We start from the raw sequence: 111936 nt of genomic DNA on the forward strand, positions 1-111936 counted from the left end.
CGGCTCGATGAATCCCGATCTTGCCCGCTACATCGCCCACGGTGGAAAACTCATCACGTTGCAGGGTCTCGCCGACGAAGTCATCAGCCCGAATCAGACCATCGCGTACTACGAGTCGCTGATCGACCGCTTCGGTAGCGACCAGGTCAATGCTTTCATGCGTTTGTACATGGTGCCGGGTTTCCAGCATGGCGGCGGCGTGTTCATTCCGTCGGTCGACCTGCTGGGCGCGCTCGATAACTGGGTCACGCGCAACGTGCCGCCCGAAACCTTGACGGCCACCGATATCGCGGCGGCTACCAATGGACGGTCGCGGCCGCTGTGCCGCTATCCGCTGTTCCCGCGTTATATCGGCAAGGGCAATGTGAATCTGGTCAGCAGCTTCGTGTGTGCGGAGCCTTGACCGGCAGCAAGACAGATCCAGCGAGCCAACCAGCAAATAGAAGGGCCGTGGCGCTGCAAAGCGCCACGGCCCTTCGTTCATCGAGCAATCCTGTATCGCTTATTGCCCGTTGTTTTGCATCGTGCCCGTTTTGGCGCCATTCATGTTCGTGCCGCTACGCGTGCCGTTGCTCATCGCGCCGCTGTTCGTCGGGCTATTGGGCGTGGCGCCCGTGCCCGTTCCCATGCCGCCACCGGTGCCGGTCACGCCCGGCGAGCCATAGCCCGACGTGCTACCGGAAGTGCCCGGCGTTCTCATCGAACCGGCGCCCACGCCGGGCGCTGCCACGCCACCCGCACCGCCCGTCGTGCCGCCGCCCGCACCGATGCCGGATCCGCCGCCTGCTGCACCGCCACCCGCGCCGCCGCCGCCGCCCGCACCGCCGCCTGCTTGCGCATAGGCGCCGCCGGAAAGAGCCATCACGAGTGCCGAAGCAAAGATCGTCTTGGTAAGGTGTTTCATGTTCGCCTCCATAAGGTGGTTCGATATCACGCAAGCGTTCGTCGCCCGCATGATGGATCTGCCGCAAGCGGTGTGCCTCGTACCGTTCGCGCGGACCTGTGAACGTCTTGTCAAGGTCCGTCGCAGCGTAAATTCTTCCGAGCATGACGCGTTCCCGACACTCGGCTTTGGTCGGCGGGTTCGCTATGGAAGCCGAACTATCTTGCACTGCAGCGTAACGAGCCGGACCGATCGCGCCGTCCCGACCTGCGGCGACGCCGTGCTGCAAGTTTTGCCGCTTTCCATTACATTGCGGGTGCGGTCGCACCTTCGCACCGCTTCCATCACTCAAATATCGGTGTCTGCCATCGTCGAATCCATGCAGCCAATCGTCTCGGTCACGAATCTGTCGAAAACCTATGCGACCGGTTTTCACGCGCTCAAGAACATCAATCTTGCTATCAACCGGGGAGAAATCTTCGCACTGCTCGGCCCGAACGGCGCGGGCAAGACCACGCTCATCAGCATCATTTGCGGCATCGTCAACGGTAGCGCCGGCAGCGTGATGGTGGACGGCCGCGATATCGCGACCGACTATCGCGCCGCCCGCTCGCTGATCGGCCTCGTCCCGCAGGAACTGACCACCGACTCGTTCGAAACGGTCTGGGCGACGGTGTCGTTCAGCCGCGGTCTGTTCGGCAAACCGAAGAATCCCGCTTACGTCGAGAAGGTGTTGCGCGACCTGTCCTTATGGGAGAAACGCAACAACAAGATCATTACACTGTCGGGCGGCATGAAGCGACGCGTGCTGATCGCCAAGGCGCTCGCGCACGAACCGCGCGTGCTGTTTCTCGACGAACCCACCGCGGGCGTCGACGTCGAATTGCGTCGCGACATGTGGAAGCTGGTGCGCGAACTCGCCGCGAGCGGCGTGACGATCATTCTCACCACGCACTACATCGACGAAGCCGAGGAGATGGCCGACCGCATCGGCGTGATCAACGCGGGCGAGATCATGCTGGTCGAAGAAAAGACCGAGTTGATGCGCAAGCTCGGCAAGAAACAGTTGACGCTGCAACTCGACAATCCGCTCGCCGAGATTCCGGCGGCGCTGGCCGGTTACGGACTCGCGGTCGCGAAGGGCGGCAACGAGCTGATCTACACGTACGAAGGCGAAGGTGGCCGCACCGACATCATCGCGCTGCTCAAGGCGCTCGACGATGCGGGTATCCGTTTCAAGGACCTGCACACCACGCAAAGTTCTCTCGAGGACATCTTCGTCAGCCTGCTCCGGGGTCATTCATGAACATCCATGCAATTCGCGCGATCTACAAGTTCGAGATGGCGCGCACCTGGCGCACGCTGATGCAAAGCATCATCGCGCCGGTCATTTCCACGTCGCTGTACTTCGTCGTGTTCGGCGCGGCCATCGGTTCGCGTATCAAGGAAGTGGACGGGATCAGCTACGGTGCGTTCATCGTGCCGGGGCTGATCATGTTGTCGCTGCTGTCGCAAAGTATTTCGAACGCGTCGTTCGGCATTTACTTTCCTCGCTTTACCGGCACGATCTACGAACTGCTTTCCGCGCCGGTGTCGTATCTGGAGATCGTGGTGAGCTACGTCGGCGCGGCGGCCACCAAGTCGATCCTGCTCGGCCTGATCATTCTGGCGACTGCCGGCCTGTTCGTCCCCTTGCAGGTTCAGCATCCTTTCTGGATGATCCTGTTCCTGCTGCTCACGGCGGTCACGTTCAGCCTGCTCGGATTCATCATCGGGATCTGGGCGGACAGCTTCGAGAAGCTGCAACTCGTGCCGCTACTCATCATCACGCCGTTGACGTTTCTCGGCGGCAGCTTCTATTCGGTGAGCATGCTGTCGCCGTTCTGGAAAGTGGTGACGCTGTTCAATCCGATCGTGTATCTGGTCAGCGGATTTCGCTGGAGCTTTTACGGCCTTGCCGATGTCGACGTGATGGTGAGCCTCGGCATGACGGCGCTGTTCCTGTTCGTCTTTCTGCTGATCGTCGGGTGGATCTTCAAGACGGGCTATCGTCTGAAAAGCTGACCGCTGCACTAGTGCAAATGATTTCACTTTCAACCCGTCACACGGAAATCTCGCGATGACCCGACTTCGAATCACTGCCGGCGGCCACGTGTTTACCGCCGATACTCACCCCGACGCGCCGCAGACCGTTGCGGCGTTCCTCAAGCTGTTGCCGTACCGGCAGAAGATCATTCACGTGCGCTGGAGCGGCGAAGGCTGCTGGGTGCCGCTCGGCGACTTCAAGCTGGAGAACGACGGCGTCGCGGTCGGTTTCGAAAACCATACGAGCCATCCTTCGGTAGGCGACATTTTGTTCTATCCCGGCGGTTATAGCGAAACCGAAATCATTCTTGCGTACGGCTCGTGCTGCTTCGCCAGCAAGATGGGACAGCTTGCGGGCAATCATTTTCTGACCGTCGTCGAAGGCCGTGACAAGCTGCGCGAACTGGGCACGAAGGTGCTGTGGGAAGGCGCACAGGACGTGCTGTTCGAAAAGATCTGAGCGGCAAGGTAGGGCATCGAGGATGACAAGGCGTCGTAACCCTGGTTAATGAAGCAGGGATAAATCGCGCATACTGACGGTCGCGGCCGGCGAGTGATCCCCGGGCCACGATCGTCCAGCCCGAGCGTGCGTACCGCTACGCTATCCGGCTGGGTCGGGCGGACCAACCCTTTCTGCCGCCGTGCGGCCCCAGGTCTCCTCCATGACGGACTCGCGCCTTGCTCCTCTCGCAGCCTTCGCCGCACAGTTGCGTGTGCAACAAGTCGATCTGACCGAGCGCTGGATGAAGTCGGTCTTTCACGCGGCCGAGCTCACTGAGTCCGGACGCTTGACCTACGAGCAACTGGCCGACCACATCCCCAAGATTCTCGACGAGATCTGCAGCGTGCTCGAGCACCAGGATCTCGACCAGGTCGAACCGGACATCGAACGCGATGCCCGTTTGCACGGCGCGCTGCGCTGGCAGCAGGGCTACAGCATCGACGAACTGGTGCGCGAGCTCGATCTGTTCCGGCAGATGCTCACGGGCGCGATTGTCGAGTTCAGTGAACCGCGACCGTCGTTCACGCGCCGTCATGAAGAGCGGGCCCGCTATTTTATCGACGAAGCCGTCAGCTTCGTCACGTTGACGTCGATACGCGAAGTGGTCACCGAGCGCGACCGCACCATCGACGACTACACCGGCCGGCTCGAGCGCGCTAATCAGGAATTGCTGCTCAAGCAGCGTCAGGTGAGCGAACTGCACGAGTCGCGCATGCAGATTACCCGCAGCGTGGTGCACGATCTGCGCAACTTTCTCAATGTGTTCTCGATGGCGCTGCAACTGATCGACCGTTCGCCGGCGAAGACCGAAGCGGCGCTTGCGCTCGCCAACCGCCAGGCGGCGGATATGAAAACGCTGGTCGACGAACTCGTCGAATACGCGGTGGTGCTTGGCGACGACAATCCGCTCGCGCTCGAAGACTTCACGCTCAAAGCGCTTTTCGACGAACTGACCATGGCGTGCCGCGCCGCGATCGAGAGCAAAGGGCTGCGCCTCGTCACCCGTTTCGACGACACCCTGGGCGAGGTGCTCTCCAATCGCCTGAAGCTCAAGCAGATCGCGCTGAACCTGCTGACCAATGCCGCCAAGTACACCCGCGCCGGTCAGGTCGAACTGAGCATGAGCGCCGTGGACGAGGACTTCTGGCGCCTGCGTGTATCGGATACGGGAGTGGGCATCAACGCTTCGGACCGCGAGCGGGTCTTCAAGGAATTCGAGCGCGCCGCCGACGCGGATATTCCCGGCGCGGGTCTGGGCCTCGCGATCGTCAAGGAGTTGTGCCGGGTGCTGGAGGGCGACATCCGTTTCGATTCTCAGGAAGGCGCCGGTACCGTTTTCGAGATCACATTTCCGCTGCGGCTTCAGGCGCCGGGCACGAGATTGCCGATCTGATTGATTTGCCTGCGTGACTGCCGCGTCGAGTCACTCGCATTATTTAAGAATAATCGTGTCTAATTAAGATCGCCTAAGAGAAAAGCGAGAATTGACTTATACGTACCAGCATTGCTTTAAGAAGTTTGGCATTTTTCGTCTTAAATCCCGTCTGCCGGATTGGCTGATTGAAGTTAAAAATTAGCTTTTAAGAGTTGTCCGTATTCGCTATTTGCCTAATACACCCCAGACTATCCCTGTCGTGCGGTTCAACACAGTCAACGCGCCAGTCGGCGCGTGAACCGTTCGAAAAATTATCGACGTAGGCGGTACTTATGTATCTCGGTTGCGGTTAAAGCCAATGGCAAACTGCGGATCGGATCATTGCTGGTCGCGAATGAAGTACGACGGGTTCTTAAATAACTATGCATTTCCGCATGTTATTTAAGAAGTCTTAAGAAGGTGTGGACGATTAAGTCCCGGATAAAAAGATTGGGAGGAATGTTGAACAAGACTTATCAGGTGATGTGGAATAAACCGACGCACGCGAAAATCCGCAGAAGCGTGAAAGACAAACCGGCATCCAACGCGCTGGCTGCCGCCGGCGCCGGTTTGCTCGGTGCGCTGGCGTTCTCGCCAACGGCCAACGCCGCACAATGCGCGGCGTTGGCCGCGGACTGTCGGACTCCCGCGGAAGCGCTCGCGGCACTGAGCGGCACGCCGCAACCGCCGGCCGCCGTCGACGTTTCGACGCCCGCGGAACTGGCCGAGGCAATCAGCCGGGCCAGCGTGTTCGCGGGCAATTCCGTCATGGTCGCCACCGTGGCTTCCGACGTATCGAACGCGAGCCCGCGCAGTCTGCTGGCCGCAGTCGCGACGCCGGTGACCGACTATATCGCCGTGAGCCCGAACGTCGTGCAGGGCACGCGCACCAGCGCATCGCCCGATATGAACGCGATGGCCATCGGCCCGACGGCCGCGGCCACCGGCATCAATGCCCTGTCGGTCGGCGCCGGTTCGATTGCCGGCAGCGACGCGTCGACCGTGGTCGGTTCGTCGGCAACGGTCGGCTCGGTCAACTCGACGGCGGTCGGCGCGTCGGCATCGGTCGGCGTGCTCTCCGACAACTCGGTCGCAATCGGCTATAACTCCCGGGTACAGGCGCTCAACGCCATGGCGATCGGTTCGTTCGCGAGCGCGGCCGGCTCCGGCACGATCGCGATCGGCTACAACGTGTTCGTCAATCCCGCTGCCACCAATGCGATGGCGGTGGGCACCAACTCGTCGGCCAGTGCGACGGGTTCGGTCGCGCTCGGCAGCGGCTCGGTGGCGGACCGCGTCAACGTGGTGTCGGTCGGTACGCTGGCGCAAGGGCGGCAAATCGTGAACGTCGCCGCCGGTACGCGCCCCACGGACGCGGTCAACATCGCGCAATTGAGCGGCGTCACGGCGGCGCTCGGCGGTGGCGCGCTGATCAACGCGGACGGCGCGGTCGCGGCGCCTGCTTACCGCCTTGGCGGTGCGACGTACAGCGATGTCGGCGCGGCGCTGGCGGCGGTATCGGCGGGCAGCACGGCCGACGGCGCCAACGCGCTGCGCTACGACACCGCCGCGCACGACGTGGCGACGCTCGGCAAATTCGGCACGCCGGTCAAGCTCACCAACATCGCGGATGCGTCGCTCAACGCGGCCAGTTCGGACGCGGTCACCGGCGCACAGCTTTACGGCACCAACCAGTCGATTGCGCAGAATACGACCGACATCACCAACATCACGAACAACATCAACAACGGTAAAGCCGGTCTGGTCCAGCAGGACGCGACCTCGCGCGACCTGACGGTCGCGAAGAGCACGGACGGCAAGCATGTCGACTTCACCGGCACCGCCGGCGCGCGCGAACTGCTCGGCGTGGCGCCGGGCACGGCGGCGGGTTCGGCGGTCAATCTAGGGCAACTCAGCCCGGTGGTCGCGGCGCTCGGGGGCGGCGCGTCGGTGAGCGCGGCCGGTGCGGTCAGCGGTCCGACCTATCACGTGCAAGCCGGCACGCAGACCAATGTGGGGAGCGCGCTCAGTTCGCTGGACACGGGGCTGACCACGCTGCAAAACCAGATCATCGTGGGCGGCGTCGGTCTGGTCACGCAGAACCTCGCGACGCGGGACATTCTGGTGGCTTCGAACGTCGGCGGGAACCGCGTCGACATGACCGGCACCAACGGCAAGCGCGTGGTGGCGGGGGTGGCCGCCGGTATGTTGAACGCCAGCAGCAGCGAGGCCGTGAACGGCGCGCAGTTGTACGCGAATACGGCCAGCGCGGCGGCGGCGCTCGGCGGCGGCGCGGCGATCGACACCGACGGCACGCTCAAGCGGCCGCTCTACAACATTGGCGGCAAGACCTACAACGACGTGGGCGCAGCGCTCGCGGCGGCGGTGACCACCAGCGTGCAGGCGGGCGCCGATTCGGTTCAGTACGATTCCTCCGCGCACGACACCGTGACGCTGGGGGCGACAGGTGCGGCTGCCGGCGCACCGGTCAGGCTCACGCACGTGGCCGGCGCCAGTCTCGCCGCCGATAGCACGGACGCGGTCAACGGCGCGCAACTCTACACGACCAACCAGGCCGTCGCGCAGAACACCGGCAGCATCACGAACCTCGACCAGCGTGTGACCGAGAACAGCAGCAGCATCACGAACCTCGATCAGCGCGTGACCGACAACACGTCGACGCTCACGAATCTGGATGCGCGCACCACGACCATCGAAGGGGACGTGACGCACATCACCAACCAGATCACCAACGGTGAAATCGGCCTCGTGCAGCAGGACCAGACGACGCGTGCGCTCACGGTCGCCAGGGACGCGGACGGCGCGCGCGTCGACTTCACGGGTACTGCCGGCGCACGCGAACTGACCGGCCTCGCGGCGGGTACCGCCGATGCGTCGGCGGTGAATGTCGGGCAGTTCAGGCCGATGGTCGCGGCACTCGGCGGCGGCGCGCAGATCAACGCGGACGGTTCGCTGACCGGGCCCAGCTATCACGTGCAGGGCGGCACGCAGACCACAATCGGCGATGCGCTCGGCTCGCTCGATACCGGCTTGAGCACCCTGCAGCAGAACATGGAAACCGGCGGTGTCGGCATCGTCACGCAAGACAGGACGTCACGCATCATCAACGTGGGCGCGACGACGGATGGCGGCGTCATCGACATGGCGGGTACCGGCGGAAATCGCGTGGTCAGCGGTGTGGCGCGCGGCGCGGTCGGCGCGAGCAGCAGCGACGCGGTGAACGGCGCGCAGTTGTACGGGCAGGCCGCCAGTACCGCGGTGGCGCTCGGCGGCGGCGCGACCGTCGCGGCGGACGGCTCGGTGACGGCGCCTTCGTATAACGTGGGCGGCACGGTCGTGAACAACGTCGGCAGTGCGCTGACCAACCTGGACGGCCGCATCACGCAGAACAGCAGCGATATCGCGGGTCTGCAGACGACGGTGAACAACATCGGCGGGTCGGTGGCGAACGCGGTGCAGTACGACGGTTCCGCGCACGACCGGATCACGCTCGGCGGCACGGCGGGCAATGGCGGCAACGCGGGCAATGGGGCCGCGGTGCAACTCACCAACCTGAAGGCGGGCGACCTGTCGGCGAGCAGCACCGACGCGGTGAACGGCTCGCAACTCTGGTCGACCAATCAGCAGGTGGGCCAGCTTTCCGCCAGCATTCAGTCGGTGCAGAACCTGCAGGCGAACGGGACGCCCTATGTCTCGGTGAACAGTTCGGGCGCCGCGTCGCGGGCCATCGGCAACGGATCGGTCGCCATCGGCGGTGGCGCAACGGCGTCCGCACCGAACTCGGTGGCGATCGGCGAGGGCTCGGTGGCGAGCGAGACCAATACGGTATCGGTGGGCTCGGCGGGTAACGAGCGGCGCATCACCAATATCGCGGCGGGGCAGGCGCCGACCGATGCGGTCAACATGCAGCAGTTCCAGGGCAGCATGAGCGATATGGCGCGCAACGCTTATTCCGGAACCGCTTCCGCAATCGCGCTCACGATGATCCCCGAAGTCGACGCCACCAAAAATCTGGCGATCGGTGTCGGCACGGCGGGCTACAAAGGCTATCAGGCGGTGGCGGTGGGACTGTCGGCGCGTGTCACGCAGAACCTGAAGGTGAAGGTGGGCGCGGGCATGAGTTCGGCCACGACGACGGTCGGCGCGGGCGCGGCTTATCAGTGGTAGCGGTGGTAGCGGTGGTGAAGGCGGTCGGCAGTCATAGACCGCCATGAAAAACGGGCCGGCGGTGGCTTCAACGCCACCGCCGGCCCGTGCCGACCTTGGAGCCTTACCGAACCAACCAGCTAGCTCAGAAGGGATTCAGTCGACCGTACGCCCAGTCTTCATCCTCGCCGCTACCAGCACGGAAATCAGGCAGCCGACCGCCAGATATCCGGCCACCGGATGCCACGAGCCGCCGGCAAAACTCACCAGCGCCACCGCGATGAACGGCGTGAAGCCGCCGCCGACCACGCTCGCCACCTGGTAGCCGACGCCCGCACCGCTATAGCGATACTCGGTGCCGAACAGTTCGGTGAACATCGGTTGCTGCACGCTGACCACCATGTCGTGCGCGATATTGGCCAGCATCACGGCGAACACCACGATCCAGACCGTCGAGCGCGCATCGAGCGCGAGGAAAAACGGCACCGCGCTGAACATCCCCACCAGCGCGCCGATGATGTAGATACGGCGGCGGCCGAAGCGATCAGCCAGCAGCGCGAAGCACGGAATGGTCACGCAACTCACCGCGCCGACCAGCAGGCCGATGCTCAGGAAGAACTCGCGCGGCATGTGCAGATTCGCGGTCGAGTAGTTCAGCGCGAACGCGGTCACGATATACATCGTGAACAGTTCGGCGAGGCGCAGCGCGATGATCAGCAGAAACGCCTTCGGATGCCGCAGCAGCGCTTCGACGATCGGCAGGCGCGGGCGGGCTTCGCCCAGCGCCTCGCGTTTGGCCACCTTCTCGACGAACTCCTGCGACTCTTCCATGCTGGAACGAATCCACAGTGCGATCAGCACCAGAACCACGCTGAACAGGAACGGCAGACGCCAGCCCCAGCTCAGGAACGACGCGTTGTCCATCGAGCGGCTGATGATTGCGACGAGCCCGGTCGACAACACGAGGCCCACGCCATAACCGACCTGCACGCCGCTGCTGTAAAAAGCCTTCTTCTTTTCCGGCGCGCTCTCCACCGCCATCAACGCGGCGCCGCCCCACTCGCCGCCGACCGCGAAGCCCTGAATGGCGCGCAGCGTGACCAGCAGCACCGGCGCCCACCAGCCGATGGTCGCGAACGCGGGCAGCAAACCGATCGCGGCGGTCGACAGACCCATCATCATCACCGTGAGGACCAGCATGCGCTTGCGCCCGAGCCGGTCGCCATAGTGGCCGAACACGAAGCCGCCCAGCGGCCGGAACAGGAAGCCGACGCCGAACGTGGCGAACGCGGCGAGCGTGCCCATGGCCGGGCTGACCTTCGGGAAAAACTCGCCGTTGAAGACCAGCGCGGCGACGATGCCGTACAGCAGGAAGTCGTACCAGTCGACCACGGCGCCGATAAAGCTGCCGAGCGCGGCTTTGCGGGCCTGGCTGCGCGAGCGGTTTTGTGTGGAGGTGCGTTTGTCGGCCATCGGGGCCGTGGGGATGATGGTGGTCATGACGTTGTCTCCTGACTGGCTCCCCGGACGGCGCGGGTCGTCGACCCACCGGCGCACGACCGATTCGCGGAGTTGCTGGCTGAATGCCCCGAAGGTTAGAGACTCCAGGCCAATCCTACAATCAGCAGCAGCACGATTCTGCGCGATTGTCGCGCGCCGATGCGCGGATAGCGCGCGTTTTGCGCGTATACACTGAGTTTTGGGTAGGCAGACGGGCCGCGCGGCGGGCAAAACGAAGTTCGCGAAAATTCTTTGCATCCGGTTTTGCGAACTTCACGTATACCCCAATAAGCCAGCTGCCCTCAAAACAGTTGGCGTGTGTTTTAGTGGCCGCGGCCTTAGCCGCGGCCACTTTTTTTTGCTTACCGCTCAGCTTTCCGCGTCGGGTGCAGGGTTGACGTAGGGGTCGAAGTAGCTGGCCGCGCTCATCCCCGGAATGTACTGGTCGGAGATGTAGGCGCGGCAGCGTTGCATGAACACCTGCGCCAGCCGCGGACGTTTCGCGGGCGCATAGGTGGCGAGTCCGAGCAGCATCGGACGGTGTTTGCCGGCCAGACGCAGACGCTTGAAGCGCTTGCCGTCCAGCGACTGATCCGACTTCGGCCGCACGTTGAAGAGCGCATAGCCGATACCGTTCGTCACGAGCGAGCGGATCACGTCTTCCGAGCGCGAGCGCGCGACGATATTCGGCTCGACACCGGCTTCGGCGAACAACGAAAGAAAATAATCGCGGCTCAACGGCAGGTCGAGGAGCGCCATCGGCTGCGCCGCGAGTTCGCCCAGGGTGACCGCGTTCTGCTGCGCGAGCGGATGCAGTTCGCTCACTAATACGTGCGGCGGAAGCTGGCACAACACTTCGAATTGCACGTCTTCGCTGAGTTGCAGATCGTAGGTAATCGCGACGTCGATCTCGGCGTTCTGCAGCCGGGTCATCAACTCCGGCTGATCGCCCTCGACCAGTTGCAGATCGATCCTGTTGAACGCACGCTTGAAACCGAAGATGACTTCCGGCGCGATCATCGGTGTCAACGACTGGAAACAGCCGACCCGCAGCAAACCCTGAATCGCATCGCTGGAATCCGACGCGATGTCGTACAGCCTGGATGCGCGTTCGAGCAGGTGTTCGCATTCCTGCATGACCTGCGTGCCGACGGGCGTCAGCGTCATGCCTTTGGAGGGGTGGCGAATGAACAGCTGAACGCCGAGCTCCGTTTCCATGTGCGCGACGGCGGCGGAGATGGACGGCGCGGAAATATGAATCTGGCTGGATGCAATGGCGATGCTGCCGTATCGGGCAGCCGCCATGAAGTACTCCATTTGACGCAGGGAAATCCGATTCAGCATGAGTGAGATGACAGGGAGCGGAACAAAGAATCGCCGGAGCGCAGTCCGGCAGCGGCGCTCATCTTCGCACAAAGCGTCGGCGCAAGGCGCCGCTCACAGATTGCCGGGCACGCCGAAACTCGGCGCGGCGCGCGGGTCGCGCGCCCGCGTCACGTAGTCCTGCACCTGAGGCTCGAAGCGTTTCCACGCGGCATGGAGCGCTTCGACCGGGCCGTTGTCGATCCAGTCCAGACGAAGATCGACCACCGGCCATTCCAGCGTATCGCACACCAGCAGACCCGCGGAGTGCACCGGGCCTTCTTCGCCGCCGGCGGCCTGACCTGCCAGCAACGCCTGCATCAGGCGTTCGGCGAGCGCTCCGCCCGTCTGTTCGAAGGCCGCCAGCATCGCAGCCGGCACGTCGCGCGAGGCCAGCATGTTGCCGGCGCACGCGGCATGTTCGCCGCTGACGCTGGCAAGCGTGCCCAGCGCGCTCGCGCCGGTGAAAACCGTGGGCGGCCGCTTTGCATCGATCGCCATCAACTGCCGGTATTCGATGAACGGCTTTTGCCGCAGCGCCTCGAGCGCTTCGGTCGCGCTGTCGCCCGCGGCCATGCGCTCGAGTGCCTGTGTGCCGAGCGCCGGGTCGGTGATGTTCTGGCTGGCCGCCGCGCCGACGCCTGCGCGCACGCGGATGCAGCGGGCCGCCACGGCCGGCGACGACGACGCCACCGCGGCGCCGAACTGGCCCGTCGCGGGGCAGCGGGCAATGATCGAAAAAGTCATGAGTCAGCCTGGACCGTTGAAGATCAATCGGGAAATCAATCGGGAATCAATCGGGGAGTCGATCTGGGAATCAAGCGGGGATTCAATCGGGAATCACCGCGGTCGCGTCGATCTCGACCAGCCATTCGGGACGCGCCAACGCGGACACCACGATACCCGTCGAGACCGGGAACACGCCTTTCAGCCAGCGGCCGACCACCAGATAGACCGCCTCGCGATAGCGCGGGTCGATCAGATAGATGGTGATCTTGCAGATATCTTCCAGCTCGCCGCCTGCTTCCTTCAGCAGCATCGCGATGTTGCTCATGGCCTGCTCGGCCTGGCCCGCCGCATCGCCGATGCAGACGCTCTCGGAGGTATCGAGATTCTGCCCGATCTGGCCACGCAGAAACACCGTGCTGCCACGTGCGACCACCGCCTGGCACAGGTCGTTGTCGAGCTTCTGTTCGGGATAGGTTTGTTTGGTGTTGAACGCGCGAATACGGGTGTGTTTCATGGCTGGGAGAGTCCAAAGCGATCGGTGAGTGAGAGCTGCGCCAATAGTCGGGCAAAAGCGAGCCGCTGCCTATTTGGCTTTTCCGGGGCCGTGTGTCGGATTTCCTGAAAGCGCCGTGCGCGCCCAGGCGCAAAAAATAAAAAACCGCGGCGTCAGGAATTGCGAGTCATGCCTGTGGAAAAGGCAACTTGGTGATCGTCGCGATCTCTTTCACTATTCATCCGTGCTTCAACAGTCCGAATCCAACTATGGGGTAGCGAATGATCAAAAAAATCCTCACCGCCAGCATCGTGCTCGGCGCCGTGGCCGCAAGTTCGGCGCATGCCGAGGACGCGCTGGTCGTCAGCACGTGGGGCGGTAATTTCCGCGACATGATCGACCAGACCGTCGGCCAGGAATTCACGCGCGAAACCGGCGTGCCGGTGAAATACGTGACGGGCGGCACCATCGACCGGCTGAACAAGGCCAAGCTCGCCACCACGCCGGAAAGCGACATCACGGTGACGACCTCGCAGGTCGGCTGGCTCTACGTGAACAGCAACCTGTTCGAAAAGCTCGACACCGCTAAATTGCCAAACTATTCGCATCTGGTCGATCAGGCGAAGATCAGCCCATACCACATCGGCACGTGGGCGTATGTGTACACCATCGGTTATCGCACGGACATCGTTCCGCCCAGCATGAAGTTCGATAGCTGGAACGACCTGTGGAACCCGGCGCTCAAGGGCAAGATCGCGTCGCCCGACTGGGACCCGAGCCACATCATGACCGTGGCGGCCATTCTGTCGGGCGGCGACGCGCGCACGTGGCAGAAGGGCGAGGCCAAGCTGAAGGCACTCAAGCCGAACTTCAAGGCGTTCTATACCGACGACGCGAACGGCGAGCAACTCATCCAGACGGGCGAGACGCCGGTCCAGGTGCTGCTGTCGATGAACGCGTACTACCTGATCGGTCAGGGCGTGCCGATCAAGGTGGTAATTCCGAAAGAAGGCGCCGTGCTGGGCGTGGATAGCATGGGCATCATGAAGGGATCGAAGAAGGCCGATCTCGCTTATAAGTTCATGAACATCGCGCTCTCGCCGGCCGTGCAGGCGAAGATCGTGGCGATGGAGAAAGCCAGCCCGGTGGTCGACAACGCCGCCGTGGCGCCGGCCGACGCGGCACTGCCGGGCGTGTTCACGACGCGCGCGCAGTGGAACAAGCAGACCATCGTCGTCGATTCGAAACTGCGTGCGGAACTCACGCCGGAATGGCGCAAGTGGTTCACCGAAAACATCATGAACTGATACCGATGTGAATCGCGGCGCCCTGGTCGTCAAAGACCGGGGCGCCGTGCATGCAGTCGAAGCAATAACAGCAAAGCAACAAAATCGAACGACGGTCGAACCATGAATATGTACAGCAGGCTGAAGGGATGGATGATCGCGCCCGCGGTCATCGTGGCACTGGGCACCTGCGCGGCGTTGCTGACGGTATTTCAGTTCAGCCTGCGTGCCTACGTGCCGGGTTCGCTCGACGTAGGCGGCTTTACGCTCGCGAATTTCTCCGGCCTCACCAAATCGCTTTATCTCAATGCGCTGTGGAATACGCTGCGTCTGAGCGTGGAGACGATGGTGTTCTCCGTGCTGCTCGCGTATCCGCTCGCCTATGCGCTGGTTCGCGTGCGCAATCGCGCGCTCAAATCCGTGATTCTCATCACGTCGCTCACGCCGCTGTTTCTCGGCGAGATCGTGCGCACGTATTCGTGGACGATCGTGCTCGGCAGCAATGGCTTCGTCAACACGGTGCTGCGCAAACTCGGTCTGATCGACTGGCCGATCGACCTGATGTTCACGCACTTCGGCGTCGTGCTGGCGCTGGTGCACGTGACCATTCCGGTGACGGTGCTGATGCTCGGCGCCGCGATCTCGCACATCGATCGCGATTACGAACGGGCCGCGCAAAGCCTCGGCGCCAATCCGGTGCGAATCTTCGTGACGGTGACCGTGCCGCTGTCGATGCCCGGCATTCTCGCGAGTTCGACCACGGCGTTTGCGTGGACCTTCAGCGCGTTCGCCACGCCGCAGATGATCGGCGGCGGACGGGTTCCCACTCTGTCGACGCTGGTGTACCAGCTCGGCCTCTCCTCGCTGAATTTTCCGCTGGCGGCCAGTTTGAGCATCATCGGCCTCGCGCTGACCGGCTTGTCGTTGCTGGTCTTCGGTCAGATGACCGCGCGCCTGAAGCGGATTGGAGGACATTGAAATGAAAATCAAACCAAGCTTGCCCTGGCCGTTGCGCATCGCGGGCCCCGCGTCGGTCTGCGCAATCATTGCGTTTCTGCTGCTGCCGGTGCTGGTCGTCACGCTGGCCTCGTTCAACGACAAAGCGCTGCTCTCGTTTCCACCGGAACACTGGTCGCTGCGCTGGTTCGAACGCGTGCTGACCTACTCGGATTTCCAGGCCGGATTCCGCTCGAGTCTGATCGTGACCGCCTGGTCGTCCGTCATTGCGCTGCTGATCGGCACGGGCGTCGCGATCACGGCCAAACGGCTCGCGTTCAAAGGACGCGACACGCTGCAAGGCATCCTGATGTTGCCGATGGTCGTGCCGCAATTCACGATCGGTCTGGGCCTGCTGATTCTGGTTGCCGAGTCGCGGATGGAACGGGGATATGGTGTGCTGGTGCTGTGCCACGTCATTCTCGTGCTGCCGTTCGTGCTGCGCAGTGTCTACGTGTCGATGGAAAACCTCGACGAACGGCTCGAACACGCCGCGGCCAGCCTCGGTGCGCCGCCGCGCAAGGTGCTCATGACGGTCGTCGTGCCGCTGCTCGCGCCGGGTCTGTTCGGCGGCTGGCTGTTCGCGGCGATCCTGTCGTTCAACGAATTCACCGCGTCACTGTTCATCACGACGGAAGCCACGCAGACCCTGCCGGTGACCATGTACAACTATGTGCGCGAATTCGCCGATCCGACGCTGGCGGCGCTCTCCGTGGTGTACATCGTGGTCACGGCGAGTTTGCTGGCCTTTGCCAACTACTTTTTGAGTCTCGGCAAGATCCTCAACATCGAGGAAAGCCGCTGAACGATCCGCGCGGCGTGGTGATAAACATGGTGTATTCGAACGTTGCGGATTACCGCGAAGCAGCCCGGCGCGTGCTGCCGAAGTTTGCTTTCTCCTATCTGGAAGGCGGCGCCGAAAACGAAATCACGTTGCGTCGTAATCGCGCCGCGTTCGAGTCGCTGGCTTTCGAGCCGCGCGTACTGTGCGACGTCAGCAACCTCGATACGCGCGCAAACCTCGCCGGCAAGACGTTTGCATGGCCGGCGGTCGTGGGACCGACCGGCCTGAACGGCGTATTCCGCTGGCGCGCGGATGAATGGCTCGCCCGCGCGGCCGGCGCGGCAGGATTGCCGTTCGTGTTGTCGACGGCGTCGACCAGCTTGCTGGAAGACGTGCGCGACGCGAGCGACGGCGACCTGTGGTTGCAACTCTATGTTCAACAGGACCGGCGCATCGCGCAGAACCTGATGGCGCGCGCCCAGGCCGCCGGTTTTTCCACCTTGCTGCTGACGGTCGATACGCCCGTGCTCGGCCAGCGCGACGATTACGCGCGCACTGGTTTCAGAATGCCGCTGCGCTGGACACCGCGGCTCGTGTGGGACATCGTCAGTCATCCGCGCTGGGCGGCGAACGTGGGTCCGCATGGTCAGCCGCGACTCGTCAATCTGTCACGCAGTGCATGGCTCGGCGCGGGACTCGAAGACCGCATGGGCACGAACACGCATCGCATGGATCAGACGCTGAACTGGCGCGATATCGCATGGCTGCGCGAGCACTGGCACGGCAAGCTGTGGATCAAAGGCGTGCAGAGCGTGGCCGATGCGCGCCAGGCGTTCGCGCATGAGGTGGACGGGGTGGTTCTGTCGAATCACGGCGGGCGTCAACTCGATGGCGCACGGAGTCCGCTGGACCTGCTCGCGCAGACGGTGAGCGAAGCGCCGCGTTCGGTGGACATACTCGTGGATGGCGGCGTTCTGCGCGGTAGCGATATCGCCAAGGCCGTTGCGCTCGGTGCTCGTGGCGTGCTGTTGGGCCGCGCGCCGCTGTATGGACTCGCGGCCGCGGGCGAGGCCGGCGTGCGCGATGTGCTGGCCATGCTGCATGCCGAATTGCAGACCTGCATGCGTTTGCTCGGCTGCACCGACCTGGCTTCGTTGACGCCGGCGCTACTGGCGTCGCATGCAACGGCGGCCGATGTGGCCGCCACTGCAAAATAACCGCTCCACAACCACTCAATAGCGGCTCAATAACCGCGCCGCAAATCCACCCGATCGTTCACCGGTTCGCCGTTCGTGACGCGCAGCAGATTGTCCGCGATCTGTTTCGCAGCCGAACCCGGAATGGCCACCGACGAGAGATGCGGCGTAATCAGCACGTTCGGCATCTTCCACAGCGGGTCGGCTGGCGGCAGCGGCTCGCGTTCGAACACATCGAGCGTGGCTGCGCCGATATGCCCGCTCTGCAACAACGCGGTCAGCGCTTGCTGATCGACGATCGCTCCACGCGCTACGTTGATCACCGCCGCATCGCGCGGCAAACGCATCAACCGCTCACGGGTGAGCAGACCTCGAGTGTCGCGAGTGAGCGGCAGCATGATCACCAGAATATCGGCCTGGCTTAGCACCGTATCGAGCGAGTCCATGCCGGCATGGCAACGCACGCCGTCGAGTTGTCGCGGATTGCGCGACCAGCCGAGCACGTCGAAGCCCTGCCGCTGCAGTTCAAGCGCGGCGCGCGAACCGAGTTCGCCGAGACCGAGCACGGCCACGCGGATATCTTCGGGATTGCGCGGATGACGGTAGGCCCATTCGCCGCGCCGCTGCGCCGCTTCGAAGAACGGAATGTCGCGCGCGTGCCGCAACGTCGAGAACAGCACGTAACCCGCCATCATGCGGGCCATATGCGGGTCGCTGATGCGCGTCACCGGTACGTGTTCCGGCAGATCGTCGCGCCCGGTGAGCGTGTCGGCGCCGGCGCCCAGAATGACAATCAGCTTCAGATTCTTCATCTTGGCGAAGAACCCGGCCGGCGGTTTCCACACCAGCGCGAAGTGGATGTCCTCGGGATCTTCCACCTCGTGCGAGTTCAGCACGCGCAGATCCGGCAGATGCGTTTGCAACGCCGCTTTCCAGATATCGAACTTGTCGAATTCGCTATAAAAAACGAGCGCGCCCGACGGGCGCGAAGCATGAGGAGCAGTCATCGTGGGAGGATTCAATTGCGGATCAGCCGGGCCATGGCTTCGATGGCCAGTTCGTAACCGTCGCCGCCGAGACCCGCGATGATACCGTCCGCCGCCTTCGAGATATACGAGTGATGGCGAAAGCTCTCGCGGCGCCAGATGTTGCTCATATGCACTTCGATGATCTTGCCGGGAAACGCCAGCAGCGCGTCGAGAATCGGCACCGACGAATACGTGAGCCCGGCCGCATTGATGATGAGGCCGCTCGCCGTGCCGCGCGCTTCCTGAATCCAGTCGACCAGTTGGCCTTCCCAGTTCGACTGCACGAAATTCAGCGTGATGCCGAGCGCCGCCGCCTTGGTTTCGCAGCGGGTTTTCAGCGTGGGATAACTATCGCTGCCGTAGACCTGGTTGGCGTCGAGTCCATAAAGGTTGGCGTTGGGGCCGTTCAGGAACCAGACGGTCCGGGCGGCAGCGGCGATCGGGGTAGAGGTGTCGGTCATGAATAAAAGGGTTCAGGGCTCGAAAGGAAGGGTCGTCTGCAGCGCGGGCAATGCCTGCACCTGGGCATGCCAGCGCGCGGCGGCGGGATGCGTGTCGCGCCAGTTCAGTTCCGGAAAACGGAAGTCCAGATAACCGAGCGCGCAACCTAGCGTCACCTCGCCGATGCCGAGCCGCGCGGTGTTTAGCGTCGCGGCCTGCTGTTCCAGCGTCGCGAGGCACGCGTCGACCTTGACCAGTTGCGCGGTGCGCCAGTTTTCCGACTGTTTTTCAACGGGCCGGGCGGTGTATTCGTAACGTGCGAGCAACGCGGCGTCGAGCAGGCCGTCGCCCAGCGCCTGCTGCGCGAGTGCCTGCCAGCGCAGCGGTCCGGCAGCGGGGAAGAGTCCGTATTCCGGCTTCAAACTGTCGAGGTATTCGCAGATCACGCGGCTGTCGTACAGCGCCTGGCCGTCGGCGAGAATCAGCGTCGGCACTTTGGCCAGCGGATTATGGTCGGCAATGCGCGCATCGCGAACGATCGGGTTGGCCGCGCTCGGCAGGAGTTCGACGCGTTCGGTCAGTTCCAGCAGATGACAACTGACCATCACCTTGCGCACATACGGCGAAGTGGGCGCGTACAGCAGACGCATTGGAGCGATCCGGGCGCTCATGGGACGAGCACCAGCTTGCCGAACACCTCGCCTGCCTCGAGCAGCCGATGCGCCCGTGCCGCGTCGGCGAGCGGCAGACTCTGATGCACGCGCGGCCTGATTCGTCGATCGGCCACCAGCGGCAGGACATGCCGTTCGATCAGCCGCGCCATGCGGGTTTTCTCGTCATCGGTTTGCGGCCGCAAGGTCGAGGAATGCAGGCTCAACTGTTTCTGCATCAGCGTGAGTAACTCGATATTCACCTGCGAGCCCTGCAGGAACGACAGACTCAGATGACGCCCGCCGAACGCGAGCGCCTCGAAATTGCGCTTCACGTAGTCGCCGCCGACCATGTCCAGCACCACGTCGACACCGCGTCCGCCGGTTGCTTCGCGGCACACGGCGACGAAGTCCGTCTGCTTGTAGCAGAGCGCCTCGACCGCGCCCATCGCCTTCAGGTCGGCGAGACGCTCCGTGCGTCCCGCGGTTGCGATCACCCGTGCGCCCGCGGCGTGCGCCATGCGGATGGCGAGCGTGCCGATACCGCCTGCCGCGCCGTGGATCAGCACGGTCTCGCCCATTTTCAGCGCACCCAGTTCGAACAGGTTGTGCCAGACGGTGAAGAGGCCTTCCGGCAACGCACCCGCATCGGCGAAGTCGAGTCCCGCCGGCATCGGCAGGCAGTGATTGGCGGGCGCGATGCACCACGGCGCGTAACCGCCGCCGGGCAGCAGCGCCATCACGCGCGAGCCGGCTTGCAGTCGCTGCACGCCGGGGCCGATGGCGGCGACTTCGCCGGCCGCTTCCAGCCCGAGCACATCGGTGACGCCAGGCGCGGGCCGCGCGCGGCCCTCACGCTGCATCACGTCGGGGCGGTTGACCCCGGCGGCGTGCACGCGCACCAGCACTTCACCCGGACCGGGTGTGGGCACCGGCCGCTCGGCCAGAACGAGAACCTCGGGGCCGCCCGGTTCGCGCGCGACGATCGCCTGCATGGAAGTGGGAATGGTCATCGTGTCATGCGCCTCGGGCCGTGGCTTCGGGGAAAATGGTCAGATTGCCGGGCGGCAGCGCCAGCGCGGTCACGGTGCCGATCGGGAAACGCTCGATCGCATCCAGTCCCGGCGAGCGCACCATGATCCGTTGCGAACCGTCGGCGGCGGCATTGACATCGACATACGTGTCGACGTGGTCACCTTGGAACACGTGATTGACGACCGTGCCGGTCAGCACCGCGCCGTCACTCAGTGGTTCAAAGCGCAGATGTTCCGGGCGCACGTAGACATCCATCCGGCCGCCCTCGTGCTGTCCGCCGACGAGCCGGTCGCGCTCCACGCTCACGAGCCCCGAACCCATCCGCAGATGAACCTGGGTGGCGTCCGCACCGTGGAAATGCGCCGGCAGAATGTTCACGTCGCCGAGGAACGACGCGACGAACGGGTCGGTCGGACGCCGGTAAATCTCGTCGGGCGCGGCGATTTGACAGATACGGCCGCGCGACATCACCGCAATGCGGTCCGACATGCTGAGCGCTTCGCCCTGATCGTGCGTGACGAACACCGTGGTCACGCCGAGCTTGCGCTGAATCTCGCGAATCTCGACCTGCATCGAGCCGCGCAGTCCTTTGTCGAGTGCGGAAAACGGCTCGTCCAGCAACAGCACCTTTGGCTCGATCACCAATGCGCGCGCCAGTGCCACCCGCTGCTGCTGGCCACCCGACAGCTCGCGCGGTTTGCGATGGCCGAGGCCGGTCAGCTTGACCAGTTGCATGGCCGTCTCGACCCGCTGTTTGATCTCCGCCGCCGGCACGCCGCGCATGCGCAGGCCGTAGCCGATGTTGCGCGCCACGTCCATGTGCGGGAACAGCGCGTAGTTCTGGAACACGATGCCGATCTGCCGTTGATGCGGCGGCAGGTCTGTCACGAGTTGCCGGTCGATGAAGATCTCACCCGAATCGGCCTGCGTGAAGCCCGCGATCAGATTGAGCAGCGTGGTCTTGCCGCAGCCGGACGGGCCCAGCAAGGTCAGGAATTCGCCGGGGCGGATTTTCAGCGTGAGGTCGTGCAGGATGGTCTGCTCGCGGTACTTCGCGACGACGTTTTCCATACTGACGGCAAATTCTTCAGCCGACGCGGGGGCGCTCGTCGGGAGGGTTTGGTGGGTTTGGCTCTGAGCCGATGAATCAACGGATTTCATGGGTGTCGCTTTTCGCAAAGAGGCTCGTCTCTGTGACCGGATAGTCGTTCTCGCATTGAAGGATACGAGAAAAGAATCGCGCCGATCTTTGCGAATCTTGAGGCCCGGCGTCGGAAAAACTAAAGGCGGCTCGCGAGACGTGCCGACGCGCGATGCCTTTTGTTTTTCCGAAGCATCGCCTTCGAAAATGCTGGTTCTCAGCCGCGACGACTTTGCGCAAACTTCGGTTCCAGACGGGCCTGTCGTTCAGAACAGGCATCGAGCGATCTCCGTTCCTCTCTCAGGATCCAATACATGTCAGTTGAAGAAATCGATACGCTGGTTATCGGCGCGGGCCAGTCCGGCATTGCGATGAGCGAGCACCTTACGCAGATGAAGGTTCCGCACATCGTTTTGGAGCGCAAACGGGTGGCGGAGCGCTGGCGCTCGGAACGCTGGGATTCGCTGGTCGCCAACGGGCCGGCATGGCACGACCGTTTTCCGGGCCTCGCATTCGACGATGTCGGGCCGGACGTGTTCCCGCCGAAAGAACGCATGGCGAAGTATTTCGAGGACTACGCGACGATGATCGGCGCACCGGTGCGCACCGGCGTCGAGGTGCTGCACGTGAAGCGCAGCGAAAACCGGCCGGGCTTCGTCGTGACGACCTCGCAAGGCGTGATCGAAGCGAAGCGCGTGGTTGCGGCCACCGGCCCGTTCCAGATTCCGCAGTTCCCGAAGATCGTGCCGCCCGAGGCGGGCATTCAGCAACTGCATTCGTCCGCCTACAAGAACCCGCGGCAACTCGCCGAAGGGGCGGTGCTGGTGGTGGGCGGCGGCGCGTCCGGTTCGCAGATCGCCGAGGAATTGCGCGTGGCGGGTAAAAAAGTCTATCTGTCGATCGGCGAACATTACCGGCCGCCGCGTTCGTACCGCAATCGCGACTACGTGTGGTGGCTCGGCGTGCTCGGCAAGTGGGACGAGATCAAGATCAAGCCGAAAAGGAAGCACGTCGCGTTTGCGGTGAGCGGCTACGACGGCGGCAAGACGATGGACTTCCGGCGGCTGGCGAGCCAGGGCATGACGGTGCTCGGCCTGACTCAGGCTTATGAAAACGGCGTGCTGAAAATCGCGAACGATCTGGTGGAAAACGTCGCGGCGGGCGACGAGGCTTATTTCGACGTGCTGCGCGAGGCCGATGCCTATGTCGAGCGCAACGGCATCGATCTGCCGCCGGAACCGGAAGCGTGGAAACTGCTGCCGGACCCCGAGTGCCTCGCGCAGCCGATTCTCGAACTCGATCTCGCGAAGGCCGGCATCACGACCATTGTCTGGGCGACCGGTTTCAGGTTCGATTTCAAATGGCTGGAAGTCGATGCATTCGACGAGAACGGACAACCGTTTCACAAGCGCGGCATTTCGGCGGAGAGCGGCATCTATTTTCTCGGGCTCCCCGAACTGACGAACCGCGCCTCGTCCTTTATTTATGGCTGCTGGCACGACGCGAAATACATTGCCGACCATATCGCCATTCAGCGCAACTACGTGGCCTATGAGAATAGCCGGGACGTGCCCGCGAACGCAGCCGATCATGGATAAACTCACGAGCCGGGCCATTCTGGCGCGGCTGATCGGCTTTGCTACGGTCAGCCGCGACTCCAATCTCCAACTGATCGAATTCATTCAGACGTACCTGAACGGACTCGGCGTGGCGAGCGAACTTTTCTACAACGAAGAGCGCACCAAGGCCAACCTGTTTGCGACGATCGGACCGGCGGGCGACGGCGGCGTGGTGCTGTCCGGGCATACGGACGTCGTGCCGGTGGACGGTCAGAACTGGAGCGTGCCGCCGTTCGAACTCACGGAGCGCGACGGCAAACTGTATGGCCGAGGCGCTGCGGACATGAAAGGCTATCTCGCTTCGGTGCTTGCCGCCGTGCCGCTCTTCGTCAACGGCAATCTGCAACGGCCGGTGCATCTCGCGTTTTCGTACGACGAGGAAATCGGCTGCGTCGGGGTGCGGCCGTTGCTGGCCGAATTGCAGCGGCGTGGCTTGCGTCCGCGCGTCTGCGTGATCGGCGAGCCGACCGGCATGAAGCCGGTGCTCGGCCATAAAGGCAAGCTGGCGATGCGCTGTCGCGTGAAAGGCGCGGCGTGCCACTCGGCGTATGCGCCTTATGGCGTCAACGCGATTCAATACGCGGCGCGACTGATCGGCAAGCTCGACGAAATCGGCGAGCAACTCGCGCAGCCCGAGCATCACGATGCGCGCTTCGACCCGCCGTTCTCGACCGTGCAAACCGGTCTGATCAAGGGTGGCCGGGCGTTGAACATCGTGCCGGCGGAATGCGAATTCGACTTCGAAGTGCGCGCGGTGCCGGGCTTCGACACCGGCGACGTGGCGCGTCAACTCGAAGCGTATGCAACCGGGCATCTGTTGCCGAGAATGCGCGCCGTGCAGGTGGACACCGCTATCAGTCTGGAAGCCCTGAACGCGTACCCGGGGCTTGCGACCGATCCGGCCAGCGACGCCGCGCGGCTCATTGCGACGCTCAGCGGTACGCCTCAAAATGCCGGCGGATTCGGCACGGTCGCGTTCGGCACGGAAGGCGGTCTGTTCGACGCGATCGGGATTCCGGCCGTGGTCTGCGGGCCCGGCAGCATGGACCAGGGCCACAAGCCGGACGAGTTCGTCACGCTGGAACAACTGGCCGCTTGCGACGCGATGATGGCACGGCTCGCCGCACTTCTCGGCAACGAAGCTAGCCGTTGATACGAGGCACGCCGCGCCGCGGCGTCTTCCTTATTTTGCTTTTCTCCGCTCCCTCTTCTTTCTTCCTCGCACACGCTCTCGCTGATTCCAGACACGGAATATCTTAGCGACGACTCAACCCCACTGATAAATACCGTATCGAATGGGGAAATTTCTCAATTTAGGATGAAGTTCATCAGAGCAGAATGCCGCTTCTTTGAAAAGTAATACAGGTCGTCGGGCATGGAGTTGCAGTCTGCTTTGAAAAAGCCGGTCGGGTTGGCGCGCACCGAGATGGAAAGCGTGCTGGCGCGCCTGCTCGACGTCATGCTGATCGCGTTGGGCGCGGCGCTCGCGTCGTGGCTGGTCGCGCCCGGTGCGGAACCCACGGTCGTGCACGGCGCGCTGGTGGCGTTCGACATGGCGCTCGCCATCGTGCTGTTGCCGTGGTTCGGTCTGTACACGTCGTGGCGCGGCCGCTCCACCGGGCGACTGTGCGTGGCCATCGTGCTCGGCTGGATCGCTGTGCAAACACTGGGTCTGGCGCTCATGTTCCTGCTGCACCATAGCGCGTCGTTGTCGCGCCTGTGGTGCAGCAGCTGGACCTTGCTGACCGGCGCTGCGCTCGTCGCCTCCCGTCTGCTCGTGCACCGGGTGCTCGGGCGTCTGCGTCGTGCCGGGCGCAATTTGCGGCGGGTCGCCGTGGTGGGCCGCGGCGCGCATCGCGATAGCGTGCTCGCGCAAATCGCGGCGTCGCCCGATGCGGGTTTTCGCGCAGTTGCGATGTTCAGTCCGCAACAGCGCGAGAGCAGTGACGGCTGCGACCTGCCGTCGTTTCGCCGGCTGCGCGAGTTTGCGGCGTGGGTGCGCCATGAGCAGATCGAAGAAGTCTGGCTCGCGCTGTCGCTGTCGGAAGAAGAACTCGTCTTGCGCGTGCTCGATGAGTTCGGCGGCGACCTCGTCAATCTGCGCTTCATTCCCGATGTGCGCAGCCTCGCCATGTTCGACCGCCACGTGGTCGATCTGCTCGGCGCGCCCGCCATCAACCTGATGGCCTCGCCGATGACGCCGTATGCGCTCGTTCAGAAAGCGCTCTTCGACCGGCTCTTCGCGGTGTTCGTGCTGCTGGCGCTGGCGCCGGTCATGCTGAGTATCGCCGCGGCGGTCAAGCTGAGTTCGCGCGGCCCGGTGCTGTTCACGCAGCGGCGCAAGGGCGCCGACGGCCGGGTCTTTCGCATCTACAAATTTCGCACGATGCGCGTGCATGCGCCGAACCCTGGCGTGATTCGCCAGGCCACGCGCGACGATCCACGGGTGACGCGGGTCGGTGCATTTCTGCGGCGCACGAGTCTGGACGAGTTGCCGCAATTCGTGAACGTGTTGCGCGGCGAGATGTCGGTGGTCGGGCCGCGACCTCATGCGATCGAACACGACGACCAGTATCGAAGCATCGTCGACGGCTACATCCACCGTTATCGCATCAAGCCGGGCATTACCGGTTGGGCGCAGGTCAACGGCTTTCGCGGCGAGACCGACCGGATCGAAAAAATGCAGGGGCGGGTGGAACACGACCTGTACTACCTGAGGAACTGGTCGTTCGGCATGGATATGCAAATCGTCTTCAGGACGGTGATGAAGGGCCTGGTGCATACCAACGCCTATTGATGAAACACGAATCATGTCTGCCCGATGCCGGGCAGCGGCGGCGCTGCGGCCCGCGAGGAACAGGTTGAACACGATGTCAGCGGTAATTCAAACCAGCTTCGGCTGGCGGCTTGGCGCCGCGATGGCGGCAGTTGTTTTGTTGAGCAGTGCGTGCGCGGTCGCGCCGGGTATGCGGATGGAAACCAGGGAAGTGCGCGATGCGACGACGGTCAGCACCGACGTCGCGCTCGCGTTGCAGGCGGGGGCGACGGCCGGAACGCCGGACATCGCCATTACCGAGGTGAATGCCGCGCTGCTGTCGCAACTCGCGCAAAGCCGGCGCCAGCAGCAGTCGCAACTGTCGCAACTGCTGTCCGGCGCGCCGCGTGCGTACACGGTCGGGCCGGGCGACGTGTTGCAGATCGTCGTGTGGGATCACCCGGAACTCGCGGCGGCGCTGGGCTCGTCGCAGACGGCATCGTCGGCGCGCGCGGGCGATCCGCAGGCCGGTTTCGTCGTCGATCAGAACGGCGGGTTGAATTTTCCGTACGCGGGTTCGCTGCACGTCGCCGGATTGCGCACGGACGAGATACAGCAGCATCTGAGCGCCGCGCTCGCCAAGTACTTCGTCAAGCCGCAGGTCACCGTGCGCATGGCGTCCTATCGGGCAAGTCAGGTGTACGTGGATGGCGCTGTGCATACGCCCGGCGCGCTCGCGCTCAACGACGTGCCGATGAGCCTCTACGACGCGCTCTCCCGCGCGGGCGGTTTCAGCGAGACGGCCGACCAGAGCGACCTCGTACTGGTGCGCGACGGCCAGTCGTATCGGGTGAGTCTGACGCAGTTGCTGGCGCAGGGCGTGAGCCCGGCGCGTTTATATCTGCAGGCAGGCGACTGGTTGCGGGTCGCCTCGCGCGACGAAAACGACGTCTACGTGATGGGCGAAGTGAATCGCCCGGTGTCGGCCATTCCACGCAAGACCGGCCGCATTACGCTCGCCGATGCGTTGTCGCAGGCCGGCAGCGTGAACGCCGCGACCGCCGACGCCGCGCAGATGTTCGTGATTCGCGGCTCGCTGAGCGGCTCGCCGGAAGTGTTTCACCTCGACGGCCGCTCGCCGGTCGCGATGCTGCTCGCCAAAGATTTCGAACTGCAGCCAAAAGACGTCGTGTACGTGGACGGCAGCGGGCTGGTCCGCTTCAACCGCGTGCTGAGTCTGTTGATGCCGTTGATCAGCACGGGCTTGACCGCCGGCGTCATCGCGAAGTGATCGCGCGCGTGATGGTGGTGTGCGCGGGCAATATCTGCCGCAGTCCGATGGCGGCGGCGTTGCTCGAGCGGCTTCTGCGCGGCCCTCGCGATGCGGTCGTGGTCGAGTCCGCGGGACTGACCGCGTTGAGCGGCCATGGCGCCGACCCGCATGCGGTCAGCGTGATGAGCGAGCGCGGCGTCGATATTCGCGCGCATCGCGCGCGCCAGCTCGCGTCGTGGATGCTCGCCGGCGCCGATCTCGTACTCGTCATGGATAGCCCGCAAAAGCGCGCGCTGGTGACGCGATTTCCGTCCTTGCTCGGCCGGGTTTATCTGCTCGGCGAGCTGGCTGGCTCGCGAGGCTTGCCGGGCTCTTGCGAACACGGCTTCGATATTCCGGATCCCTACAGAAAGGACCGTGCGTCTTTCGAGCACAGCCTGACGCTCATCGAAGCCGGCGTCGCCGCCTGGGCCGCGCGCATCGCAAGTCTTTCGCGATCCGCAGACGGTGGCAAACCGGTACCCGTATCCGTATCCGCTTCGGCTGACGACGCCACGTCGTCCGGCCTGCTTCTGAACACTTGAATGTCCGCACCATGAAACCGTTGCAACCGTTGTCGCCGCCCGATTCCGAGGCGTTAAACCAGGATGACGAGTTCGATCTGATCGGCCTCTTGGACGTGTTCGTCGAGTACCGCTGGACGATCGTCAAGTTCTGCCTCGCCGGACTGCTGCTCGCGACCGCGTTCGCGTTTCTGCTGCCGCCGCGCTATCAGGCCGATATCTCCGTGCAGGTCGAGGACGGTACCGGCATGGCGGCCACGCAAAGTCTGCTCGGCGATGTGTCGTCGCTGTTCAACTACAACTCGCCGACGTCCGCCGAGCAGCAGATCATGGCCTCGCGACTGGTGGTCACGAGCGTGGTGGACGAATTGCGCAGCTATATCGTCGTGCGTCCGAGCCGGTTTCCGTTGATCGGCGATTTCGTCTCGCGCTTCAACGATTCGATCACGCGTCCCGGGCTTCTCGGCATCGGCGGCTGGACGTGGGGCGCCGAGCGTGCCGACGTGCGGCAGTTCGAGGTGCCGAAGCGCTTCGAAGGCGACCGCTTCACGCTGACGGTGCTCGATGCCGGCCGCTATCGGCTGGCCGGTTGGGATCTGAGCGAGGCCGTCTCTGGACGCGTCGGCGTGACCGAGGTGTTCGCGACGTCGCACGGTCCGGTCAGGCTGCTCGTGCAGTCGCTCGACGCCGCACCGGGCGCCAGGTTCTTGCTGACCCGCAAATCGCGGCTCGACACGATTGTCGACATGCAGAACAGCCTCGATATTCAGGAGAAGATCAAGTCGTCCGGCGTACTAGTCGCCACGCTCAAAGGTACCGATCCGGTCGTGGTGCGCGATCAGTTGCAGGCGGTCGGGCGTTACTACGTCAAGCAGAACATCGAGCGCAAGGCGGCGGACGCTGCGCAGTCGCTGGCGTTTCTCGATACCCAGGTACCGGTGCTCAAACAGCAACGCGAAGACGCGGAAGCCCGCTACACGCAGATGCGTAACCGGCAGGGTGCGATCGATCTGTCCGAAGAAGCGAAAATCGCGCTGCAGCAGACCGCCGAAGCGCGAACCCGCATGCTCGAACTGCAACAGAAGCGCGACGAGTTGACCGCGCGTTTCACGAGTTCGCATCCCGATGTGATCGCGCTCGGTGCGCAGATCGCCACGCTGCGCGCGCAGCAAGGCACGTTCGAGTCGCAGATGAAGCGCCTGCCCGACGTTCAGCAGGACGCCGTGCGTCTGATGCTCGACGTGAAGGTCGATACCGATCTCTACACCGCGCTGCTCAACAACGTGCAGCAGCTGAAACTGGTGAAGGCGGGCAAGACCGGCAGCGTGCGGATCGTCGATACGCCAGTGGTGCCCGAGAGCATCGCGTTTCCGAAGCGGCCGGTGACGATCGCAGTGGGCGCGTTGCTGGGGTTGCTGCTCGGCGTGGCGTTCGCGTTCGTCCATCATTTCCTGTTCGCGGGAATTGCCGAAGCGGATGAAATCGAGCGGCATGTCGGCTTGCATGTGTACGCGACGATTCCCGAATCGCGCGACCAGCGGGCGCTGACCCCCGCCCAGGCCAACGCTGCGCCCGCAGTGCGGCTGCTGGTGCACTCTTCGCCGCGCGATCCGGCGGTCGAAAGTCTGCGCAGCCTGCGCACCGCGCTGCAGTTCGCGATGCTGAACGCACGCAACAATCTGGTGCTCGTGTCGGGACCGACGCCGGGTGTCGGCAAGTCCTTCGTGTCGGCGAACTTCGCGGCCTTGCTGGCGACGGGCGGCAAGCGTGTGCTGATCGTCGACGGCGATCTGCGGCGCGGGTTTCTGCACGACTATTTCGGCCGGCCGCGCGAAGACGGCCTGACCGATGTCATCTCCGGCAAGCGCACGTTCGAGCAGGTCGTGCATCGCGACGTGGTGCCGAATCTCGATCTGCTCGCCACCGGTGAATTGCCGCCGAACGCCGCCGAACTGCTGATGCATGAACGGCTCGGCGAACTGCTTGCGGCCAGCGCGCAACAGTACGACGTCGTGCTGATCGATTCGCCGCCGGTGCTGGTCGTGACCGATGCCGTGGTGCTCGCTGAGCACTGCGAGACCGTGCTGCTGGTCGCGCGTGCGGATCGAACCCGCGTCGCGGAGATGACGGAATCGGCGAAACGCTTCGCCCATACGGGTATCGCGGTAACGGGCGCGCTGCTCAACGGGCTCGATCCGCGCTCGGCGCGTCAGGCGTATAGCCGCAAGAACGGTGGCTATCGCTACGTGCAGTACAGCTACGACGCGATGCAACCGGTGCGGGCGTCGTGGTGGCGCAGGTTGATCGGCATTATCGGGCGGGCGCGATGATGCAGGCTCACGTGACAGACCTGGTTGAAGCCATAGATGGAGTCGCGGAAGCGGCCCCATCTACCGAAGTACCGGCGCTGCGGCCGATGGTGCGGCTCGCGCTCGTGGCCGAGGCGGCGGGCGGCGGCGTCGCCGTGCATCTCGCCGATCTGGTGCGCGGGCTACGCTCGCACGGCGGCTTCGAAATTCATCTGCTGGTCCCGCAAGGCGCGCGCTGCGATGCGTCGATTCTCGACGCGAACGTGCTCGCGCAATGCGACAGCGTTCAGCGTTTGCCGATGCAACGCGCGGTCGGCGCCGCGGACACCGTCGCGTTCGCGCATCTGTTCCGGTGCCTGCAACGGCTCGATCCGGACATCGTGCATAGCCATAGTTCGAAAGCCGGCGCGCTCGCGCGGCTTTGTTTCGGACGCTGGAAGCAGGTCTATACGCCGCATGCGGTCTACACGCTCAATCCGTATCTGCCGCGTGGGCAACGGCGCTTCTATGGGCTGATCGAACGCTGGCTAGGACGTTTGGCAAGCGATCGGCTGATCGCCGTTTCGCTCGACGAGGCGGAGCATCTGCAACACGCGTTGCGGATTCCCGCCGCACGTATCGCGACGATTCTCAACGGCGTACCGGCGCCCGCGCTTTTGCCGCGAGCGCAAGCCCGCGACGAACTCGGCCTGCCGCATGACGCGGTGGTCGTCGGTTTCGTCGGCCGCCTCGACTTCCAGAAAGGCGTCGACCGTCTCGTGCGAATCGCGCGGACTTTGCGCGCGCGCGGGATCGACCACGTCGTGTTCGCCGTCATCGGTCCCGGCGATTTTCAGGCCGCGGCGGGCGTGAGCGAGTCCGCCATTCCCGACAACGTGCGTGTGCTCGGCGCCGTGCCCGACGCGCGCCGCTACTTTTCCGCGTTCGACATTTTTGCGTTGCCGAGCCGCTACGAGGGTTTCCCGTACGTGGTGCTCGAAGCGATGGCCGCGCATGTGCCGATCGTCGCGACGCGTGTGTCCGGCGCGGCGGAATTGATCGCCGCGGAGTCGATCGGGCTGGTGGTGTCGAACCAGGACGACATCACGCCTTTCGCGGATGCGCTCGCCGTGCTCTCGCAAGACCGCCTCGCGCGCGAGCGCATGAGCCGCAACGGCGAACGCGCCGCCGCGCGGTTTTCCGCCGGTGTGATGGTCGAGCGGACCGTCGATCTTTATCACCGTCTTCTCGACGAGGCTCATTCATGCTGCAAATAGTGTCCCGGCCCACCCACGTGGTCTTGCTCCACGCCTACAGTTCGAATAATTCCGGCGACGGGCTGCTGGTCGAACTGTCGATCGACCTGTTCAGGCAGGCGTTCGGCGAGGCGACGCGGGTATCGATCGTCGCCGCCGATCCCGCTTCGTTCGCCGACTACGCCGATGTGCATAGCGCGCCGGTGCTGGCCGAACGCGGCTTGGCCCGGCTCGCGGGCGCGGCGGCTTGCGCGTTGCCCATCGGCCGCGACGGCGGCACGCGTGAGTTGCTGGCTTTGCTCGCTTCGGCCGATCTGGTGGTCGGCGTAGGCGGCGGCTACTTGCGCGCACGCAACGTGATGGAAGCGTTCAAGCTCGAAGCGGGGCACCTGCTGCAGATGCGCGCGGCGTGCCGCGCCGGCAAGCCGACGGTGTATCTGTCGCAAAGCATTGGACCGTCGATGCCGGCCGAGCCGTTGCGCTCGCATCTCAAAGGCATGCTCGCGCGTTTCTCCGCGGTGTTCGTGAGAGACGACCGCTCGCTCGCCTTTCTCGACGGCAATGCCAATACGTACCGCGCGCCCGATCTCGCGGTCATGCAGTTCGAACGACGCAGTGCGCAGATCGTCGCGCGGGCTGCCGTGGCCGGTGCGAACGTCGAGCACGTGGCCTTCGTGTTAAGACGCGCGCCGAGCTGGACGAAGCGTCAACGCGAACGCTACGAAAGCGCCACGCGACGGCTGATCGAGCGTCTGAGCCCATCGTGCCGGATCAGTTTTGCGGTGCAGAGTACCGGGCGCGGGAACGACGACCTCGCTTACTACCGCTCGCTCGGCATCGAAGGCGATCTGCTGTCGCTGAAGGACCTGTTGGAAAACGACAGACCCGATGTGGTCGTGTCGGTGCGCCTGCACGGCGCGCTCGAATCGTTGCTGAGCGGCGTGCCCGCGTATCACCTGAGCTACGAGCGCAAGGGCTTCGGTGCGTACGCCGATCTCGGTCTGAATGGCTTGGGCGGCTTGGGCGGCTGGGTCGCGAACGCGGCCGATTTCGACCCGGAAGCGGTAGCCGCGACGATACTCGGCGCCGACGCCATCCGCGATTTCTGGACGCGTGCCTCGTCGGGCTTCGAAGGTATTCGAGCCGGGCGCGAGCGGATCCTCGCCGCGTTGCGTATCGCGCGAAACGGCTAGCGGGTAGTCATGCAACTGTTCGTTCGCTTCGCGTTGCGGGTCGTTTCGCTTGCGCTGAAATTCGCGCTGACGCTGGTGCTGGCCCGTCAGCTCGGCTTTGCCGCCGTCGCCGATTATGGTCTGGCGCTGGCTGTTTCCGTTATCTCGTCCAAAGTGCTGGGGCTCGGCTTCAGCACGGAGATCAACCGTCGTCTGAGCGCGCCGCAACCTGCGAGTGCGATTCGCGATGCGGGGCGTTTGCTGCTGCTTTACGGCGTGGTTTATGGGGTGCTGGCGCTGCTGGTTTTCATCGTGTATCGAAGCGGCGAGTTTGAATTTTTGCGCCGGATTTTGCCTGCGATGCTAGCGAGCGTCGTGCTGGTGGCGTTCTCCGAACACGCGGCGCTGGAGACGACGGCCTACGTGTTTTCGCTGCATCGTTCGCGGACCGGCGCGCTGTTGCTGTTCATTCGAACCGGCGTGTGGGCCGGCGTCGCGATTCTGGGGCTGTACGCCGGTTGGGTGCAGCGCGTGGAAACGGTGCTGACGCTGTGGTGGGGCGCGAACGTGGTCGCCGTGTGCGTGGCGTATGCGTGCGTGCGGCGCTGCGCGCGTGATGCCGACGCGGCTGGGGTGATCGCGACCGGAAAGAAAGCCGGCAGCATTCGTTCGGTCTGGCTGGACGGTTTGCCGTTTCTCGTCGCGGGCACCGTGCTCGCCGCGTTGCAATATGGCGAGCGGTTTCTCGCGAGCGGTGCGATGTCGGCCGACGCGCTCGGTCGATATGTTTTCGCATGGTCCATCGCCAATGCCATTCAGACTATCGCGTATGTGACCGTGAGCGTGACCGCAGGGCCGCGGCTGGTTCGTGCGTTGAGCGCGTCGTTGCCCCGATCGTTATATCAGCCCCAAACCGATTTCTGGCAGGTGCTTCGAGGCTCGGTCCGTGCAGGCGGCGGGGTGGCGCTCGCGGTGGGCGTCGCCATTCTGCTCGCGCATACGCTGATCTTCCGCGTCGCGCACGAGCCGGCTGGTCCGGCTGAACTGGCGATGCTGTCGACCTTGCTGATATCGTTCGTGCTCCGCTCGGTCGCCGACGTTTTATGGGCGGCGGCGATCGCCTTGCGTCTGGGCAGGCAGGTCGCGATTGCGCTCGGCGGCGTGGTGTTCGTCATGCTGCCGCTCGGGTGGGTGTCGATACAGCAATTCGGCGCAATGGGAGCGGCGCTCGCGCATGTCGGCGCGAGCCTCGGCATCGCGATCGTTCTTGCGATGGTGTTACTGCGCGCTCGCGTGACGCTTGCCGGCGGCGAGGTGTTGCGTGCTTCGTAAGCTGCTCATCGGTGCGCGCCTGAGTCGAGGCGTGGTGCGCGCGGCCGCCGGCCTCGCGATTCTGCTGTATCTGACGGTGTACTGGAAAGCCGGCAGTTTCCTGCCCGAATTCATCTCGCGCGACGCGGAAAAGATCCAGTCGCAGATCGGCGGGTCCAGCACCTATCAGGACACGTCCTTCGACGCGGTCGCGAAGTTCTATGCGTCGCTCGGCGAGATCGGCACGCATCTGTTCGTGATGGCGGTGGGCGCCGCGTTCATCGGGTTGACGCTCGGTTGCTCGCGGCGAGCCGGCGGCTTGCTGCTGAACGCGATGCTCGTCGCGCCGTGCGTGTTCTTCAACCTGTTCGTTGCCAGCAAGGACACGCTGGTCGTGCTGATCTCGATCCTGCTGGTGCTGATTGGCCGGCGCGGTAAAACCGGGCCGACCGTCGTTGCGGCCATTGCGCTCTATGGGGCCTATGCGTTCACCGTGCGGAGCTACTTCGCGTTGATCCTCGTCATCGCGGCGCTAACGTGGATGTTCCGGCTCGGCTCGCTGCGAGTGCGGACCGTGCTGATCGTCGCGCTTCTGCTGGGGTTGTACGTGTTGCCCAACGGCGCGTATTACCTGTTGCTGCATCCACGCGACATGGCAGTCGATTATCTGGTCGCCGGCTCGCCGTATGGCGCGCGGACCGGCTTCTACAATCCGTTCGAACCGGTTTCGTTCACGGCATTCTGTCTCGACTACGGTTACGCATTGCTGAAACTGAACATGCCGGCGCTGTTCTTTCCGGGACCGAAAGAACTGGCAATGTCGGTGTTCGTGTGGATTGTGATCGGCTCGGTCTTCGGTCGCAATCCCGCCGGACCGGGCAGCGCGCAGGCATCCATCACGGATGGCCTGGCGAGTCTGGTGATCGGTCATATCGCGGTGTCGATGCTGTTCGAGCCGGATCTGGGCAGCTATCTACGGCATCTGTCGAGCGTGGTGCTGTTCTGCGCGTGGCGTTTGAACGGTAGCGCGACGCGGCGGACATGAGGGCGGGTCGGCGTGCTCTACGCTGCGTGGTCATGTCGTGCTGTTTGTCAGGCGCAGCGCTGCTGCACGCGTGGGCGCAACCCGTCGCCCCGACCGATCGAACCGCGCCTGCTGTCGGCGTGCAGGTGAAGGTCGAGCGCTTCACGTCAACGGATGCTTTCCGTGTGAAAGCCGCGGGTTTTGTTTTCGTCCGCTTCGGCGTGTGGGTCGATGCGATGAACGGTGCGGCCGGTGCCACCGAGTACCGGCGACGCGTGAGCCGCGCATTCGATGCGGCGCGGCAGGCCGGATTGCCGGTTCTCGTGACCGTGCGCTCGACGTCGCCGCTGGCCCGCGCTGCGTCGCAGGGCGCCGCACGCGACGCGCAATTGCACGACGCCGCCGCTCAGTTGACGCAGGTGGTGAGCGATCTCGTGACGGCGCATCGGCGCGACCTGCTCGCCATCGAGTTATGGAACGAGCCGGATCTGGCGGCCTACTGGCCGACCGGCGCTCTGGAGGCGACGTTTCCGGTTTACATGAACGCGGTCTGTGACGGACTGCAAGGCGTGCGCAAGAGGGTGCCGTTAATCGGCTTCGGATTTTCTCGGGCGCCGGTCGAGGCATCGTCGGCGGATCGTCTTCTGCAAAGTCTGCATGCCCCAGCGTCTTGTGTGGATGCCGTTTCGTATCACGCGTATGGAATGAGCGATCCCCAGATTCGTCGCGCGTCGGCTTATGTTCGCGCACGCTATGGCCTGCCGGCGGTGATGACCGAGTGGGGCGCTTCGTCGGGCGTCGACGTTGGAAGGTCGGTGCAGGCGGCGAGAATCGAATCGTTTCTGGAAAAGCGCGCGTTGCTGGACACGCCGTTGATCTCGCTTTACGAATGGCAGGACACGGCGAGCGGCAAGAATGCGCGTGAGCGCAACTTCGGTTTGCTGGATGCGTCGGGTATCGATAAGCCCGCCATGGGCGCCGTCACGAACGCGATGCGCGACTGCGATCGGCCAGTTTGCACGACCACGCCGCCACGAGCATCAGACAAACCAGCATTTCTCCGGCGATAAACGCGCATACGGTAAACGCGCGATGTCCAATCCGTTGCATGGGGCGAGGCCTGTCAGTTCACGCTACGGATGAAACCCGGATCGCCGATCAACGCTTCGACACTCGACCTGACCGTATCTTCGATCGCGACATTGCTGCTGGTGAACTTGGGCGCTTTGTGCCGCACGGTTCGGGTGGTCGTAAAGACCACCTTGCGGGTCGCCGAATCGGTGACCATGTAGCGCATTTTCAGTGTCCACCAGGTCGGTGAGCGGGCGTCGTCCACCGAGAATTTTTCGATGCTGCCGCTCAATACCTTGCGGCCGTCGTCGAGATGAAACCCCGCCACCCGCAAGCTGCGCGCGACGCTATCGCGCACCGCGCCGTTGATATCGTCCTTGAGAACGATGCCTGTCATCGCGGTGTTCTCGATGCGATTGGCCGACATGTGTCCGTCGCGAGCGGGCAGGTACACGAAATCGCGCGCCGGCGCGACGCTGAGCCAACCGGTGGCATGCGAGGACACCGTGCGCGGCGGGCTGTTCAGACCGAACCACGACCATGAGCAGGCCGACAGCATCAACGGTAGTGCCAGCGTGCCGCAGCCTTTGAGGACGGCGTATTTGAGCGGCAAACGCGTGAGGTTGGGCGAGAGCGGGGCGGGCCGGTGCAGGTTGCGACGCACGGACTCAGCGGGCGTGGTGCTGGGAAATGCCGCGGTGGCGACAGTGACGGCGGTTGCGGCGGTCGAGGTCAGAGCAGTTGCCTTTTTGGATGGGGTCGTGCCGGTGCAGAAACAGCATGGTAACAGCGCCGCGTGACAGCGCATCCAGTAAAAGACCGAAGCAGGAATATGCGCCGCGGACAGCATCGGTCGACGACGGGCCGCTTCAGAAGAAAGCGGCTTTGCCCTGGGTCATATCCACCAGCGCGAGCTGCGCGGGTTCGAGTGCATTGACCGGCAAACGGATCGTGAGCCGCACCAGCATGCCGTAGGCACTCTCGGCGAGCGTATAGGCCTGTGCTTCGATCCAGCGGCGCACTTTGGCTTCGTCGGCGTAACTCACCTCGACGATCAGCGAGACCTGGGCGATGCGTTCCACCCGTGGCGCGTCCAGCAGCGCCGAGGCGATTGCGTCGGTATAGGCGCGCACCAGACCGCCCGCGCCGAGTTTGACGCCGCCGTAATAGCGAACGACCGCGGCGAGTACGCCGTCCAGGTCGTGATGCCGCAGCACTTCCAGAATCGGCCGGCCGGCGGTGCCGGAGGGCTCGCCGTCGTCGGACATGCCGGATTGACCGCCGGCCAGCAGCGCCCAGCACACGTGAGTCGCGCCGGGGTGCGCGTCGCGCAGGCGCTGCAGTTCGGCCATCGCCGCGTCACGATCGGCGACCGGAATCGCGTGAGCGATAAAGCGGCTCTTGCGGATTTCGAGTTCCGCGCTCAGCGCTGTGGGCAGGGTGTAGGTGGGCAAGGCAGGGTTGGCAGTGCTGGCAGAGCGGTGGGAGAACGGGCCGGGCTCAGACGAGCCAGGGTTCGTCATGGTAACGGATCGTATCGGCGGCAGGGCAGCGGGGGCGATCGCGGGACTGTGGCGGGGTCGACGGCCAATCCGGCGTCGCGGCCTGGTCTACAATCGGCGGCTTATTGCGCGCGGCCATGGTGCCGCTTCAGCGCGCCAACGAGGAGACGACATGCTTGATTTCACAACGATAGGAACGTTCGTGGCCGTGGTGTTTGGACTTTTTCTGATTCCTGGCCCGGCCGTGCTGATGGTGTTGACGCGCACCGTGCACGGCGGTCGCAAAGTGGGCATTCTCACCGGTCTCGGCGTGGCGGCGGGTGACTTCGTTCATACGCTGGGTGCTGCGATCGGCCTGTCGGCGCTGCTGATGACCTCCGCGCTCGCCTTCAATGCGGTCAAGATCGTGGGCGCCGCGTATCTCATCTATCTCGGTGTGCGCGCGTTGCGCGAAAAGCCGGCAGCCCGTGCTTCGGGAGAAGCGGTCGGTGCGCAGTCCACGCAAACCGCGCCCGCGCAGCCGCCCGTGTCAGGCACCAAAGCATTTTTACAGGCGATTCCCGCCGAAGTGCTGAACCCCAAAACCGCGCTGTTTTTTCTCGCTTTCCTGCCGCAGTTCGTGCATGCGGACCGTGGGTCTTCGTTTCTGCAGTTCGCCACACTCGGATTGATCTTCGTCGTCATGAGCGCGCTCTACACGACGCTGATCGTGCTGACCATTCGCCCGCTGGGCAGGCTGGTAAAGCGGCTGACGTGGCTGGCGCGGTGGCAGAACAAGATTATCGGCGTGTTGTTTATTTCGCTGGGTTTGCGGGTCGCGACGCAGACGCGGTGACCGGGCGAGGTCGAAGGCAGCCTGTGGCTGGTGCCGGCGCAATGTGCGTTGTCGGCATGTTCCGCAAGGCGCTGGGGACGTCGCCAGGGCGGTATATCTCGGAACGGCAGGGAGGGACGTGAAGCGATTCGTTTCGCCAGCTAAGGCGAACACGACGAACAGGCTGCATCATTCGTCGCCGTGCTGACAGAAGCGGCGACCCGGAATGTGCGCGATAACAGCGAGGGCGATTTCGAGCGGCGTGCTTTCCGCGGGGACCACGCGGCGGCTCGGTTCGGGGGTGTGCTTCATGGTCCATTCGACGAGGCGGTACGAACGCCCCCAGGGCGGCTGCAACGGATCGGAGACTTTGCCCGACTGGATCTGACGAACCCAGTCATTGCCTGGCATCTCGCGCAGATGCTCGAACACCGCTTCTTCAACCATGGTCGAGCTCCTTCTTCGCAAGCGGACGATCCGTCTTGTAGCGCGTCGGCGAGACCCCCAAAAAAAGCGCCGCCGATGTTCTGGCGGCTTAACAGGGGATGTTGTGGACGCATCATTACAGCGAAGAATTAAGCGAGACTTAAAGTCCCGAGCCGAGCCGCGCGTCGCCAGGTAAAGTCGCGCTCGCGCCCTCAAGGGTGCGTAAAAACTGCCGTTATCAGGAGCATCGGGGACACGCCGCCCCCGCACCGTCCTCTGGACCAGCCGACTGATAACGTGACGAATCTCGCTCCCACGCCGCTTTCCGATCGCCTCCGCTCGCTCGTCGATACCGTGCAGCACAACGAGCGCACGCTGCGCCGGTTCCAGAATGTCGAGTTGCGATTGATCGGCGCGCAGGATTTCGCGTCGTTTCTCGATACCTTGTTCAATGTCCTGCCGCAGGAGTTCGCGCTAACCGGCGTGACGCTGTGGCTCGACGAGCGCGCGCCGATGCTGCTCGAACTCCTCGAGCCCGCCGCACTGCGCTCGCTGGACCAGCCGCCGGGCCTCAAGACTTCGCGCGAAGCCGGCGCCGCGGCCAGCCGTCTCTGCGACGACGGCCTGCCGTGGCTCGGCCGTCCGCGCGACTGGGAAGAGAACGCGCGCCACAGCTTTTTCGGCGATGTCGAGTTGCCGGCCAGCGCGATTCTGTTGCCGCTCGTCGCGGGCAATCTGTCGAGCGGCTACCTTTGTCTCGGCAGCGACGACGCCACGCGTTTCGTGCCGGGCATGGCCACGGACATTCTGGAGCGCTTCGCCAGCATCGTGGCCGCGAGTCTGGACAACGTCGCGCATCGCGAGCGGCTGCGGCAACTCGGCATGACGGACTCGCTGACCGGTCTCGCCAATCGCCGCTATTTCGACGAACGGCTGCGCGAAGAGTGCATGCGCGCGGTGCGGTACGCGGCGCCGGTGGCGTGTCTGTTCATCGATATCGACAGCTTCAAGCGGATCAACGATACCTACGGGCATCAGACCGGCGACCGCGCTCTGGCGGCGGTCGCGGCCTGCGTGCGCAAGCAGGTGCGGCTCGGCGATACGGTCGCGCGTTACGGCGGCGAAGAGTTCACCGCGCTGCTGCAGGGCGATCGCGGCGACGCGCTGACGGTGGCGGAACGCGTGCGCCGCGCGGTGGAAAAACTGCAATTGCTCGACGATCGCGGCGAACGCATCGTGCTGACCGTGTCGATCGGCGTGGCGGCGCGCACGGTGGCGGTGCCGCCTGCCGAGGCGCTGGCGTTCGGCCGCACGATGATGGAAGAAGCCGACCGCGCGATGTACCGGGCGAAACACAACGGCCGCAATCGCATCGAGGCGTTGGCGCCCGCTTGAGGGTTGAAGGGTTGGAGGGCTCGAGGGCATGAAGACGCCCCCGCGTCCGTTCAAACCCCCGGCGCGTCCGGCGGTACGCCGAGCAACTGCAGTGCACCGCCGGTCACGCCGCTGAACACCGGCCCCGCCACCGTGCCGCCATAAAATGCCTTGCCCGCCGGGTCGTCGATCATGACGGCGACGATCAGCCGCGGGTCGCTCATCGGCGCCATGCCGACGAACAGCGCGCGATAACGGTTCTTCGCATAGCCCGCGCCGATCTGCTTGCGCGCGGTGCCGGTCTTGCCGCCGATCCGGTATCCCTCCACCGCGGCCGCGCGGCCGGTTCCGCCCACACCCGTGGCCATTTCCAGCATCGAGCGAATGGCGCGCGCGGTCGCGGGCGTGGTGACCTGCTGCTCTGCAATTGGCAAAGGCGCGCCACTGCCGTCGCGCAACAGACTCACGTGATGCATCGTGCCGTCGCCCGCATAAGCGGTATAAACCTGCGCGATCTGCAGCAGCGACGCGGACAGACCGTAGCCATACGCCATGGTCGCCTGTTCGATGGGACGCCAGCGTTTGAAAGGGCGCACCTTGCCGGACGCCACGCCGGGAAACGTCAGGTCCGGCCGCAAGCCGAGCCCGTATTCCTGATACTTGTTCCAGATGGTTTCCGCCGGCAGGTTCAGCGCGAGTTTGGCGAGCGCGATATTGCTCGATTTCTGCACGGCTTCGGCCACCGTCATCGCGCCGTGATTCGACGTGTCGTGAATCACGGCGGGCCCGATTTTGTACCAGCCGGGCGCGGTGTCGACGATGCTTTGCGGCCGCACCTTCCCTTCGTCGATCGACAGGGCGACCACCACCGGTTTGATCGTCGAGCCGGGTTCGAAGGTGTCGACCACCGCGCGATTGCGCAGTTGCCGCCCGGTCAGCCGGGCGCGGTCGTTGGGATCGAAGCTCGGATAGTTGGCCAGCGCGAGAATCTCGCCGTTGCGCGCGTCGAGCACGACCACGCTGCCGGCTTCGGCCCGATGCGTGGCAATCGCCGTCTTGAGTTGCGCGTAAGCGAGTTGCTGGATGCGCCGGTCGATTGTCAGGTGGATGGTGTCGCCGTTGCGGGCCGGCACCAGCGGCCGCGTCTCCGAGACCACGCGGCCGAGGCGGTCGCGGATCACTTCGCGCTGGCCCGGCACGCCCAGCAACTGCTCGTTGACGGCGAGTTCAATGCCTTCCTGGCCGTTGTCCTCGATATCGGTAAAGCCCACCACATGAGCCGCCGATTCGCCTTCGGGATAGAAGCGCTTCGAATCGGCGATCTGCGTGATGCCGGCGAGCCCGAGTTTGCCGAGATGGCCGGCGGTATCGGCATCGACCTGGCGTTTGAGCAGTACGAAGGTTTTGTCTCCATTCAGACGTCGGCGCAGTTCCACGAGCGGCAGGTCGAGAAGCGTCGAGAGCGGCGGCAACGCGGCTTCGTCGAGCAGTTTCGGATTGGCCCAGATTTCGTAAGTGGCGAGACTCACGGCGAGCATCGAGCCGTTGCGATCGACGATGCGTCCGCGTGTCGCATCGAGTTCGAGGGTGCGCTGATAGCGTTTTTGTCCCTGATCGACGTAGAAGTTCTGGTTCACCACCTGCACCCAGAAGGCGCGGCCCGCCAGCGTGGCGAACGCGCTGAAGATCAGCAGCACGACCAGCTTCGAGCGCCACATGGGCAGCCGCGCGGCGAGCAGCGGATGGCTTGCCGCGGCGTAGGAGTCGGATGGCCGGGAAGTCTTTTTCTGAGGCATGGATTGGGTGCTGGCTGTTTTTTGTAATGCGAACGTAATCTTTGCCGGCGATTTGTGCAAGGGGAGATTGCCGGCGGCTGATTACCGAAGACGGCCGCGAGCGCGGGCGGCGTTATGCCTGGTGCTCGCGGGCCTGCTCCGTCAGCCATTGCTCGAAGGCCTGCACGGCGGCATCGTCGGCGCGGGCGGCGTTGACGATCAGCGTGTAGTCGGCGGCGCGCCACGCCGGTGCGGCGAGCGGGCACACCAGCCGGCCGGCGGCGAGTTCGCGTCCGATCAGCGGCAGAGAAGCGAGCGTCACGCCGAGCCCTTCGACGGCGGCGGCCAGTTGCAGATACACATGATCGAATTCCATCTGGCCGCTGCCGCGCAGATCGGCCGCGCCGGCTTCGCGCAGCCAATGCGACCAGGCGCTGCGCGTGCTGGCGGAATGCAGCAGGGTGTGCTGACGCAGATCTTCGACCCGCTCTATGGGATACCGACGCAACAGCGCGGGGCTGCAAGCGGGCACGCGCAGGTCGGGCATCAACGCGCGCGGCGCGAGGCCCGCGCCCTGTTCGTCGCCGGAGCGCACGCCGATGTCGAAGGCGTCGCCGATATAGCGCAGCTTGCGCGAGGTGGTCGACACGCGCACGTCGATGTCCGGGTAGCGCGCCTGGAAGTCGGCGAGACGCGGCAACAGCCAGCACAAAGCGAAGCTCGCCATCACGTTCACGCGCACGGTGCCCGCGATGCGATGCGCGATGTCGTCGCGGCGTACTCTCGCCGCCGCGCCGGTTAGTCGTTCGAAGGCGGAGCTCACGTCGTTGAGCAGCGCGGCGCCTTCGTCGGTGAGCACGACGCCGCGCGCGCGGCGCTCGAACAGCGGCGTGCCGAACCAGTCTTCCAGCAGCCGGATCTGCTTGCCGACCGCCCAATGCGTGACATGCAGATCGACTGCGGCCGCCGCGAAACTCGCATGCCGCGCGACGGCTTCGAAATGGCGGAGCGCATTGAGCGGCGGGAGCTTGTCAGGCGTTTTTTCGGGGCTCGCGGCCTGCAGGGTAACGGGAGTTTTTTTCTTCACCGACGGGGGAATTGGCCAAGCCATGTTTGGGAAAGGGAGGGTTTGATTTTATCGAGCCGTGACTTTATCTCCCTGCTAGCGGGATATTAACTCTGTTGAGCCGGGCCGTTGTCCGACCATAAAATCGACATCCCGGATGCACTGCAGCATCCGTTACCCAAGGACTCGATGCGCTTCGATTTTTTCTACCGGTGCTTCAAGGTCGTGCCATGACCGGCTATCTGCTGGTACTGCTCGTCGGCATCCTTGCCGGCACGCTCAGCGGCATCGTCGGCACCGGTTCGTCGATGATGCTGATGCCGATCCTCGTTGTCTCCTTTGGGCCGAAACTCGCTGTCCCGATCATGGCCATCGGCGCGGTGATGGGCAATCTCGGCAAGGTCTTCGCGTGGTGGCGCGAGATCGACTGGAAAGCGTGCGGCGCGTACGCCGTCACGGCCGTCCCCGGCGCGGTGCTGGGCGTGCATACCCTGCTGGCGCTGCCCGCGCACTTCGTCGATATCGCACTGGGCGTCTTCTTCATCGCGATGGTGCCGACCCGCCGTTGCCTCACGCGGCACGCCGTGAAGATCACGCTCTGGCAACTGGCGGTAATCGGCGGGCCAGTGGGATTTCTCACCGGCATCGTCGTATCGACCGGGCCGTTGACCGTTCCCGTGTTCACCTCGTATGGACTCGAGCGCGGCGCGTTTCTCGCGACAGAGGCGGCCGGTTCGCTCGCCGTGTACGCCGGCAAGATCGCCGCGTTCAGGCAGTTCGGCGCGCTGCCGCCGAGCGTGGTGCTGAAAGGCGCGATCGTCGGCGCATCGCTCATGACGGGTTCGTTCTTCGCGCGGTCGCTAGTGATCCGCATGAAGCCGGCGACTTTCAGACTGCTGGTGGACGGACTGCTGCTGACATCGGGCGCTTCGCTTTTGTGGGCGGCGACGGGGCAGTGAAAAACCCCAAATCTACACACATTGCCAAAAAACACAAAAAAACAGCAAACCCGCATTAAATGCAAAAAAACACCACATTCGGTGGGTTAGCCAAAACAAAAGCGCGAAACTGGGGCGGAAACCCGAATAAATAGAAATTCCGCTATAGTCGCCCTTTTCAGTCGCCAACCGGGTGCGTCGCGTCGCGAAGCCCGGTCTCAGGAGCCAGAACAATGAACGCTCGCGAACCCGCTTTCGCCACCACTTCACGCAGCGCGCGCTTGCGTCAGATGCTGCTCAGCAACGAACTCGAATTCCTGATGGAGGCGCACAACGGCCTCTCCGCCCGTATCGTGCGGGAAGCCGGTTTCAAGGCCATCTGGGGTTCCGGTCTCGCCATCTCGGCGCAGTACGGCGTGCGCGACAACAACGAAGCCAGTTGGACCCAGGTCGTCGACACGCTCGAATTCATGGCCGACGCCAGCGACCTGCCCATCCTGCTCGACGGCGATACCGGCTACGGCAACTTCAACAATGTGCGCCGGCTCGTGCGCAAGCTCGAACAACGCGGCATTGCCGGCGTCTGCATCGAAGACAAGCAGTTCCCGAAGACCAATAGCTTCATCAACGGCGAAGCGCAGCCGCTCGCCGATATGGACGAGTTCTGCGGCAAGATCAAGGCCGGCAAGGACTCGCAGTCGGATGAGAATTTTTCGATCGTCGCGCGCGTCGAAGCGCTGATCGCCGGCTGGGGCATGGACGAAGCGCTGCGTCGCGCGGAAGCCTACCGCCAGGCCGGCGCGGATGCGATCCTGATCCACAGCAAACTGTCGCGTCCCGACGAAATTCTCGAGTTCGCGCGCGAGTGGGCGGGCCGCGGTCCGCTCGTCATCGTGCCGACCAAGTACTACAGCACGCCCACCGAAGTGTTCCGCGAAGCCGGTATCAGCGCGGTGATCTGGGCGAATCATCTGGTGCGCGCGGCGACCTCGGCCATGCAGGCCGTCGCCAGGGAAATCCACACGAACCAGACGCTCGTCAACGTCGAAGACAGCATCGCGGCGGTCAACGAAATTTTCCGCCTGCAGGACGCGGACGAGTACTCGGAAGCCGAAGACCGCTATCTGTCGAGCGGGCGCGCGGCAAGCGGCGCGGTGGTGCTCGCGGCGAGCCGCGGCAAGGGTCTCGAAGCGGTCACCGAAGACCGTCCCAAGGTCATGCTGCCGATCGCCGGCAAGCCGCTGCTGCGCTGGCTGGTCGATGCGTTCAAGAAGCAGGGCGTCAACGACATCACGGTGGTCGGCGGCTATCGCGCCGATGCGATCGACACGGCCGGCATCAAGCTGGTCGTCAACGAGCGTCATGCGCAAACCGGCGAGCTGGCCTCGCTCGCCTGCGCGACGTCGAAACTGGCGGGCGACACGGTTGTCTCGTACGGCGACCTGCTGTTCCGCAGCTATATCCTGCGCGATCTGGTCGAGAGCGAAGCGGACTTCAGCGTGGTGGTCGATTCGTCGCTGACCGATGCGGAAAACGCCAGCGTGCGCGATTTCGCATGGTGTTCGTCGGCAGACGATCGCGGTCTGTTCGGCAACAAGGTCACGCTGCGTCACGTGTCGAGCGGCGCGGCAGCATCGGCGGCCGGCGTGTCGGCGAGCATTGCTGCGCAAACACCGCACGGTCGCTGGGTCGGTCTGCTGAACGTGCGCGGCGCGGGTCGCGAGCGCCTGCAGGCGGTGCTGGCGCAGTTGCAGACGCGCCCCGATTTCGATTCGCTCGACATGCCCGCGCTGCTGAACGCGCTGATCGAAGCAGGTGAATCGATCGAAGTGCAATACGTGCACGGCCATTGGCGCGGCGTGAACGATCTCGACGACTTCCGTCGCGCCGGCGACTTCGCGCATGCGCAAGCGCCGTTCGCCGTCACTGCGGGTGACACGGCGGGCAAGACCGATGCGGCGAGCGGAGCCGCACGATGATCGAGGCAGCCCAGTTCGTCGAGGCGGCGCGCGAGCGCGGCTTCGACTGGTACGCGGGCGTGCCGTGTTCGTACCTGACGCCGTTCATCAATTACGTGCTGCAGGACGAGTCGCTGCACTACGTGTCGGCGGCCAACGAGGGCGACGCGGTCGCGCTGATCGCGGGCGTCACGTTGGGCGCGCAGAACGGCCGCCGCGGCATCACGATGATGCAGAACTCGGGGCTCGGCAACGCGGTGAGTCCGCTCACCTCGCTCACGTGGACCTTCCGTTTGCCGCAACTGCTGATCGTCACGTGGCGCGGTCAGCCCGGCGTCGCCGACGAACCGCAGCATGCGTTGATGGGCCCGGTTACGCCCGCGATGCTCGACACCATGGAAATTCCCTGGGAAACCTTTCCGACCGAAGCCGACGCGATCGGCCCGGCGCTGGATCGGGCCATCGCGCATATGGACACGACGGGTCGTCCTTACGCGCTGGTCATGCAGAAGGGCAGTGTGGCGCCGTACGAGTTGAAGACGGGCGAGGTTGCCGCGCGCCGTGCGCCGGCTGCGCCGGTTTCGAAGTACAGAAACGTCGCCGCGAATGAACTGGCATCGCGCCACGACGCGTTGAAAACAGTCGTCGCGCACACGCCGCTGGACTCGACGGTGGTGCTCGCCTCGACGGGCTTCTGCGGTCGCGAACTGTACGCCATCGACGACCGGCCGAACCAGTTGTACATGGTCGGCTCGATGGGCTGCGTGACGCCGTTCGCGCTGGGTCTCGCGCTCGCGCGTCCCGATCTGCACGTGGTCGCGCTCGATGGCGACGGCGCCGCGCTGATGCGCATGGGGGCATTCGCAACCCTCGGCGCGTACGGTCCGCCGAATCTCACGCACGTGCTGCTCGATAACGGCGCGCACGACTCGACCGGCGGTCAGGCGACCGTCTCCGCGCAGGTGTCGTTTGCCGGCGTCGCGGCGGCGTGCGGCTATGCGTCGGCGCTCGAAAGCGACGATCCCGGCGTGCTCGACCGCGTGTTCGACTCACGCGAAACCACGCGGCTCGACGGCCCGCGCTTCGTGCGCCTCGCGATCCGGCGCGGTACGCCCGACGGCTTGCCGCGTCCCACCATCACCCCGCCCGATGTGAAGACGCGCCTGATGCGCCACATCGGCGCTGCCTGAGGAGCACTGCCGTGCTGCTAATGAATCCCGGTCCGGTCACGCTGACCGGGCGTGTGCGCAACAGCCTGTTGCAGACCGACCTGTGCCATCGCGAAAGCGAGTTTTTCGATCTGCAGGAAGAGGCGCGCACGCGTCTGGTCGAGTTGTACGGTCTGGACGCAAGCGAATGGCAAGCGGTGCTGATGACCGGTTCCGGCACGGCGGCGGTCGAGAGCATGACGGCCGCGCTGGTGCCGCAAAACGGCAAGCTGCTGATCGTGGAAAACGGCGTGTATGGCGAACGCATCACGCAGATCGCCGCGCAATACGGCATCGCGCACGAAGCGTTGAAGCACGACTGGATGCAGGCGCCGGACCTCGCGAAGATTGCCGAACGGCTCGCCGCCGACAAGACGTTCACCCACGTCGCGGTGATCCATCACGAAACCACCACCGGCCGCCTGAACGATTTGAGCGCGCTGGGGGCGTTGTGCCGCGAGCGCGGCGTGCGTTTGATGGTGGATGGCGTGAGCAGTTTCGGCGCGGAAGCTATCGATTTCGCCGACAGCAGTCTCGACGCGGTTGCGGCCACGGCCAACAAATGTCTTCATGGCGTGCCGGGCGCGTCGTTCGTGCTGGTGCGCCGGGCCGCGTTGACGCAGGCCGCGAGCCGCACGTACTACCTCGATCTGGGCCGGCTCGCGCGCTTGCAGGATCAGCGCAATACGCCGTTCACGCCGTCGGTGCATGCTTATTACGCGCTGGTCGAAGCACTGCGCGAACTCGCCGATGAGGGCGGCTGGCGCGCGCGTCACGCGCGCTATGCAGCGCTCGCCGAACAGGCGCGCGCGGGGCTGGCGGCGCGCGGCATAAGCAGCGTGTTGCCGGCGGCCGAGTCGTCGGTCGTGCTACGCGCTTACCGGCTGCCGGCGGGCGTGTCGTATCCGCAACTGCACGACGCGCTGAAAGCGCGCGGCTTCGTCATCTATGCGGGGCAGGGCGGCCTTTCGGCCGAGTTGTTCCGTATCTCGACGATGGGCAACATTCACGCTGCCGATATCGACCGGTTGCTGCAAGGGTTCAGCGAGTTGACGCGCTGAGTTGCGGCGCGGCTGTCTCGCCGTCACGCGAGGCTCGTCGCGCCCGCAAGCTCCGCCCTTCAGATTGGGTCTTTATCCGGCGGGCCGCCCGGCCGTTGCGGTTCGTCGTTCTGATGACCCGGCGACGGCGGCGTCAGCGGATCGGCTTCGGGATCGCGGGTCGGGTCGGCGATCGGGTCGGGAATCGGATTGGTTTGCATCTGGTAGTTCATGGCAGCACCTTTCTGGTTGAGGATGGAGAGCGTGGCCCGCGCGTCGCCGGTTTTTCCAGCGCTTACTTCCTGTTCGAGCGGCCCACGCTCAGATGCCAGTAGCGTTCGGTAGCGAAGATATCGTCGTATTCCCCCGCACCGAACGCGCGCAACTGGCTTGCGTAAGCCTGCACCGCTTCACGTTTCAGTTCGCGGCGGCGCGCCTCGTCGATCGTATGGGCAGGACCAGGACCGCCCGGACTGCCCGGCGTGGCCACCACGCCGCGTTGCGCGAGATCGGCGAGCCGCGCCTGCACCACGCCCGGCGTGCGCCGGTGAATCGCTTCCTCGTAACCGAACCACGTCAGGTGCGATAGCCGCGGCAGCAACTCGCAACAGGCTTCGTACACCCGCACGTGATCGTCGTGACGCAAACCGAGCGGCATCAGCAGCGTGTTCGCGGTGGTGCGCGCGATCGTTGCTTCGAGCGCGCTCGCCAGCATGTCGATGGACGGCGAATCGCAATACTGGCTGTCGCGAAACGTCATGCGTAGCTTGCTCGCGCCGAGCAGCCGCAACGCGTTGTCGTCTTCCAGGCGGCGGGCGCGGATGGCCTCGTGCGCATCAGCGAAGCCCGATTTCCCGTCCCACTCCGTTTGCATTTCCTGCTCGGGCGGTGCGGCGAATACGGTGCAGACCCACGCCTCCGGATGCGCTGCGAGCAGCGCGCCGCAACTGAAAACGGCATCGTCGAAATGCGGCGAGACGACGAAAAGACGAGGGCTGGGTTCGCTCATGGTGACCGGTTGAAGACAGGATGCCGCGACGCGGGCAAACGTCATGAAGCTGCAAGCGGCATGCCTGGAAATCAGGTGCCCACGTTGTCTCCGGCCGGGAGATCAATACGTCAGCCCCAGGCTGACTGTCCAGCCTTTAACGTGAGGACCGAACAGATACGCCGCGCCGACCTGCAGGCGTTTCGACTGCGCGTTAGTGGCCGAGAGCGGCACTTCGAAGCCACCGCCGACATTCGCCAGTGTCGAAAAACCCAGCGCCCCGCGATTAGGCCCGAAGAAGCCGCCGTACCCCGCATTGACCATGTAATTCAACGGCCGCGCGAAGAGTCGGGCACCCGTCGGCGCGGAGTAAGTCGACTGCAGCGACCACGAGCCGGCCGTTTCCCTGAAATGCAGCAGAGGATCGGATTCGTCGAAGCTCGAAATCCATGACCAGGCGACGTGCGCGCGAACGGTCAGCGTCTGCGCGGGCGCGAAAGCCGTCGACCATTCGAGCGCGGCATTCGGCGTGACGAGCCACGCGTTTTCATGCCAGTTGAACAGCGACCCGTCGACGGCGGGTTTCAGGCTCGCGGCGGCGCCCGCATACGACGCGTCGTTGAGCAGTCTGGCCACGCTGAGGTCGACGCCGGGCTCGAAGGTAAAGCCGTAGCCCAGTTTGCTTCTCAGGAAAAGACCGCCCGTCGCGCTGAAGGCCGACCATTTGCTGGCGATGTCGCCGGCGGCGCCATGCGCGCCGGTGACGGGGAACTGGTCTTTCTCGCGAAAGTAACCGGCGGACACTCGCCAGCCGATACTGTTTCGATCCGACAGCGTCAGCAGATTGCCCTCGTAGGGAATGCGCGTGACGGTGAGCGACTGAGGCAGGTCGCCGTCGTTGATATCGAGGTGAGCGGAGCTGATGTCCGGCGTGGCGGCCAGACTGAATATCTGCGAATAGCCTGAACCAAGGCGCGCCGCGCCGATGAGATCCCGGGTGGTTTGTGCGGCGGCGGAAGCCGCGCCGGTGACGACGCAAAAAGCGAACAGAACCCGGGCCATGCGGACTGGCGCGCCGCTGTCGTGGTGTCCAGCCGGTGATCGCATGCGGAATCCCTCCGGAGCGGCGTGCACGAACACGCCAGGCGCTCAGAGTAACGCATGCCATCCGGTTCCGCGTGCCAGGGGGCGCGCATTATTCCTGACCCGGCGACACGGCCGCGGTCTCGCTCTGCCCTTCCTGCGCCGCCTCGATTGCCGTGGAGCGGGCTTGGCGGCTCGGAATCAGCAGCACCGGCAGACTCACGCTGCGCACCACGCGCTCGGCGACGCTGCCGAGAAAGAGCCGCTTGAAACCGCGCCGCCCATGCGTACCCAACACCAGCAGGTCCGCATTGAATTCGTGCGCCGAGATGCGGATGCGCTCGGAAATGTCCTCGCCGATCGGCGCGACATCGACGATGCGCGGCTCGCCCGGCACCTCGTCGAGTTTCATCCGCGCGACGGCCTCGGCCATCAGGCGACGTCCTTCTTCCAGACACGCGTCGCGCAGCACCGTCGGATCGTAGCCGGCCGCGTCGTAGGCCAGCAGGGGGTTGTCGATGACGTACAGCGGTTGCAGTTGCGCGCCGTGCTCGCGCGCGAGTTGCAAAGCGCTGTCGAATGCATGGGCCGCCGTCTCGCTGCCATCGATTGCTACCAGAATGCGTTTGTACATGTCGGCCTCGAAGAGTGTTTGCCTGCATCGCCCGGATCACATGAACCAGGTGACGCCCATCGCCAATACCGTCGCCGCCATCACGGCGGTCGCCGCCCAGCCGAGCATGCGCAGGAGCGGCGGCAAAGTGAAGCCGGCCATGACCGGCTTGTGCATCGACAGATGCATCATGACGATCATCACCGGCACCGCGACGACACCGTTGAGCACCGCGCTCCAGTACAGCGCCTTGACGGGATCGATCGACGTGAAATTCAAGCCTGCGCCGAGCGCGGTCGCCAGAGCGATAACGCCGTAAAAGGCCTTGGCTTGCGACGGCAAACGCGCAAGTCCCACGCGCCACGCGAACAGTTCGCCCACGGCATACGCGCCCGAACCCGCCAGCACCGGCAGCGTCAGCAAACCCGTGCCGATGATGCCGGCGGCGAACACGTAGAACGTCAGCGGACCGGCGATGCCGCGCAGCGCTTCCGCGGCCTGCGCCGAAGTCTGAATATCGACGATGCCATGCGCGTGCAAGGTGGTCGCCGTCGTCACGACGATAAAGAACGCGATGGCATTCGAGAGCGCCATGCCGAGGTAGGTGTCGACGCGAATTCGCGCGAACTCAGCCGGTGCTTCCCATGGCGCATGCGTGAGCGGATGCGCGCCGGGGCGCTCCTTTTCGTCTTCGACTTCCTGTTCGGCCTGCCAGAAGAACAGGTAGGGACTGATAGTCGTGCCCATTACCGCGACGATCGCGACGAGGTAATCCGGTTTGATCGAGAGCGACGGCAGCAGCACCGCCCAGCCGACTTGCGCCCACGGCACCTTCACGACGAACGCGCAGATCACGTAACTGAACAGCGACAGGCACAGCCATTTCAGCACCGACACATAGCGCGAGTAGCGCGTGAACACTTCGAGCAACACGGACAGCACGCCGAAACCGCACACGTAGAGCAGCGCGGAGCCGGGGACCAGCAGCCTGAGCGCCGCGCCCATCGCACCCAGATCCGCGCCGATATTGATGATGTTGGCGACCAGCAGCATGCCGACCACCGTGACCGACAGCCAGCGCGGATAGTGCGCCCGCAGATTCCCGGCGATCCCTTCGCCGGTCACGCGGCCGATGCGCGCGCTGATCTCCTGGATCGCGGCCATGAGCGGATAGCTGAGCAGCAGCGTCCACGCGAGGCCGTAACCGAATTGCGCGCCGACCTGCGAATAGGTGGCGATACCGCTCGGGTCGTCGTCCGATGCGCCGGTGATCAGACCCGGCCCCATCACCTGCAGCAGTTTCGGATGAGTGGGCTGTTTGACCGGCGCTTCTGGATCGAGTCCGGGATCGCGTATCGACGTGTTCATGAGCGTGCTGTCGTGTCGAGTGCCGTCGTCGGGCCAACTTTGCGGATGGCCTGGACGAGGGCGCTTCACTCCGAAGCGATGGGTGTGTCCGTATCGGCGTGGGACCAGTAGCCGCGTTTGTCGTAGAACCGGTGCAACTCGACTTCGTAGCCGCGGTCGATCGGCATCGAGTCGTCGTAAGCGGGGCTGTTCTGAATGGTCTCGCGCGTCAACGTCGTGGAGACGGTCGAGTCGGACCAGTCGACGCCCGCTATCCAGTGAATCGCGATCAGCACGTTTTTGCCGCCGGGCCACCAGTTGTGCGTTTTGACCACCAGGTAGCGAATTGCCCAGTCGACGTCGTCGTAGATAAAGTCCGCGACACGGCCGATGGCGCCGTCGGCGGTCTTCAGATGGTAGCCGTCGACTTCGTCGGTGCTGCGCAGATGAATGTCCGGCTGCGGTTTGCTGGCGTGCAGAGTCGGCCTGGTTTTACCGGGCGGATCGCCGTCCAGTGCGTCTCGTTCGTCCAGCGCGTCCGGCGGCACGCCGGTCGGATCGTACGCTGGAAACGCGCCCATTCCCCACAAGTTGGGACCGCCCCAGTAAGTCGGATATTGGTAGTACCGCAAATACTCGATCTCGTGCTGGCGCGACACCGGTTGGTGCGCGTCCATCGACGGGCTGTCCCGCACCTGCTGGCGCGTCAGATCGACGTGCACGATGTTCGATCCGGGGTCGGTGTGTTTGACCGAATACGGCGAGACCAGCACCTGCCGGGCGTCGAGCCAACCGCCGGTTTCGACCACGAGGTAACGCACGCCCCATGATTCGTCGTCGAAATAAGCCTGATTGACGGAGCCGATGTCGCCGTCCACTGCGCTGATGATGCTTCCATGCAGACTACGTATGCTTCGCAACATGATCGTCCCCGCCATTTCGCCAATGCCAATGGCACACGCTACGCGCACCCCCGGTCGAAAGCGGTACGACAACGTACAGACAGCCAGGCGGTTCGACCCTCATGCTGCCGCTTACGGCAGATTTCGTGCGAGACCCAGGTAACGGGTGTGAGCCGCGCGATGTTAGCCGCGGGTCACATCGCATCGGGAATTCGACCGGCTGTTGCCGGCTTTGACGGCGCTGTAGCGCGCCGTTGCGGGCCACCGCGAGCGCCGGTTCGCGGTCGCGCTAGATATTGCGCAAATCGCCCGGTGTGTCGACGTCGCGCAGAATGCCCGGATCGTCGAGGTCGAGGCGCGTCACGCGTTGCGACATCAACAAGGCTTTTGCCCCGGTATCGCCGTCGAGCGTAAGCAACGCGTTGCGATGTTCGATGCCGAACCCCACCGGATGCCCGCGCTCTCCCTGATAAAACGGCGCGACCAGCGATGCGCCGCCATCGAGTGCACGCGCCACCGCTTCGATGGTCGGCGTGGCGATGCGCGGCATATCGGCGAGCGCGACGATCCAGCCTTCGGCGTCTTCGCTGGCCTCGATGCCGGCCGCGAGACTCGCGCCCATGCCGCGCTCCGAATTCGCCGTGAAGACCACATCGCAACCGGCGTCGTTGAGCACCCGCGCAAGCGCGTCGGACCCGGGCCGCACGACGGCGAGCACGCGCGTCACGACGCGCAGCAGTCGGTGAGCGGCTTCGTGAGCGACCGGCGTGCCGTCGGGCAGACGCGCGAGCAGCTTGTTATGCAGGCCGTCCGGATCGAAACGCGACCCGAGCCCGGCGGCGAGCAACACGCCAGTGGCGAGCGAGGCGTAGGCCATGAGCGGGCACCGGTAAAAAGAATGAGACCGATTGTGCGGTGCAATGCCGCGTCAGGCAAGCGGCAATGTGGGCACTGCTCGCGCTGCACAACGGCTTGCTCATGGCCGGACGCCGATGCCTATGCCTGCGCCTCGCCGGCGGACGTCGCGAGACCTCACATGTGGACGGTCCCCAGCACCTTGTCCAGCGTCACCGGCAGATCGCGCACGCGCACACCGGTGGCGTTGTAGACCGCGTTCGCAATCGCCGCCGACACGCCGGTAATGCCGATTTCGCCGATGCCGCGCACGCCGAGCGAGTTGATATACGGATCCGGCGGCCCGACGAAGCTGATGTCGAGCGTCTGGATGTCCGCATTCACCGGCACGTGATACTCGGCGAGATTGCCGTTCGTGAAGCGCCCATAACGCGTGTCGAGCGTGGACTCTTCCTGCAGTGCCGCGCCCACGCCCCACACGATGCCGCCCATCAACTGGCTGTTGGCGGTTTTCTGGTTCAGCACGCGGCCCACGTCGTACACACCGACCACGCGCGGCACGCGAATGGTGCCGAGATCGGCGTCGACATGCACTTCGACGAACACCGCGCCGAACGAGTGGAATGCGTACTTCTGCTTCTCGTCGCCGGGCTTCACCGTCGAGGTCGCTTCGATCGGCTTGCCGCCTGCGCGCGCGATGATTGCGGCGGCGGGGTCGCGTTTGTCCGGCTGCGAGCGGCTCGTCACCCAGCCGTCGACCACGTCGATATCGCCGATCGCAATGCCGTGTACGGGCGAAGCCGGGTCGGCGAGCGCCAGTGCGATCAGCTGATTGCGCGCCTGAGTCGCGGCTTCGCGCACGGCGGGCGAGACGCTCGCCGCCGATTGCGAGCCGCCCGACACGGGCGCTTTCGGCAACGACGAATCGCCCAGAGCGAAGTGGATATTCTCCGGCGCGAAACCGAGCGCATCGGCGGCGACCTGGGTCATCACCGTGTAGGTGCCGGTGCCGATGTCCTGCGTGCCGGAGGCGACCATCGCGGTACCGTCGGGCAGAATCCGCGCGATGGCGGCGGCTTCGCTGCGATTGGCCGGATACGTGGCCGTTGCCATGCCCAGACCGATCAGCGTGTTGCCGTCGCGCAGCATGCGCGGTGTGGCGCTGCGGCGCGACCAGCCGAATTTCTGCGCGCCGGTTTCGTAGCATTCGCGCAAGGCCTTGCTCGACCATGGCCGGTTTTCCTGCGGCTCGATGTCGGCGTAGTTTTTCAGGCGCAATGCAATGGGGTCCATCTTCAACGCGACCGCGAGTTCGTCCATTGCGGATTCGAGTGCGAACGAACCGGTGGTTTCGCCGGGCGCGCGCATGAAGGTCGGCGTGCCGAGATTGAGCGGCACGATGCGATGCGTGGTTACCTGATTGGGCACGGCGTACGACATGCGCGTGACCATGCAGCAGGTCTCGGTCCAGTCTTCGATGGTCGAGGTGTTGGAGAGGCTGTCATGACGCATCGCGGTGAGTGTGCCGTCGGGCTTCGCCGCCAGCACGAAATGCTGCTCGGTATGCGGACGCGCGCCAACCGGGCCGAACATCTGCGGGCGTTCGAGCACGAGACGCACGGGCCGTCCGGTCTGCTTCGCGGCCATCGCGCACAAGGTGACGTGCGACCACGACGAGCCTTTGCAACCAAACCCGCCGCCGACGAATGGCGAGATCACGCGCACGTCGTTCGGACCGATGCCGAAGGTTTTGGACACCGCGAGCGCCGCGCTGCTGACGCCTTGCGTCGAGTCGTATAGCGTGAGTTGCGGCCCGTCCCAACGCGCCATCGTCGCGTGCGGCTCCATCGGGTTGTGATGCTCGATCGGCGTGGTGTAGGTGGCGTCGACGCGCACCGTGCCGCGCTGCAGACCGTCTGCGTAGTTGCCGCGCCGGGTGTCGGTCTGGCGTCCCTGCGGTTTGTCCGGCGCGTGTGCGTTCGGCTTGGCGAGATCGAAATCCACGACCGCCGCGCCGGGTTGATACGCGATGCGCAACTGGCGCGCGGCATCGGTCGCGTGTTCGAGCGTGTCGGCGACCACCACCGCGACCGGCTCGTTGTTGTAGTGGATCTGGTTGTCCTGCAGCAGCGAAAGCCGGCGTCCGGCCGGCGGCGCGAGCGGCGGCTTGCCGCCGTTGGGCAGACGTGGCGCGTTCTGGTAAGTCATGACCAGCAGTACGCCGGGCAGCGCTTCGGCGCGGCTCGCGTCGATCGACGCGATGCTGCCGCGCGCAATCGTGCTGGTTACGAGCACTGCGTGGGCGAGCCGCGCCTCGGGAAATTCGGCGGCGTAGCGCGCTTCGCCGGTGACTTTGAGCAGGCCGTCGATACGGTCCAGCGGTTGACCGATCAGATTCATGCGACACCTCCGTTGCGGCCTGCGGATTGCGCGGCCATGTTGACGGCGCGCACGATCGCGCGTTGCGCGAGCTGCACCTTGAAGCGGTTGTCGTGCTGTGGACGGGCATCGCTCAGAGCCGCTGCCGCGGCCTGACGCAGCGTGTCCTGCGTGAGCGTCTGGCCGGCAAGCATCTGTTCGGCCACGCTCGCGCGCCACGGTTTGTGCGCGACGCCACCCAGCGCAATGCGCGCGCTTTGCACGCGCGCGCCGTCCATCTGCAACGCGGCCGCGACGGAGATGAGCGCAAAAGCGTAACTGGCGCGGTCACGCACTTTCAGATAGTGCGCGTTCGCGGCGAAGCGCGGCGGCGGCAGATCGACGGCGGTAATCAGTTCGCCGGCTTGCAGGCTCGTATCGACATCGGGCCGGTCGCCCGGCAGCCGATGAAACTCGGCGAACGGAATCGTGCGTTCACCGGCGGGGCCGCTCACACGCACGACGGCGTCGAGTGCGGCGAGCGCCACGCTCATGTCGGACGGGTTGACCGCGATGCATTGCGGGCTCGCGCCGAGAATCGCATGCGTGCGGTTGTGGCCGTCGAGTGCGGCGCAGCCGCTGCCGGGTTGACGCTTGTTGCACTGGGTAAAGGCCGTGTCGTAGAAGTAGCCGCAGCGCGTGCGTTGCAGCAGATTGCCGCCGACGGTCGCCATATTGCGTAACTGCGCCGATGCGCCCGACAGAAACGCTTGCGACAGCAACGGGTATTGCTCGCGCACTAGCGCGTGATTGGCCGCGTCGCTGTTGCGCACCAGCGCGCCGATGCGCAAGCCGCCGTCGGGCAATGTCGCCACCGTATCGAGTCCGCCGATATGGGTGATGTCGATCAACCGCATCGGCCGCGAGACGCCGCCTTTCATCAGATCGAGCAGGTTGGTGCCCCCGCCGATAAACACCGCACCGGGTTGCTGCGCGGCGCGCACTGCACCGGCGACGTCGCCGGCGCGTTCATAAGAGATCGCATCCATGCTGGTCGCTCCGGTCAGGCTTCGGTCTGGGTGGTGTTCGACGCGTCGTGCGCCGTCGTGTTGCCCTCGTGAACGGCCTGCACGGCGGCCACGATATTCGCGTACGCGCCGCAGCGGCACAGGTTGCCGCTCATCCTTTCGCGGATCTCGTCACCGGTCAGTTGCGCGGGACGCTGCCGCACGTTGGCCGTCACGGCGCTTGCCGTGCCGTTGCGAAACTCGTTCAGCAGGGCAGTCGCGGAACACAACTGCCCCGGCGTACAGTAGCCGCACTGGAACGCATCGTGTTCGACGAACGCGCGTTGCATTGGACTCAACACGCCGCTGCTGGCGAGTCCTTCGACGGTCGTGATGGTCGCGCCTTCGTGCATCACCGCGAGCGTCAGGCACGAGTTGATCCGCCGGCCATCCGCGATTACCGTGCAGGCGCCGCATTGGCCGCGGTCGCAGCCTTTCTTCGTGCCCATCAAACCGGCGTACTCGCGCAGCGCATCGAGCAGCGTGACGCGCGGTTCAAGTTGCAGCGAGTAGGCGCGACCGTTTACGGTCAGCGTGACGGGGCGCGGCGGCACCGCTTCGCGAGCAACGGGCGCAGCGGGTGCGGCGCCTGGTGTGCCTTGCGTTTGCGCGCGCAGATGCGGCGCGGCGCCGACGGTCGCAACGGCGGCTGCGGACTGCAGGAAGCGTCGACGACCGGGTTGATGTGGGGTGGCGACGGCTTCGTCGTCGTCCGGATGCTGACAATCGTTATGCGAGGACATGACGTTTGGTTGACTCCGTTGAAAGGTCCATGCAGGCTGGCGATGCGGCGGGGATCGTTGCGATGGATTTGCAACGAGGCAGTTCAGTGCTGGCAGCAATTTCGATGCCGTTGCGTCTACAACGGTATGAAAAAATCGTGTGGACCGCAAAGAATACGGTTTGAAAGGGAATGGTCCAGGTACACGCGATGCTTGCTGACAGGCGACGTCAGGAGCGATGTCAAAGCGACGTCAGGCATCTATCGAAGAAAGAGTCTTTGAGAAAGGAGAGCAGATGCAGTTCGACTACCGGCATTTTCATATCGATTGCCGCGCCCGTCATGCCGACGAAGGCGTGTACTACGCAAGAGCGCGAATCACCCGCGTACCGCAGAAGAACGAGCCGTTCGGCTCGCACGAGTCGGGCGACATCGACGAATTCCAGAACGAAGCCGATGCCATTTCATGCGCACGGTCATGGGCGATCGAGTGGTGCGATGCGGCCACGAGTTGAGAGCCTGCCGTGACTAAACTGCGCATTGCGACTTACAACATCAACGGCATCCGTTCGCGTCAGCCCGCGCTGTTGCAATGGCTCGAGCGCGAGGCGCCCGACATCGTCTGCCTGCAGGAATTGAAAGCGGTGGACAGCGCCTTCCCCGAGGACGCGTTGCGCGAAGCCGGCTATGGCGCGATCTGGCAAGGGCAGAGCGCATGGAACGGCGTAGCGGTTCTCGCGAAAGGCGAGGCGCCACTCGAAAGCCGTCGTGGTTTACCCGGTTTCACGAAGGACACGCAGAGCCGTTATCTGGAAGCAGCAGTCGGCGGTGTGCTGGTGGCGTGTTTATATCTGCCGAATGGCAATCCGCAACCGGGGCCGAAGTTCGATTACAAGCTGGAGTGGTTCGATCACTTCCTCGTGCATGCGCAGAAGTTGTTCGACAGTGGGCATCCCGTTGTGATTGCGGGCGACTTCAACGTCGTGCCGACCGACGAGGACATCTACAATCCGCGCTCATGGCTGAAGAATGCACTGCTGCAACCGGAAAGTCGCGAACGGTATCGGCAATTGCTCGCCCAAGGATGGACCGACGCGATTCGCACGCACTTCGGCGAGGAGCGGGTCTATACGTTCTGGGATTATTTCCGCCGCCACTGGGATACGAATTCGGGCTTGCGGATCGATCATCTGCTGCTGAGCGCCGATCTCGCGCCACGACTGCGCGGTGCAGGCGTCGACCGATGGGTGCGAGCCGAACCGCACGCGAGCGATCACGCGCCGACATGGATCGAACTGGACATGGGCGCCGCGCGTCGGAAGAAAAGCCGCTAAGGCTTTCGTGCATGCTGCAGGCGTACGCGAACCGCCTCGCGACCCATGTGGGTCACGAGGCGGTTCAACGGCTACCGTTCAGGACGGCAAAGCCGGGATTCTCAACGGCGATAATCGCGATCGGCCGATCCATTCGACCACAGCGCACCCGCCACGAAACCGGCCAATGCCACGACCGCAATCGTGGTGAACGGACTTTCCACGGCGGTATCGCGCACCAGCGTCGTCGTGCTGGCATAAAGCTGCTGGGCCTTGCCGCTCAGTTCACGGGCCTTGCCCGCCAGTTCGGTGCTCGTGTCGCCCAATACGTCGCCGACCGCGCCTTGAACCTTGCCTGCCACTTCGTTGATTGCGCCTTCTGCTGAGTTGGTGTCCATACGTATGCTCCCGATGTCAGATTTACGTGTGAGCCGGTTGCAATTGCAATGACGTCACACCAGGGTTCGCGTAAGCCGCCCTCGCGAGGCACGACCTTCGGTCACTGATACGGGGCGCAAGAAGCGCGCCCGCATGACAGGCAGATGACGGAGCCTCGGCGTCAGCGTCTACGCCGCGAGTTGATTCCGACGAATACCGCCATCAGCATCACGAATCCGCCAAACAGCAGCGCAGCGTTCACGACCACGTGTTTCACGCCGAGCGTGTCGACATCGATGAAAGGGTAGGGATAGAAGTCCGACAGGCTGCCGCGCCAGAAGGTGACCGCGAGATAGGCCAGCGGATAGACGAGCCACCCTAGCCAATGCCGCAATCGCAGATGAAAGCGCGGCACGAACAGCACCCAGTACAGCGCGCACAACATGGGCAATACGCTATGCAGGGATTCGTTGAGAAGCAGGCGGAACGCCGTGGGCGTCCATAAACCGCGCAGCAGCAGGTTATAGGCGATTCCGACAAAGGCCATATAGCCGACGACCGCCGTGATCACCGTAGGCTGACGGAAGAAGCGCGTGAGCGGCGTTCGTTGCCGTCGCAACGCCACGCAACTGAAGCACAACGCGCACGCGAGTACGGTGAGGTTGGTGAGGTAGCTGGTCATGCGCGCTAGCGCATCGAGTACCGTGAGTCCGCGCGCGAGCGTGCGGTCGATCGTCACGTCGGTCTGCGCGAAGATGGACACCCACGCTATGACCGCGATGATGGCCGCGAGCGTGATGGACGGCACGCCGGGTGAGGGCAGCGGCAGTTCCGGCTCGCGAGGTTCGGAAGAAGAAGGGCGCATCTCGCCGATTCTAACCACACGTTCTGTGTCGTGCAGAGCGTGTGGAGCGTGTGGGACGCCCTCGCCGCGACATACGCGACATACCCAACATACGCAACATACGCAACATACGCTGCAAGGCGAAACAGACCTTACGGCTTGGCGGGCAACCCGCTCGTCACCGGCTGCATCTTCTCGACCACCGCCGGAATCGCCGCGCTAGCCGCGCCCGTTTCGTTGACGGCAGTGCGTCCGCCATCCTTGAAGAACGCCAGTTCGGCCGCCTTGTTCAGCACGAGAATACTGATGCGCCGGTTGGTCGGCTCGTCGACGACATTGCTGTTCAGCGGCAGCACATCCGCGAGACCGCGCACCTGCAACACTTTCTCCGCGTGCATGCCGCCCGCGACCAGCGCGCGGCGCGCCGCGTTCGCGCGTTCGCTCGACAGTTCCCAGTTCGAGTAGCCTTCCGGGCCGGCTGTGTAGGCCACCGCGTCCGTATGACCGGCGATCGAGATGCGGTTGTCGACGTCGTTCAGCGACGCGCCGATCTGCTCGAGAATCGTCACCGCATAAGCCTGCAGTTTCGGGCTGCCGGAGGCGAACATCGGCCGGTTCTGCGAATCGACGATTTCGATGCGCAGCCCTTCGTTGGTAATGGAAATCCGGATCTGATCCTTGAACGCCTTCAGCGTCGGACTCTGCTCGATCAGCGTGGTCAGTTTGGCCTTCAACTGTTCGAGGCGTGCCGCGTCGGAGGGCGCGACGCTCGGCACCGAAGCCGACGGCGGCGTCGGTTCGGTCTGGCTGCGCCGGCCGACCGCGGGCCGCGTGTCGGAGATATCGCGGCCGCCGCCGTTCACCACGCTGGGTCGCGCCGCGGCCGTGCCTTCGTTGCCGCCCAGCATGCTCGACAGCGGCGTGTTGAAGTAATCTTCGATTCCCTGCTTGTCGAACTTCGAGGTGGAGCCGAGCAGCCACATCAGCAGGAAGAACGCCATCATCGCGGTGACGAAGTCGGCGTAGGCGATCTTCCATGCGCCGCCATGATGGCCGCCGTGGTCGTCGCCTTTCTTCGAACGGCGCACGATGACGGGCGCCGGCGTCGCGGTTTGCTGTTGCGACGCGCGCGATCGGTTTTCGCTCATCGTGCTGCTCCCGCGTCAGGCCGACTTCGGCATTTTGGTGGCGCGCACCGCGTCGTCGAGTTCCTGGAAGCTCGGACGGTCGGCGGTGAACAGCACCTTGCGGCCGAACTCCACCGCGATGGGCGGTGCATAGCCCGACAGCGAAGCCAGCAATACGGCCTTTACGCATTGATAAGGTTTGGCTTCGGCGCGGCCCTTCGCGTTGAGCAGATCCGCCACCGGTCCGATGAAACCGTAGGCCAGCAAAATCCCGAGGAAGGTGCCGACCAGCGCACCGGCGATCATCTCGCCGAGCACCGCAGGCGGCGCGCCGACCGAGCCCATCGTATGCACCACGCCCATCACCGCGGCGACGATGCCGAATGCGGGCAGACCGTCGGCCATCTTCTGGATCGCGTTGGCCGCGACCGCCGATTCCGCGTGATGTGTAGCCAGTTCTTCGTCCATCAGGTCCTGCACTTCGAGCACGTTCACGTTGCCGCCCGACATCATGCGCAGATAGTCGACGATGAAATCGAGCAGATGATGGTCTTTCAGCACATGCGAATACTTCTGGAACAGCACGCTTTCTTCCGGCGCGGCGACGTCGGCTTCGAGCGACATCATGCCTTCCTTGCGCGCCTTCTGAAGCAGTTCGTAGAGCAGCGCGATCAGTTCGAGATATTTCTGTTTCGAATAGCCGCCGCCCTTGAAGCACGACGGAATCGCCTTCAGAGTTTTTTTGAGCGTCGAGGTCGGGTTGCTCACGACGAACGCGCCGATTGCCGCACCGAAAATGCAGAGCAACTCGAAAGGCTGAATCAGCGCCGGCAGATGCCCGCCCACGCCCACGAAACTCCCGATGACGGAAGCAATGACCACGATCCAGCCGATGACGACAAACATACTTTCTCCGTTATTTCGGGCGACGCACGGCTCGCGCGGCGAGTCCGGTTTCAGGGTCTTTCCATGCGTCACAAAAAATTCCTGTATGAACTGGTAAACGGCGCGAAACGCTTTGGCTGAAGTGCGGTGACGGAGAAATACGTGAAAAACTCACCGGCTGGTTAGCCTGCGACGCTACCTTGCCGGTAATTCTGTCTGCTTGCCGCGGCGGCCTTGGGTCGCGGGTAAAACAGTAATCACTATCATTCGCAGGCTGCTCTGCTAGGATTCAGAGCTATTCGTAGCGCGCTCGGGTAACGAGGCCCGAGGGGTAATTTCTCACGCTTCGCATCGCAGCGACTCTCACTGCATCGCGTGAAATGGCCAGGTGCGTTATGCATAAAAAAGAGGCCACCACATGCGGGTTCCGCTTCCTCTGCTGCTTCCGGCTCTGCTTCCTCCGGCTCATCGCGGGCTGACGCTTCGGGCGACGACATGGGTCGCCGGCATCAGTCTGGTCTTCGTCTCCAGCGGCGTTCAGGCGCAGGAGTTCTCGCTCTTCGGCGGCGCATCGCAGATGCGCAGCACCCACACCTACACGTGGGCGCTCAACTATCAGGAAGGGCTCGGCCCGTACTTCGCCGCGAGCTTCAGCTGGCTCAACGAAGGGCACGTGCCCAACCATCATCGCGACGGGCAGTTGCTGCAACTGTGGGGGCGCCTCCCGGTCGGCAGTCCGCAGTTCGTGGTGCAGGCGGGCGTCGGCCCGTACCGTTACTTCGATACCACCACTCCCCGAGACGCGCCGGCAGGCGAGTACTCGAACATCCACGGCTGGGGCGTGGTGTACAGCGTGCGGGCAGCTTATTACGCATCGAGCCGCTGGGTCGCGCAGTTGCAACTCAACCGGGTGCACGTGCAGCGCGGGCCCGACGCGTCCAGCGTGATGGTCGGCATCGGCTACCAGCTCGATGCACCCGGCACGCCCGGTCCGCGCGACTGGGCGAGCAGCAGCACCCAGAAAGTCACGAACAACGAAGTCGCGGTGTACCTGGGCGACACCATCGTCAATTCGACTGGCTCGCCGTCCGCGCTCAGCGGCGCGCTCGAGTACCGGCGCGGCCTCATGAAATACCTCGACGTGACGCTGGGCTATCTCCACGAAGGCAATCACGCGGTCGCGCGGCGCGACGGCTTGACTAGCCAGTTGTGGGCGACTCGCGCCTTCTTCGACGACCGGTTCACGCTCGGGCTAGGTGTGGGCGCTTATTACGCGCTCCGGGAGAACGAGAACGGCGACGACAACAGTTCGGGAATGCGCAAGCTCTCCGGGTTGGTGACGATGGCGGCCTCGTACCGGCTGGGCGAACATTGGGATGCGCGGGTGGAATGGAACCGCGTGGTGACGCGCTACGACCGCGATTCCGACGTGATCTTCGCCGGGCTCGGTTATCGGTTCTGAGTTTTCATCGTGCAATCACAAGTGGTCTGCAAAATAGCCTGTCGAGCTCAACCAGCCAGCCGGAGAAGCCTATGAAAACCAGCACCGTCGCCGAGCGCGAGGCGCGCGGTCGCGCCGCCCGTGAGCACTCGAAGCGTTCGAGCCATCAAACCGTAGGCGAACTGCAGCGCGACCCCATCGCGTTGCTGCGGCAAAGCAGCGAAGACCGCGTGCAGAACCTCGTGCCGCTGCGCTACGGCCGCATGGCCGCGTCGCCATTTTCGTTTTTTCGCGGCACGGCCATCCTGCAGGCACACGATCTCAGCCAGGTTCAGGACAGCGGTCTCACCATGCCGATCTGCGGCGACGGGCATCTGATGAACTTCGGCGGCTTCGCCACGCCCGAGCGTCAACTGGTCTTCGATCTCAACGACTTCGACGAAGCGGCCATCGGCCCGTTCGAATGGGATCTGAAACGGCTGAGCGCGAGTCTCGTGGTGGCGGCGCGTCATCTGCGGCTGAGCAGCGGCACGGCCGACAGTCTCGTGATGACCGCGGTCAACGAATACCGCGACCGGATGGCCCAGTACGCGCAATGCGGTGCGCTCGAACTCTGGTACGACCGCATCACCTTCGACCGCATGGCGGAAACCGCGTTGACGCCCGAGCGCCGGCGCACCGTGCGGCGCGGCATGGAAAAAGCCGCGAGCCGGACGCACGAAAGCCTGCTGGAAAAAATGGCGGAGCACGACGGCGAGCGCTGGCGGATTCGCGATGTGCCGCCGGCGCTGTTCCACATTCTCGGTCCGAACACGCTGTTCACGCCCGAGGAAACCGAGGCGTTTCGCAGCGGCAACTGGCGCAGCATGTTCGAGCGCATGTGGGGCGAGTATCTCGGCACGATGTCGCCCGACCGCCAGGCGCTGCTCGGGCATTTCACCGCGCAGGATCTGGTTTTCAAGGTGGTGGGGGTGGGCAGCGTCGGCACGCGTTGCCTCGTGATGCTGAGCGTCGATCACATGGGCAAGCCCCTGTTCCTGCAGATCAAGGAGGCGCGCCGCTCGGTGATCGCGCAGTTCTACGAGGCACCAGTGCTCGCGCACGAAGGCGAACGGGTCGTGCGCGGGCAGCGTCTGTTGCAGGCCGCGAGCGATATTTTTCTCGGCTGGGCCAGCGGACCGTTCAAGCGCCACTTCTACTTCCGTCAGCTGCGCGATATGAAACTGGCCGCGAACATCGAGTTGTTCGATAGCGATCTGCTGGACGGGTACGCGCGTTTGTGCGGCTGGATCATGGCGCGCGCGCATGCGAAGGCGAGCGGCCGGGCGATCGAGGTCAGCGCGTATATCGGCCGGGGCGAGCTGTTTGCCGAAGCGCTCACCGGCTACGCGAAGCGCTACGCGGACCAGGTGGAGCGCGATTACGACGTATTCCTCAAAGCCTGCCGCAGCGGCGAACTGGAAGCGCGCACCGACGCCGATATGGCCGCGGACTTCAGCAGTCTGTGAGGCGAGACGACCGGGTGGCGCGCGGCTAGCCGTCGCTGCGCGCGTCGCGCAACGTGACGAAGCGCAGATGCCGTTCGCGCGCCGCGTCGATCACTCGGGGCAGCACGGCCAGAATGACCGGCCGGCCGTCGTCGGTGAGTGCGGCGTTGCCGTCGTGCAGCAGCAGAATGTCGCGCGCCGCCAGACCGTCGAGCAGGCGCCGCGCGACCACTCCTGGATCGCGCTCGCGCGTGTCGTAGCCGCGCCGGGTCCACGCCGCGAGCCGCAGATCCAGCTTGCGCAATACCGGTTCGAGAAACAGGTTGCGCAGGCCGGCCGGCGCGCGAAAGAACATCGGCCGTGTGCCGCTCAAGCGTTCGACTGTATGCTGCGCGGCGTCGATCTCGCGCGTCAGCCTACCGGGCAAACTCACCGAAAACGTGTGGACGTGGACCTGCGAATGGTTTTCCAGCGCATGGCCGCGGGCGACGATATCGCGCGCAAGGTCGGGATAACGCTGCGCCTTCTCGCCGATACAGAAGAAGGTTGCGCGCACATCGAATGTGTCGAGCAGGTCGAGCACCTGCGGGGTGACGGCCGGATCGGGGCCGTCGTCGATAGTCAGTGCGATCGCATCGGCATTGCGGGGCGTGTCGGGAAGACGCGTCCAGTTTGGCCCGAGCAGCGTCGTGCGCGGCAGCAAGCCGGCCACCGTGAAGACCGCGTGATTCGCGAAGAGCGCGACGAGCCATTCGGGCCATGCCGATGGCGCGAGCAGCCAGCCGGCGAGCACGCCGACATGCCATGCGGCAGTGACGGTGAGCATCGCGGGATAGCGGGCGAGGGGCCAGCGGTGTGACGGAGTGCGGAAGGTGCCGCGCGCGGGCGTGGTCGGCGGCGTTGGCTTGGAAAGGTCGTTCATCGAGCGTGAGTCCAGTCTGCCTTCCCGCGCTCACGCAGCCGGTTTGCCGGGAAGGTCTCGAGTTGCGTGCATCGCACGCAACGGCGAACGATACCATCGATGCCCCGCGGTGCGCAGGCGCCGGCAACGCGCCGGGATAGTTGAAAGCACGCTGAAAGTAAACACCGATTGGCGGTGCAGCCCCCGCGCCTTGAAGGTCCGGAGGCCATAAAATCCGGCGATGCATGCGAGAATCCGCGCTCCGGCCGCCTTGCGCGCCGCGAGTTCGCCTATCAAGGAGAGGGTTGTGACGGAAACGGTAACGGGAATCAAGAAAGTCGCTCTGGTCACCGGCGCGGGCAGCGGTATCGGCCGCGCCAGTGCGCTCAAGCTGTTGCAACACGGGTATAGCGTCGTGCTCGCGGGGCGTCGCCAGGCAGCGCTCGACGCCGTGGTCGAAGAAGCGCAGCAACTGGGCGGCGACGCGCTCGCGGTAGCCTGCGACGTGACCGACGCCGACAGCGTCGCGGCCCTGTTCGACGTGATCCGCACGCGGCGCGGCCGGCTCGACGTGCTGTTCAACAATGCGGGTCGCGGCGGCTCGCCGGTGGATATCGACGAGATCGACATCGACGAATGGCGCTCGGTGGTCGATACCAATCTCACCGGCGTGTTTCTCTGCACGCGTGCCGCCTTCGGTCTGATGAAAACGCAGAACCCGCGCGGCGGCCGCATCATCAACAACGGGTCGATTTCGGCCCATGCGCCCCGGCCGAACAGCATCGCCTATACGGCCACCAAGCATGCGATTACCGGCATCACCAAAGCTGTCTCGCTCGACGGTCGCAAGTACGACATCGTGTGCGGGCAGATCGACATCGGCAACGCCAGCACCGAGATGGCCGAGCGGATGGCGCGCGGCGTGCCGCAGGCCAATGGCGAAATCGCCGTCGAGCCGTTGATGGACGTGCAGCACGTCGCCGATGCGGTGTTGCACATGGCCGAGTTGCCGCTTGCAACCAACGTGCAGTTCATGACCATCATGGCGAGCAAGATGCCGTTCGTCGGTCGCGGCTAGTCCACGCTGTCGCAACAGCCAACTTGCCCGGCGGCGGGGGACGGCAGATCAACTTATACTGGGCGCTCGTCTTTCGTCCCACCCTTCATGACCGATCCCCAGTCCACGCCCGTCGCCCCTGTCGATCCCCCCGCCGCCACGCTCGACGAACTGACGCGTTTCGTGCATCGTCACCCGCGTCTGTTCGTGCTGACCGGCGCGGGCATCAGCACCGATTCCGGCATTCCCGGCTATCGCGACGATCAGGGCGCATGGAAGCGCTCGCCACCCATCACGTTGCAGGAGTTTCTCGGCACGGTCGCGATGCGGCAGCGCTACTGGGCGCGCAGCATGATCGGCTGGCCGATGGTCGGGCAGGCGCAGCCCAACCCGGCGCACACCGCACTGGCCCGTCTCGAAGCCGCAGGACACGTGCCGGTTCTGGTCACGCAGAACGTCGACGGTTTGCATCAGCGCGCGGGTAGCCGCGAGGTGATCGAACTGCACGGCGGCATCGACGGTGTGACCTGTCTGGACTGCGGCATGCAGCACTCGCGCGCCTCGATCCAGCACACGCTCGAAGCGGACAACCCCGCCTTGCTGAACGTCACCGCCGAAACCGCCGCGGACGGCGACGCGCATCTCGAATGGCACGATCTTGAGAATTTCCGGATTCCCGCCTGTTCGAATTGCGGCGGCCTGCTCAAGCCGGCGGTCGTGTTCTTCGGGGAGAACGTGCCGCGCGAACGGGTCGAAGCGGCTTCGCACGCCCTCGACGCGGCGGACGCCGTGCTGGTGGTCGGCTCGTCGCTGATGGTGTATTCCGGGTATCGCTTCTGCGTGTGGGCGCAAAAGCAGAACAAGCCGATCGCCGCGATCAACCTCGGTCGCACGCGCGCCGATCCGCTGCTGTCGATGAAGCTCGCGGCGTCCTGCGCGGACACGCTGACCGCCCTGGTGGCGCGACTCGCGCGGGAGGCCGCGCATGACTGATCCGCATCCGGCGTTGCGGCAGCGCTCGCCTTCCGCCGAACGCAATCGCGAGCCCATTCTCTCCGTGCTGCGCGACGTGCTGCCGGCCACGGGCCGCGTGCTGGAAATCGCGAGCGGCACGGGCCAGCATGCTGTCCACTTTGCCCGTGCGATGCCGGGCCTCGACTGGCAACCGAGCGATCTCGACGGTGACGCGCGTGCGTCGATCGCCGCGTGGATCGCTCACGAGCAGCTCGGCAACGTGCGTGCGCCGCTTGCGCTCGACGTGCATCGGCCGGATTGGGGCGTGGCGACGCTCGACGCAGTGGTCTGCATCAACATGATTCACATCTCGCCGTGGAGCGCGACCGAAGCGCTGTTCGCGGGCGCGAGCGAGCGGCTGGTGGCTGGCGGCGTGCTGTACCTCTACGGCCCGTATCGGCGTGGTGGCGAGCAAACCTCGCCCAGCAACGAAGCCTTCGACCGGCAACTCCGGAGCCGCGACCCGGCATGGGGCGTGCGGGACATGGAAACGGTGGTGGCGCTCGGCGCCTCCTGCGGCCTCGTGGCCGCTCCGCCCATCCCGATGCCGGCCAACAATTTCAGCCTGATCTTCACGAAACGGCCCGGCGCACAGGCGGTCTGACGCAATCGAACCGGTGAGCCGCGACCGGCTGTTGCCGGCATACGAGCGGTTCACCGGCATTTCTTTTATGCTTTCACCCTCGACGCCGCACGGTTCGGGTTCGGCGGTCTGGTTCCCCGACGCGGCGTCACGACATTTTTGGACTCTGGAGAATTCACATGGGCAAACAGGCAATCGGCGTAGTGGGGCTGGCGGTGATGGGCCGCAATCTGGCGCTCAACATCGAGAGCCGCGGCCACGCGGTGTCGGTGTATAACCGCAGCCGCGAGAAAACCGACGAACTCATCGCCGAATATCCGGACAAGAAGCTGGTGCCGGCGTTCTCGCTGGAAGAATTCGTCGAGTCGCTCGAAAAACCGCGCCGCATTCTGCTGATGGTCAAAGCCGGTGAGCCGACCGACGCGACCATCGAGTCGCTCAAGCCGCTGCTCGACAAGGGCGACATTCTGATCGACGGCGGCAATACGCATTTCACCGACACCATCCGCCGCAATCAGGAGCTGGCGAAGGCCGGTCTGCATTTCATCGGCACGGGTGTGTCGGGCGGCGAAGAAGGTGCGCTCAAAGGCCCGTCGATCATGCCGGGCGGCCAGCGCGACGCGTACGACCTGGTCGCGCCGATCCTCACCGAAATCGCCGCCAAGGCGCCGGACGGCGAGCCCTGCGTGGCCTACATGGGCCCGGACGGCGCGGGTCACTTCGTGAAGATGGTGCACAACGGCATCGAATACGGCGACATGCAACTGATCGCCGAAAGCTACGCGGTGCTCAAGCAGGTCGTGGGTCTGTCGAACGAAGAGTTGGGCAAGGTCTACACCGAGTGGAATCAGGGCGAGCTGGACAGCTATCTGATCGAAATCACCTCGAAGATTTTCAGCAAGAAAGACTACGAGACCGGCAAGGATCTGGTGGACGTGATTCTCGATCGCGCCGCACAGAAGGGCACTGGCAAATGGACGAGCCAGAATGCGCTCGATCTCGGCGCGCCGCTGCCGCTCATCACCGAAGCTGTGTTCGCCCGCGTGCTGTCGTCGCTGAAAGACCAGCGCGTGGCTGCGAGCAAGGTGCTGGAAGGGCCGGCCGCGAAGCCGCTCGGCGTGGAGCGCGAGGCGTTCGTCGAGTCGGTGCGCCGCGCGCTGTACTTCAGCAAGGTGATTTCGTACGCGCAAGGGTTCGCGCAACTGCGGGCGGCGTCGGAAGAGTACAAGTGGGATCTGGATTTCGGCACGATCGCGAAGATTTTCCGCGCCGGCTGTATTATCCGCGCCCGCTTCCTGCAGAAGATCACCGACGCGTACACGACCGACAAGGCCATCGCCAATCTGCTGCTCGACCCGTACTTCCGCGATATCGCGAAGAACTACCAGGCCGCGCTGCGCGAGGTCGTGATTGCGGCGATCAACGCGGGCGTGCCGGTGCCGGCTTTTGCGTCGGCGGTGGCTTACTTCGACGCGTACCGCTCCGAACGCCTGCCGGCCAACCTGGTTCAGGCTCAGCGCGACTTCTTCGGCGCACATACATTCGAGCGTGTCGATAAGTCGGGCAGCTTCCACGCGAAATGGGATTGAGCGTTTGAAAGACTAAGCGGCGCGCCCGTTCGATCAGGGCGCGCCGCCTCGGCAGGCGATTAAAAAGCTGCTGAAGAATCCCTCAGTCATTGTTGCTGAAAGCTATTGTTAAGCATTTTTGGCGAGCCTCAAGAGCGGCTACTATTGCGAGAACTGAAATAGAGTATCGTCAAATTAGGGGTTTCCCCTAGTTCGGCGCCCTCCTAAACTCTTACTTAACCGCTGCGGAACGAAAAGTCCGGCAGCGAATTAAAAACAGTTATGGAGGTTTACATCATGAACAAGCTCATTTCCGCTGTTGCTCTGGCCGCCGCTCTGGTCGCTCCCGTCGCTTCGTTTGCTCAAGCGAACCAGCCTTTGACCCGCGCCGATGTCCGCGGTCAACTGGTGCAACTCGAAAAGGCCGGCTACAACCCGAACGGTGATCACTTCGATTACCCGTCGAACATCCAGGCCGCTCAAGCGCGTGTCGACGCGCAAAACGGTACGGCGCAGGCAGTGAACAGCGGCTATGGCGCACCGACGGCCGGTACGTCGCAAGCCGGTCGCCCGCTGAGCAGCACGAATCGCAATTCGGTCTACTTCGGCAACTAAGCCGGGGCGTCGCAGCCGACGCCAACGCCGCCTGGCTTCAGGCGGCAAGCAATAAAAAAACGCCGTCCGGTGAAAACCGGACGGCGTTTTGTCGTCTGGCGCCCGGCGCTCGCTGCTACCGCTCACCGCGCCGGCAGATGCGGGATGCCCTCGCTGCTGGTCAGGTTGAGTTGATGCAACTGTCGCTGCACCTTGTTCAGATGCGCCTGCCCGGCGACCCGCTGCGCTTCCAGCTGCGACACTTCCTTGCGGATCTGATGCTGGCGTCCAGCGACCGCCTGTTCCTGGCTGCCATGACGATGCAGGTCGCGGCGCATCCGCTCGGCCTGCTCTTCGGAGCGCGCGATCAGGCGGGCCAGCTGCTCGTTTTGCGCTTCGAGCTGGGCGCGGCGTGTTTCGCCGTCCGAAAGCCGCGTCGCCTGATCTTCGAAATGGCGGAAGGCGGACTCCGCGGCTTCGAGGTCGGCCGTTTTCAGCGCGCGCCAGAGCGAGCCGTCCTGATACAGCGCGACGTAGTAAGCCAGCTCCTTCGCATGAAACAGCAGACTCACCGAGTAGGCGAAACTGCGGAACACGCGGAACGGCGTGAGCGCTTCTTCATCGGCAAGCCATTCGACTTCGGCCGCGTGAGCGATGTGCACCCCGCGCGCAATCGCGGACGACGGCATGACCGGCACCGGCCGCAAGGCCGTCACCGGACGGGCCGGCTGCGGGTTGCCGGCAGCGTGGGATTCGGCGGAAGCGAGGGGATCGGCGTCGGCGGCCGACGTTGCGACAGGCGGCGCGTGCGGCGCGGTCTTCCCGGTAAGGGGCAAGGTCGCCGTGGCGGCGGAATCGGGCGCCACCGGCACCAGATGCGATGGGCCGCTCAGAACACTGCGGCGGTTCAGGAGACTTTTCACGGCGGTTTTACTCCGGTTGGCTCGCCATCCATTCATCGGATACACCGGCAGTCGGGCGGTCCGGCATTCGGGTAGACCGGGCCATCCGGCGAGGCGAGCGGTGAGCGAACAACAGGCGCGTCGCATGAGCCACGCAAGCCGCATCGGCGGCTCGCGCCTGTCAGGCAACCGGCGCCCGGGGGGCGCAGCAAGACGGGAGAGCGCGCGAGTCACCCTGCGGATATCCGCGCCAACGCCGCGGATGGCGTGCGGATGACAGCGGATGAGGGCGAAAACGCGCCGCTCAGGCGGCTTTAGTGCAAGGTGCGTTGCCGACGGCCGATTTCATCGAACAACGCGTGACTGGGTTCGAGCGCGAGTAGCCAGGATTCGTCGTAATCGCTGAGGTTGTCGAGCGCCTCGCGCAGCCGCTCGACGGCGAGGGCGGGAATCTCGACGCGGGCTTCGACGCCGCCCGACAATCCCGCGATGCTGGCCAGCTGGATCAGCGCGTCGGCGGCCTCGGCCACGTCCGCGGCGAAGATCAGATGCGTGTTGAGCAGTTCGACCAGCCCGGGCGACGCCGCGACGTCGTCGACGTTGAGTTGCACGGCCAGAAAGGTGGCTTTGTTCATCCTCAACTCCCAGGGATTCAGACGGTTGGCTGCCGGCTACGGCGGGTTGACTGAGTATAGGCGAGGGTCCGGAGGATTCAATGTTCACACCAATAGGGCGCGTGGCCGCAGGGGAAAGACGGGTGTCGGAGGAGCGCGTTGCCCGGGCACCTATAATGGGGCCAGTCGGCACGCGCGTCCCGAGGCTCACGTCGAGCCTCGATCGAGTCTCTAAAGAACCGGTAGTCAAATCATGAAGATCATCCGCAGCAAGGACTTCACCGCGACGCGCGCCTGGGGCGCGCTGGATATCGCCAACATGGGCGGCATCACCACGCGTCTGCATTGGACCGATCAGCCTTACAAGTGGCATGTCAACGACGGCGAGGAAGTGTTCGCCGTCCTCGACGGCCGGGTGGAGATGCGCTATCGCGAGGACGGTGTCGAACGCTCGGCGGTGCTCGAGACCGGCGATGTGTTCTACGCGTCGGTCGGCACCGAGCACGTTGCGCATCCGCAGGGCGCGGCACGCATTCTGGTGGTCGAATCAGAAGGCAGTGTTTAGGCGACGCACCCGACGGCACGGCAAATGCTTGGGCGCATTGAAACCGATTGAACCCCTAGTCGAGGAAAATCACATGACAAGAAAACGGCAAACAACGGGCAGCCGGTTGCTCATGGCAGTTGCAGTGGGCTTGCTGTTCAGCGGCTGTACCAGCATGCCGTGGGACAACACGCCGTTCTACAACGCGGCGCCGTCCCGCCCGACCACGCTCAGCACGGTGCCGGTACCGGCCGGTTTTTACCGGGTGAACCCGGGCGATACGATGGCGGGCGTCGCTTCCGCCTACGGTCGCAGCCCGCAGGACATTGCTTCGTGGAACGGCCTCGCGGCCAACTCGCCGGTCAATCCCGGCCAGGTCTTGAGAGTGTCGCCGCCGATGGCGTCCGGCAGTGTCGTCGCGCCGCCGGTCAGCGTGACGAGTCAGACACCGCCAGCCGTCGCCGCGCCTGCCGCTCCCGCGGCCGCGCCGCAGCAGGGCGTCCTGCAATGGCCGTTGCGCGGCCCGATCCTGAAGGCCTTCGTCGCCGGCAGGACGAAGGGTATCGTGATCGGCGGCCATCCCGGCGATCCGGTGCGCGCGGCGGCTACCGGCCGTGTCGTCTATGCGGGAACGGGCATCGAGGAGTACGGTCCGCTCATCATCGTCAAACACGACGACTCGCTGATTACCGCTTACGGGCAGAACAGCACGCTGCTGGTCAAGGAAGGCGACGCGGTCACGCAAGGGCAGCCCATCGCGGAAGTCGGCGTGGACAATCGCGGGGTCGGCTCGATCCAGTTCGAAGTGCGCCAGAACGGTCAGCCGGTGGATCCGCTCGGGTGGCTGCCGAAGTAGCACGGCGCCGCTCACGCCGCCGGGATCGCTCGCGTCGGGCCGGGCGATTCTCAGCGCCTGATTAATTGAATACACTGTGTGGCTCATCAGCCGGCGCAGCGTTCGGGAGCGCCGGCCGGCCCAACGGCTGTCATCCGCATGGCCGCCACCTCTTAGATAGACGCACAGGGACTCACCATGATCGATTTGCGCAGCGACACCGTCACCCGTCCGACCCAACCGATGCTGGCCGCCATGTCGGCCGCCGAAGTGGGCGACGACGTCTGGGGCGACGATCCCACCGTGCTGCGTTTGCAGGCTGCCGTCGCCGAACGCGCCGACAAGCAGGCCGGCCTGTTCTTCCCGAGCGGCACGCAAAGCAATCTGGCCGCGCTGATGGCGCACTGCGCGCGCGGCGACGAATACATCGTCGGCCAGGCGGCGCACACGTACAAATACGAAGGCGGCGGCGCGGCGGTGCTCGGCAGCATCCAGCCGCAACCGCTCGAGAATGCCGCCGACGGTTCCATTCCGCTCGAAAAGATCGCCGCCGCGATCAAACCCATCGACAACCACTTCGCCCGCAGCCGTCTGCTCGCGCTGGAAAACACCATCGGCGGAAAAGTGCTGCCGGCCGGTTATGTCGCCGAGGCCGCGCAACTGGCCCGCGAGCGCGGCCTCGCGGTTCACCTGGACGGCGCGCGCGTCTACAACGCGGCAGTGGCGTCGGGCAAACCGGTCGCGGCGCTGTGCGATCCGTTCGATTCGGTGTCGATCTGTTTCTCGAAGGGTTTGGGCGCGCCGGTCGGCTCGGTGCTGGTCGGTAGCCAGGCGCTGATCGACGTGGCGCATCGCTGGCGCAAGGTGCTGGGCGGCGGCATGCGCCAGGCCGGCGTGCTGGCCGCGGCCTGCCTGTACGCGCTCGATCACAACGTCGAGCGTCTCGCCGACGACCATGCGCACGCCGCGCATCTGGCCGCCGGTCTGGAATCGATCGAGCACGTGAAGGTGCAGTCGGTCGCGACCAACATGGTGTTCGCGCAGTTTCCGCAGCAGCATTGCGCGCCGCTCGAAGCCTGGCTCAAGGAGCGCGGCATTCTCACGCAGATGCTGTACGCGTCGCGCTTCGTCACGCACAAGGACGTGTCGCGCGGCGATATCGATACGTTCATCGCGGCCGTGAAGGCGTACTTCGCCGCACGCTGACGCCGCACAAGTCGCTTCATCAGGACGAACGAACAGAAGAGGCGCACGGTGCAAACCGTGCGCCTTTTTTATTTCGCCGATGCTTTCGCCGATCCGGCGCCGCGATGCGAGGGCGCGAGAAGGCGCAACCCGCTTGCCAGACTTGCGGCGCCCGCGAAGAAGGCGCCGGTCGCCAGCGCCAGCGTCGGGCCGTGCCGGTCGGCGATACCGAAACACAGCGCGACGAGCGCCGCGCCCGTGGTCTGCCCCAACAGCCGCGCGGTCGCGACGATCCCGCTCGCGCCGCCGCTGCGCTCGGGCGGCGCGCTCGCCATCAGGGCCTTCAGATTAGGCGACTGGAAAAAGCCAAAGCCCGCACCGCATACCGCCATCCGTATACCGATGTCGAGCACGTGCGGATGCACCGGCAACAAGGCCAGCGACGCCATCCCCGCCGCCAGCGTGGCGAGGCCGATCGCGCCCAGCAATCCCGGCGGATAGCGGTCCGACAGACGGCCCGCGAGCGGCGCCGCGAGCGCGACGACCACCGGCCACGGCGTCATCAGGAAGCCGGTTTCCACCTGGCTGCGATGCAGCACGTCCTCGAAGTAAAACGGCAGCGACACGAATGCGAGACCTTGCGCGGCGAACGAACATACCGCGGTCACCGTCGACAACGCGAACACCGGTCGCCTGAACAGATCGATTGGCAGCATCGGCGCCGGATGACCGGCTTCGCGCCGGATCAGCAGGAGGCCGAACACCACGGCAATCGCCGCCGCGCTCAGCACCAGCAAAGCTGACCCGCGCTGCGCCGCCTCGCCGAGCGCGAAGATCAGCGACGCGAACGTGATGACGTTGAGCAGCGCGGCGAGCGGATCGAACTGATGCTTGCCGCGTTCCGAATGCGGCAGCGCCGGCCACGCGAACGCGAGCGCGATCAGTCCGAGCGGCACGTTGACCGCGAACAGCCAGGGCCATGCGGCCACCGAGAGAATCAGCGAGGCGACGGTCGGGCCGACCGCGAACGACACGCCGACGATCAGCGCGTTATTGCCGAGCCCGCGTCCGAGCCGATGCGGCGGGTAGAGCAGGCGGATCAACGCGGTGTTCACGCTCATCATGGCGCTCGCGCCGAGCCCTTGCAGCACGCGCGCCGCGGCGAGCATCGGCAAGGTGGTGGCGAGCGAGCAGGCGAGCGACGCCATGGTGAACACCATTAGCCCGCCCAGACAGATGCGCCGCAATCCGACGATGTCTCCGAGTGCCGCGAGCGGCAGGAGCGTGGCGACCATCGCCAGTTGATAGGCGTTGATGATCCACACCGACGCCGCGGGCGCCGCGTGCAGATCGATCGCAATAGCGGGCAGGGCGGTATTGGCAATCGCTGTATCCAGCGTGGCGAGCGCGACGCCCAGCATGATCGCCGCCATCGCGCGGCGGTTAGCGGCCGACATCGGCGGATCGGCGGGGAAGGCGGGGGCGGCGTTGGGATGGTCGGACAAGGCGTGGTCGTCGGTTGTGCAGGCCGGTGGGCGCGGCGAATGGTGCGATTGTTACAGAGTCGTCGAAATCGTGCAGTCGCTTGCTCTCGATCGCTTAAAGGCAACTAACGGTCAAGCGCATGCGGCCTCCGCGAACTACTAACGCTGCTTGGCCGAACACACGCTTTCGCTTACCCTGCCTGGCAGAGAGAGGCCACGCGATTCAACCACAGCTCGAACCGATCCCACTATCCATCGCGCATGCTCAAGCAAAAAAATATTCCTGAAGCATTTGTCCGGCACCCTGTCCATATTCGCCATTGCGTGCCTGTTTTTCGCGGCCCGATGCACGTGCGCAGTGCCGTCCCACAGCCTCTTGCACCGTCGCCGTGCGAAATCGCCCGCACAAGCGCTTGTCACCGCGGGCATGGCATGTGCGTGGACTTGGCGCTCGCGCTAGCCTGTATTCGCCAGCGGGAAAATGTCCTACTCTTCGTACTCCGTTTCCTAACCCGTCCGACCGGCACGCGCCTCCCGTCTGTCACCGAACGGTCCGCGCATGTCGTGTTTACTTCCCGGAGGCTTCGATGACACCCGTCGATCTGGAATTCGACCAGCTCAACAGTACCGTCGACGCGCTACGGCGCTCAATTTCGAACCGCATGATGTATGGCGTCGGCAAGGACGCCGTCACCGCCCATCCACACGACTGGCTGCATGCCGCCGTGCTTGCCGTGCGCGACCGCCTCGTCGCGCGCTGGATGAAAACCACGCGGCTGCAATACGAACAGGACGTCAAGCGCGTCTACTACCTGTCGATGGAATTCCTGATCGGCCGGACGTTTACGAATGCCTTGCTCGCACTCGGCATTCACGATCAGATGAAGGAAGCGCTCGCGAGTCTGGGCGTGGACATGGAAGCGCTCACCGAGATCGAGCCGGATGCCGCGCTCGGCAACGGCGGCCTCGGCCGGCTGGCGGCGTGCTTTCTCGATTCGATGGCGACGCTCGGCATTCCGGGCTTCGGCTACGGCATCCGTTACGAGTACGGGATGTTCCGTCAGGAAATCGTCAACGGCGAGCAGGTCGAGGCGCCCGATTACTGGCTGCGCGCCGGCAATGCGTGGGAGTTTCCGCGGCCCGAAGTCACCTACATCATTCACTTCGGCGGCCGCACGGTGCAACGCGGCGAGCGCACCGAGTGGATCGATACCCAGCATGTGAACGCCACCGCTTACGACACGGTGATTCCCGGCTACGCGACGGACGCGACCAACACGCTGCGGCTCTGGTCGGCGCGCGCAACCGAAGAGCTCGACCTCGGCGCGTTCAATCGCGGCGACTATCGCAACGCGGTCGACACCAAGAACATGTCGGAGAACGTCTCGCGTCTGCTGTACCCGGACGACTCGACATCGGCCGGCCGCGAGTTGCGCCTGCGCCAGGAATACTTCTTCGTATCGGCGACCATGCAGGATCTGATTCGCCGCTATCAGCGCACGCACAGCACGTTCGGCCGTTTCTCCGAAAAGGTCGCGGTGCATCTGAACGACACGCATCCGGTGCTGGCGATTCCCGAACTGATGCGCCTGCTGGTGGACGTGCATCAGTTGCAGTGGGACAAGGCATGGGAACACGTCACGAAGATCTTCTCGTACACCAACCACACGTTGATGCCCGAAGCGCTCGAGACATGGGACGTCGAGATGCTTTCGCGTTTGCTGCCGCGGCATCTGGAAATCATTTTCGAGATCAACGCGCAGTTTTTGAAGCACGTGAGCGAGCAGTCGGGTCACGACGGCGAGATGATTCGCCGTATCTCGCTGGTCGATGAATACGGTCAGCGGCGCGTGCGCATGGCGTATCTGGCGATCGTCGCGAGTCATAAGGTGAACGGCGTCTCGAAGCTGCATTCGCAACTGATGACGCGCGACATTTTCGCCGACTTTGCGCGCGTCTATCCGAACCGCTTCACCAATGTCACCAACGGCATTACGCCGCGGCGCTGGCTGTCGCAGGCGAGTCCGTCGCTGTCGGGCCTGATCGACAAACAGATTGGGCGCGAGTGGCGCAGCAATCTGTTCGAACTGGAGCGGTTGCGGGAACTGCGCAACGACAGCGGTTTTATCGATGCTTTCCGCGAAGCCAAGCGGCAAAGCAAATTGCGCCTCGTGCAGCGCCTCGCGCAGCACACCAAACTGCAGTTCAATCCCGACGCGCTGTTCGATCTGCAGGTCAAACGCATTCACGAATACAAGCGGCAATTGCTGAACGTGCTGCATGTGATCGTGCGCTACAACCAGATTCGCGCGAACCCCGAACTCGACTGGGTGCCGCGCGTGGTGATGTTCGCGGGCAAGGCCGCGTCCGCTTACCGGATGGCCAAGACCATCATCAAGCTGATCGGCGACGTGGGCGCGAAGGTCAATCAGGACCCGTTGATCGGCGATCGCCTCAAGGTCGTGTTCGTGCCGAACTATGGCGTGAGCGTGGCGGAACTGATCATTCCGGCCGCCGATCTGTCCGAGCAGATTTCAATGGCCGGCACCGAGGCGTCGGGCACCGGCAACATGAAGCTCGCGTTGAACGGCGCGTTGACCATCGGCACGATGGACGGCGCGAACATCGAAATCTGCGAGGCGGTGGGCCGCGAGAACATCTTCATCTTCGGTCATACCGCCGACGAAGTGGACAGCCTGCGCGCAACCGGCTACCGGCCGCGGCAGATCTATGAGGAGAACGCGGAACTGCGCACGGCGCTCGACCAGATTCGCACGGGCTATTTCTCGCCGGACGATCCACTGCGTTTCTCGGATATCTTCCACACGTTGGTGGATTGGGGCGATCACTACATGGTGCTCGCGGATTTCGCCGCGTTCGCGAAGGCGCAAAACGACGTCGATGCGCGTTTCGTCGACAAGCGCGCGTGGACCGAAAGCGCGATCGCGAACGTCGCCGGCATGGGGCAGTTTTCGTCGGACCGCACCATCGGCGAATACGCGCGCGACATCTGGCATGTGAATCCGCTCAAGATCGACTGAACGGATCCGGCGGGCTCGGGGGCGACTCACTGCCCTAAACGCTCGGCACTATTCGCCGAGCGAATGCCGAGTTCGCCACGCGGGAAGTCGAACAGCAGGTCGATGTTCTGCATCCCCATCAGACCGATGACGATGCGGTCCGCGCCCGGTTGCGCTTTCACGAGCGTGACCTGGGCGTCTTCATAGCGATGCACCCATTTGCCCGAACCGACCGCGACGTCGTAGTTGCCTTGCACCAGCACCTTGCCGGTGTCGGCGTCGCCGGTCCAGTTCGGCGCTTTATCCATCTCGACGCGAATCATGTCGGTGCTCGCCGTCGCGAACACCAGCGGCGCGCAAAACGTCATCTTGTCGCCGATCTTCACGCAACCGCGCGGCCATAACATCGTGCCGTTTTGCGCCTGCGTCATCGGCACCATCGTGAAGTCTTTCGTGAGTCCGCTCGACGGACTCAGCACGAGGTAGGGCTTCGCAAAGTTCGCCCGCACGATATAGCGCTGACCGACGTTGTCGGCGAGCGCGCGCAGTGGTTGCGTGCAGCAACTGTCGCCTGCTTGCGCGGCGCCGACGCCGAACAGTCCCGAGAAGGCCCAGCCGAATTCGCCGGTATAGCCGTCGATAGCGACGCAGTGCCGGGACGTCGCCTGGCAACTCACGGTGTCGACCGCCTGCGCGTCGAACGAAGCGGGCTTCACGCCGGCGATGCCGACCGGCAGTTTCACGCTCGCGCCGGAAACCTGCGCGCCGTTCGCCAGTGCCAGTGTCGTGGCGGGACCCGCGTTCGGATAGTCCGTGCCGGGCAGCACCGACTTCAGCACACGCACGCCCTGCGTGCCGGTGTCGAGCGCGAGATAGACGGGCTTGCCGTCGAGCGCGACCGGCAGGCCGAGGCGCGCATGATCTGCATCCGCGCGTTCCACGTGTAGCGGAATCAGCAGACCGTCGTTGCCGCCGTTGATCAACGCGGCCGTGGCGGCGGGCGGTGTCGGCGTGGGGAAATGGGTGGCGCAGCCGCCAAGCGCGGCGAGCGTTGCAACGGCCAGCAACGCGGCTGAGGCAGAGCGCCGCACCCGCGTCGGAAAGTTGCGCGAGAGAGGAAACAACGAGACGAACGACGAAGACATAGGATCACGCTTTGCAAAAGGCGCGTCCCTGGCGAAGGCGGTACATCGTGAGCGGCGAACTGGACAGCACGGGCGGCAATCCCAATGGATAACCGTGGTGTGAGCGAGAAAACGGAACGCTTGCGGGGCCTGCGGGAAGAAACGCGCGGTAACAGGAGCGGCGACTCTACACGGCCGCTCCGGTGCAATTGCAAAGATGTGTGAAGGCCGGGATTCCGGCTTCTCCTGATCCGATCAGACCTTCGGTGTAACCGCCACCGCTTTCGCTTCGTGCACGGCGGCGGCCACGCGTTCGACGAACTCGCGGTCGGTGCTCATCAGCGCTTCACGCTCGCCATTGGGCGTTTGCACCATCAGCCGATGCGTGACGTCCTGGGTCGCCCACGTGAGCCAGCCGACCACCACCAGCATCGTGCCGCACACCATGCCGACGGGTGAACGGAAGATAGCGCCGACCACCGCGAGAACGAGCCCGATGAACGAGATGCTGCGAGGCAATACCTTGTTCTTCTGCACGGTCATGACCCGCACGTCGACGATGTCGCGCACGGGGAACACCAGGCCGGCGGACGAGAGAGCATTGCGCGTGACCGACACGCCGCGATCGTTGAAGGGTGTTTCCATCGTGATGAATGCAGGCTGTAGCGAAGCGCGCAGCGTACCAGACTCCGGGCGGCAGCGGACCAGGCGCGCGGTCAGGTCGCTCGTGCGGAGCGCGTCTCGCTGCCTTCGCGCAAATCGTCGCCGAGAAATTCCATGAACGTTTTGAGCTTGGCCGACAGCCTGTGCCGTTCGAGATAGATTGCATGGATGTCCGCGTTGGGCAGCGCCCAATCGTCCAGCAGCGGCACGAGTTCGCCGCGCTCCAGATGGCCGGCGATCTCCCATTCCGAGCGCACGGCAATACCTCGCCCTTCCAGCGCCCAGTGCAAAACGGCGCTGCCGTCGTTGCTGCTCAACGGACCTTCCACCTTCACCGTCTCCGATTTCTTGCCGCGCGAGAAATGCCACGTGCCATACGCCGATTCGTTTTCACGCAGCACGAGGCATGCATGCTGCGCGAGATCGTGCGGAACGGAAGGCCCGCCGCAGCGCTGCACATACCCCGGCGATGCACACACCAGCCGCCGGTTGCGCAATAGCAAACGCGCGTTGATCCGCGCTTCGGGCACGTCGCCGAAGCGGATGCCCAGGTCGAAGCCTTCCTCCTGCAAGCTCACGGGCCGATCGGTCAGATGGAGCTGAATTTTCATCGACGGGAAACGCTCGATGAAGCGGGAGATGGCCGGCGCCACGTGTGCGCGTCCGAAGCCGAACGATGCGTTCACTCTCAGCAGGCCGGTCGGCTCGGCGCTGCTGCGGGTGACCAGTTGCTCGAGTTCCGCGAGTTCGTCGAGCAGCCGTGAACCATCGGTCAGATAAAGCTCGCCCTCGGGCGTCAGGCTGACGCGCCGGGTCGTCCGGTTGACGAGGCGCACGCCGAGCCGCTTTTCGAGTTGCGCAAGCCGCTTGCTAATGGACGGCGGCGTCACGCCCAGATCGCGCGCGGCCGCCGCCAGATTGCGATGCCGCGCTACCAGCGCAAACATGCTCAAGTCGGAAAACCCGTCCATTGATTCATTCCTCAAAGTTAATTCCGGATTGCATAAATTGAATCTATATCGATTTGGGCATCAATTAAACTCCTTTTCAACTCGGGAGGCAAAGATGTTCGAAGGTTTCAGCGACGCGTCGACCACGGTCGATGGGGTGGCCATCCACGCGATTCGCGGCGGCCACGGGCCGGGTTTGCTGCTGCTGCACGGTCATCCGCAGACGCATGCGATCTGGCACAAGGTGGCGCCGCAACTGGCCCGGCATTTCACCGTGGTCGCCGCGGATTTGCGCGGTTATGGCGATAGCGGCAAACCTGCCGGCGTCGCGGATCACAGCAATTATTCGAAACGCCGGATGGCGCGCGACCAGCTCGGACTCATGCGCGCGCTCGGTTTCGAGACGTTTGCGGTGCTCGGCCATGATCGTGGCGGCCGGGTGGCGGCGCGTCTGGCGCTCGATCATCCTCACGCAGTCACGAAGCTCGTCACGCTCGACGTCGCACCTACGCTCGCGATGTACGAACAGACCACGTTCGACTTTGCACGCGCTTACTGGCACTGGTTTTTTCTGGTGCGCCCGGCACCGTTTCCCGAGACGCTGATCCGCGCCGATCCCGATCTGTATCTCAGGCAAACGATTGGCGCCCGCAGTGCCGGCCTTGCGCCGTTCACCGACGAGGCCTACGCGGAATACCTGCGCTGCCTGTCCCAGCCGGAAACTGCGCACGGCATCTGCGAGGACTATCGCGCGAGCATCACGATCGACCTCGACGACGACCGGGCTTCACTCGCCGGGCAGCAGAAAATACAGTGCGATTTTCTCGCGCTGTGGGGCGCACACGGCGTGATCGAGCAATGCTTCGAGCCGCTACGCGAATGGCGGCAGTGGTCGGATCGTGTGAGCGGACGGGCATTGCCATGCGGTCATTACATTCCTGAAGAAGCGCCCGAGTCGTTGCTCGACCACGCGCTGCCGTTTTTGCAGTCGTAACCGGAAGCTCACCGTCATGCCGAACCGAACCCTGTACCGCAAGCTCGTCGAGTCGCACACCGTGGCCCGCGTCGACGACCAGAACGTGTTGCTGTACGTCGATCTTCATCTGATGAACGAGTACACGAGCCCGCAGGCATTCAGCGGGCTCGACGCGAAACAGCGTGCCGTGCGCCGGCCGCGGCAGCAACTCGCGGTCGTCAGTCACATCATTCCGACCCATGCTGAAACGCCGCGCGTGATTCGCGATGCCGCGTCGCTGCTGCAGGCCGATAACCTGGCGCGCAACTGCGCGAAAGCCGGCATTCGTCTGCATGCCGCCAACGATCCGCTGCAAGGTATCGAGCACATCGTCGCGCCCGAACAGGGCTTGATCCGCCCGGGCATGGTCGTGCTGTGCGGCGACAGTCACACGACCACTTACGGCGCGCTCGGCGCGCTGGGTTTCGGCATCGGCACCTCCGAAGTCGAACACGTGCTGGCGACGCAGACGCTCGTCTATCGCGTCGCGCAAACCATGCGCATGACGATCGATGGCGCGCTGCCATACGGTACTTCGTCGAAGGACCTGATCATCTGGATCATCAGCCGCATCGGCGCGCAGGGCGCGCGCGGTTATGCGGTCGAATTCGCGGGGTCGACCATCGCGTCGCTGTCGGCGGAGGCGCGCATGACCTTGTGCAATATGACCGTCGAGGCGGGCGCGCGGGCCGCGCTCATCGCCCCGGATGCCGTCACGTTCGACTATGTGAAGGCGCACGCCACCGCGCTGGACGACGAGGCATGGCAAGCGGCGCTGGCGGACTGGTCCGATCTTGAATCGGACACGGGTGCGAGCTTCGATGTCGAACACCATTTCGACGCGCGTGAAATCGCGCCCTTCGTCACGTGGGGCACGAGCCCCGATCAGGCGATTGCCATCGATCAGCGAGTTCCGGGCGAAGCCACGCAGTCGACCCGCGAAGGCGTGGCCGCTTTGCGACGCGCGCTCGATTACATCGGTCTCGAAGCGGAGCGGCCGATTGCGGGTACGCCGATCGATCGCGTGTTTATCGGCTCGTGCACGAACGGGCGCATCGAAGACCTGCGCATCGTCGCCGCCATCGTGCGCGGGCAGCGGGTCGCCGACGGCGTACGCGCGATGGTGGTGCCGGGTTCGGGGAGCGTGCGCCGTCAGGCCGAGGCTGAAGGGATTGCCGACACGCTCGTGCGGGCGGGCTTCGAATGGCGCGAGCCGGGTTGTTCGATGTGCCTCGCGATGAACGACGATTTCCTCGCGGTCGGCGAGCGCTGCGCGTCGACCACCAACCGCAATTTCGAAGGACGGCAAGGACGCGGCGGCCGTACCCATCTGATGAGCCCGGCGATGGCCGCCGCCGCCGCGCTGACCGGATGCATTACCGATGTCCGCAAGCTGGAGACGCACGCATCATGAACAGACTCGCTTCGATCGAAGGCACCGCGACACCGTTGCCGATCGAGAACCTCGACACCGACCAGATCATGCCGAAGCAGTTCCTGCGCATTATCGATAAGGCCGGACTCAGCGACGGTTTGCTCTACGACCTGCGCTTCGATACGAACGGTGCGCCACGCGCCGACTGCGTGCTCGATCGGCCGGCTTATCGCGGCTCGACCATTCTGCTCGGCGGGGCCAATTTCGGCTGTGGCTCGAGTCGCGAACACGCGGTGTGGGGTCTGCAACAGTTCGGATTTCAGGCCGTGATTGCGCCGAGTTTCGCGGAGATTTTCTATTCGAACGCGATGAATAACCGGTTGTTGCTGGTGCAACTGGAGCGCGAGTCGATCGACGAATTGCTACGCGATGCGTGGGAGCATCCCGCTACGACGCTACGTATCGACATCGAAGAGCAGACCGTGACGACACCCGATGGCCGGTCCTATCCATTCCCGCTCGGCGCGCGCCATAAGCGCATGGTGATGGAAGGCATGGACACGATCGACCTCACGTTCACTTCGCTCGCCGATATCGAGGCGTTCGAGCGACGCCATGTCGAGCGCCATCCCTGGGCCGCCGTGATGTAGCCCGAGCGGCCGGCTGGCCGCATTCAACCGATTACGCGTTCCGGATTCCCCGCCAGAAGGGAAGGGACGCACTTTGCCGTCAATAAGGGAGGAGACATGACAAGCAGACCACTCTACAAGGTGCTGTACGTGCAGGTGATTTTTGCAATCGCCGTCGGCGTACTGCTGGGACACCTGTTGCCGAACGACGCCGTGGCGATGAAGCCACTCGGCGACGCATTCATCAAACTCGTGCGCATGATCATCAGTCCGGTGATTTTTTGCACCGTGGTGACCGGCATCGCGAGCATGCACGATATGCGCAAGGTCGGCCGCGTCGGCGGCAAGGCGCTGCTGTATTTCGAAGTGATGTCGACGCTGGCGCTGGCCATCGGGCTGCTTGCGGCTCACGTGCTTGCACCGGGCAGCGGCTTCAATGTCGATCCACGTACGCTCGACGCCGGCGCGGTTTCCGGTTTCGCGGCACAGGCCGCGCACGGTGAAGGCTTGACCGGTTTCTTCATGCATATCATTCCGGAGACTTTCTTCGGCGCATTTACGCAGGGCGATATCCTGCCGGTTCTGTTGATTGCGATGCTGTTCGGTACGGCGCTCGCGGTAATGGGGGAACCCGCAAAGCCGCTGATCGGCATGATCGAACTGCTTTCGAAGAGCTTCTTCCGCATCGTCCGGATGATAACGAGCCTGGCCCCACTGGGCGCGTTCGGTGCGATTGCATTCACCATCGGCCGATACGGCATCGTCTCGCTGTTGCCGATGATGAAACTGATCGGCACGTTTTATCTGACAGCTTTTCTATTCGTGTCGATCGGCTTGGGGGCGATTGCCCGAGCCTGCGGATTCAGCCTGTGGCGCTTTCTCGTCTACATCAAGGACGAACTGCTGATCGTGCTCGGCACCTCGACCTCGGAAGCGGCATTACCCCAGTTAATGGAAAAGCTCGAACGTCTCGGCTGTTCGCGCGGCATCGTCGGACTGGTCGTGCCCACCGGCTATTCGTTCAATCTGGATGGGACGAATATTTACATGACGCTCGCGGTGCTGTTTCTCGCGCAGGCGACCAACACGCATCTGAGCGTGACGCAGGAAATAACGCTGCTGGCCGTGACGATGCTGACGTCGAAAGGTTCGACTGGCGTGACCGGCGCGGGCTTCATTACGCTCGCGGCCAGTCTCTCCGTCGTGCCGACCGTGCCCGTCACCGCGATGGTGCTGATTCTCGGTGTCGACCGGTTCATGTCGGAATGCCGCGCGCTGACCAATACGATCGGCAATGGCGTGGCGTCGATCGTCGTGGCAGCGTGGGAGGGGGAACTGGATCGCGACAGACTCGGTGCGGCATTGGCAAAGAAACCGGCCGACGCTGTTGCCGGTCCGGACGAAGCGATTAGCGGCGCAGGTTCCGCCGGTTTTTGCCGGGATATGGCAGGCGATGCCGATTAACCGGCGCCGGCCAGCCTGACCGCATCAACCAGCATTTTCACACCGAGCCCACCCAGCACCAGACCCATCGTCCACCGTTGCACCCGCAACAACGCCGGGCGCTCGATCAGAAACTTCGCCATGCTGCCCGAGCCCACCGCGACCAGCCCATTGACCGAAGCGAACGCGACGATTAGCGACGAGCCCAGCATCAGCGATTGTCCGATCACGCTGCCGTGCTGGTAATCGATGAACTGCGGCAGCAGCGACACGAAGATCATCGCGAGTTTGGGATTCAGCAGGCTGGTGGTCGCGCCCATCGCCAGTAGCCGCCGCGTCGGCTCGCGCGGCAACTCGCGCACTTCGAGCGGCGAGCGGCCGCCGGGCTTCACCGCCTGCCAGGTCATGAAGAACAGATACCCGGCGCCGACCGCGGCCAGCACACTGCCGGCATACGGCACGCTCATGAACAGCGCCGTGATGCCGAACGCCGCCCCGAGCATATAGACGATGTAGCCGAACATGACGCCCGCGAGCGACACCAGCCCGGCGGCACGCCCTTGCGCAATCGAACGCGACATCACGTAGACCATATTCGGTCCCGGCGTCACCGCGAGCAATCCGCCGACCATCAAAAAACCGCCTAACGAGGCCGTAGCGTGCATTTTCCCGAAAGCTCCCCGACTAATATGAGCGCCAGTATCGACCTCGCGGATAATCTGGTAAAACGGGATAAACTGAACCGATTAATCAGATTTTCTGACGAAAATGAAAAAGCTCGATCTGGACGTGCTCGAAATGGTCGTGGCGGTGGCGGACACGGGTTCGTTCATCCGGGCGGCGGAATCCGTGCACCGGTCGGCGTCCGCGCTCAGCATGCAGATCAAGACGCTGGAGGAGTCGCTGGGAAAACCGCTGTTCCTGCGCAGCACCCGCAACGTCACGATCACCGAAGACGGCAAGACGCTGCTCGAGTATGGACGTCGCCTGCTGGCAATGCGGGAGGAAGCGTGGGCGTCGGTCGTTCGACCGGAGATGAAGGGCCGCGTCACCATCGGCGTGCCCGACGACTATGCGTCCACGTTGCTGCCGCGCGTGCTCGGCAAATTCGCGCTCGCGCATCCGAAGGTGGACATTCGCGTGATCGGCCTGACCAGCAGCGCGCTGGTTCCGTTGCTCAAGGACAATACGCTCGACCTCGCCTACATCACGAAAACGCGAGGCGTGTCCGGCGATTTCGTTCGTTTCGAGCCGATGGTGTGGGCCGGTTCAAGCACGCGCAAGGTGTGGAACGAGCGTCCGTTGCCTATCGCCGTGTTCGGCCAGCGCAGCGCGGCCCGCGCGTTCGCGATCAACGCGCTTCAGCAGCACGACATCAAATACCGGATGTCCTACGAGAGCCCGAGTCTGATCGGATTGATCAGCATGGTGGAAGCGGGACTCGCCATCGCGCCGCTGGCTAGATGCAGCGTGCCGTCGCAACTCATCCAGCTCGGGCCCGACGAAGGCTTGCCGCCTTTACGGGACCTCGAAGTCGTGCTGGCTCGCAGTGTCCAGTCGCGGCGCCCGCCGTGCGACTTTCTCGCCGAACAGATTCAGGCGGAACTCGGCGCGTGAGCAAAAGAAAAACGCCCCGCAGGGCGTTTTCCAAAGCATCTGTACAGCGTGCTTAGAACTTGTGACGGATACCGACGCGGAACGCCAGCTGGTTGTCCGAACCCGTACCCGACGTGTTGAAGTAGCTCGTGCTCGAACCGATCTGCGCCTGCAGATCCGCCGTGCCGTTGCGGCCGGCAGCGATCTGGTAGACGCCCAGTGCATACACGTCCGTGCGCTTGCTCAGCGCGTAGTCGACGCTCAGGTCGGCCTGGTTCCAGTGACCGCGGTTCGCGTCGCCCAGGTGCATGTACGTGTAGCCCGCAGCCGCCGTGATAGCCGGCGTGAACGCGTACTTCGCGCCTGCTTCGTAGGCCGTGAACGTGGTCGAACCGCCCGTGATCGGCTCGAAGCGCGTGTTCGTGTACAACGCCCACAGCGTCGCTGCGCCGATGGCATAACGGCCGCCGACACCGAACGTACGCAGATCGCGCACGGTGCCCGTCGACACGTTGGCGATCGTCGTCGAGAACGCCGGTGCCGATTGAGCGGGGTAACGGATATCCGTGTACGCCGCGCCCACGCTGAACGGACCGTTCGCGTAGTTCACGCCGGCGCTGTACGCACGCGACGAACCGGCGACCGGAGCCGCGGTCGTGCCGGTTGCCGGCGCGCCGGCGAAGGCGCCTGCCTGGTTCGAGAAGCCATACAACACGCCGAAGGTCAGGCCCGAGAAATTGGCGCTGCTGAACTTGACTGCGTTGTTGATACGGCTCGACGTCAACTGGTCGACGTCGTTGATGTGGTAAGCGTAGTTGCCTGCCACCGTCTGGCCGCCATTGGCGTACGTGCCGCCCAGATAATCCGTCGAGAACGAATACTGGCGACCGAACGTCAGCGAGCCGACATTGTTTTGCGACAGACCGACATAGGCTTGACGACCGAACAGCGCGCCGCCCTGGCCGAGTGCGCCGGTGCCGCTGTTAAAGCCGTTTTCCAACACGAACAGCGCCTTCAGGCCACCGCCCAGATCTTCGGTGCCGCGCAGGCCCCAACGGCTGCCTTGAGCCACGCCGTCGTCGTATTTGACGAGGTTGTCGTGACCGGTCGCGGTCTTCGAATTGTTCACGTAGCTGATACCTGCGTCGATCAGGCCATACAGCGTGACGCTGCTTTGTGCGTGAGCGGCGGTAGCGAAAACGGCAAGCGTAGCGGCGGTCAATACTTTCTTGTTCAAGGCCTTTCTCCGATTAAAAATTAAGCGATCGCAAGCTGTGCTCTTTGGCTTGGTCGTGCGATGGCCCGAAATTTAAGCGAGTGCCGAGTTACGTATGTGACAGTTAAACTTAATTTTAGAAACTGTCGCGTCCGAGCGACACATGGGTGGATTTGACGCAGGAGATCGAACAAGGCACGCCCCTCATAAGCTTGTTCCTGCACGTGCTAACGAGGGGCGAGAAGAAAAAGAGGAGAGAAGGACGGGAAAGCGGCCGCGCGCTAGTTGCTGAGCAGCGAACCGCTGCGGAACGCGGTCGCGCCGGCCACGCGCGCGAATTCCAGACCGGCCGTGGCGAACCGCGTCGAGTGACGCGCGTAAAGCACACCGGCCACGCTGCTCGTGACGGTGACCACGCGATCGGTCAACGGATCGACGATATCGGCGATAGGCGCGCCCACGTCAACCCAGCTGCCCACTTCACAGCGGTACACCAGCACGCCGCTTATCGGCGCGACGAGCGGCCCGGTGCCCGCCAGCGGTGTGGCCGCGAATTCGAGCGGCGGTAATTCGGCGGCCGTCCCGTCGATCACGCCGCGTGCCGTCAGATACTCGACGATCGCCTGCGCGTCGCGCTCGGCGTACTCGTAGGACACGTCGCGCTGACCGCGCAACTCGATGGTCACCGAGATCGAGCCGTTCGGAATCGGGAAGCGGTCGCCGTAACGGGCGCGCAGATCCGACCAGCAGAAGCTATGAATTTCGTCGAACGGGTTGCCGACCGAGTTCAGCGCCAGCAGCGACGCTTTCGAGTCCAGATAGCGGGCGAGCGGTTCGACGTCCGGCCAGAGATCGGGATTGGTGTAGATGTGCAGCGCGGCTTCCCAGTCGCAATGCAGATCCAGCACGATGTCGGCGTCGTAAGAAAGTTTTTGCAGCGCCACGCGTTGCGATGCGAGTTCGGTTTCCGGCGTGAGCGCGTCGAGCGCTTCACGAATGGCGCTGCGGATGGCCGTGCGATTGGCCTCGATGTCCTGCTCGCTCAGGCGCGCTTCGATGACCGGTTGAATGAGCGCGGAGAGATCGTGAAAATTGCGGTTGAAGTTCTGCGTGCTGTGCGTGTCGAAACGGCCCGACAGGTGGCCGAAAAAGTGCTGGTTCAGGCCGATTGGATTGGGCACCGGCACCAGCACCACTTCGCCCTTCAGGCGGCCGGCCGTTTCCAGTTCGGCGATCTTGCGGCGCAGCGCCCACGCGGTCAGCATGCCGGGCAATTCGTCGGCATGCAGCGACGACTGGATGTAGACCTTCTGCGCGCCGGTCGGACCGTAATGGAAACTCGTCAGTTGGCGGGCGGTGCCGAGCGTCGGCGCAATCAGCGGATGGTTTTGGGTTTGCATGGTTTCGCGTGTCTGGACGGATAAAGCGCTGGTTTAGCGCACGATCTTATCCGATCCGCCGACCCCGAGGTTCGATACGGCGCCGCAAAAAGAAACGGGCCCCGCGAAGCGGAGCCCGTTTTCCGTGAACCGTCCGGCGCGTCGCTAGACGCGTAAGACGGATCGGTCAGCCATTACTTGCCGTACACGTCGAAGTCGAAGTACTTCTTTTCGATCTTCTTGTACGTACCGTCCTTGATGATCGAAGCGATTGCGCCGTCGATCTGCGTCTTCAGGTCGGTGTCTTCCTTGCGCAGGCCGATACCCGCGCCGTTGCCCAGCACCTTCGCGTCGACCAGTTCCTTGCCCGCGAATTCATAGCCGGCGCCGCGCGGCGTCTTCAGGAAGCCCAGTTCCGCTTCCACTGCGTCCTGCAGCGATGCGTCCAGACGGCCCGACAACAGATCGGCATACACCTGATCCTGGTTCTGATACGGAACGACTTTGGTGCCCTTCGGCTCCCAGTAGGTCTTCGCATACGTTTCCTGGATCGTGCCCTGCTCGACGCCCACCGTCTTGCCCTTCAGCGAGTCGGCCGTGGGCAGCACGCCCGAACCCTTCTTCGTGACGAGGCGCGTCGGCGTGTTGAACAGTTTCGACGAGAACGCGATCTGTTCGGCACGGGCCGGCGTCATCGACATGGACGACAGCACGCCGTCGAACTTCTTCGCCTTCAATGCCGGGATCATGCCGTCGAAGTCGTTTTCCACCCACACGCATTTGGCCTTCAGGCGTGTGCAGATTTCATTGCCGAGGTCGATGTCGAAGCCAACGAGCTTGCCGTCCGAACCTTTCGACTCGAAAGGCGGATAGCTGGCGTCAACGCCGAAACGAATAGTCGACCACTCTTTAGCGTGTGCGCCAATCGAGACGGTAGCAAGCAGAGCAACCGTCAAAGCCGCTAGCAGTTTTTTCACTGTTTAACTCCTCGGTGTAGTTCAAATACTCCCGCCGCGATTGTGCCGCTGCGGGGCGCCTGGCGTGATTCACGTCCGGGCTTGGGTTGAAGCTGCCGGCCGGGGCGGCCAGCAGCGCGCGCAAAGCTTAACAGTTCAAAAAGCACCGGTAGTAGGTGAAATACCGGATGGCGCTGGAGGCGTTCGTCTACTTCGCAAAGAGGAGCATGCTGCCTGAATGAGTGGTTGCGGCCGCATCGACCGGGCCGCACCAGAGTTCGCCCCGGTCCATCATGGCCGAGTCCTGCAGGCTCATCGACGTGCAGGTGCCGTGGACGTCTTCCGTCGTGCGCTGGATGCGCGCAAACGACGCACGGGTCATCTCGCTCTGTAGCCACATGCCGAAGCACGCAATCGATCCCGCTACGATCAGCGCACCGGCCCATTCTTTTTTGTTCAAGCGCATCGTTATCCGGCGTGCCGGCACCCTTCGAGGCAAGTCTCGCGAACTCACGTTATCGGCAGCCTGAGCGGACTTCTTGAATGCGAGGTCGAAACGCGTTTTGCGACGTGCGCCGCAGGGCAGAATGCCGCGTTGTCAATCGGTGATGTTGCGATGCAGCACGACTCTATTTTTTCCGTTATATTCAGTCAGGCTCATGTCAACGGAGGTCAGCATGTACGACGCCGAAATTGCCGCGACCCTTCTGAACCGGTGGGATTCGCAGGACTCTACCGCTGACTTCGGCGCCTCGCTCGACCTGCTACGCGAAGGTAATTTGCGGTTTGCTTATCAATTAGGGCATGTGCGGGTTGCGGGAAAAGCGGAGGGCGGTGCATTCGATATCGAATCGCTGGTCTTCGACGACGGCTCCCGCACGTTGCGCGTCGAAGCGCCGGGTTGCACGCCTGGCTGGACCCGCTGGACCGCGGTCGAACCGTTGCCGGCATCGCAGGTGGTCGAACGTGTCACCGCGTCGATTGCCGAATCGGTTGCCGAGTCCGTGGGCGCCTCCGCGGACGACCGCGACGACGCCTGACCCGGCTACCTCCCTTCAAACAATCCGCGCGCCCGCCCGATAAGTCGCGCGCGGCACCGGCAGCGCGTCCAGCATCGTCACCCGCACGAAGTCGGCACGCAGGCCGGCTTCGATAGCGCCCCGGTCATGCAGGCCGGCGGTACGCGCAGGTTCGGCCGACACGGTCGACATGGCGCGCGGCAGCGTCCAGTCCGCTTTCTCCACCAGTTCGAACACCGCGCTCATCAAACTGGACGGCACGTAGTCCGACGAAAGAATGTCGAGCAGGTTTGCCCGGGCCAGTTCCAGCGCGGACACGTTGCCCGAGTGCGAGCCGCCGCGCACGATGTTCGGCGCGCCCATCACGGTCGAAATACCATGCTTGCGCGCTGCTTCGGCAGCGACACGGGTAGTGGGGAATTCCGCTAGCACGATGCCTTCGGCCTTGGCCTGTTCGACGTGTTCGATCAGCGTGTCGTCGTGGCTTGCCAGCGGAATTTCGAGTCGCCGGCAACGCGCGACGATCTCGCTGCGATGCGCGTCCGCATACCGTTCCTGTTCGATCGAAGCCTGCTCCAGCGCGGACGCCACGCGTTCGTCGCTCAGCTTGCCGTTGCGTTCCTGAAAGCGGCGCCACTGTTCGCGATCGTGCCATTGGCGCTGACCGGGCGTGTGATCCATCACCGACGCGAGCCGCAGCAGCGGATGCGCACACAACGAATCGAACAGTTCGACCACGTCGGCGGTCGCGATCTCGCAGCGCAGATGCAGGAAATGTTCGGCGCGCAGCAGCTTGCGCGCCGACAGGCGCGTGAGCGACTCGGCGCATTGCATCTGCTGATCGCGGCCGCGCAAACCGACCGTGGAGCGCGAGCCGATAGCAAGCGCGTCGAACACCGTGGTGATGCCGGCGGCCGCGACCTGCGCGTCGTGAATCACGAAGGCGGCATCGGTATTCCAGTTCACGCCCGGGCGCGGCACCAGATGCTTCTCGAGATTGTCGGTATGCAATTCGATCAGGCCGGGCAACAGATAGTCGCCGTCCCAGTCTTCTGCTTCGCGCGCCGAAGTCGTGCCGCGCGCGACTTCGCGAATTTTGCCGTCTTCGACGCTTACCACGCCGGTGAATACTTCGTCTCGCGTCACGACGCGAGCGTTCCTGATCAACATCGAGATGCTCCGTAAGTCAGTCGGGCTTCAAAAGGTTAGCAAGCAGTGTAGTGCGGTTCGGCCTCGTTGCGCGTTCGTCACTGACGCTGCGGCGGGCGCAGTTCGAGACGACGTGTGGCGACCTTGTTGCGCGTCGCTTCGTCATGAAAGATGCCGACGATCGCCGCGCCCCGTTCGCGCGCTTCGACGATCAGATCGGCAACCACGTCGCGCTTCTCCGCATCGAGCGAGGCCGTGGGTTCGTCCAGCAGAAGCAACGGATGCTCCGCGATCAACCCGCGCGCGATGTTCACGCGCTGCTGTTCGCCGCCGGAGAAGGTGGCAGGCGCGAGACTCCACAAACGCTGCGGCACGTTGAGCCGCGCGAGCAGCGTGGCGGCGCGGGCATGCGCCTCGTCTTCGTCGACGCCGCGCGAGATCAGCGGCTCGGCCACCAGCGTGAGACTCGGCACACGCGGAATGACGCGCAGGAACTGGCTCACGTAACCCACGACGTTGCGCCGCAAGCGCAATATCTCGTGCGGCTCGGCGCGCTCGTGGCCGTCGCCCGCAATTGCCACCGGCAGTCCGCCGTGCGCCGCGTTGCGAATCGCGATCTCGCCGGTGCTGGCCAGATAGTTGCCGTACAGACAGCGCAGCAGCGTGCTCTTGCCCGCGCCGGACGGTCCCACCAGCACGACGCACTCGCCGCGCGCCACGTCGATCGACACGCCCGCGAGCGCTTCGATCTGCACGCCGCCCTGACCGTGCAGCGTAAAAGTCTTGCCGAGGCCGACCGCGCGCAGCATCAGCGCGTCGTTGTCGAGAAAGGCGCGGGCGGCGCCCCGCAGATGACTGTCAGTAACCATGGATGACATCGTGAGCCTCAAACCGGCAGAACCGAGGAAACCAGCGTTTGCGTGTACGGGTGTTGCGGATCGTCGAGCACCTGATCGGTGAGCCCGGCCTCGACCACTTCACCGCCTTGCATGACCATCAGCCGATGCGCGAGCAGGCGCGCGACGCCGATATCGTGCGTGACGATCAGCACCGACAGATGCAGCGTCGACGTGAGCGTGCGCAACAGATCGAGCAGCCGCGCCTGGACCGAAACGTCGAGCCCGGCGGTCGGCTCGTCCATGAACACGAGACGCGGTCCGGTGACGAGATTGCGCGCAATCTGCAAACGCTGCTGCATGCCGCCGGAAAACGCCGCCGGCAATTCGTCGATGCGGGTCGCGTCGAGTTCCACCCGATTCATCCATTGCGTGGCCGCCTGACGGATCTCGCCGTAGTGGCGCGCGCCGACGGCCATCAACGGCTCGCCGATGTTCGCGCCGGCGGACACGCCGCTGCGCAGACCGTCGCGTGGATTCTGCTGCACGAAGCCCCACTCGGTGCGCATCAACAGACGCCGCCGCGGTTCGGACAGGGTGCGCAGATCGAGCGTCTCGCCGTGCGCGGCCGTGTAGTGAAGCGTGCCGCTATCGGCTTCGTTTTTCAACGCGAGCGTATTGAGCAAGGTGGTCTTGCCGGAGCCGGATTCGCCGACGATACACAGCACTTCGCCGGGATAAAGATCGAAGCCGACGTTTTTGCAGCCGTTGCGCCCGCCGTATTGTCGGGTCAGCGAGCGTGCGCTCAGAAGGGGCGTCATGCGCGATCTCCTTCGCTGGAATCCGCATCCTGATCGCCGCGACGCTCGTGACAGTAGTCGCTATCCGAGCAGACGAACATGCGCTTGCCCGCATCGTCGACGATCATTTCGTCGAGAAAGCTCTCCCGCGATCCGCACAGTTCGCACGCGTGCTCCCACTTCTGCACTTCGAACGGATGGTCGTCGAAGTCGAGGCTGCGCACGGACGTGTAGGGCGGAATCGCGTGAATGCGCCGCTCACGGCCGGCGCCGAACAGTTGCAGCGCGGGGTTCATGTGCATCTTCGGGTTGTCGAATTTGGGAATCGGCGACGGCGCGGCCAGATAGCGATGATTGACGATCACCGGGTAGTCGTAGGTGCTGGCGATGCTGCCATGCTGCACGATGTCTTCGTACAGTTTCACGCTCATCAGGCCGTAATCGGCCAGCGCATGCAGTTTCCTGCATTCGGTCGCGCGCGGCTCGAGCCGATAAAGCGGCTCGGGCATCGGCACCTGATAGACCAGAATCTGCTGCTCGGTCAGCGGCGTTTCGGGAATCCGGTGGCGCGTCTGGATAATGCTCGCCTCGGTCGTGCGCCGCGTGGTGGCCACGCCGGTCGTGCGCGCGAAGAAACGGCGGATGTTGACCGCATTGGTGGTTTCGTCGGAACCCTGGTCGATCACCTTCAGCGTATCGCTACGACCGATGATGGCCGAGGTCACCTGAATGCCGCCCGTTCCCCAACCGTACGGCAGCGGCATTTCACGCGACGCGAACGGCACCTGATAGCCCGGCACGGCGACGGCCTTCAGCAGCGCGCGACGCAGCATGCGCTTGGTTTGCTCGTCGAGATAAGCGAAGTTGTAGCCCTGCGCTTCGTCCGGATGGTTCGACCTATCGCGTGCGTTCATGCGGCCTGCTCCTCGTCGTTCGGCTTGCCGTGCCTGGCTCGCAGACGTCTCACCAGTTCCAGTTCCGACTGGAAGTCCACGTAGTGCGGCAACTTCAGATGCTGGACGAAGCCGGATGCCTCCACGCTGTCGCTATGCGAGAGCATGAACTCGATGTCCTGAGTCGGCGAGGCGATCGTTTCGCCGAGTTCTTCCGCGCGCAGCGCGCGGTCCACCAGCGCCATGGCCATCGCCTTGCGCTCCGAGTGACCGAACGCGACGCCGTAGCCTTGCGTGAAAGTCGGCGCGACGGCGCTGCTGCCGGCGAACTGGTTGATCATCTGACACTCGGTAATGTCGATGTCGCCGATCTCCACGGTCTCGCCCAGTTCGTCGAGCTCCATTTCCACCGCGATCGTGCCGAAGCGAATCTCACCGGCGAACGGATGCGAATGCGCGTAGCCGCGTTGTGTCGCATAACCCATCGCGAGCAGAAAGCCTTCGTCGCCGCGCGCCAGATTTTGCAGACGTGTCGCGCGATTCGCCGGAAACGCGAGCGGTTCGCGCGTCAGGTCGGCGGGTTCGGCTGCGTTCGGCGTGGGGCGTTCCTGCTCGATCAGGCCTTCGTTGTCGAGCAGCGCGACGACGCGCGGCATGGGTTCGGGTTGCGGTTGTTTGGTCGGGTTCAACGACGCCGTGCCGGTAGTCGTATCGGTATCGGCCTCCGTATCGCCTTCGGCCAGCAACGCGAAATCGAGCAGACGCTGCGTGTAATCGTAAGTCGCGCCGAGTTGCTGACCGCCCGGCACGTCCTTGAACGTTGCGGAAATCCGGCGCTGTACCAGCATCGTTTCGGTATCCACCGGCTGCGTATAGCCGAAGCGCGGCAGCGTGGTGCGGTACGCGCGCAGCAGAAAGATCGCCTCGACCAGATCGCCCGCAGCCTGCTTGATGGCCAGTGCGGCGAGTTCTTCGTCGTAGACCGAGCCTTCGGTCATCACGCGCGCGACGGCGAGGCGCAGTTGCTCGCGAATCTGCGCGACGCTCAGTTCCGCGAGCCGCGTGTCGCCGCGACGCGCCTGATCGAGCAGGCGCCACGACGCTTCGATCGCGCGCTCGCCTCCTTTGACGGCCACATACATCAGTTCACCTCTGCTCGAGTGGTTCGCGGCAGGCCGATGAGCGTGGCGCCGCAGACGAGATAGCAATCGATACCGCACGGAAACAGCGGCGCCAGCGCGGCGCGTTCGCGCCAGAAATGGTCGGGCAGGCCGCGCGGCGCGATGCTCACCGTGTGCTGGATGCCCGGACCGCTCAGCACGACCGGCGTGCCGCCCGCGAGCGCTTCCACGCGGATCAGCAGCGTGACCGACTGTTCGGGCGACTCCGCGGCGCCGAGCGCGAAACTTTCCAGCGCGGGTAGCGCGTCCGCTTCGTGCACGTAGGCGAAGGCGGCGTCGGCGGGGTCGTCGACGAGCGGCGCACCCGTGTGAAAACGCAGCGCAGAAGCGAGTGCGGTATCGGGTTGCGCGAGCCACACCGGCGTCGCGTAATCGCACAGCGCCAGCATCGCGGCGAAGGCTGCGAGTTCGGCGCGAGCGGCGCGCGCTTGCGGCAGCACGTTGCTGACGGTGCCGATGGTGCCGGGCCGCGACAACGCGTCGAGCAGCGTGCGGAACACCGCCTGGGTGTCGTGCACCGGATCGGCGAAGCCGGGTGTCAGTGTCGACAATGCTATCTGTGAGTTTTCCATCAGTCCCCTCGGACCATCGTAAAGAATTCGACCCGCGTGGCCGCCACTTCCGCTCGCTGCGCGGCGCGCCGGTCGGCCTCGCGAGCGGCCAGCGGCGCGATCAGCCGATGCTGCAGCGTCGCGTGATGCTCGGGCATTTGCAGCAGTGCGTCGGCCAGCGCCGCGAGTTCGGCGCGGCGGCGGTCGCGGCCCAGGTGACAGGCCACGCCGACGGTCGCCGCGGCCTGATCCACTGCATGCAACCGCAACGTGGCGCGCGTGACGGTCGCTTCGCCCAGATTGAACGGATCGCCGCTGCCGCCGACGCGGCCGCGCACCATCGCGAGGCCGATCTCCGGCGGTCGCAACCAGTCGTACGTGGGACGCTCGCGGCCGGCCAGCGCGTCCGTCAGCGCGGCTTCGAGTTCGGCGCGCGGCGCGCGAGCCAGCACGGCCATCCAAGCGCGCCGCTGGGCGGTGGAAGGCGGGGTGAGAGTGGCACTCATCGAATGTCCTGTGGTGTGCAGCGAGGTTTGCAGCGAGCGGTCATTGGACCATCTATTCATCTAAACGTCTAGACGTTTACCGGTACACTGACGGCGTTGCAGGATGTGGCCGGAGTTTCACATTTTCATCACGGCACGCGCACTACAATGCACGTCACTGCGAATATTTGAACCCACAGGAATGACAGCACCATGACATCGAACGACAACGCGACGCCGGGCACGACGCTCGAACGCGGCGCGGGCGTCGCCGTCTGGCGGCAGATCGAGCAGATCCTGGCGGCGGAAATCGCCGCCAGCGGTTTCGGCGAAGATGGCCGTCTGCCGAGCGAAGGCGAACTCGCGAAGCGCTTCGACGTAAACCGCCATACCGTGCGGCGCGCAATGCTGGGTCTCGCCGCGCTCGGCCTCGTCAGTGTCGAGCAGGGCCGCGGGACGTTCGTGCAACCCGGCGCGATCGACTATTCGATCGGCCGCCGCACGCGCTTTACGGAAAACCTGCAGCGGCAGCATCAGACGGCGGCAGGCAAGCTGCTGTCGGCGTCGCGGGTGAAGGCCGAGCCGAACGTCGCCAAGGCGCTCGCGTTGCGCGCCGGCGCCGCGGTGTATCGCATCGAGACATTGCATGAATCGGATGGCGTGCCGCTGACCTTCGCGCGCAACTGGTATCCGGCCACGCGCTTCGCGGGCTTGCCCGAGGCGTTCGACCGGACCGGCAGCATCACGAAGGCGATGGCCGAATTCGGCGTGACCGATTATCTGCGCAAGTGGAGCCGTATCGGCAGCGTGCTGCCCGAGCCCGAAGTGGCGCGCCGGTTGAACCTCAACCGGCAGCAACCGGTGTTGTGGGTCGAAAACGTCGACGTCGATCTGACGGGCACGCCGGTCAAATACGGGCTGACGAATTTTGCCGCCGACCGCGTGCAACTGCTGGTGGAGCACGACCTATGAGCGGCACGGTATGGAGTGACGCTGCGCGTTTTGCGCTGTATTACGCACCGGCTCGCGAATCGGCGTGGTGGCAAGTGGGGTCCGCGTGGCTCGGGCGCGACGCACAAAGCGGCGAGCCCTGCGTGCCGCCGCAACCGGCAGATCTCGCTCGCCCATTGACGGAATTGACCGGAGCGCCGCGCCGCTATGGCTGGCACGGCACGCTGGTCGCGCCGTTTCGACTGGCTGCCGGCGTGACCCAGCAGCAGCTACTGCAAACCGCGCGCGATTGGGCCCGTACGCGAGCCGCTTTCGCGCTGCCGGTGACAGCGGCGTCGCTCGGCGATTTCGTGGCGCTGCGTCCGGCTCATCCGCAAGGCGACGCCGATATGCGCGAACTGGCAGGCAACGCTTTGCAGACGCTCGATGCGTTGCGCGCGCAACCGTCGTCCGCGGATCTGGCGCGCCGTCTGGCCGCGCCGTTGAGCGAGCGGCAACGCGAATTGCTGCTGGCCTGGGGCTACCCTTACGTGTTCGAGGAGTTCCGTTTTCACATGACGCTGTCCAGTTCGCTGGCCGACGCCGACACTCGCGCGGTATTGCTCGCGTGGTGGGAAGCGCGCCTGCCTGACCTCGGCCCGCTCGTCGTCGATCAGGTGGCGCTCTTCGTGGAGCCGGAACCCGGCGCGCCGTTTCTATTGTGGGAGCGGTTGCCGTTGCAAGGCCGCGAAGCGAGCGAAGCATGACGGGCCGTCTGATTTACGTCATGGGTCCATCGGGCGCGGGCAAGGATTCGTTGCTCGGCTACGCGCGGCGCCGTTTGATGGGCGAGCCGGTGGTGTTCGCGCATCGCTACATCACGCGGCCGAGCGGCAACGGCGAAGAGCACGTCGCGCTCGGCGTCGAGGAATTCGCGGCGCGTTCGTTGCTCGGACTGTTCGCGCTCGAGTGGTCGAGCCATACCTTGCGGTATGGCATCGGCATCGAACTGGATGCGTGGCTCGCGCGCGGCTGCACGGTGGTGGTCAACGGGTCGCGGCAGCATCTCGCGCATACGTTGGCGCGTTATCCGCAAACCGAGGTCGTGCACGTGAGCGCCGCGCCCGAAATTCTCGAGGCACGGCTCGGCGCGCGGGCGCGCGAATCGGCGCAACAGGTCGCGGCGCGGCTCGCACGGCGCGCGCCGTTCGTGTTGCCGGATGGCGTGCGCTGCACGACGATCGACAACTCCGGCGAACTCGAAACAGCCGGGCAGGCGTTGGTCGCGTTCCTGCGAACGCCGGCGTTCGAAGCCCGCTGAGATCGTCTTTTAAAACCCGCGTTGCTATAGTGCTCGACGAATTGCCGCGTTTCTCACGCGGCCACGCATTCATGGAGCCCGAGCAATGAACTCAACCGCGCGTTTAACCGAAGTATCCGATCTGGCGCCCGCCGCCGACAGCCTGCGCGACATCCGCCATCACATTCACCATCATCCGGAACTGGCGTTCGAGGAAGTCGGGACCGCCGCGCTGGTGGCCGACAAGCTCACGCAATGGGGTTGGGAGGTCACGCGCGAGGTCGGGCTGACGGGTGTGGTCGGCACGCTGAAAGTGGGCGACGGCAAACGTCGTATCGGCATTCGCGCCGACATGGACGCGTTGCCGATCGTCGAGCAGACCGGCCTGCCGTATGCGAGCGGCACGCCCGGCAAGATGCACGCTTGCGGCCACGACGGCCATACCACCATGCTGCTCGGCGCCGCGCAACGGCTCGCCGCCACGCGCAATTTCTCGGGCACCGTGCATCTGTACTTCCAGCCAGCGGAGGAGCGCGGCATCGACAGCGGCGCGGTGAAGATGATCGAAGACGGGCTGTTCGAGCGCTTCCCATGCGATGCAGTGTTCGGTCTGCACAACCATCCCGGCGAAGAGCCGGGTGTGCTGCTGTTTCGCAAAGGGCCGTTCATGGCGGCTGGCGACAAGGCCGTCATCATGATCGAAGGCGTCGGCGGTCACGCGGCGCGGCCGCATCTGACGGTCGATCCGGTGGTGGTGGCAGCGAGCATCGTGATGGCGCTGCAGACCATCGTCGCGCGCAACGTCGACCCGTCGCAACCCGCGGTGGTGACGGTCGGCTCGATGCATGCGGGCACTGCCAACAACGTGATTTCGGGCAGCGCGAAGCTGGAGTTGAGCGTGCGTTCGTTCAGCCCCGAAGTGCGGGCGCTCCTGAAAAAGCGCATTACCGAACTCGCCGAAAGCCAGGCCGCGAGCTATGGCGCGAAGGCCAACGTGGAGTACATCGAAGGCTATCCGGTAGTAATCAATTCCGACGCCGAAACGGACTTCGCCGTGGAAGTCGCGCGCGAACTGGTGGGCGACGACAAGGTGGTGGCACAAACGGCGATGCTGATGGGCAGCGAGGATTTCGCCTTCATGCTGCAGAAGCGGCCGGGCACGTTCCTGCGGATCGGCAACGGCGTGGGCGAGGACGCGTGCATGGTGCACAACCCGAACTACGATTTCAACGACCGTAATCTGCCGGTAGGCGCCGCGTTCTGGACGCGGCTGGTGGAAAAGTACCTGGCGCGCTAGAACCAGCGGTTCTCTCAGCCGCGCCGCGCGACCATCTCCGAGACCGATTGCGCGGCGCGTTGCAGCGGATCCAGAAACGCCTTCACCATCTGCTTCGCCGAATTGCGCTGCGCATTGCCGCTAATGTTTAGCGCGGCGATCACGCGTCCCTGGCGGTTGCGGATCGGCGCGGACAACGAGATCAGGCCGCCTTCCAGCTCCTGATCGACGATCGCCCAGCCTTGCTGGCGCACCTGCGCAATCAGCTTCTTCAACTCGTCCTTGTCGGTCACCGTGCGCGGCGTGTGCGCATAGAGCGGCGACGCGCCGAGCGTCGCGTCGAGCGCATCGTCGTCGAGCGCGGACAGCAGTACGCGGCCCATCGACGTGCAATACGCGGGCAGCCGGCTGCCGATCGACAGGTTGATGGTCATGATCTTGTGTGTCGGCACGCGCAGCACGTAGACGATCTCCGTGCGATCCAGCACGGCCGCCGAGCAGCTTTCGTGGACCTGGGCGGAAAGGTCCTCCATGACCGGCTCGGCGAGATTCCAGAACGGCATCGAGGTCAGATACGCGAAGCCGAGATCGAGAATCTTCGGCGTCAGGCGGAATAGCCGGCCTTCGGTTTCCACGTAACCGAGCGTTTGCAGCGTCAGCAGAATGCGGCGTGCGCCGGCGCGGGTCAGACCGGTTGCGGCGGCGACGTCGGTGAGCGTCTGTTCCGGGCGGCGTGCGTCGAAGGCGCGAATCACCGCGAGCCCGCGCGCGAACGATTGCACGTAAGAGTCGCCCGGTTTGTCCGGGGCGGGGTCGGCGCTGACGGGAACGGCGGCGGACGGCGGCGGGGTTTTGCTCATAAACCTTGAGGTGGCATTCGGGAAAGGCGGACAGCGCAAGCGCGGGAAGCGGGCGCGTTGCGCTACGGCGTGACGATAGCTCAAGCCTTTCGATTCGCCAAATTCGCAGGTGGCGTCGTGCGTCGCCAGGGTTTGTCGGGATGCGATCTGCATCCATAATTTGTATGATGACCCGACAAATTTCAGGCTTCCACCGTTCATGTTCGAAAAACTTCCCGCTCGGGCGCTCAGCGACACGGTCGCGCAGCAGTTGCTCGAGCAGATCGACCGCGGTGCGTTCGCAGAAACTGGCGAGCGGGGTTCGGCTGCGGGCACGCGCGGCGGCACGCGCGGCGGCAAATTACCGACCGAGGCGGTGCTGGCGCAGCAGTTCGGCGTGAGCCGCACGGTGATTCGCGAGGCCATTTCCCGCTTGAAGAACGAAGGCGTGGTCGAGCCGCGTCAAGGCAGCGGCGTGTTCATCGCCGCTCACGGCGCGATCCGCCCGCTGCGCATCGACTACGCGGAGGCGGTCGGCGCCGGGTCGGTGCTGCACATCCTCGCGCTGCGCCGGGCGATCGAAACCGAAGTGGCGTCGGAAGCCGCCGCGCGCCGCACCGCCGTGCATCTGAAGGCAATCGACGCCGCGCTGACGCGGCTGGACGCGGCGGTCGCCGATGGCGAAGACGGTGTCGCGCAGGACGTGGCGTTTCATCGCGCGATCGCGATGGCGACCGGCAATCCGTATTTCCTCAAGACGCTCACCTTTCTCAATCAATACCTCGAAGCCGGCACGCTGGTGACGCGGCGCAACGAGGCGCTGCGTGAGGATTTCTCGCGGCAGGTACGCGAAGAACATGCGGCAATCGTCGCCGCGATCCGCGCGGGCGATCCGGCGGCGGCGCGCGACGCGGCGAGCACGCATCTGAACAACGCGGCGAAGCGGCTTGCCGCGGCGGGGCTGGCGTGAGCTGAACGCGGCGCCGTCCCCACGTTTGAACAACGCATCCAGGAAGGAGTCAGCATGTCGAGAAGTGTCGGAGTGATCGGTCTCGGAGCGATGGGTTTAGGCGTCGCGCGTTCGCTGCTGCGAGGCGGGTTTCGGGTGCATGCGTGCGATCTGCGTCGCGAGGTGCTGCAGGCTTTCGTCGCAGAAGGCGGTATCGGCTGCGCGACGCCCGCGGAACTCGGCGCGCAATGCGACGTGGTCGTCACCCTGGTGGTGAACGCGGCGCAGACCGAGGCGGTGCTGTTCGGTGACGAAGGCGCGGTCGCGGCGATGAAGCCGGGCGGCGTCGTGATCGCCAGCGCGACGGTGGCGCCGGACTTCGCCATCGCGCTCGGCAAGCGGCTCGGCGAGGCGGGCTTGCAGATGCTCGATGCGCCGGTTTCCGGCGGCGCGGCGCGTGCCGCATCCGGCGAGATGACGATGATGACGTCCGGACCGGAAGCGGCCTACGCCCTCTGCGAAGACGTACTGAACGCGATGGCGGGCAAGGTGTACCGGCTGGGCGCGGCGCACGGCGCGGGATCGAAAGTGAAGATCATCAACCAGTTGCTGGCGGGCGTGCATATCGCGGTCGCCGCCGAAGCGATGGCGCTGGGTCTGCGCGAAGGCGTCGATCCGGATGCGCTTTACGACGTCATCACGCACAGCGCGGGCAATTCGTGGATGTTCGAAAACCGCGTGCCGCATATTCTGCAAGGCGATTACACGCCGTTGTCGGCAGTCGATATTTTCGTCAAGGATCTCGGGCTCGTGCTCGATACCGCGCGGCGTTCGAAGTTTCCGTTGCCGCTGTCGGCGGCCGCGCATCAGATGTTCATGATGGCGTCCGCGGCGGGTCACGGCGGCGAAGACGATTCGGCTGTGATCCGCATTTTCCCCGGCATCGAATTGCCGCCGTCGCAGGACAAACAGGACCCGCAGTAAGCGCGGTCCTCTTCGCCGAACCGAACGTTTCCAAAGGAATCGCCATGCCGCGCTTCGCCGCCAATCTCTCGATGATGTACAACGAGCACGCCTTCCTCGACCGCTTCGCCGCCGCCGCTCGAGACGGCTTTCAGGCGGTGGAGTTTCTGTTTCCGTACGATTTCCGCGCCGGCGAAATCAAGGCGAGGCTCGACGCGAACGGGCTGACACAGGCGCTGTTCAACGCACCGCCGGGCGACTGGGCCGGCGGCGAACGCGGCATCGCCTCGCTACCGGGGCGTGAAGACGAGTTCCGCCGCAGCGTCGAAACCGCGCTCGAGTACGCGCGTGTGCTCGGCAATCGCAAGCTGCACGTCATGGCCGGGCTGATCGGCGCCGACGCGCCGCGCGCGCAGCATCGCGACGTGTATCTCGCGAACCTGGCGTATGCGGCGCAAGCGGCGCGGGCCGAGGACATCACCGTCGTCATCGAGCCAATCAACCTGCGCGATATGCCGGGCTTCTTCCTGAACCGGCAGGACGATGCGCAGGCGATCTGCGCGGAAGTGGGCGCGCCCAATCTCAAGGTGCAGTTCGACTGTTATCACTGCCAGATCGTCGAAGGCGATCTGGCGATGAAGCTGAAACGCGACATGCCCGGCATCGGCCATATCCAGGTGGCGGGCGTGCCCGACCGGCATGAACCGGATCTCGGCGAGATCAACTATCCCTACCTCTTCGATGTGATCGATGCGCTCGGCTACGACGGCTACATCGGTTGCGAATACCGGCCGCGTGCCGGAACCTCGGCGGGTCTCGGCTGGCTTGCACCGTATCTGGGGGCCGTATGAAAGTGCTGATCACCGGTGGCGCGGGATTTCTGGGCCAGCGTCTCGCGCGCGAACTGCTGGCGCGCGGCGCGTTGAAAAACCCGAGCGGGACGCCGCAGACCATGACCGAACTCGTTCTGCTCGACGTGGTGGCGGCCTCCGCCGCCGACCTCGTCGGCGACTCGCGGGTGCGCACGGAAGTGGGTGATATCGCCGAGGCCAGTGTGCTCGAACGTGTGATCGACGGCGAGACCAGCGTGATTTTCCATCTGGCCGCGATCGTCAGCGGTCAGGCCGAAGCGGATTTCGAACTGGGCATGCGGATCAATCTGGACGCGTCGCGGCTACTGCTGGAAACCTGCCGGCAGCGCGGCCACGTGCCGCGCGTGGTGTTCACGAGTTCCGTGGCGGTGTATGGCGGCGCGCTGCCCGAGATCGTGCGGGACGATACCGCGCTGCATCCGCAATCGTCGTACGGCGCGCAGAAAGCCATCGCCGAGTTGCTGCTGAACGACTATACGCGGCGCGGTTTCGTCGATGGCCGGGTGTTGCGGCTGCCGACCATCAGCGTGCGGCCGGGGCGGCCGAATGCGGCGGCGTCGTCGTTCGCGAGCGGCATCGTACGCGAGCCGCTGAATGGCGAAGCGGCCGTGTGTCCGGTGGCCGGCTCGACCCGTTTGTGGCTGCTGTCGCCGCGCAGAGCGATCGGCAACCTGATCGCCGGGCTCGAACTGGATGCGGCGGCTTTAGGCGATCAGCGCACGCTGAACCTGCCGGGCATCTCGGTGAGCGTCGACGAGATGGTGGCCGCGTTGCGCGAAGTGGCCGGCGACGCGGTCGCGCAGCGGATCGAGTGGACGCCGGATGCGCGCGTCGAGCGGATTGTCGGAAGCTGGCCGGGGCGGTGGGACACGTCGCGCGCCGAACGGCTCGGGCTGGCCGGCGACGCGAGCTTCGCGGACGTGATCCGCGGCTATATCGCGGACGAGCAGGTGACGGCCCGCTGAGCGCGTTTCCCGGTGTGGGGCGTGTCCGGTGCACGCCGCCCCTTCGCTTGACAGGGTTTCGCCAGCACGCCTATCATCGAGCCTCATTGTTCGATACGTGACCGTGTGTTCGTATAAAGAACAAATTCCGCTTTCAGCGTCTGTTCCCGGCATCCGTTTGCGGTGCGGCGCGTGCAGCACATCAACTGGAGACATCCCATGACCGAAGCCTTCCTGTGCGACGCCATTCGCACCCCCATCGGCCGCTACGCGGGCTCGCTGTCGTCGGTTCGCGCCGACGATCTCGGCGCGGTGCCGCTCAAGGCGCTGATGGAGCGCAATAAGGACGTCGACTGGAACGCCATCGACGACGTGATCTACGGCTGCGCGAATCAGGCCGGTGAAGACAACCGCAATGTCGCGCGCATGTCGCTGCTGCTCGCCGGTTTGCCGCAAGGCGTGCCGGGCTCCACGGTCAACCGCCTGTGCGGTTCCGGCATGGACGCGGTGGGTATTGCCGCGCGCGCGATCAAATCGGGCGAAGCCGCGCTGATGCTGGCCGGCGGGGTGGAAAGCATGAGCCGCGCGCCGTTCGTCATGGGCAAGGCGACCAGCGCGTTCTCGCGCCAGGCCGACATTTTCGACACGACGATCGGCTGGCGTTTCGTCAATCCGCTGATGAAGCAGTTGTACGGTGTCGACTCGATGCCGGAAACCGGCGAGAACGTCGCCACCGACTACAACATCAGCCGCGCCGATCAGGACGCGTTTGCGCTGCGCAGCCAGCAGAAGGCGGCGCGTGCGCAACGCGACGGGACGCTGGCGCAGGAAATCGTCGGCGTGACGATTGCGCAGAAGAAGGGCGATCCGGTGACCGTATCGCAGGACGAGCACCCGCGCGAAACCAGCCTCGAGACGCTGGCGAAGCTGAAGGGCGTGGTGCGGGCGGACGGCACGGTGACGGCGGGTAACGCGTCCGGCGTGAACGACGGCGCCGCTGCGCTGCTGCTCGCCAATGAGGAAACGGCGAAACGCTTCGGCCTGACACCGCGCGCGCGCGTGCTGGGCATTGCCACCGCCGGTGTCGCGCCGCGCGTGATGGGCATCGGCCCGGCGCCCGCCACGCAGAAACTGCTGGCGCGACTCGGCATGAACATCGGCCAGTTCGACGTGATCGAACTGAACGAAGCGTTTGCCTCGCAAGGGCTGGCGGTGTTGCGCGCACTCGGCATTGCCGATGACGACGCTCGCGTCAATCCGAACGGCGGCGCGATTGCGCTCGGCCATCCGCTCGGGATGAGCGGCGCGCGGCTGGTAACGACCGCGATGTATCAACTTCAGCGCACGCAAGGGCGTTTTGCGCTGTGCACGATGTGTATCGGCGTGGGGCAGGGTATCGCGATCGCGATCGAGCGCGTTTAACACCTTTACCCCGTGTAGCGACCTCTGCTGGCGAAAAGCCCCGTGCGCGCAAGCGACGGGGCTTTTTTATTGCGGCGATTTAGCGCGTATTCGCCTGTCTGAAATAAGATATAAATCCTCTAATGCTGCTGCATTAAGGTAGTTTTGCAAACCCGTGGTGTTATTAAAATATAAGACAGATAAAGCGCCGCGCACTAATCTGAAAATCACATTTCACCTGGATTTTGCCGCCTGACGCGCAGGTACAATCGTTTCGCTTTCGTTATTCATTCAGTGCGTTTGTCGATTAAGAATCGCTGAGCGTATTGCAATTGCCGGATCGAACAATTCAAAAGGAGCACAACGATGAAAATCACAACAACAGGTGCGGCATTGCTTTTCGCAGCGCTCTGCGTGGCTCGGTCTGCCTGGGCACAGGACGTCATGGCGAGTGCCGCGCAGGGCGTGGTCAGCACGGTGCAGCCGGTGCATGTGAAGGCACAGGTCGTCGGTATCGATCCGGGTAGTCGCGCGCTCACGCTCAAGGGGCCGGACGGCAATACCGTCGCCGTGCAGGTGGGTCAGCAGGTTGCCGGGTTCGATCAGATCAAGGTGGGCGATCGGGTCGACGTGCTGTACAAGAACGCGCTGCTCGTGAAGGCCGAAAAGGTCGCCGGTACAGAGAAGGGCATGCGCGAACGGGTCGACACGCAGGTGTACGCGCCGGCTTCCGGCGGTTTTGAATCGGCGCGTCAGGTCGAAGTGCTGGCCACCGTGAAAAAGATCGATCACAAGAAGCGTCTGGTCACGTTGCGCGGCGCCTATCAGACGCAAACGCTCGAAGTCGGTCCCGACGTCGATCTGAAGAACGTCAAGGTGGGCGATACGATCCATGCCGTGTTCGTCTCCGCCGCCGCGGTGCAGTTGACGCCGCAGGACGCCGCACAGTAAGCACGGGTAACTAGTCGCTTCGCGGGGCCTGGTTCAAGTCGCGTTCCAGAAACAGCGTACCGTCGACCGGATTGAACACATACGCTGGAATCGGCACGAATCCGAGCGAAGCATAAAGCCGTTGGGCTGCGTGCATATCGGGCAGCGTGTCGAGACGGATGCGGCGGTATCCGGCTTCGCTGGCTAGCTGGCAAATGTGTTCGGCCAGTTGGCGGCCGACTTGCCGCCCGCGTCCCTCGGGGCGCGTGTAAAGCCGCTTCATTTCGCACGTGGCGACGTCCAGTTCACGCATGGCGACGCAGCCGACGACCTGCGCCGCGTCCCAGGCGAGCAACACGTTGCCGCGTGGTGCCGCGAACTTGCCCGGGAGGTCCGCGAGTTCGGCGTCGAAATCCTGGAAGCTGAGGTCGATACCCAGACTGTCGGCGTATTCGCGAAAAATGGCCCTTACCAGATCGACTTGCTCCGGAAAACGGGCAGGGTGAATCGTGATCTGGCTTGGGCGGTCCATCGTGCCGGCTTACCGCGGTGAGAGTTCCAGCGGGAAACGGATCTCGAAGGTCGTGCCCACCCCTTCGCGCGATGCGAAGTCGATCGTGCCGTCGAGCACCCGGCACAACTCCTTGACGATCGCGAGACCGAGACCCGTGCCGGGAATGTCTTCGCCGGCCGCGCGTTCGAATTCGTCGAATACGCGATCGGCGTCGGCCGGTGCGATACCCACGCCGGTGTCCGACACACGAACCGACCAGTGCTGCGAGTCGACGAGCGCGAAGCGCAGTTCGATCGTCCCCGACTTCGTGTATTTGGTCGCGTTGGACAGCAGGTTGACGGCAATCTGTTTGAGCTTGAGCCGGTTGGAGACGATCGCGGTGAGCGCGGGGTCGTAGCTCGTGTGCAGGCTCAGCCCTTTGGCCTCGACGATTGGCCGCGACGCGGTAACGAGTTCGTCGAAAAGCTCGCGCAGATCGACCGGCTCGAGCGCTAGCGGCGTCGCGTCGCCGAGCACCACCGAGTACTCGACCATTTGCTCGACCAGCTGCTTCATGTCGGCGGCCTGCCGGTTGGCCAGGGTCAGCGCGGTTTCGGCCTTGGCGGGCGCGCGTCCGATCAATTGCAGCGCGATGGAAAACGCATTCAGGAAGTTGCGCAGATCGTGCACCACGCTGCGGGTAATCTGCATGCGCGACTCGTACAGGTCGCCGACCAGTCGTTGCTTGAGCGTCAGTTCGTGATTGGCGCGCTCAAGCCGGCCGGTGTATTCGTCGATCTTGCGGTCGCGCTCGCTGACCACTTCCTTGATCGACGTGAGCGTCACCATGCTCAGCGCTTCGGCAATCAGTCGCCGCGCGCGGCTTTCGTGACGCCGCGTAAAGCCGTCGTCGTGGTCGGCGAAGGCTTCGAGCGCGTCGGCGAGCACCTGGTGGAAGAGGTCGAGTTCGCGGACCAGTTCCTCGATCCGGTAGCCTTGGCGCCAGCGCACGAGGCCGTGCTGCCGGGCGTTCTGTTCGATGACCGGCTCGATCCGTTCGAGGTCCTCGATATCCAGCGCGACGCACAGCCCTTCGAGAATTTCGGGCAGATGATCGGCGAGTTGCTGATAGGTGAGCTTGTCGGCTTCGACGAGATCGACGTCGCCGAACACCGCGCGCATCCATTGTTCGGTCAACCGGACCCGTTCGGTCCTGACGTGCGCGGCGAAGTTGCGCAGCGGACTGGGACGCGCGACGAGCACGGGCGGCGTGAGGGATGTGAGTGGTGTGAGGGGCGCAAGTGGCGCGAGTGGCGCAAGTGGCGCGAGGGGCGCGAGTGGCGCGTGTGGCTCGGGGCGATCAGGTGCAGACGGGGTTTCGCGGGTGTCGGTCATGATGGTGCAAGGAAATGAAATTTCTACAACGTACGTACGCTCGAACTCCACCCGATGCACCCCAGTGCGCTCGAAGAGACGACCCGGCGGGAATGAACCTGTGGCCCGGCGCGTCCGGGCTCTGCCGGAGAATCCGGCAAAAGCGCCAAACCGCGGCCGATAAGTCGCGCTCATTATCCTCGTATTCAGTGATTGTGGAACACCTCTTGCGTAGGAATCGCCAGATGACGATAACGCTTAACCCCGGCGGCTCCTGATGCGCTCTATTTTATTGGTGGACGACGAGCCGGAAATTTTGACGGCATGGCGGTTGATTCTGGAAAACGAAGGTTACGAGGTGGATTGTGCAAGCAATGGAATCGAGGCCGTAGCACGACTTGCTGCTGGCATTCCCGATCTGATCGTCACCGACTGGATGATGCCGCTGATGGACGGCGCGGAATTGTGCCGACGTTTGCGCGCCATGCCGGAACTCTCCCACGTGCCGATCCTGGTTCATACGGCCGTGCCGCCGCTGGCCGCCGCCCAACGAAACTGGGACGCATGCCT

The 111936-nt window shown here is 64.4% G+C and carries 108 protein-coding genes (2 of these 108 cut by a window edge); 57 read left to right on the forward strand and 51 right to left on the reverse strand.

Features of this window, described 5'->3' with window-relative positions:
- On the forward strand, positions 1-403 hold the final stretch of the coding sequence (locus tag FQ746_RS29275) for a tannase/feruloyl esterase family alpha/beta hydrolase (RefSeq protein ID WP_144113279.1). It extends 1169 nt beyond the left edge of the window; the window shows 403 of its 1572 coding nt (coding positions 1170-1572); its start codon lies beyond the left edge, outside the window; it ends in the stop codon at positions 401-403.
- 99 nt (positions 404-502) lie between these two features.
- Here FQ746_RS29275 and FQ746_RS34940 read toward each other — a convergent pair whose 3' ends face one another.
- The gene (locus FQ746_RS34940; protein WP_186310870.1) at positions 503-904 is read right to left on the reverse strand and encodes a hypothetical protein; all 402 of its coding nucleotides are present in this window, start codon (positions 902-904) and stop codon (positions 503-505) included.
- Positions 905-1262: 358 nt separating this feature from the next.
- Here FQ746_RS34940 and FQ746_RS29290 point away from each other — a divergent pair, with 358 nt between their 5' ends.
- The 5 genes from FQ746_RS29290 (at position 1263) to FQ746_RS29310 (ending at position 9072) form a co-directional block, all read left to right on the forward strand.
- Complete coding sequence (locus tag FQ746_RS29290; RefSeq protein WP_144113281.1) at positions 1263-2189, forward strand: ABC transporter ATP-binding protein; 927 nt, start codon at positions 1263-1265, stop codon at positions 2187-2189.
- Positions 2186-2947, forward strand: coding sequence for an ABC transporter permease (locus FQ746_RS29295; protein ID WP_144113282.1), 762 nt, complete (start codon positions 2186-2188; stop codon positions 2945-2947). Before FQ746_RS29290 ends, FQ746_RS29295 begins: the two co-directional genes overlap by 4 nt.
- 55 nt (positions 2948-3002) lie before the next feature.
- Entirely contained in the window at positions 3003-3428 is a 426-nt protein-coding gene (locus FQ746_RS29300) for a DUF3830 family protein (RefSeq protein WP_144113283.1), read from the forward strand.
- Positions 3429-3630: 202 nt separating this feature from the next.
- Positions 3631-4863, forward strand: a complete 1233-nt coding sequence (locus FQ746_RS29305) for a sensor histidine kinase (protein WP_144113284.1) — start codon at positions 3631-3633, stop codon at positions 4861-4863.
- Between the two features lie 480 nt (positions 4864-5343).
- Positions 5344-9072, forward strand: a complete 3729-nt coding sequence (locus FQ746_RS29310) for a YadA-like family protein (RefSeq protein WP_144113285.1) — start codon at positions 5344-5346, stop codon at positions 9070-9072.
- A 135-nt stretch (positions 9073-9207) separates the two neighbouring features.
- Here the strand turns inward: FQ746_RS29310 and shiA are convergent, their stop codons facing one another.
- The 4 genes from shiA to FQ746_RS29330 all read right to left on the reverse strand — a co-directional run bounded on the left by shiA (position 9208) and on the right by FQ746_RS29330 (position 13156).
- Entirely contained in the window at positions 9208-10524 is a 1317-nt protein-coding gene (shiA, locus tag FQ746_RS29315) for a shikimate transporter (RefSeq protein WP_409932449.1), read from the reverse strand.
- A gap of 396 nt (positions 10525-10920) precedes the next feature.
- Entirely contained in the window at positions 10921-11895 is a 975-nt protein-coding gene (locus FQ746_RS29320; RefSeq protein ID WP_144113287.1) for a LysR substrate-binding domain-containing protein, read from the reverse strand.
- A 93-nt stretch (positions 11896-11988) separates the two neighbouring features.
- Positions 11989-12660 (reverse strand): DUF1028 domain-containing protein, encoded by a 672-nt coding sequence (locus FQ746_RS29325; RefSeq protein WP_144113288.1) that lies wholly within the window; start codon positions 12658-12660, stop codon positions 11989-11991.
- Between the two features lie 82 nt (positions 12661-12742).
- Positions 12743-13156 carry a RidA family protein gene (locus FQ746_RS29330; protein ID WP_144113289.1) on the reverse strand — a complete coding sequence of 138 codons (414 nt, stop codon included), beginning with the start codon at positions 13154-13156 and terminating at the stop codon, positions 12743-12745.
- Positions 13157-13416: 260 nt separating this feature from the next.
- On the opposite strand from FQ746_RS29330, the gene FQ746_RS29335 reads away from it, so the two are divergent.
- The 4 genes from FQ746_RS29335 (at position 13417) to FQ746_RS29350 (ending at position 17418) form a co-directional block, all read left to right on the forward strand.
- Complete coding sequence (locus tag FQ746_RS29335) at positions 13417-14442, forward strand: PotD/PotF family extracellular solute-binding protein (RefSeq protein ID WP_144113290.1); 1026 nt, start codon at positions 13417-13419, stop codon at positions 14440-14442.
- 102 nt (positions 14443-14544) lie between these two features.
- Positions 14545-15399 (forward strand): ABC transporter permease, encoded by an 855-nt coding sequence (locus FQ746_RS29340; protein WP_144113291.1) that lies wholly within the window; start codon positions 14545-14547, stop codon positions 15397-15399.
- A gap of 1 nt (position 15400) precedes the next feature.
- Positions 15401-16222, forward strand: coding sequence for an ABC transporter permease (locus FQ746_RS29345; protein ID WP_144113292.1), 822 nt, complete (start codon positions 15401-15403; stop codon positions 16220-16222).
- A 26-nt stretch (positions 16223-16248) separates the two neighbouring features.
- The gene (locus FQ746_RS29350; RefSeq protein ID WP_144113293.1) at positions 16249-17418 is read left to right on the forward strand and encodes an alpha-hydroxy acid oxidase; all 1170 of its coding nucleotides are present in this window, start codon (positions 16249-16251) and stop codon (positions 17416-17418) included.
- A 26-nt stretch (positions 17419-17444) separates the two neighbouring features.
- On the opposite strand, the gene FQ746_RS29355 is transcribed toward FQ746_RS29350, so the two are convergent.
- From FQ746_RS29355 to FQ746_RS29375, 5 genes are read right to left on the reverse strand one after another with little or no spacing between them, the layout of a single operon-like run.
- Positions 17445-18404, reverse strand: coding sequence for a 2-hydroxyacid dehydrogenase (locus tag FQ746_RS29355; RefSeq protein ID WP_144113294.1), 960 nt, complete (start codon positions 18402-18404; stop codon positions 17445-17447).
- Between the two features lie 11 nt (positions 18405-18415).
- Positions 18416-18886, reverse strand: coding sequence for a type II 3-dehydroquinate dehydratase (locus tag FQ746_RS29360; RefSeq protein ID WP_144113295.1), 471 nt, complete (start codon positions 18884-18886; stop codon positions 18416-18418).
- 12 nt (positions 18887-18898) lie between these two features.
- Complete coding sequence (locus tag FQ746_RS29365; protein WP_144113492.1) at positions 18899-19516, reverse strand: glutathione S-transferase N-terminal domain-containing protein; 618 nt, start codon at positions 19514-19516, stop codon at positions 18899-18901.
- Between the two features lie 17 nt (positions 19517-19533).
- Positions 19534-20529: an NAD(P)H-quinone oxidoreductase gene (locus FQ746_RS29370; protein ID WP_260854204.1), complete on the reverse strand. Its 996-nt coding sequence runs from the start codon at positions 20527-20529 to the stop codon at positions 19534-19536.
- Positions 20530-20533: 4 nt separating this feature from the next.
- On the reverse strand, positions 20534-21622 hold the full coding sequence (locus tag FQ746_RS29375; RefSeq protein ID WP_260854205.1) for an ABC transporter ATP-binding protein: 1089 nt from the start codon (positions 21620-21622) through the stop codon (positions 20534-20536).
- A 384-nt stretch (positions 21623-22006) separates the two neighbouring features.
- Between FQ746_RS29375 and FQ746_RS29380 the strand changes: the two genes are divergently transcribed.
- The 11 genes from FQ746_RS29380 (at position 22007) to FQ746_RS29430 (ending at position 36023) form a co-directional block, all read left to right on the forward strand.
- Positions 22007-23290 carry a flavin-containing monooxygenase gene (locus FQ746_RS29380; RefSeq protein ID WP_144113297.1) on the forward strand — a complete coding sequence of 428 codons (1284 nt, stop codon included), beginning with the start codon at positions 22007-22009 and terminating at the stop codon, positions 23288-23290.
- Positions 23283-24464 (forward strand): acetylornithine deacetylase, encoded by a 1182-nt coding sequence (gene argE, locus FQ746_RS29385; RefSeq protein WP_144113298.1) that lies wholly within the window; start codon positions 23283-23285, stop codon positions 24462-24464. The genes FQ746_RS29380 and argE overlap by 8 nt, the downstream gene beginning before the upstream one ends.
- A gap of 222 nt (positions 24465-24686) precedes the next feature.
- Positions 24687-26108, forward strand: coding sequence for an undecaprenyl-phosphate glucose phosphotransferase (locus FQ746_RS29390; protein WP_144113299.1), 1422 nt, complete (start codon positions 24687-24689; stop codon positions 26106-26108).
- Between the two features lie 73 nt (positions 26109-26181).
- Positions 26182-27357, forward strand: coding sequence for a polysaccharide biosynthesis/export family protein (locus tag FQ746_RS29395; protein WP_260854206.1), 1176 nt, complete (start codon positions 26182-26184; stop codon positions 27355-27357).
- Entirely contained in the window at positions 27354-27923 is a 570-nt protein-coding gene (locus FQ746_RS29400; protein ID WP_144113300.1) for a low molecular weight protein-tyrosine-phosphatase, read from the forward strand. Before FQ746_RS29395 ends, FQ746_RS29400 begins: the two co-directional genes overlap by 4 nt.
- A gap of 11 nt (positions 27924-27934) precedes the next feature.
- Positions 27935-30232, forward strand: coding sequence for a polysaccharide biosynthesis tyrosine autokinase (locus FQ746_RS29405; protein WP_144113301.1), 2298 nt, complete (start codon positions 27935-27937; stop codon positions 30230-30232).
- 11 nt (positions 30233-30243) lie between these two features.
- Positions 30244-31467, forward strand: coding sequence for a glycosyltransferase (locus FQ746_RS29410; protein ID WP_260854207.1), 1224 nt, complete (start codon positions 30244-30246; stop codon positions 31465-31467).
- On the forward strand, positions 31455-32639 hold the full coding sequence (locus FQ746_RS29415) for a polysaccharide pyruvyl transferase family protein (RefSeq protein WP_313955586.1): 1185 nt from the start codon (positions 31455-31457) through the stop codon (positions 32637-32639). The genes FQ746_RS29410 and FQ746_RS29415 overlap by 13 nt, the downstream gene beginning before the upstream one ends.
- Before the next feature lie 9 nt (positions 32640-32648).
- The gene (locus FQ746_RS29420; RefSeq protein WP_144113303.1) at positions 32649-33950 is read left to right on the forward strand and encodes a lipopolysaccharide biosynthesis protein; all 1302 of its coding nucleotides are present in this window, start codon (positions 32649-32651) and stop codon (positions 33948-33950) included.
- Positions 33940-34974 (forward strand): hypothetical protein, encoded by a 1035-nt coding sequence (locus FQ746_RS29425; RefSeq protein WP_144113304.1) that lies wholly within the window; start codon positions 33940-33942, stop codon positions 34972-34974. Before FQ746_RS29420 ends, FQ746_RS29425 begins: the two co-directional genes overlap by 11 nt.
- Before the next feature lie 32 nt (positions 34975-35006).
- Positions 35007-36023 carry a beta-xylosidase gene (locus FQ746_RS29430; protein WP_144113305.1) on the forward strand — a complete coding sequence of 339 codons (1017 nt, stop codon included), beginning with the start codon at positions 35007-35009 and terminating at the stop codon, positions 36021-36023.
- A gap of 53 nt (positions 36024-36076) precedes the next feature.
- On the opposite strand, the gene FQ746_RS29435 is transcribed toward FQ746_RS29430, so the two are convergent.
- Positions 36077-36583 carry a hypothetical protein gene (locus tag FQ746_RS29435; RefSeq protein ID WP_186310877.1) on the reverse strand — a complete coding sequence of 169 codons (507 nt, stop codon included), beginning with the start codon at positions 36581-36583 and terminating at the stop codon, positions 36077-36079.
- A 310-nt stretch (positions 36584-36893) separates the two neighbouring features.
- On the reverse strand, positions 36894-37547 hold the full coding sequence (locus tag FQ746_RS29440) for an IMPACT family protein (protein ID WP_260854208.1): 654 nt from the start codon (positions 37545-37547) through the stop codon (positions 36894-36896).
- Positions 37548-37698: 151 nt separating this feature from the next.
- Here FQ746_RS29440 and FQ746_RS29445 point away from each other — a divergent pair, with 151 nt between their 5' ends.
- Positions 37699-38361, forward strand: coding sequence for a LysE family translocator (locus FQ746_RS29445; RefSeq protein ID WP_144113306.1), 663 nt, complete (start codon positions 37699-37701; stop codon positions 38359-38361).
- A 168-nt stretch (positions 38362-38529) separates the two neighbouring features.
- Here the strand turns inward: FQ746_RS29445 and FQ746_RS29450 are convergent, their stop codons facing one another.
- A complete protein-coding gene (locus FQ746_RS29450; RefSeq protein WP_144113307.1) occupies positions 38530-38787 on the reverse strand; it encodes a DUF2866 domain-containing protein in 258 nt (85 codons plus the stop codon).
- A 276-nt stretch (positions 38788-39063) separates the two neighbouring features.
- Here FQ746_RS29450 and FQ746_RS29455 point away from each other — a divergent pair, with 276 nt between their 5' ends.
- Positions 39064-40161: a sensor domain-containing diguanylate cyclase gene (locus FQ746_RS29455; RefSeq protein ID WP_144113308.1), complete on the forward strand. Its 1098-nt coding sequence runs from the start codon at positions 39064-39066 to the stop codon at positions 40159-40161.
- A 50-nt stretch (positions 40162-40211) separates the two neighbouring features.
- Here the strand turns inward: FQ746_RS29455 and FQ746_RS29460 are convergent, their stop codons facing one another.
- Together FQ746_RS29460 and gcvA are read right to left on the reverse strand one after the other, a co-directional pair.
- Positions 40212-41936 (reverse strand): peptidoglycan D,D-transpeptidase FtsI family protein, encoded by a 1725-nt coding sequence (locus tag FQ746_RS29460; protein ID WP_144113309.1) that lies wholly within the window; start codon positions 41934-41936, stop codon positions 40212-40214.
- A gap of 112 nt (positions 41937-42048) precedes the next feature.
- Positions 42049-43002, reverse strand: coding sequence for a transcriptional regulator GcvA (gcvA, locus tag FQ746_RS29465; RefSeq protein ID WP_260854209.1), 954 nt, complete (start codon positions 43000-43002; stop codon positions 42049-42051).
- A gap of 209 nt (positions 43003-43211) precedes the next feature.
- Here gcvA and FQ746_RS29470 point away from each other — a divergent pair, with 209 nt between their 5' ends.
- The 4 genes from FQ746_RS29470 to FQ746_RS29485 all read left to right on the forward strand — a co-directional run bounded on the left by FQ746_RS29470 (position 43212) and on the right by FQ746_RS29485 (position 48146).
- Positions 43212-43940 carry a sulfite exporter TauE/SafE family protein gene (locus FQ746_RS29470; RefSeq protein ID WP_144113311.1) on the forward strand — a complete coding sequence of 243 codons (729 nt, stop codon included), beginning with the start codon at positions 43212-43214 and terminating at the stop codon, positions 43938-43940.
- 212 nt (positions 43941-44152) lie between these two features.
- Positions 44153-45898, forward strand: coding sequence for a phosphoenolpyruvate mutase (aepX, locus tag FQ746_RS29475; RefSeq protein WP_144113312.1), 1746 nt, complete (start codon positions 44153-44155; stop codon positions 45896-45898).
- Complete coding sequence (aepY, locus tag FQ746_RS29480) at positions 45895-47067, forward strand: phosphonopyruvate decarboxylase (RefSeq protein WP_144113313.1); 1173 nt, start codon at positions 45895-45897, stop codon at positions 47065-47067. Before aepX ends, aepY begins: the two co-directional genes overlap by 4 nt.
- 11 nt (positions 47068-47078) lie before the next feature.
- On the forward strand, positions 47079-48146 hold the full coding sequence (locus FQ746_RS29485; protein ID WP_144113314.1) for a 2-aminoethylphosphonate aminotransferase: 1068 nt from the start codon (positions 47079-47081) through the stop codon (positions 48144-48146).
- A gap of 59 nt (positions 48147-48205) precedes the next feature.
- Here FQ746_RS29485 and FQ746_RS34945 read toward each other — a convergent pair whose 3' ends face one another.
- From FQ746_RS34945 to FQ746_RS29530, 10 genes are all read right to left on the reverse strand, one after another.
- On the reverse strand, positions 48206-48358 hold the full coding sequence (locus tag FQ746_RS34945) for a hypothetical protein (protein ID WP_186310871.1): 153 nt from the start codon (positions 48356-48358) through the stop codon (positions 48206-48208).
- Positions 48359-48420: 62 nt separating this feature from the next.
- Positions 48421-49134 carry a PIG-L family deacetylase gene (locus FQ746_RS29490; RefSeq protein WP_144113315.1) on the reverse strand — a complete coding sequence of 238 codons (714 nt, stop codon included), beginning with the start codon at positions 49132-49134 and terminating at the stop codon, positions 48421-48423.
- 102 nt (positions 49135-49236) lie between these two features.
- Positions 49237-50220: a hypothetical protein gene (locus tag FQ746_RS29495; protein ID WP_144113316.1), complete on the reverse strand. Its 984-nt coding sequence runs from the start codon at positions 50218-50220 to the stop codon at positions 49237-49239.
- A gap of 88 nt (positions 50221-50308) precedes the next feature.
- Positions 50309-50830: a universal stress protein gene (locus tag FQ746_RS29500; protein WP_144113317.1), complete on the reverse strand. Its 522-nt coding sequence runs from the start codon at positions 50828-50830 to the stop codon at positions 50309-50311.
- Positions 50831-50866: 36 nt separating this feature from the next.
- Positions 50867-52177 (reverse strand): NRAMP family divalent metal transporter, encoded by a 1311-nt coding sequence (locus tag FQ746_RS29505; RefSeq protein ID WP_144113318.1) that lies wholly within the window; start codon positions 52175-52177, stop codon positions 50867-50869.
- 65 nt (positions 52178-52242) lie between these two features.
- Positions 52243-53079, reverse strand: coding sequence for a PRC-barrel domain-containing protein (locus FQ746_RS29510; protein ID WP_144113319.1), 837 nt, complete (start codon positions 53077-53079; stop codon positions 52243-52245).
- A 268-nt stretch (positions 53080-53347) separates the two neighbouring features.
- Positions 53348-53935 carry an NTP transferase domain-containing protein gene (locus tag FQ746_RS29515; protein ID WP_144113320.1) on the reverse strand — a complete coding sequence of 196 codons (588 nt, stop codon included), beginning with the start codon at positions 53933-53935 and terminating at the stop codon, positions 53348-53350.
- 155 nt (positions 53936-54090) lie between these two features.
- Positions 54091-56313 (reverse strand): xanthine dehydrogenase family protein molybdopterin-binding subunit, encoded by a 2223-nt coding sequence (locus FQ746_RS29520; RefSeq protein ID WP_144113321.1) that lies wholly within the window; start codon positions 56311-56313, stop codon positions 54091-54093.
- The gene (locus FQ746_RS29525; RefSeq protein WP_144113322.1) at positions 56310-57320 is read right to left on the reverse strand and encodes an FAD binding domain-containing protein; all 1011 of its coding nucleotides are present in this window, start codon (positions 57318-57320) and stop codon (positions 56310-56312) included. The genes FQ746_RS29520 and FQ746_RS29525 overlap by 4 nt, the downstream gene beginning before the upstream one ends.
- 14 nt (positions 57321-57334) lie before the next feature.
- Positions 57335-58081 (reverse strand): 2Fe-2S iron-sulfur cluster-binding protein, encoded by a 747-nt coding sequence (locus tag FQ746_RS29530; RefSeq protein ID WP_144113323.1) that lies wholly within the window; start codon positions 58079-58081, stop codon positions 57335-57337.
- Between the two features lie 274 nt (positions 58082-58355).
- Between FQ746_RS29530 and FQ746_RS29535 the strand changes: the two genes are divergently transcribed.
- Together FQ746_RS29535 and FQ746_RS29540 are read left to right on the forward strand one after the other, a co-directional pair.
- Positions 58356-58574 (forward strand): hypothetical protein, encoded by a 219-nt coding sequence (locus tag FQ746_RS29535; protein WP_144113324.1) that lies wholly within the window; start codon positions 58356-58358, stop codon positions 58572-58574.
- A 9-nt stretch (positions 58575-58583) separates the two neighbouring features.
- Entirely contained in the window at positions 58584-59393 is an 810-nt protein-coding gene (locus FQ746_RS29540; protein WP_144113325.1) for an exodeoxyribonuclease III, read from the forward strand.
- A 101-nt stretch (positions 59394-59494) separates the two neighbouring features.
- Here the strand turns inward: FQ746_RS29540 and FQ746_RS29545 are convergent, their stop codons facing one another.
- The 4 genes from FQ746_RS29545 to motA form a co-directional block, all read right to left on the reverse strand.
- Complete coding sequence (locus FQ746_RS29545; protein ID WP_144113326.1) at positions 59495-59770, reverse strand: CsbD family protein; 276 nt, start codon at positions 59768-59770, stop codon at positions 59495-59497.
- Positions 59771-59931: 161 nt separating this feature from the next.
- Positions 59932-60615 (reverse strand): Pr6Pr family membrane protein, encoded by a 684-nt coding sequence (locus FQ746_RS29550; protein ID WP_144113327.1) that lies wholly within the window; start codon positions 60613-60615, stop codon positions 59932-59934.
- 131 nt (positions 60616-60746) lie between these two features.
- Positions 60747-61742, reverse strand: coding sequence for a flagellar motor protein MotB (gene motB, locus FQ746_RS29555; protein WP_144113328.1), 996 nt, complete (start codon positions 61740-61742; stop codon positions 60747-60749).
- 15 nt (positions 61743-61757) lie between these two features.
- Positions 61758-62627 carry a flagellar motor stator protein MotA gene (motA, locus tag FQ746_RS29560; RefSeq protein WP_144113329.1) on the reverse strand — a complete coding sequence of 290 codons (870 nt, stop codon included), beginning with the start codon at positions 62625-62627 and terminating at the stop codon, positions 61758-61760.
- 397 nt (positions 62628-63024) lie between these two features.
- Here motA and FQ746_RS29565 point away from each other — a divergent pair, with 397 nt between their 5' ends.
- Entirely contained in the window at positions 63025-64068 is a 1044-nt protein-coding gene (locus FQ746_RS29565) for a porin family protein (RefSeq protein ID WP_260854210.1), read from the forward strand.
- Positions 64069-64139: 71 nt separating this feature from the next.
- Complete coding sequence (locus FQ746_RS29570; RefSeq protein WP_144113330.1) at positions 64140-65555, forward strand: DUF2252 domain-containing protein; 1416 nt, start codon at positions 64140-64142, stop codon at positions 65553-65555.
- Positions 65556-65580: 25 nt separating this feature from the next.
- On the opposite strand, the gene FQ746_RS29575 is transcribed toward FQ746_RS29570, so the two are convergent.
- Positions 65581-66456: a polysaccharide deacetylase family protein gene (locus FQ746_RS29575; protein WP_144113331.1), complete on the reverse strand. Its 876-nt coding sequence runs from the start codon at positions 66454-66456 to the stop codon at positions 65581-65583.
- A 286-nt stretch (positions 66457-66742) separates the two neighbouring features.
- Between FQ746_RS29575 and FQ746_RS29580 the strand changes: the two genes are divergently transcribed.
- The 5 genes from FQ746_RS29580 (at position 66743) to FQ746_RS29600 (ending at position 71272) form a co-directional block, all read left to right on the forward strand.
- Positions 66743-67513: an SDR family oxidoreductase gene (locus FQ746_RS29580; protein ID WP_144113332.1), complete on the forward strand. Its 771-nt coding sequence runs from the start codon at positions 66743-66745 to the stop codon at positions 67511-67513.
- A gap of 87 nt (positions 67514-67600) precedes the next feature.
- Positions 67601-68485: an NAD-dependent protein deacetylase gene (locus FQ746_RS29585; protein WP_144113333.1), complete on the forward strand. Its 885-nt coding sequence runs from the start codon at positions 67601-67603 to the stop codon at positions 68483-68485.
- Positions 68478-69110, forward strand: coding sequence for a DUF938 domain-containing protein (locus FQ746_RS29590; protein WP_144113334.1), 633 nt, complete (start codon positions 68478-68480; stop codon positions 69108-69110). The genes FQ746_RS29585 and FQ746_RS29590 overlap by 8 nt, the downstream gene beginning before the upstream one ends.
- Before the next feature lie 158 nt (positions 69111-69268).
- On the forward strand, positions 69269-70678 hold the full coding sequence (gndA, locus tag FQ746_RS29595; RefSeq protein ID WP_144113335.1) for an NADP-dependent phosphogluconate dehydrogenase: 1410 nt from the start codon (positions 69269-69271) through the stop codon (positions 70676-70678).
- Between the two features lie 276 nt (positions 70679-70954).
- Entirely contained in the window at positions 70955-71272 is a 318-nt protein-coding gene (locus tag FQ746_RS29600; RefSeq protein ID WP_144113336.1) for a DUF4148 domain-containing protein, read from the forward strand.
- Between the two features lie 122 nt (positions 71273-71394).
- Here FQ746_RS29600 and FQ746_RS29605 read toward each other — a convergent pair whose 3' ends face one another.
- A complete protein-coding gene (locus FQ746_RS29605) occupies positions 71395-72174 on the reverse strand; it encodes a DUF2968 domain-containing protein (RefSeq protein ID WP_144113337.1) in 780 nt (259 codons plus the stop codon).
- 293 nt (positions 72175-72467) lie between these two features.
- Positions 72468-72788 carry a hypothetical protein gene (locus tag FQ746_RS29610; RefSeq protein WP_144113338.1) on the reverse strand — a complete coding sequence of 107 codons (321 nt, stop codon included), beginning with the start codon at positions 72786-72788 and terminating at the stop codon, positions 72468-72470.
- 232 nt (positions 72789-73020) lie between these two features.
- On the opposite strand from FQ746_RS29610, the gene FQ746_RS29615 reads away from it, so the two are divergent.
- From FQ746_RS29615 to ltaE, 3 genes are all read left to right on the forward strand, one after another.
- The gene (locus tag FQ746_RS29615) at positions 73021-73332 is read left to right on the forward strand and encodes a cupin domain-containing protein (RefSeq protein WP_144113339.1); all 312 of its coding nucleotides are present in this window, start codon (positions 73021-73023) and stop codon (positions 73330-73332) included.
- 73 nt (positions 73333-73405) lie between these two features.
- Complete coding sequence (locus FQ746_RS29620) at positions 73406-74167, forward strand: peptidoglycan DD-metalloendopeptidase family protein (protein ID WP_144113340.1); 762 nt, start codon at positions 73406-73408, stop codon at positions 74165-74167.
- 177 nt (positions 74168-74344) lie between these two features.
- The gene (gene ltaE / locus FQ746_RS29625; protein WP_144113341.1) at positions 74345-75352 is read left to right on the forward strand and encodes a low-specificity L-threonine aldolase; all 1008 of its coding nucleotides are present in this window, start codon (positions 74345-74347) and stop codon (positions 75350-75352) included.
- A gap of 68 nt (positions 75353-75420) precedes the next feature.
- Here the strand turns inward: ltaE and FQ746_RS29630 are convergent, their stop codons facing one another.
- Entirely contained in the window at positions 75421-76788 is a 1368-nt protein-coding gene (locus FQ746_RS29630) for an MFS transporter (RefSeq protein ID WP_144113501.1), read from the reverse strand.
- A 614-nt stretch (positions 76789-77402) separates the two neighbouring features.
- On the opposite strand from FQ746_RS29630, the gene FQ746_RS29635 reads away from it, so the two are divergent.
- Positions 77403-79856 carry a glycogen/starch/alpha-glucan phosphorylase gene (locus tag FQ746_RS29635; protein ID WP_144113342.1) on the forward strand — a complete coding sequence of 818 codons (2454 nt, stop codon included), beginning with the start codon at positions 77403-77405 and terminating at the stop codon, positions 79854-79856.
- Between the two features lie 26 nt (positions 79857-79882).
- On the opposite strand, the gene FQ746_RS29640 is transcribed toward FQ746_RS29635, so the two are convergent.
- From FQ746_RS29640 to FQ746_RS29650, 3 genes are all read right to left on the reverse strand, one after another.
- Positions 79883-80980, reverse strand: a complete 1098-nt coding sequence (locus tag FQ746_RS29640) for a hypothetical protein (protein WP_144113343.1) — start codon at positions 80978-80980, stop codon at positions 79883-79885.
- Positions 80981-81214: 234 nt separating this feature from the next.
- On the reverse strand, positions 81215-81604 hold the full coding sequence (locus FQ746_RS29645; protein WP_144113344.1) for a DUF6232 family protein: 390 nt from the start codon (positions 81602-81604) through the stop codon (positions 81215-81217).
- Between the two features lie 71 nt (positions 81605-81675).
- On the reverse strand, positions 81676-82593 hold the full coding sequence (locus FQ746_RS29650; RefSeq protein WP_144113345.1) for a LysR family transcriptional regulator: 918 nt from the start codon (positions 82591-82593) through the stop codon (positions 81676-81678).
- A gap of 94 nt (positions 82594-82687) precedes the next feature.
- Here FQ746_RS29650 and FQ746_RS29655 point away from each other — a divergent pair, with 94 nt between their 5' ends.
- The 4 genes from FQ746_RS29655 to FQ746_RS29670 all read left to right on the forward strand — a co-directional run bounded on the left by FQ746_RS29655 (position 82688) and on the right by FQ746_RS29670 (position 87055).
- Positions 82688-83566, forward strand: coding sequence for an alpha/beta fold hydrolase (locus tag FQ746_RS29655; protein WP_144113346.1), 879 nt, complete (start codon positions 82688-82690; stop codon positions 83564-83566).
- Between the two features lie 16 nt (positions 83567-83582).
- Positions 83583-85001 (forward strand): 3-isopropylmalate dehydratase large subunit, encoded by a 1419-nt coding sequence (gene leuC / locus FQ746_RS29660; protein WP_144113347.1) that lies wholly within the window; start codon positions 83583-83585, stop codon positions 84999-85001.
- Positions 84998-85612 (forward strand): 3-isopropylmalate dehydratase small subunit, encoded by a 615-nt coding sequence (gene leuD / locus FQ746_RS29665; RefSeq protein ID WP_144113348.1) that lies wholly within the window; start codon positions 84998-85000, stop codon positions 85610-85612. The genes leuC and leuD overlap by 4 nt, the downstream gene beginning before the upstream one ends.
- Before the next feature lie 96 nt (positions 85613-85708).
- Positions 85709-87055: a dicarboxylate/amino acid:cation symporter gene (locus FQ746_RS29670; RefSeq protein WP_144113349.1), complete on the forward strand. Its 1347-nt coding sequence runs from the start codon at positions 85709-85711 to the stop codon at positions 87053-87055.
- Here the strand turns inward: FQ746_RS29670 and FQ746_RS29675 are convergent.
- A complete protein-coding gene (locus FQ746_RS29675) occupies positions 87052-87699 on the reverse strand; it encodes a LysE family translocator (protein ID WP_144113350.1) in 648 nt (215 codons plus the stop codon). The two genes, FQ746_RS29670 and FQ746_RS29675, sit on opposite strands and share 4 nt — an antisense overlap.
- Positions 87700-87802: 103 nt before the next feature.
- Here FQ746_RS29675 and FQ746_RS29680 point away from each other — a divergent pair, with 103 nt between their 5' ends.
- Positions 87803-88651, forward strand: a complete 849-nt coding sequence (locus FQ746_RS29680) for a LysR substrate-binding domain-containing protein (RefSeq protein ID WP_144113351.1) — start codon at positions 87803-87805, stop codon at positions 88649-88651.
- Between the two features lie 52 nt (positions 88652-88703).
- Here FQ746_RS29680 and FQ746_RS29685 read toward each other — a convergent pair whose 3' ends face one another.
- From FQ746_RS29685 to FQ746_RS29700, 4 genes are all read right to left on the reverse strand, one after another.
- A complete protein-coding gene (locus FQ746_RS29685) occupies positions 88704-89867 on the reverse strand; it encodes a porin (protein ID WP_144113352.1) in 1164 nt (387 codons plus the stop codon).
- Between the two features lie 260 nt (positions 89868-90127).
- The gene (locus tag FQ746_RS29690) at positions 90128-91246 is read right to left on the reverse strand and encodes a succinylglutamate desuccinylase/aspartoacylase family protein (protein ID WP_144113353.1); all 1119 of its coding nucleotides are present in this window, start codon (positions 91244-91246) and stop codon (positions 90128-90130) included.
- Between the two features lie 173 nt (positions 91247-91419).
- Positions 91420-92202: an ABC transporter substrate-binding protein gene (locus tag FQ746_RS29695; protein ID WP_144113354.1), complete on the reverse strand. Its 783-nt coding sequence runs from the start codon at positions 92200-92202 to the stop codon at positions 91420-91422.
- A 187-nt stretch (positions 92203-92389) separates the two neighbouring features.
- Complete coding sequence (locus FQ746_RS29700; protein ID WP_144113355.1) at positions 92390-92647, reverse strand: hypothetical protein; 258 nt, start codon at positions 92645-92647, stop codon at positions 92390-92392.
- Between the two features lie 211 nt (positions 92648-92858).
- Between FQ746_RS29700 and FQ746_RS29705 the strand changes: the two genes are divergently transcribed.
- Entirely contained in the window at positions 92859-93221 is a 363-nt protein-coding gene (locus FQ746_RS29705; RefSeq protein WP_186310872.1) for a hypothetical protein, read from the forward strand.
- Between the two features lie 15 nt (positions 93222-93236).
- Here the strand turns inward: FQ746_RS29705 and FQ746_RS29710 are convergent, their stop codons facing one another.
- The 7 genes from FQ746_RS29710 to phnG form a co-directional block, all read right to left on the reverse strand.
- On the reverse strand, positions 93237-94370 hold the full coding sequence (locus FQ746_RS29710) for an alpha-D-ribose 1-methylphosphonate 5-triphosphate diphosphatase (protein ID WP_144113356.1): 1134 nt from the start codon (positions 94368-94370) through the stop codon (positions 93237-93239).
- Positions 94371-94447: 77 nt separating this feature from the next.
- Entirely contained in the window at positions 94448-95227 is a 780-nt protein-coding gene (phnL, locus tag FQ746_RS29715) for a phosphonate C-P lyase system protein PhnL (RefSeq protein WP_186310873.1), read from the reverse strand.
- Positions 95228-95235: 8 nt separating this feature from the next.
- Complete coding sequence (gene phnK, locus FQ746_RS29720; RefSeq protein WP_144113358.1) at positions 95236-96006, reverse strand: phosphonate C-P lyase system protein PhnK; 771 nt, start codon at positions 96004-96006, stop codon at positions 95236-95238.
- A complete protein-coding gene (locus FQ746_RS29725) occupies positions 96003-96899 on the reverse strand; it encodes an alpha-D-ribose 1-methylphosphonate 5-phosphate C-P-lyase PhnJ (RefSeq protein ID WP_144113359.1) in 897 nt (298 codons plus the stop codon). Before FQ746_RS29725 ends, phnK begins: the two co-directional genes overlap by 4 nt.
- A complete protein-coding gene (locus FQ746_RS29730; protein WP_144113360.1) occupies positions 96896-98020 on the reverse strand; it encodes a carbon-phosphorus lyase complex subunit PhnI in 1125 nt (374 codons plus the stop codon). Before FQ746_RS29730 ends, FQ746_RS29725 begins: the two co-directional genes overlap by 4 nt.
- Complete coding sequence (gene phnH / locus FQ746_RS29735) at positions 98020-98631, reverse strand: phosphonate C-P lyase system protein PhnH (protein ID WP_144113361.1); 612 nt, start codon at positions 98629-98631, stop codon at positions 98020-98022. Before phnH ends, FQ746_RS29730 begins: the two co-directional genes overlap by 1 nt.
- Entirely contained in the window at positions 98631-99116 is a 486-nt protein-coding gene (phnG, locus tag FQ746_RS29740; RefSeq protein WP_144113362.1) for a phosphonate C-P lyase system protein PhnG, read from the reverse strand. The genes phnH and phnG overlap by 1 nt, the downstream gene beginning before the upstream one ends.
- A gap of 192 nt (positions 99117-99308) precedes the next feature.
- Between phnG and phnF the strand changes: the two genes are divergently transcribed.
- The 4 genes from phnF to FQ746_RS29760 all read left to right on the forward strand — a co-directional run bounded on the left by phnF (position 99309) and on the right by FQ746_RS29760 (position 102622).
- The gene (gene phnF, locus FQ746_RS29745; RefSeq protein ID WP_144113363.1) at positions 99309-100067 is read left to right on the forward strand and encodes a phosphonate metabolism transcriptional regulator PhnF; all 759 of its coding nucleotides are present in this window, start codon (positions 99309-99311) and stop codon (positions 100065-100067) included.
- Entirely contained in the window at positions 100064-100792 is a 729-nt protein-coding gene (locus FQ746_RS29750; protein WP_144113364.1) for a DUF1045 domain-containing protein, read from the forward strand. The genes phnF and FQ746_RS29750 overlap by 4 nt, the downstream gene beginning before the upstream one ends.
- A complete protein-coding gene (gene phnN / locus FQ746_RS29755; RefSeq protein ID WP_144113365.1) occupies positions 100789-101346 on the forward strand; it encodes a phosphonate metabolism protein/1,5-bisphosphokinase (PRPP-forming) PhnN in 558 nt (185 codons plus the stop codon). The genes FQ746_RS29750 and phnN overlap by 4 nt, the downstream gene beginning before the upstream one ends.
- An 85-nt stretch (positions 101347-101431) precedes the next feature.
- Complete coding sequence (locus FQ746_RS29760) at positions 101432-102622, forward strand: M20 aminoacylase family protein (protein WP_144113366.1); 1191 nt, start codon at positions 101432-101434, stop codon at positions 102620-102622.
- A 14-nt stretch (positions 102623-102636) separates the two neighbouring features.
- Here the strand turns inward: FQ746_RS29760 and FQ746_RS29765 are convergent, their stop codons facing one another.
- A complete protein-coding gene (locus tag FQ746_RS29765) occupies positions 102637-103461 on the reverse strand; it encodes an IclR family transcriptional regulator (protein WP_144113367.1) in 825 nt (274 codons plus the stop codon).
- Positions 103462-103660: 199 nt separating this feature from the next.
- Between FQ746_RS29765 and FQ746_RS29770 the strand changes: the two genes are divergently transcribed.
- The 6 genes from FQ746_RS29770 to FQ746_RS29795 all read left to right on the forward strand — a co-directional run bounded on the left by FQ746_RS29770 (position 103661) and on the right by FQ746_RS29795 (position 109520).
- Positions 103661-104410, forward strand: a complete 750-nt coding sequence (locus FQ746_RS29770; RefSeq protein WP_144113368.1) for a FadR/GntR family transcriptional regulator — start codon at positions 103661-103663, stop codon at positions 104408-104410.
- Between the two features lie 54 nt (positions 104411-104464).
- Positions 104465-105373: an L-threonate dehydrogenase gene (gene ltnD, locus FQ746_RS29775; RefSeq protein ID WP_144113369.1), complete on the forward strand. Its 909-nt coding sequence runs from the start codon at positions 104465-104467 to the stop codon at positions 105371-105373.
- A 44-nt stretch (positions 105374-105417) separates the two neighbouring features.
- The gene (gene otnI / locus FQ746_RS29780; RefSeq protein WP_144113370.1) at positions 105418-106203 is read left to right on the forward strand and encodes a 2-oxo-tetronate isomerase; all 786 of its coding nucleotides are present in this window, start codon (positions 105418-105420) and stop codon (positions 106201-106203) included.
- Entirely contained in the window at positions 106200-107189 is a 990-nt protein-coding gene (gene denD, locus FQ746_RS29785; protein WP_144113371.1) for a D-erythronate dehydrogenase, read from the forward strand. The genes otnI and denD overlap by 4 nt, the downstream gene beginning before the upstream one ends.
- 198 nt (positions 107190-107387) lie before the next feature.
- The gene (pcaF, locus tag FQ746_RS29790) at positions 107388-108590 is read left to right on the forward strand and encodes a 3-oxoadipyl-CoA thiolase (protein ID WP_144113372.1); all 1203 of its coding nucleotides are present in this window, start codon (positions 107388-107390) and stop codon (positions 108588-108590) included.
- A gap of 345 nt (positions 108591-108935) precedes the next feature.
- Complete coding sequence (locus tag FQ746_RS29795; protein WP_144113373.1) at positions 108936-109520, forward strand: hypothetical protein; 585 nt, start codon at positions 108936-108938, stop codon at positions 109518-109520.
- Between the two features lie 10 nt (positions 109521-109530).
- On the opposite strand, the gene FQ746_RS29800 is transcribed toward FQ746_RS29795, so the two are convergent.
- Both FQ746_RS29800 and FQ746_RS29805 read right to left on the reverse strand, forming a co-directional pair.
- Positions 109531-110031: a GNAT family N-acetyltransferase gene (locus FQ746_RS29800; protein WP_144113374.1), complete on the reverse strand. Its 501-nt coding sequence runs from the start codon at positions 110029-110031 to the stop codon at positions 109531-109533.
- A gap of 9 nt (positions 110032-110040) precedes the next feature.
- On the reverse strand, positions 110041-111387 hold the full coding sequence (locus FQ746_RS29805; protein ID WP_409932447.1) for a sensor histidine kinase: 1347 nt from the start codon (positions 111385-111387) through the stop codon (positions 110041-110043).
- A gap of 274 nt (positions 111388-111661) precedes the next feature.
- Here FQ746_RS29805 and FQ746_RS29815 point away from each other — a divergent pair, with 274 nt between their 5' ends.
- Positions 111662-111936 carry the 5' portion of a response regulator gene (locus FQ746_RS29815; RefSeq protein ID WP_260854211.1) on the forward strand. The gene runs 67 nt beyond the window's last position, so 275 of the gene's 342 nt are visible here — the first part of the coding sequence; its start codon is at positions 111662-111664; its stop codon lies off the right edge, out of view.

It is taken from the genome of Paraburkholderia sp. BCC1886 (assembly GCF_900996245.1).
Classification (GTDB): domain Bacteria; phylum Pseudomonadota; class Gammaproteobacteria; order Burkholderiales; family Burkholderiaceae; genus Paraburkholderia.

Bases quoted from the DNA above. Each gene is read 5' to 3' on its own strand.
- FQ746_RS34940 (WP_186310870.1), bottom strand. From the start codon at position 904: ATGAAACACCTTACCAAGACGATCTTTGCTTCGGCACTCGTGATGGCT.
- FQ746_RS29290 (WP_144113281.1), top strand. From the start codon at position 1,263: ATGCAGCCAATCGTCTCGGTCACGAATCTGTCGAAAACCTATGCGACC.
- FQ746_RS29295 (WP_144113282.1), top strand. From the start codon at position 2,186: ATGAACATCCATGCAATTCGCGCGATCTACAAGTTCGAGATGGCGCGC.
- FQ746_RS29300 (WP_144113283.1), top strand. From the start codon at position 3,003: ATGACCCGACTTCGAATCACTGCCGGCGGCCACGTGTTTACCGCCGAT.
- FQ746_RS29305 (WP_144113284.1), top strand. From the start codon at position 3,631: ATGACGGACTCGCGCCTTGCTCCTCTCGCAGCCTTCGCCGCACAGTTG.
- FQ746_RS29310 (WP_144113285.1), top strand. From the start codon at position 5,344: ATGTTGAACAAGACTTATCAGGTGATGTGGAATAAACCGACGCACGCG.
- shiA (WP_409932449.1), bottom strand. From the start codon at position 10,524: ATGGCCGACAAACGCACCTCCACACAAAACCGCTCGCGCAGCCAGGCC.
- FQ746_RS29320 (WP_144113287.1), bottom strand. From the start codon at position 11,895: ATGCTGAATCGGATTTCCCTGCGTCAAATGGAGTACTTCATGGCGGCT.
- FQ746_RS29325 (WP_144113288.1), bottom strand. From the start codon at position 12,660: ATGACTTTTTCGATCATTGCCCGCTGCCCCGCGACGGGCCAGTTCGGC.
- FQ746_RS29330 (WP_144113289.1), bottom strand. From the start codon at position 13,156: ATGAAACACACCCGTATTCGCGCGTTCAACACCAAACAAACCTATCCC.
- FQ746_RS29335 (WP_144113290.1), top strand. From the start codon at position 13,417: ATGATCAAAAAAATCCTCACCGCCAGCATCGTGCTCGGCGCCGTGGCC.
- FQ746_RS29340 (WP_144113291.1), top strand. From the start codon at position 14,545: ATGAATATGTACAGCAGGCTGAAGGGATGGATGATCGCGCCCGCGGTC.
- FQ746_RS29345 (WP_144113292.1), top strand. From the start codon at position 15,401: ATGAAAATCAAACCAAGCTTGCCCTGGCCGTTGCGCATCGCGGGCCCC.
- FQ746_RS29350 (WP_144113293.1), top strand. From the start codon at position 16,249: ATGGTGTATTCGAACGTTGCGGATTACCGCGAAGCAGCCCGGCGCGTG.
- FQ746_RS29355 (WP_144113294.1), bottom strand. From the start codon at position 18,404: ATGACTGCTCCTCATGCTTCGCGCCCGTCGGGCGCGCTCGTTTTTTAT.
- FQ746_RS29360 (WP_144113295.1), bottom strand. From the start codon at position 18,886: ATGACCGACACCTCTACCCCGATCGCCGCTGCCGCCCGGACCGTCTGG.
- FQ746_RS29365 (WP_144113492.1), bottom strand. From the start codon at position 19,516: ATGCGTCTGCTGTACGCGCCCACTTCGCCGTATGTGCGCAAGGTGATG.
- FQ746_RS29370 (WP_260854204.1), bottom strand. From the start codon at position 20,529: ATGACCATTCCCACTTCCATGCAGGCGATCGTCGCGCGCGAACCGGGC.
- FQ746_RS29375 (WP_260854205.1), bottom strand. From the start codon at position 21,622: ATGGAAAACGTCGTCGCGAAGTACCGCGAGCAGACCATCCTGCACGAC.
- FQ746_RS29380 (WP_144113297.1), top strand. From the start codon at position 22,007: ATGTCAGTTGAAGAAATCGATACGCTGGTTATCGGCGCGGGCCAGTCC.
- argE (WP_144113298.1), top strand. From the start codon at position 23,283: ATGGATAAACTCACGAGCCGGGCCATTCTGGCGCGGCTGATCGGCTTT.
- FQ746_RS29390 (WP_144113299.1), top strand. From the start codon at position 24,687: ATGGAGTTGCAGTCTGCTTTGAAAAAGCCGGTCGGGTTGGCGCGCACC.
- FQ746_RS29395 (WP_260854206.1), top strand. From the start codon at position 26,182: ATGTCAGCGGTAATTCAAACCAGCTTCGGCTGGCGGCTTGGCGCCGCG.
- FQ746_RS29405 (WP_144113301.1), top strand. From the start codon at position 27,935: ATGAAACCGTTGCAACCGTTGTCGCCGCCCGATTCCGAGGCGTTAAAC.
- FQ746_RS29415 (WP_313955586.1), top strand. From the start codon at position 31,455: ATGCTGCAAATAGTGTCCCGGCCCACCCACGTGGTCTTGCTCCACGCC.
- FQ746_RS29420 (WP_144113303.1), top strand. From the start codon at position 32,649: ATGCAACTGTTCGTTCGCTTCGCGTTGCGGGTCGTTTCGCTTGCGCTG.
- FQ746_RS29430 (WP_144113305.1), top strand. From the start codon at position 35,007: ATGTCGTGCTGTTTGTCAGGCGCAGCGCTGCTGCACGCGTGGGCGCAA.
- FQ746_RS29435 (WP_186310877.1), bottom strand. From the start codon at position 36,583: ATGCTGTCGGCCTGCTCATGGTCGTGGTTCGGTCTGAACAGCCCGCCG.
- FQ746_RS29440 (WP_260854208.1), bottom strand. From the start codon at position 37,547: ATGACGAACCCTGGCTCGTCTGAGCCCGGCCCGTTCTCCCACCGCTCT.
- FQ746_RS29445 (WP_144113306.1), top strand. From the start codon at position 37,699: ATGCTTGATTTCACAACGATAGGAACGTTCGTGGCCGTGGTGTTTGGA.
- FQ746_RS29450 (WP_144113307.1), bottom strand. From the start codon at position 38,787: ATGGTTGAAGAAGCGGTGTTCGAGCATCTGCGCGAGATGCCAGGCAAT.
- FQ746_RS29460 (WP_144113309.1), bottom strand. From the start codon at position 41,936: ATGCCTCAGAAAAAGACTTCCCGGCCATCCGACTCCTACGCCGCGGCA.
- FQ746_RS29470 (WP_144113311.1), top strand. From the start codon at position 43,212: ATGACCGGCTATCTGCTGGTACTGCTCGTCGGCATCCTTGCCGGCACG.
- aepX (WP_144113312.1), top strand. From the start codon at position 44,153: ATGAACGCTCGCGAACCCGCTTTCGCCACCACTTCACGCAGCGCGCGC.
- aepY (WP_144113313.1), top strand. From the start codon at position 45,895: ATGATCGAGGCAGCCCAGTTCGTCGAGGCGGCGCGCGAGCGCGGCTTC.
- FQ746_RS34945 (WP_186310871.1), bottom strand. From the start codon at position 48,358: ATGAACTACCAGATGCAAACCAATCCGATTCCCGACCCGATCGCCGAC.
- FQ746_RS29490 (WP_144113315.1), bottom strand. From the start codon at position 49,134: ATGAGCGAACCCAGCCCTCGTCTTTTCGTCGTCTCGCCGCATTTCGAC.
- FQ746_RS29495 (WP_144113316.1), bottom strand. From the start codon at position 50,220: ATGCGATCACCGGCTGGACACCACGACAGCGGCGCGCCAGTCCGCATG.
- FQ746_RS29500 (WP_144113317.1), bottom strand. From the start codon at position 50,830: ATGTACAAACGCATTCTGGTAGCAATCGATGGCAGCGAGACGGCGGCC.
- FQ746_RS29505 (WP_144113318.1), bottom strand. From the start codon at position 52,177: ATGAACACGTCGATACGCGATCCCGGACTCGATCCAGAAGCGCCGGTC.
- FQ746_RS29510 (WP_144113319.1), bottom strand. From the start codon at position 53,079: ATGTTGCGAAGCATACGTAGTCTGCATGGAAGCATCATCAGCGCAGTG.
- FQ746_RS29515 (WP_144113320.1), bottom strand. From the start codon at position 53,935: ATGGCCTACGCCTCGCTCGCCACTGGCGTGTTGCTCGCCGCCGGGCTC.
- FQ746_RS29520 (WP_144113321.1), bottom strand. From the start codon at position 56,313: ATGAATCTGATCGGTCAACCGCTGGACCGTATCGACGGCCTGCTCAAA.
- FQ746_RS29525 (WP_144113322.1), bottom strand. From the start codon at position 57,320: ATGGATGCGATCTCTTATGAACGCGCCGGCGACGTCGCCGGTGCAGTG.
- FQ746_RS29530 (WP_144113323.1), bottom strand. From the start codon at position 58,081: ATGTCCTCGCATAACGATTGTCAGCATCCGGACGACGACGAAGCCGTC.
- FQ746_RS29535 (WP_144113324.1), top strand. From the start codon at position 58,356: ATGCAGTTCGACTACCGGCATTTTCATATCGATTGCCGCGCCCGTCAT.
- FQ746_RS29545 (WP_144113326.1), bottom strand. From the start codon at position 59,770: ATGGACACCAACTCAGCAGAAGGCGCAATCAACGAAGTGGCAGGCAAG.
- FQ746_RS29550 (WP_144113327.1), bottom strand. From the start codon at position 60,615: ATGCGCCCTTCTTCTTCCGAACCTCGCGAGCCGGAACTGCCGCTGCCC.
- motB (WP_144113328.1), bottom strand. From the start codon at position 61,742: ATGAGCGAAAACCGATCGCGCGCGTCGCAACAGCAAACCGCGACGCCG.
- motA (WP_144113329.1), bottom strand. From the start codon at position 62,627: ATGTTTGTCGTCATCGGCTGGATCGTGGTCATTGCTTCCGTCATCGGG.
- FQ746_RS29565 (WP_260854210.1), top strand. From the start codon at position 63,025: ATGCGGGTTCCGCTTCCTCTGCTGCTTCCGGCTCTGCTTCCTCCGGCT.
- FQ746_RS29570 (WP_144113330.1), top strand. From the start codon at position 64,140: ATGAAAACCAGCACCGTCGCCGAGCGCGAGGCGCGCGGTCGCGCCGCC.
- FQ746_RS29575 (WP_144113331.1), bottom strand. From the start codon at position 66,456: ATGAACGACCTTTCCAAGCCAACGCCGCCGACCACGCCCGCGCGCGGC.
- FQ746_RS29585 (WP_144113333.1), top strand. From the start codon at position 67,601: ATGACCGATCCCCAGTCCACGCCCGTCGCCCCTGTCGATCCCCCCGCC.
- FQ746_RS29590 (WP_144113334.1), top strand. From the start codon at position 68,478: ATGACTGATCCGCATCCGGCGTTGCGGCAGCGCTCGCCTTCCGCCGAA.
- gndA (WP_144113335.1), top strand. From the start codon at position 69,269: ATGGGCAAACAGGCAATCGGCGTAGTGGGGCTGGCGGTGATGGGCCGC.
- FQ746_RS29600 (WP_144113336.1), top strand. From the start codon at position 70,955: ATGAACAAGCTCATTTCCGCTGTTGCTCTGGCCGCCGCTCTGGTCGCT.
- FQ746_RS29610 (WP_144113338.1), bottom strand. From the start codon at position 72,788: ATGAACAAAGCCACCTTTCTGGCCGTGCAACTCAACGTCGACGACGTC.
- FQ746_RS29615 (WP_144113339.1), top strand. From the start codon at position 73,021: ATGAAGATCATCCGCAGCAAGGACTTCACCGCGACGCGCGCCTGGGGC.
- FQ746_RS29620 (WP_144113340.1), top strand. From the start codon at position 73,406: ATGACAAGAAAACGGCAAACAACGGGCAGCCGGTTGCTCATGGCAGTT.
- ltaE (WP_144113341.1), top strand. From the start codon at position 74,345: ATGATCGATTTGCGCAGCGACACCGTCACCCGTCCGACCCAACCGATG.
- FQ746_RS29630 (WP_144113501.1), bottom strand. From the start codon at position 76,788: ATGTCGGCCGCTAACCGCCGCGCGATGGCGGCGATCATGCTGGGCGTC.
- FQ746_RS29635 (WP_144113342.1), top strand. From the start codon at position 77,403: ATGACACCCGTCGATCTGGAATTCGACCAGCTCAACAGTACCGTCGAC.
- FQ746_RS29640 (WP_144113343.1), bottom strand. From the start codon at position 80,980: ATGTCTTCGTCGTTCGTCTCGTTGTTTCCTCTCTCGCGCAACTTTCCG.
- FQ746_RS29645 (WP_144113344.1), bottom strand. From the start codon at position 81,604: ATGGAAACACCCTTCAACGATCGCGGCGTGTCGGTCACGCGCAATGCT.
- FQ746_RS29650 (WP_144113345.1), bottom strand. From the start codon at position 82,593: ATGGACGGGTTTTCCGACTTGAGCATGTTTGCGCTGGTAGCGCGGCAT.
- FQ746_RS29655 (WP_144113346.1), top strand. From the start codon at position 82,688: ATGTTCGAAGGTTTCAGCGACGCGTCGACCACGGTCGATGGGGTGGCC.
- leuC (WP_144113347.1), top strand. From the start codon at position 83,583: ATGCCGAACCGAACCCTGTACCGCAAGCTCGTCGAGTCGCACACCGTG.
- leuD (WP_144113348.1), top strand. From the start codon at position 84,998: ATGAACAGACTCGCTTCGATCGAAGGCACCGCGACACCGTTGCCGATC.
- FQ746_RS29670 (WP_144113349.1), top strand. From the start codon at position 85,709: ATGACAAGCAGACCACTCTACAAGGTGCTGTACGTGCAGGTGATTTTT.
- FQ746_RS29675 (WP_144113350.1), bottom strand. From the start codon at position 87,699: ATGCACGCTACGGCCTCGTTAGGCGGTTTTTTGATGGTCGGCGGATTG.
- FQ746_RS29680 (WP_144113351.1), top strand. From the start codon at position 87,803: ATGAAAAAGCTCGATCTGGACGTGCTCGAAATGGTCGTGGCGGTGGCG.
- FQ746_RS29690 (WP_144113353.1), bottom strand. From the start codon at position 91,246: ATGCAAACCCAAAACCATCCGCTGATTGCGCCGACGCTCGGCACCGCC.
- FQ746_RS29700 (WP_144113355.1), bottom strand. From the start codon at position 92,647: ATGCGCTTGAACAAAAAAGAATGGGCCGGTGCGCTGATCGTAGCGGGA.
- FQ746_RS29705 (WP_186310872.1), top strand. From the start codon at position 92,859: ATGTACGACGCCGAAATTGCCGCGACCCTTCTGAACCGGTGGGATTCG.
- FQ746_RS29710 (WP_144113356.1), bottom strand. From the start codon at position 94,370: ATGTTGATCAGGAACGCTCGCGTCGTGACGCGAGACGAAGTATTCACC.
- phnL (WP_186310873.1), bottom strand. From the start codon at position 95,227: ATGTCATCCATGGTTACTGACAGTCATCTGCGGGGCGCCGCCCGCGCC.
- phnK (WP_144113358.1), bottom strand. From the start codon at position 96,006: ATGACGCCCCTTCTGAGCGCACGCTCGCTGACCCGACAATACGGCGGG.
- FQ746_RS29725 (WP_144113359.1), bottom strand. From the start codon at position 96,899: ATGAACGCACGCGATAGGTCGAACCATCCGGACGAAGCGCAGGGCTAC.
- FQ746_RS29730 (WP_144113360.1), bottom strand. From the start codon at position 98,020: ATGTATGTGGCCGTCAAAGGAGGCGAGCGCGCGATCGAAGCGTCGTGG.
- phnH (WP_144113361.1), bottom strand. From the start codon at position 98,631: ATGGAAAACTCACAGATAGCATTGTCGACACTGACACCCGGCTTCGCC.
- phnG (WP_144113362.1), bottom strand. From the start codon at position 99,116: ATGAGTGCCACTCTCACCCCGCCTTCCACCGCCCAGCGGCGCGCTTGG.
- phnF (WP_144113363.1), top strand. From the start codon at position 99,309: ATGACATCGAACGACAACGCGACGCCGGGCACGACGCTCGAACGCGGC.
- FQ746_RS29750 (WP_144113364.1), top strand. From the start codon at position 100,064: ATGAGCGGCACGGTATGGAGTGACGCTGCGCGTTTTGCGCTGTATTAC.
- phnN (WP_144113365.1), top strand. From the start codon at position 100,789: ATGACGGGCCGTCTGATTTACGTCATGGGTCCATCGGGCGCGGGCAAG.
- FQ746_RS29760 (WP_144113366.1), top strand. From the start codon at position 101,432: ATGAACTCAACCGCGCGTTTAACCGAAGTATCCGATCTGGCGCCCGCC.
- FQ746_RS29765 (WP_144113367.1), bottom strand. From the start codon at position 103,461: ATGAGCAAAACCCCGCCGCCGTCCGCCGCCGTTCCCGTCAGCGCCGAC.
- FQ746_RS29770 (WP_144113368.1), top strand. From the start codon at position 103,661: ATGTTCGAAAAACTTCCCGCTCGGGCGCTCAGCGACACGGTCGCGCAG.
- ltnD (WP_144113369.1), top strand. From the start codon at position 104,465: ATGTCGAGAAGTGTCGGAGTGATCGGTCTCGGAGCGATGGGTTTAGGC.
- otnI (WP_144113370.1), top strand. From the start codon at position 105,418: ATGCCGCGCTTCGCCGCCAATCTCTCGATGATGTACAACGAGCACGCC.
- denD (WP_144113371.1), top strand. From the start codon at position 106,200: ATGAAAGTGCTGATCACCGGTGGCGCGGGATTTCTGGGCCAGCGTCTC.
- pcaF (WP_144113372.1), top strand. From the start codon at position 107,388: ATGACCGAAGCCTTCCTGTGCGACGCCATTCGCACCCCCATCGGCCGC.
- FQ746_RS29795 (WP_144113373.1), top strand. From the start codon at position 108,936: ATGAAAATCACAACAACAGGTGCGGCATTGCTTTTCGCAGCGCTCTGC.
- FQ746_RS29800 (WP_144113374.1), bottom strand. From the start codon at position 110,031: ATGGACCGCCCAAGCCAGATCACGATTCACCCTGCCCGTTTTCCGGAG.
- FQ746_RS29805 (WP_409932447.1), bottom strand. From the start codon at position 111,387: ATGACCGACACCCGCGAAACCCCGTCTGCACCTGATCGCCCCGAGCCA.